This window comes from Shinella sp. JR1-6 (assembly GCF_004284735.1).
Classification (GTDB): Bacteria; Pseudomonadota; Alphaproteobacteria; order Rhizobiales; family Rhizobiaceae; genus Shinella.
Genome location: NZ_SHMI01000002.1, coordinates 225,631 through 339,782, shown reverse-complemented (window position 1 = coordinate 339,782; position 114,152 = coordinate 225,631). Strand labels below are relative to the sequence as shown.

The window sequence follows — 114,152 nt, the reverse complement described above, 5'->3', positions numbered from 1 at the left end:
CTCGGCGCGACACAGCTTTCAGCCCTCGGCCCTGAAGACATGGCGATGCTCACCGAAGCACATATCGCCGCGATCAATGCCAAGGCCATCTCCGGCCTCAGCAGTGAGGCCATCGCCGCGCTTTCCACCGACCAGATCGCGGCCCTCGGAACCAGCGCCATCGCCAGCCTGAAGTCGACGCAGATCGCCGCCCTCACCCCCGAGCAGGTCGAGGCCTTCTCGCCGGTGCAGGTCCGCGCGCTCAGCGCCCAGCAGATCGCGTTCCTCGGCGCGGACGACCTTGCCACCTTCTCGACGGAGGACATAGCGGCGATCAATGCCAAGGCGATGCAGGGCATCACGTCCGATGCCTTCATCGGGCTTTCGGACGAGCAGGTCGGCGCGCTGTCGACCGCGCAGATCGCCGGCCTTTCCGCCAAGCAGTTCTCCGGGATGGACGGAACGGTCCTCGCCTCGCTCACCACCGGCCAGATCGCAGCCCTCAGTGCCAGTGTCATCGCTATCCTTTCGCCCAGCCAGATCGAAGCGCTGAGCACGGCACAGATCGAGGCCCTGACCCCGACCCAGATCAAGGCGCTGAGCGCCAACCAGCTTGCCGCGTTGACCGCGGCCGACATAGCGACCTTCTCGAGCGCCGACCTTGCGGCCATCAGCAGCCGGGCGATTTCCGGGCTTGATGCCGATGTGCTCACCGGCCTTTCGGCCAGCCAGATCGCCGCTCTCGACCGCTATGCGATCCCGGGCATGAGCGCCCGGCAGATCGAGGCGCTGTCCTCCGCCCAGATCGCCGCCCTCACCACCGCCCAGATCGCCAGCCTCACCCCCACGCAGGCCGGCGCCTTCGAGGTGGAAGACATCCGGGCGCTTTCGACCGCGCAGGTCGCCGCCCTTTCCTTCCGCGCCATTCCCGGCCTGAGTGCCGGCTCCATCACCGCGCTCTCCTCCGATCAGCTTGCCGCGCTCAGCACGAGCAGCATGACGGGCCTGACCAGCAGCCAGCTCGATGCGCTGACCTCCCAGCAGGTGAGCCAGCTCTCCACCGCCCAGCTGCGGGCGCTGAACGCCACCCAGCTCGCCGGCCTTGACGACGACATCGATGTCCTCTCCACCGCGCAGATCGCCAGTCTCAACCCGGCCGCCATCAGCGGCCTCACCACGAACCAGATGGCGGGCCTCACCTCCGAGCAGGTCGCGGCCCTGACCACGGCACAGATCGGCGGGCTCAACTCCGGACAGGTCGGTGCCCTCAGCCCCGCCGACATCGCCTCGCTGACGAGCGCGCAGATCAATGCGCTCAGCGGCGTCGGCATTTCCGGCCTGACCGCAAATCAGATCGCGGCACTCACCACGACGCAGATCAACGCCCTCAACAACCGCCAGATGGCGGCACTCTCCTCCGCGCAGATCGCCGCGCTGGGAACCGACAACGTGGCGGCGCTGACCACGGCTCAGATCGCCGCGCTCAATGCCGGCAGCATCGCGGGCTTCACCTCCGAACAGCTCGCCACCCTTTCCACCGCCCAGGCCGAAGCGCTGACCAGCGCGCAGGTGGGCTCCCTCAAATCCGACCAGATCAGCGAACTCGGCACCGACGACATCGCCACCTTCTCGCCGAGGGATATCGGCATGATCAGCTCCGGCGCCATCGCCGGGCTGTCTCCGGCCGCAATCGCCGCGCTCTCGACGGCACAGATTGCCGCCTTCAGCACCGCCGCCATCGGCGCGATGAGCGCCCAGCAGCTCGCCGCCCTCTCCACGGCGCAGGCCGAAGCCCTGACCAGCCAGCAGGTTGCGGCCCTCAGCTCCGCCCAGCTCGCCACCTTCGGTGCCGATGACCTCGCCACCTTCTCGACCCGGGATATCGCAGCCATCGGCTCGAACGCCATTGCCGGTATCTCGACCGAAACGCTCGCGGCCCTTTCGACCGCCCAGATCGCAGCCTTCAGCACCGCCGGTATCGGCGGCATGACGGCACGGCAGTTCGAAGCGCTCAGCGTCGCCCAGGCCGAAGCGCTCACCAGCACCCAGATCGGCGCGATGAGCTCGGCGCAGCTTGCGGCCTTCGGGACCGACGACATCGCTACCTTCTCGACGCGCGAGATCGCCGCCATCGGCGCGAACGCGGTCTCCGGCCTCTCGACGGCCGCAATCGCAAACCTCTCGACGGCGCAGGTGGCAGCCCTCAGCACCGCTGCGATCGGCGGCCTTGCAACCCGCCAGATCCAGGCCCTCACCAGCGCCCAGCTCGACGCCCTGTCGCCTGCCCAGGTTCGCGCCCTCGATGCCCGGCAGATCGCAACGCTCGGCACGGAATACATTGCCGCGCTTTCGACGGAGCAGGTTGCCGCCCTCAGCACGGCCGCCATTGCCGGCCTCTCCACCGACCAGATCGCGGCGCTCTCCACCGCCCAGGCCGAGGCCCTGAGCAGCAAGCAGGTCGCGGCCCTCACCTCGCGCCAGATCGCGGCGCTCGATCTCGACGACCTCGACACCTTCTCCGTCGCCGACATGGCCGCCATCAGCTCCAGCGCGATGTCGGGCCTGTCGACCGACATGCTCGCCTCGCTGACGACGAGCCAGATCGCCGCGCTCGGCCCGGCCGGCCTTTCCGGCATGACGAGCAGCCAGATCGCCGCCCTTTCCACCGATCAGGTCGGTGCGCTCACAACGGCCCAGCTCGCCGCCCTTGGGTCGAAGCAGACCGCAGCGCTCAGCACGGACGACATCGCCGCCCTTTCGCCGGCGCAGATCGCCGCCCTCGGCTCGGCCGGTGTTTCCGGCCTCACCACGGACCAGATTTCCGTCCTGTCCACCAGCCAGGCCGAGGCGCTGACCAGCGGCCAGATCGCCGCACTGAGTTCCAGCCAGGTCGCCGCCTTCAGCGCCGACACGATGGAGACCTTCACCGCCGCCGAGATGGCCGCAATCACATCAGGCGCGGTCTCCGGCCTGTCGGCGGCAACCATCGCGGCCCTGACGACGGCGCAGATCGCAGCGCTGAACGGTGCCGGCCTGACATCCACACAGGTCAACGCCCTCAGCAGCGACCAGCTGGAGGCGCTGACCAAGACCCAGCTCGCCGCCTTCGGATCGGCACAGATCGGCGCGCTCGGTACGGACGACATTGCAGTCCTCTCGCCCGAGCAGATCGCCGCCCTCGGCACGGCCGGCATCGCCGCCCTTTCCACCGCGCAGGTCGCAGCGCTTTCCAGCAGCCAGGCGGAGGCCCTGACCAGCAAGCAGGTCGCCGCGCTGAATTCGCATCAGATCGCAGCGCTTGAGGCCGAAGACCTCGAACTGTTCTCGACGGCCGATCTTGCCGCGATCAATTCACGGGCCATGTCCGGTCTGTCGACGGCAACGCTCGCCGCGCTCAGCCCCGAGCAGATCGCCGCCTTCAGCCCCTCCGGCATTTCCGGCCTGTCGAGCGCCCAGATCGGCGCACTGACCGCCGACCAGGTCGAGGCGCTGACAAGCGCCCAGGTCGGCGCCCTGAGCTCGCAGCAGATCGCGGCGCTCGATGCGGATGACATCGCGCTGTTCTCGACGGCCGACATGGCGGCCATCAGCTCGAGCGCGATTGCCGGCCTGTCGCCGGCGGTGCTTGCCGGCTTCTCGGCCAGCCAGATCGCCGCACTCAGCGCTGCGGGGATCAGCGGGCTCACCACAAGCCAGGTCGCCGCCCTCACCTCCGCTCAGGTCGCCGGGCTTTCCACCCAGCAGCTGGGAGCCTTCACCTCCAAGCAGGTTGCCGCCCTCGATGCCATCGACGTCAGCACACTGACGCCTGCCCAGATCGCAGCGCTCAGCACGGGCGGTGTGGCCGGTCTTACCAGCACGCAGACCGGCGGCCTGACGCTGGAACAGGTCGAAGCGCTCACGACAAGCCAGATCGCGGCCCTCGGTTCATCCGCCCTTGCAGGCCTTTCGACCGAGGCGCTCGACACGTTCTCGCACGGCAAGCTCGCCGCGATCAGCGCCAGCGCGATCAAGGGCCTGCCGCCGGGCTATATGGCGACGCTCTCCGAAGGTGAAATCGCCGCCCTCGGCACGGCAGCGATCTCCGGCCTCAGCAGTGCCCAGATCGCAGCACTCAGCACCGCACAGGTCGAGGCCTTGTCGCTGGCCCAGATCGCCGCGCTGAGCCTGCCGGGCATTGCCGGCCTCACCTCCGCACAGATGCAAACCATCTCCTCCGAGGAGCTGGCGGCCATCGGCACGGCAGCCATCCGCGGGCTTTCGAGCGGCACGATCGGCGCACTGTCGACGGCGTCGATCGCAGCCCTGTCGACGGCTCAGGTCGCCGCCCTCACCTATGGCCAGATGTCGGCACTCGGCGCCCAGCAGGTGGGGGCGCTCTCGTCCGACCAGATCGGTGCGCTGACGGCGACACAGGCCGCGGCCCTCGGTGCCGACGACCTAGCCACGTTCTCGGCTGAGGATATCATCTCGCTGAGCTCAAGCGCGATTTCCGGCCTCGGCACGGCGACACTCGCCGGTCTTTCCACCGAGCAGGCTGCCGCCTTCACGCCCGGCCAGCTTGCCGCCATGACCTCGGCACAGATCAACGCCCTGCCGCAAGGTGGCGGGGGCGCACAGAACTTCGCCTCTCCGCCCATGAGCGACGAGTCTGCAGCGGAAGATCCGAGCTCTGCAGAGCCCAAGGCCGAGAGCGATGCGCAATCGGAGATCGCGTCGATCATCTCCTCCTACCTCACGGTCTGATCAAGCGACAAAGCCTGAAAACACGTTCGCCCCGGCAAGCCGGGGCGAACTGCATTTGGATCGGCCGCTTCTGCGCAGACGGCTACGGGCTACCGTCTTCCCTCAGTGCCGCATCGGTGATCGTGTTGTCGAGGTCGAGCGCGCGGTCCGGCTTCAGGCCGAACCGCTGCAGGTCGCCGTGATAGCCGCGCACGGCTTCCGCCGGCGTCACGTTTCGGTTCGCGACGGCGCGCATCCAGGTCGTCAGCGACAGCTGGTGTTCGGCAAGGTTGATCTTGCGGCCGAAAATGGCGAGGCGGGCGCCGCTCGCCTCGGCGCGGGCGACCATTTCCATCGCATCGCGATGCGTACCGCTCGCCCCGCCCATCACGCCGACGACGACAGTGTCGTCATGAGCGACCAGCTCTTCGAGCGCGCGGCGGCCGTTATAGACGATCTTCAGAAACTCCGGCCGCTCGGCGCGCGCGAGGCTCGCCAAAGCCCGTACGATGCAGTCGTTCACGAAGGCGCCGGTCCCGGCAACGCCGAAGCCCGTTGCGGCATTCGGATTGAACACTTCGAGGAAATGCCGCTTGCCGGCGGTGCGTGCGTCGGCGCGGAAGGTCCGGTAGGCCTCCAGCATGGCGACGTCTGCAACGGCATCGTTGTTGAAGGTCATCGAGAACAGGCAGAGCTCAGCCTGCGCGCGCAGAAGATCGGCGCCGCGATAGGGCTGAGCCGGCGTCTCGCGATAGCGGCCGCCGCGGATGTTGAGCCAGACGTCGGTCGTCTCGTTGGCACGAAAGGCCGGCGTCACGGGGCTGCCGTCGAAGCTGCCGCGCTCGACGAGCCGCTCAATGTTGCTCGCAGAGCCCAGCATGACATCGACGGCTTTTTCCGCGATAAGGGTTTCCATCTCGGCGAGGAACTCCCGGCGCGTGCGGCTGCCGGCCGCGATCCCGTCTGCGCCGCGGCGAAAACCCGTCGTCAGGATGCCGCCGGAAATGTCGGCATCCTTGGCATCGACGAGGATGAAATCACCCGATCGGTAGGTGCCGGCGCGGATGCGCGCCATCTTCTCGTCGTAGCTCTTGGGCATCATGTCAGATCAACTCCATGGAAGGTCTTCAGCCGCGCGCGAACGGCGGCGATTTCATCGGCACGGCGGGCCACATCCCAGCCGAACGTCTCTCCCGCCTGGACGGCGAGCGCTTCGACCAGTCGCGCCGTCAGACGGCCGGTCACGGCAAGCGTCGTGCGACGGAAGGCCAGGTCCGCCAGCGAGCCGACCTGCTCGTTGCGCAGCACGTAATCCACCTCGCCGGTGCTGTAGTCCGGAGCGTCGGGAAGCGGCGCATCGGCCGGAACCGCGGCGACATGCGCCGCAACGACCCGCGCCGTGGTGCCGTAGTGGGCGAAGAGATCGCCGACGCGCTTCTCCGCAAGCCCGGTTTCCCGTGCGAGACCGGCAATCCACGCCTGCTTTCCCGCCTCGGTCTTCGGATAGTCACGCCCCCCGCCGATGGCGAGGTCTCGGGTCGAAGCCTTGCGGCTTGCGCCAAGGCGCTTCATCAGCATGTCCGCCACTTCTTCCGCATAGCCCCGGAAGGTCGTCCACTTGCCGCCGACGAGCGAATAGACCGGATAGGGCCGGCCGGCGGCGGGTTCGAGGACCGGCGTCGCGTGGTCGCGGGTGATGAGGCCCGGATCCTTCGCATCGGAAGCCGGCAGTGGGCGGATACCGCTATAGACATAGACGATCTGGTCGCGAGAGAAGCGAAGCTTCGGCAGGAGCCTGCGCAGGCTTTCGAGGAGGTATTCCACCTCGTCGGGCTCGCAACGCACCGTATCGGGATTGGCCGCCTTGATGTCGGTCGAGCCGGCAAGGGCACGGCCGAGATATTCGAAGACCAGGCAGATGCGCCCGTCATCCGCCTCGAAATAGATCATCCGTCCCTTCAATTCCTTCAACAGGTCAGGATGGTCGAGCAAAATATGCGACCCCTTGGTGCCGCCGATCATGCGCGAGGGTTCGCCGAGGATGGCGTTCACCTCGTCGATCCAGGGACCGGCCGCATTGACGACGATCTTCGGTCGGATCGTCGCCGCCGCCTCGCCGGTGAGGCTTTTGACCGTCAGAGCGCCGTCCGCGGCGCGCTCCAGCCCGACATGGTTGAGCGCCGCTGACCGCGGGCTGTCGGCAAGGCCGTCGCGTACGAGTTCGAGGATCAGGCGCTCGGGATGGGTGACGGTGGCGTCGTAATAGGTGCCCGTCGCCACGATATCGGGCGTCAGCGCCGGCAGATCGCGCAGCGAGGCAGCCCGGCTTGCCGTCGAATGGCGCGGCATGACGCGGTGGCGCGCGCCATAGAAGTCGTAGAGCATCAGGCCGATCTTGACGAGCAGCGCGCCGCGGCTGCGCGGGGCGCTCTTCGAGCCGAACAGCGTGCGCAGCGCCGCGCCGATGCCCTTCGTCCAGGAGAAGATCGGGATCAGCGTCGGCAGCGGCTTGACGTAGTGCGGCGCATTGGCGAGCAGCAGGTTGCGCTCCAGCGTCGACTGCGCGACGAGGCGGAACTCGCCCGTCTCGAGATATTTCAGCCCGCCGTGGATGAGACGGGAGGGCGCCGCGCTGGTGCCGGCGGCATAATCATTCTTCTCGATCAGCAGGCAGTCGAGCCCCTGGGCCGTCAGGTCGCGGAAAAGGCCCGCGCCGTTGACGCCCGCCCCGACGATGAGAACGTCGACCGTGCCGCGCGCCGCCATCGCCGCCATCCGTTCGCCCATGCCGCCGGGAAAGGCGGCGGCGCCTGCTGCTGTCGCATTCATGTACTCTTGCCCATTTTCACGATTTCGAGTTTGACGCCGGCGTCTTTCAGACGCGCCCTCACCGCTTCGTCGACCCGGTCCGTCGTCAGCACGACGTCGAAGGCGGTTAGATCGCTCAGCACGTTGAGGGCGACCTTGCCGAATTTCGAGGAATCGACGAGCAGGATCTTGCGGCTCGACGAGGCCATCATCGCCTGCTTGACCTTGGTAACCTGCGCGTCCTGGATGAACGCCGTCACGCCGTCGATGGCAGAGGCGGAACAGAAGAGAACGTTCGCCCGAAGGCTTGATACCGCCTTCTCACAGGTGATGCCGATATAGGCGTTGTAGTTGCGGTGGTACTTGCCGCCGAGGCTGATCAGTTCCACTTCTTCGGCCTCGATCAGCTTGCCGGTCGAAATGTAGCTGTTCGTGATGACGGTGAGCGGATGGGCCTCCGGCAGGAGGTCCGCAAGTGCGCAGGCCGTGGAAGAATCGTCGAGCATCACGGCCTGTCCGGCCTCGACATAGGCCATGGCGGCGCGGGCGAGCGCTTCCTTCTCCCCCTTGCCCACCGTCTCGCGGTAGCGGAACGTGCTTTCGTAAAGACCGGAAGGCTGGACTGTGACCATGCCGTGCAGCTTACGCAGCACACCCTGCTGGGCGAGCGCGTCGATATGCCGGTGAATGGTCATGCGCGACACGCCGAAATGCTCGACGAGATCCTCGATGCGCGCCTGGCCGGCCCTCATGATGTAGTCGGCAATCTCCTCGCGCCGTGCTTCCGCCTTCATCCGTCCACTCCCCTTGACCGTTTTGCGAGATCCTCGATGGCCCGCCAGTGGGGCGCCATCCCGTCCGCAAGCTGTCTATAGAGATTGTAGCGCTCGGCAAGCCGGGCGCTGCGCACCGTATCCGGCTGGTAGGAACGCAGGATACGGGTCGTCGCTGCCGCGCCGGTTTCCGGGCTCGCATAGAGCCCGACCGCAGTACCGGCGACGAGCGCCGCACCCCAGGCGGCCGCCTCGTCGGCGGAGGAAACGTCGACGGCGAGCCCCGTCGCGTCGGCGAACATCTGCGCCAGAACCGGGCTGCGCGCGCCACCGCCGCTGATGCGCATGCGCTCCACCGGCACGCGCGACAGGAGGTCGTCGATGTGGAGCTTGTGGTTGAAGACGATGCCTTCCAGCACGGCCTTCAGAAGGTCGCCGCGCTCGTGCCAGCCGTGCATGCCAAAGAAGCCGGCGCTTGCACCGCTGCCGAAGGGCGAGCCGAAGAGGAAGGGATGGAAGACGATGTCCGACGGCTTTTCCAGCGCTCGCGCAAGTTCCGGCTGCAGCAGCGTATGGATGTCGGTCGCCTCGTGCTCGGCCCTTTCCGAAAGGTCGCGGCAGAAATTGTCGAGGAACCAGTCGTAGTTCGCGGTGGAGGCCGGGGAGATGGCCATGGCATTCCACCAGCCCTTGCGGATGCCGTTGCGGCAGAACCAGCGCGGATCGGCCATCGGTTCCTCGGTGACCAGCTCGTTGATCGAATAGGTCCCGGCGACGACCGCCAGCAGACCCGGCGCATGGCCGCCGATGCCGAGCGCCGAGGCCGTCACGTCGTGCAGGCCGGCGGCAACGGGCGTGCCCTCGAGGAGGCCGGTCGCTGCCGCCGCGTCGCGCGTTACCGTACCGATGATCTCATCCGGCCGCGCAACAGGTGGAAGGGCCGGCCAGAGGTCGCCGAGGCCGAAGACCTCCAGCGCCGCCCTGTCGAAGGCCTGCGTGCGCACATTGGTGAAGCTCGTGCTCGCCTCGGTCAGATCGGTGCCGACGACACCGGTCAGGCAGAAGCGCAGCCAGTCCTTGCAGGTGAAGACATGGCCGATGGCGCGGTAGCGCTCCGGCTCGTGCTGCCGGATATGGGCAAGCAGGGCCGAGGGCGCCGAGGCGTGGGCGGTCTGGCCGGTCAGCTCCAGCGCGCGTCGCGCCACGCCGTCCTTCTCCCACGCATCGACGATCCCGCCGGCGCGGCTGTCGAGCGAGAGGATGCCGGCGCCGAGCGGGCGCTTGTCACCGTCGAGCAGGTAGAGACCGTCGCCATGGGCGGTGGCCGCGATGGCCTTGATGTCACCGGCCGGCCGGCCGCTCTTCTCGATCGCCTCACGGATCGCCTCGGCGGTCGCGGTCCACAGGCCCGCCATGTCGCGCTCGACATGGCGCGGCTCGGGGAAAGACTGCGGCACCCGCCGCCGCGCGACGGCGACCGGCGTGCCGTCCTCCTCGAAAATCACCGCCTTGGTGACCGTCAGGCCATTATCGATGCCCAGAAGCAGCGCCATCGTTCTCTCCCGTCAGTTCCGGCTTGCATGCAGGGCGAAACGGTCCTGCAGGCTGGCAAGATAGATCGCGACGAGCAGCACGCAACCGAAGACCATCTGTCGGATCGAGGGCTCGATGCCGGTGAGGTTCATCAGGTTCTCGATGATGGCGATGACGATGACCGCGCCGAACACGCCCGAAAGCCGCCCGATGCCACCATTGAGGCTGGTACCGCCGAGAATGGTGCCGGCGAAGACCATGAGGATGTCACCTTCACCGAGATCGGCGACGACCGATTGCAGGCGCCCGACTTCCAGGAGGCCGCCGACGGCGGCGGCAAGGCCGGCAATGCCGAAGCAGAGGATTTTCGTGCGGTGCACCTTTACACCGGCAAGGAAGGCGGCTTCCTCGTTGTTGCCGATGGCGTAGATCTCCTTGCCGATGCGATGGCGCTCCATGAAGATATAGGCAACGCCGTAGAGCACGAGCCAGACGAAGATCGCAACCGGAATGCCGAACCAGCGTGCTTCGCCGAGATAGGTATACTCGGCTGGCAGGTAGTAGACACCCTCGGGAATGAGGAAGACCACGGCACCGCGCATCACGAGCAGCGTCGCGAGCGTCACGAGGAAGGCGTTGACGCGCAGGTTTACCGCGAAGGCGCCTGCTGCAAGGCCGACAAGCAGGCCAACAACCGGCGTCAGGATGACGGCGAGAACGGGATGGACCACATCAGGCGCCCAGACCGTCATCGCCACGATGGCAACGGCCGGCGCAAAGGCAAAGCTCGATTCCAGCGAGAGATCGACCTCCTTGATCAGCAGGACGAGGAAGAGGCCGAGCACCATGCAGCCGAGCGGCGCTGCCGCCCAGAGCACGTTGGTGATGTTCTGCAGCGAGGCGAAACCGGGAACAGTGAGCCCGACGGCGACGAGAACGGCAAGCAGCACCCAGATGAGGTGGCGCTCCATCAGACGGGAGAACAGCCGGACTGTGCTGGACATCGTTCAAACTCCTTGAATGGTCTTGTAGAGCGCGGAGACGGTGAAGTTCTCCTCGCCGCGTTTGAGGACGGCGATAATGCGGCCACGGAAGAAGACATAGATGCGGTCGCAGACCGTAATCATCTCCTCCTCGCTCTCCGTCAGCATGATCACCGCACTGTCGCGCGACAGATCGGTGCGGATCGCCTTGAGGATTTCGGGTTTCGTGGCGAGATCGACGCCGCGTGTCGGTTCGTTGAGGATGAGCAGGCGCGGCGCGTTCAGCGTCAGGCGCGCGATCAGAACCTTCTGCTTGTTGCCGCCGGAAAGGCCGCTCATACCGATCTCCGGCCCCTTGGCCTTGACCTTGAACTCGACGATCTTGTCGGCCGTCACCTGGCGGGCGCGGCGACTATCGATCAGGCCGAGCGCGGTGGAGAACTGGCGGTAGCTGGAAATCAGCGTGTTTTCGGCAATCGAGCGGCCCTGGATGACGGCCTGGCGCTCGCGATGTTTCGGCAGCAGCGCGATACGGTGCTTCATCGCTTCGCCGGGCGATGCAAGATGCAGCGCCCTGCCCTCCATCTCGAAGGTTCCGGCGTCAAGCACGCCGAGGCCGAACAGGGCTTCGGCCGCCTCGTCCTTGCCGGACCCGTCCAGCCCGGCAAAACCGATGACATCGCCCGTGCCGAGCGACAGCGTGACGTCCTCGAAGACACCGTGACGGGTGAGGCCGGAAATGCGGGCGATGGGGCGCGACTGATCTTCCGGCACGGCGCGCGCGAGGCCATCAAGGCTCATCACGGGAATGTCGCCGACGATCCAGTTGGCAAGTTCCGCACCGGTGGTGGCGGCGACGTCGAGCGTGGCGACGGCGCGGGCATCGCGCATGACCGTGACGCGGTCACAGAATTCCATGATCTCGGAAACGTGGTGCGAGATCAGCGTGTAGGACCGGTCGGGATGGCGGCGCACGAGATCGCGCAGCAGCGACAGCAGCATCGTCTTGCGCTCGCGCGACAGTGATGCGGTGATCTCGTCGAGCAGGATGACCTTCGCCTCGTCGATAAACTGCGCCTTGCCGAAGGCAAGCAATTGCTGGCTCTCGATGGGCAGCGTCAGCATTAGCGCGTCGGGGTCGATGGAAAGCCCGACGGCCTCGGCAACCTCGACGGCCTTGCGTCGCATGTCGGCACGGCGCAGGAAGCCGAGCCTGCGGGTCAGCGGCTGGCCCATGAACATGTTGTCGACGACGGACAGGCGCGGCGCGAATTTCGGCTCCTGCGGCACGAGCGAAACGCCGAGCCCGTGGGCGCGCACGGGATTGTAGTCGGCGATGGCGACAGGTGCGCCGCCGATTTCGATCGTGCCCGATGTCGCCTGCTGCGCGCCGGAAATCAGGCTCATCAGCACGGACTTGCCGGCACCGTTGCGGCCGATGATGCCGTGGATCTCGCCGCGACGCACGGAAAGATCGACATCCGCGACGGCGGTGAGGCCCGGGAAGCTCTTGGTCAGCCCGGCAAGGCGATAGGACGGCGTCCCGGTCGCCGGGAGGGCGGCGGATTGGATCATGGTTCTACTCGTGGTCGGGAAGGAAGGCGGCGGCTGACATGCCGCCGCCCGGCACTCAATCAGTTCGCGGCCTTCATCTGGTTCGCCCAGTTGCGGGCATCGGCCGCCGGCACGTCTTCCGGTACGGAATAGGCCTGGATCTTGTACCAGTCGCCGTCGAAGGCCTCGGAGGGCACGATCTCGACCGGCGCCCAGAGCTCCTCGCCCTCGATCGGGAAGGTACCGGCGGAAGCCGACTTGTCGAGAAGCTTGCCGCTCTTCATCATGTCGTAGAGCAGACGCATGGAGACGATGCCCTCGCCCGTCGCCGGCTGCACCGAGACGTGGGTGAGATCGCCTTTCTCCACCGCGGCGAGTTCCGGCTGCGTGCCGTCGATCGTCGCGACCGGGATATGCGCCGGATCGTCCGACTTCTTCAGCATATCCTGCGCCCCGAACGCCGGAATCGCACCGCCGATACCCATCGTGCCGTCGATGCTGGCGACCGCAAGGATCTTGTCCTTGCCGTAACGCGAGATCATGTCGTCGACGACCTTGCGGGCCTTGGACCCGTCGCAGCCCGCCTCATGGGATTCGATCTTGATGTTCGGGTTGTCCTTGACGATCGGATCGAAGGCCGAATGATAGCCGGCGCTGCGGCCGATGTCGAAGGATGCGGTGATGATGCAGCGCAGCTCGATGATCACGCCCTCTTGCTTGCGCCAGCTCTCGCCTCGGTTCTTGTCGAGCCAGTTCACGATCGCCTCGCCGCCCTTGCGGCCGGCCGTCTCGTTGTCGAAGGCGACGAAGGTCGACTTGGACTTCGGCACGAAGGCATTGGAAACGACGACCGGAACGTTCTTGGCGGCGAGGTCCTCGACCACCTTGATCATCGCCTCGCCGCGCCACGGAACCAGGAGCACGCCATCGACGCCGCGGGCGATCTGCGCGTCGAGCGCATTGCGTTGCGCACTCACGTCATTGGCGCCGAACACCGTGAACTCGATCTTCACGCCATCCTTTTCCTCGATGCGCTTCCTCTCGATCTCCTGCCCGAGCTGCACGCCGTTGAAATAGATGTCGTTCGGCTCCCACCGGATCACGGCAACGCGATAGCTGTCCTTCGCCACGGCGGCGGTGGACAGAGAAAGGGCGATCGTCATCGCTGACAGACCTGCCAGCAAAGTCCTGGTTTTCATGGATTCTCCTCCGAATGCGCCTCTTCGTCCAGCGCTATTTGTAACGTATATAGTCGTTATAATATCGTCAATAGATGTTACAAATTTTCCAGATGCCCATTTCTGCACACAGGAAGGCATGCGCCGCCGCGGTCACCTCTCCGCAGAAGAAAATTCGAAAAACAGGATTGAAAACATACGGCCCCAGCCGGGGCAGCCACGGGTAAACCGGTCGTCCGAGCGGCTGACTGCTCAGGCCTTGAAGGATTTCAGGATGGGACAGGGGCCGGTCTTGCCGACCGCACATTCCGAGACAAGCTTCTGCAGCGACAGCCGTGCCTCCTGAAGCTCCGCCATCCGGGCCTCCAGTTCTGCAAGGCGCTTCGCCGCCAGGACGCGCACCGCCGCCCTGTCCTCGCCGGAATCGAGTGCGAGCAGCTGGCGGATTTCCTCCAGCGTGAAGCCGGCGGCCTGCGCCTGCCGGATGAACCGCAAACGGCTGACATCGGCCGGCCCGTATCGACGGATACCGTCGAGGCGTCTGGGCGTCGCGAGCAATCCCCTGCGCTGGTAGAAACGCACGGTCTCCACGCCGACATTGCCTGCCGCCGCAAGTTTTCCGATCGTCAGTTCATCAGGGGCTTGACTCCGTACCATGATACGGAACTTATAGTCCTGCCAACGATTTCACAAGACAGGAGACGTGAGATGTTGGACAGAAACGATCAGGCCGGCCGCACGGCCATCCTCTATCGCATGGTGATGCCCGGCCACACCTGCCCCTATGGCCTGAAGGCGAAGGACCTGCTGAAGCGCTCGGGCTACGAGGCCGACGACCGCCACCTGACGAGCCGCGAAGAAACAGACGCCTTCAAGGCGAAACACGCCGTTCCCACCACGCCGCAGGTTTTCATCGACGACGTGCGCGTCGGCGGCTACGACGACCTGAGGCGCTATCTCGGCAAGCCCGTCGCCGATCCGAAGGCCACCACCTACCGCCCCGTCATCGTGCTCTTCGCCCTGACGGCGCTGATGGCAATGGCCGCAAGCTACGCCGTCAGCGGCACGCCCTTCACCCTCAGGGCCGCGGAATGGTTCATCGCCTTCTCGATGGTCGCTCTCGCCATGCTGAAGCTGCAGAATGTCGAGAGTTTTGCGACCATGTTCCTCAATTACGACCTGCTCGCCAAGCGCTGGGTGCCCTACAGCTACATCTATCCCTATGCCGAGGGTCTTGCCGGCATCCTGATGGTGGCGGGCGCGCTCAACGGGCTGTCGATCCCGATCGCGCTCTTCATCGGCACGATCGGCGCCGTGTCGGTCTTCAAGGCGGTCTATATCGAGAAGCGTGAACTGAAATGCGCCTGCGTCGGCGGCTCCAGCAACGTGCCGCTCGGTTTCATCTCGCTGACGGAGAACCTGATGATGATCGCCATGGCGATCTGGATGGCGGCAGCCAGCCTCGGTTATGTCGGTGGACACGCCATGTAGTCTGCCGGGGAGCGTGCCATGTTGCCGCATGGCACGCTCGTTACGTTACGTCACCAACCCAGAATGCTTTCTTGACCTTTTCTTCACGCTCCTCGCGTAAGCAGAACAGGACGAGGCCCGGAATGGGACAGGGCCGGGTGGGTATCGATGTCGAGCGTTCGTTCATTTGAAGCAGGGGATGTGGATGCGGTCGCGGACCTGTTCCAGCGCCTGCTGCGCAAGACCGCTGATCCGGCGAACGACGATCTGAAAACCTATCTGCGCACCCTCTTCATCGATTTTTCCGAGAAAGAACCGGAGCTGCGCTCCCGCGTGCATGTGCGCGCCGATGGCAGCGTTTCAGGTTTCCTCGGTGTCCTGCCGATGGAGATGGAGTTCGAGGGCCGCCGCCTGAAGGTCGCCAACTGCGGCACTTTCGCTTGCGACGACCGGGACAGCGACCCTTTCGCCGCTCCGCGCCTGCTGCGCGACGTGTTCTCCGGACCCCAGGACTTCTCCTTCACCGAGACGTCCAACACGATTTCCACCGACATGTGGCGCAAGGCGCGCGCCACGGTCCTTGCGCCCTACAGCCTCGAATGGCTGCGCATCCTCAAGCCGGCCGCCTTCTCGCTGGAGGTCGCAGCCGGACGCCATTCCGCCCTGAAACTGTTCCGCCCGATCGCCCGCGCCGCCGATGCCATCGTTTCCCGGCGCAGCGAAAAGCAGACCTGGTCCCATTACGCGCCGCAGGCAAGCAAGGCGGATGCCTTCATCGATGAGCCGGTATCCGATGATGAATTTGCCAACCTTTGTAGGCAATTTTCCAGCCATTTCCCGCTGCGTCCGGTCTGGGACAGACCGATGCTGGAAACGATGCTGCAGCATGCCGCACGCAAGGCGATGCATGGCGAACGTGTTCAGCATGCTGTCAAGACCCGATCCGGCAAGGCCATGGGCGCCTACCTTTATTATGGCGGCCCGGGCGGTATCGGCCATACGGTCCAGATCATGGCGGAACCCGGCCAGGAATCCATCATCATCGATTGCCTGATACGAAATGCGCACGCCCGCGGCCTCGTCGCCATCCGCGGCCGCACACAGCCGGCCTTGCTGCAGGCAATGCTTGGCAAGAAATGCGCCTTCCTGCACACCTCCTCGACCATCGTGCATACCCGCGACCCCGCACTGCTGGAGGCGATGACGAACGGCAAGGCATTCCTCAACGGCCTTGCCGGCGAAGGCTGGACGCGCCTCATCGGCGACCGGTTCGGGTAAGCCATGTGCGGGATCGCTGGATACTACGGGGGAAACATCGCGCCGGAACGGGCGGCGGACCACCTGCGCCGCATGGTCGCCGCGCTTCGCCATCGCGGTCCGGACGGTGAAGGGATCCTCATCCGCAGCGATGCAGGCCTCGCCCATACGCGCCTTTCCATCGTCGGCCTTGCCGACGGCGCCCAGCCGATGGCGACGGATGACGGGGCGCTCGCGCTCTCCTTCAACGGCGAGATCTTCAACTATGTGGAGCTGCGCGACGATCTGACGGCCCGTGGCCACCGGTTCCGCACCACGTCGGACACCGAGGTTCTGCTCACGGCCTTTGCGGAAAAGGGACCTTCCTGCCTGGCAGACTTCAACGGTGACTTCGCCTTCGCCATCCACGATGCGAAGAACCGTCGGCTTGTGCTTGCCCGCGACCGCATGGGCGTGCGTCCGCTGTTCTATACGCGGCACGAAGGCGCGCTGTTCTTCGCCTCAGAGATCGGCGCGCTGCTGGCCTTGCCCGGTATGGTCGCCGAGATCGATCCCGTGGCACTCGACCAGATCTTTACGCTCTGGTGCCCGATCCCGCCGCGCACCGCCTACCGCAACATCTTCGAACTGCCGCCCGGGCACCTGATGACCGTCGAGGGCGACCGCCAGACGGTCCGCCCCTGGTGGCAACTCTCCTTCCCCGATCGCGGCGATGTCCCGCCGGCCAGCCGGTTCGAAAGCCAGGTCGAGGAGCTGCGCGCGCTTCTCGCCGATGCGACGCGCATTCGCCTGCGCGCCGACGTGCCCGTCGGATCCTATCTTTCCGGCGGCATCGATTCCTCCATCATCGCCGCGCTTGCTGCGCGCAGCGTGACGCGCGGCCTTCGCACCTTTTCCCTGACCTTCCGCAGCGAGGAACACGACGAAAGCGCCTGGCAGCGGCAGATGGCAGCGACGCTCGATGCGGCCGCCGACAGCGTCGAATGCTCGACGGAGGCGATCGCACACCACCTGCCCGCAGTGATGGGCCATATCGAGCGACCGATCCTGCGCGCTGCCCCTGTGCCGCTGCACCGGCTTGCCGCTCGCGTGCGCGAGCGCGGCATGAAGGTCGTGCTGACCGGCGAGGGTGCGGACGAGATCTTCGCCGGCTACGACCTTTTCCGTGAGGCACGCGTCCGGCGCTTCTGCGGCCGGCAACCGGGATCCGTCCACCGCCCCCGTCTCTTCCAGCGGCTCTACCCCTATCTGCCAGGCCTCAAACAGCAGACGCCGGAATATCTCGCGCGTTTCTTCGCCTTCGGCTCGGAAGCCCTCGACGATCCGCTCTATTCCCACCGCCCGCGCTTCCGCTCCACGGCGGCGGCAAAGCTGTTCTTCTCCGCCGGCCTCAAGGAGACGCTTGGCAACTACGACGCCGCTGAGGACCTTGCAGCGCAGCTGCCGGCCGATTTCCGCCGCTGGCATCCGCTGCACCAGGCGCAATATCTCGAAACGGCCTTCCTGCTGCCGGGCTATATCCTGTCCAGCCAGGGCGACCGGGTGATGATGGCCAATGCCGTGGAAGGCCGCTTTCCCTTCCTCGACCACCGGGTCGTCGCCTTCGCCGCCAGCCTTGCCCCGGATACGAAGCTGCTCGGCCTTCGTGAAAAGCACATTCTCAAGGAAGCCGCCCGCGGCCTCGTACCCGAGGCCATCATCGACCGCCCGAAACAGCCCTATCGCGCGCCGGACAGCGAGAGCTTCGCCGCCCCGCACACGCCGGCCTATCTCGACACCGTGCTGTCACCGGAGCGGCTTGCCGAGGGTGGGCTGTTCAATGCCCAGGCCGTCGGCAAGCTGAAGGAGAAGGTTCGTAACGGACAGGTCTCCGGCTTCCGCGACAACACGGCCTTCATCGGCATCCTCTCCACCGAGCTCCTGCGCGGCACCGGCGCCGCGCGATCCACAGAACCTGCATCCAGCATTGGGATAAGCTGACCATGTCCGACGAGACCAAAGCCGCAATCCGCACCTTCATCGTGGAAAACTTCCTGTTCGGCGACGACAGCCATCCGCTGCCGGCCGACCTGTCGCTGATCGACAACGACCTCGTCGATTCCACCGGCATCCTCGAACTCGTCGGCTTCCTTGAAGAACGCTTCGGCATCCAGGTCGCCGATGCCGACATCGTCCCGACCAACCTCGACACGATCGAGCGCATCGCCGGCTTCATCGACCGCAAGCAGGCGGCCTGACGGCAAGCCGGCCATGCGGATCGAGCAATATCTCAAGGACAGCGCAGCCCGCGACGGCGCCCAGACGGCGATCGTCTCGGGCGACGTGCGGCTCAGCTACGCGCGCTTCCTCGATCTTGCGACACGCATGGCAACGACGCTGCACACACGTGGCGTCGAACGCGGCGACCGCGTTCTCATCCTCCTGGACAACGGCTGGCAGACCGCCGTCGCCGTCCTCGCGACCTGGATTGCGGGTGCCGTCATCTGCCCCGTCAACCCCGCGGCCAAGAGCACACGGCTCGCGCAGATCGCCCGCGACTGCACCCCCGCGCTGGTCTTCGTGGAAGGCCGCCTCGAAAGGCTGCTCGATGAAACGCCAGAGATCGCCGCGACACCTCGTATCGTGGCAGGCGGCGGCTTCGAGGCAGCGCTCGATGCCGCGCCGCTCATCGCCGCCCCCCTGCCCGACACGGATCTCGCAGCACTGATCTACACATCGGGCTCGACGGGGGAACCGAAGGGCGTGATGCTCGCCCATGAGAACATGGACGCCGCTGCCCGCGCGATCACCACCTATCTCGAGAACACCGCCGCCGACACCATTCTCGTCGTGCTGCCCATGTCCTTCGGCTACGGCCTCAACCAGCTCGTCACCGCCATGCGCTGCGGTGCGACCCTGGTCATCGAGAAATCCTTCGCCTTTCCGCAGGCGATCTTCGAGAGGATCCGCGACGAGCGCGTCACCGGCTTTCCCCTCGTGCCGGCCATGGCCGCCATGATGATGCAGGCGCGCGACCTCGACGCGTCGCTCTTTGCAAGCCTGCGCTACGTCACCAGCGCCGCCGCGCCCATGCCGCTCGCCCATCTCGACTGGCTGCGCGCCTTCTTGCCGCAAGTGAAACTCTATTCGATGTACGGCCAGACCGAATGCACCCGTGCGAGCTGGCTGCCGCCGGGCGATATCGATGCCCGGCGCGGTTCTGTCGGCATCGCCATACCGGGCGGCCGGGCCGAGGTCGTCGATGAGGCAGGCGTGCCTGTGTCGCCCGGCACGGTCGGCGAACTGGTGATCAGCGGGCCGCATGTCATGCGCGGCTACTGGCAGAACGAGGCCGCGACACGCCGCGCGCTGCGGCCCGATCCGCGTATGGACGGCCTGCGTCTGCACACCGGCGACCTTTTCACCGCGGATGTGGACGGCTACCTCACCTTCGTCTCCCGCATGGATGACATCATCAAGTCGCGCGGCGAGAAGGTCGCGCCGAAAGCCGTGGAAGACGTGCTCTGCCGCATGCCGGGCGTCGCGGAAGCGCTGGTCGTCGGCATTCCCCATGAGGTCCTCGGGCAGGCGGTCAAGGCTGTGATCGTCGCCTCGGACCCGGCCCTCACCGAACGGGACGTGCTGCGCTTCTGCGCCCGCCATCTCGAGGACCACATGGTCCCGAAGCAAGTCGAATTCCGGGATTCCCTTCCCAAGACCGATTCCGGCAAGGCAAGCCGCCGGCTTGCCGCCGAACCCGCCATTACGACTGGCCAAAAGACAGGATCGCCTGCATGACCGCGCCGAAGTCCCACACGCCCACCTTTGCCCCGCTCGTGCTCGATCCCGCTGCAGAGGTAGAACGCATTACCGGCTGGATGCGCGAGCGCTTGCGCCTCGACCTGCGCAAGCGCGGCCTGGTGCTCGGCCTTTCCGGCGGCATCGATTCCAGCCTCTGCGCAGCGCTCGCCGTCAAGGCGCTCGGCGCAAAGAACGTCTTCGCCCTGTTCATGCCGGAAAACGATTCCGATCCGGAAAGCCTGCGCCTCGGACGCAGCGTCGCCGAAACCTTCGGCATCGAGAGCATCGTCGAGGATATCGGCCCATCGCTCGCCGCCATGGGTTGCTATACGCGCCGCGACGCCTTCATCCGCGAGGCCGTGCCGGAATACGAGGCGGGCTGGGCCTCCAAGATCGTCTTCGACAACCCGATGACGACGGGCGGCTACAACATCTCCTCCCTCGTCGTGCGCGCGCCCGACGGCGAAATGCGCAAGGTGCGCCTATCGGCGAATGCCTATCTCGGCATCGTCGCGGCGACGAACATGAAGCAGCGCACCCGCAAGCAGCTCGAGTACTACCACGCCGACCGGCTGAACTTCGCCGTGCTCGGCACGCCGAACCGGCTGGAATACGACCAGGGCTTCTTCGTCAAGAACGGCGACGGCGCCGCCGATATCAAGCCGATCGCCCACCTCTACAAGTCGCAGGTCTTCCAGCTTGCCGCCCATCTCGGCGTCCCGGCCGACATCCTGTCGCGTCCGCCCACCACCGACACCTATTCCCTGCCGCAGACCCAGGAAGAGTTCTACTTCGCCCTGCCCTACGACAAGATGGATATCTGCCTCTACGGGCTGGAGAACGCCGTGCCGCCAGCGGAGATCGCCGCAGCAACGGGCCTCAAGGCAAGCGACGTCGAACTGGTCTGGACGGACATCGCCGCCAAGCGCAAGGTCGCCCGCTACCTGCATTGCCCGCCGCTCGTCTTCGATGGTGCGAACTAGGTTCCGCACAACGCGCGGGCGTTGAGCAATCCCCAGCCGTAGACGGCATCCTTGCCGGGCTTGCCGATGTCCTCGGCGGATTTCATCAGCTCCGCCTCGACCGCGCCCGGCGAAAGGCCGGGCTTGGCGGTCAGGAGAACGGAGACGGCAGCGGTGACGAAGGGGGCGGCGAACGAGGTGCCGCTCTTCTGCCTTGCACCGGAAACCGACGCCGCCGTCCACACGCCGACGCCGGGCGCCGCGATATCGATATGGTCCCCTCGCACGGCGCGGCGATAGGGATTGCGCGCCTTGTCGACCGCCGTCACGGCGATCACGTGCTCATAGGCGGCGGGATAGACCGGCTCGGCATTCGGCCCGTCATTGCCGGCAGCGGCAACCATGATGATCCCCCGGCTGGCGGCGGCCGCCACCGCCCGCTCCAGCAGCATATTGGCCGGACCCGTGAGGCTCAGGTTGACGACCCGGATGTCACGCTGGACGAGAAGGTCGAGCGCCCGTACGAGGTCGTAGACATTGGCGATGTCGGCGGTCTTGCGAAAACGCTGGAAAGCATCCACGGCGACGACCTCGGCCTCGGGCAGCAGGCCCGGCACGCGGCTGCCGGGTGCGCCGACCAGCAGGGCCGCGACGGCCGTGCCGTGCTGCTCGCCCGATGCCGCACCCTTTTCGTCGCCAAGGCTGAGCACCTCCAGCCGCGCCTTCGCCAGAACGGCATGGTCGGCATTGATCGCCGTGTCGATGAGGCCGATGCGTTGCGGCTTCAGGCAGGCCATGCCGCTGCCGTCACCTCCGGTCGGCCAGCCGACCATGTGGCGCACCAGGCCGCAGCTTTCCCGCACGCAGGCCGCCTTTTCGGCCTCTGCCGCCTGCGGCTGGTAGAAATGGTTGAAATCCACCGCCGCAGTGGCACTGCGGGCCGAGACGGCAGCGCGCGCAGCCTCGAGTGTCATGCCCCGGGGAACGATGAGGCGAACCATCTCGCCGCCGACCAGCGCGACCTCGATGCGGCTGTCGATGACGAAGCCGTCCTGTGTCAGGCCGGCAAGCGCGCCCTCATCGAGGCCCGTCGCGACGATCTCGTTCTGCGCCCGCTCCGGCACCACGACCGGCCGGCGCACGGGCACGCGCCGGACCTCGCGCTCGGGACGGGAGAACAGCGGGCGCAGGATACGCGGCGTCTCCATGCGGCGGTCATCCCCGCGGCCGCCGCGATGGCTGCTGCCGCCGTCGTCATCGTCATCACCGTCGTCGCCGTCGTCGTCGTCGGCAAGGGCCATGGCCACACCCGGCGCCAGGCTACCTTGCGGCGCAGGCAGGGCAACGACCCCGGCCATGACCAGCGCAGCGAGGAGGGAAAGGCGTACGGTTCTGTCCATAAGGCGGCTCGGCATGGTCCGTCTCCCGTGGCGACACCGGTTCATCGGTGCCGCCTTCTGTTGATAGTCATCCCTGACATACGTTTGACTCGACAGCTTATTCCATGGCGTGCCAAAGAAATTGCATGACGAACACCATGCCGACGGTGCCGGAACGGCTTGTGGCCTTCCTGCCGAACCTCAGACGTTTTGCGATTTCTCTCTGCCGTTCACGGGAACTGGCCGACGACCTGGTGCAGGCCGCCTGCGAGCGGGCGATCCTCGCCGCAGACAGCTTTGCACCCGACAGCCGCTTCGACGCGTGGATGTTCCGCATCCTGCGCAATCTGTGGATCGACCACCTGCGCCGCCAGAAGACGGCCGGCCCGCATGACGACATCGACGAGGCGCTCGACGTCTCCGTGCCCTCGGGCGAGGCGGCCGCCCATGCGCGCATGGACCTCGCCGGCGTGGCCGCTGCCTTGCAGAAGCTGCCGACGGAACAGCGCGAAGTGCTGGTTCTGGTCTGCGTGGAGGACATGAGCTACCGCGATGCCGCGGAAGTGCTGGCCATACCGATCGGCACGGTGATGAGCCGCCTTGCCCGCGCACGGAAAAATTTGATGGAGCTCACGGGAATAAGTTTCAGCGACGGGCGTTCGTCCGATACGAAAGGCGGCGTTCTATGAGCAAACAGGAATTCGACGACGAAACATTGATGGCGTTTGCCGATGGCGAACTGGACGAGGCGCAGAGCCTCGCCCTGGAAGAGGCGCTCGCCGACGACGAGGCCCTCGCCGAACGGCTCGCCGTCTTTTTCGACAGCCGCCGTCTGGTCGGCGATACCCTCAAGCCGCTGATCGACGAGCCGGTGCCGGAAGCACTGACCGTTGCGGTACAGCGCATGGTGCAGGAGGCGGGGCAGAAATCAGCACCGCCGCAGGACAATGTCGTCTCCTTCCCCGCAAGGCCACATCCGGAGCCCGTCCGGCCGGTGGCGCGGTCGTGGATGATGCCGATCGCGGCGAGCCTCGTCGCCGTCATCACCGGCGTCGTCGGCTTCACGCTCGGGCGCATGGGCCCTTCAGCGACGGATTCCGGCGCAGAGATCGCCGCCGCCCTCGATCGTGAGGCGTCCGGCCGGGACGTGACGCTCGGCACCTCCGTGCTGCATGTCGTCGCCACCTTCCGCGACGAGCGCGGCGAGCTCTGCCGGGAATACCGGCTGACACAGCCGGCAAGCAACACACAGACCGTTGCCTGCCGTCAGGACGGCGCCTGGACCACGCGACTCGCGCTGACGACGCCGCAGGCCGAAGGCTACGTGCCCGCCTCCGCACAGGAGACCGTCGACGCCTACCTCGCCTCCATCCAGGCAGGCGCGCCGCTTTCGGCCGAAGAGGAGCGCAAGGCGCTTTCTCCCTGAAAAACTACTTATACCGCCTTCCGGGCGGCCGGCGGCTCCTCCCAACAAGGGAGAGAGCCTTGCCTGCAGTTTGCGGCAGATCGAAAATCGACAAGTCATAAGGCCCCGAACGGCTCCGCTCCCACATCGGAAAGGCTGGCAGACAAGGCGTTTTGGACGTAACGCCCTGCGCAGGGCATAGGGGACGGTACAGCCAAATAGATTGATATCAATCTATTCTTGACACATACCAACCGTATGGTATGTTACCAACATGTCCAGACCGACCAAACACGCCCCCGAACGCGGCAATGCACGAACCCGGCTCCTCGAGGCGGCCCGCGACATCATCCGCGAGAAGGGATTTGCCGCAACGAGCGTCGACGATCTCTGCAAGGCAGCCGACGTCACCAAGGGCGCCTTCTTCCATCACTTCGCCAGCAAGGAGGCGCTGGGCGTGGCGGTTGCAGAGTTCTGGACGGAGACGACGACGGCCTATTTTGCAGCCGCGCCCTATCATGCGCCGAACGACGCGCTCGCCCGGGTCCTTGCCTATGTGGCGTTCCGCAAGGCGATCATCACGGGCGCGCTGAAGGATTTCACCTGCCTCGTCGGAACGATGGCGCAGGAGGTGCACGCGAGCGCGCCCGATATTCGCGACGCCTGCGGCCGCAGCATCTTCGGTCATACGGCGACGCTGGAGGCCGATATCGAGACGGCGCGGCAAGAGCGCGGCATCGCCGCGGACTGGTCGGCCGACAGCCTGGCACGGCACATGCAGGCCGTGCTGCAGGGCGGTTTCGTCCTTGCCAAGGCCGGCAACGACCCCGTGCTCGCGCGCGAAAGCCTCGATCATCTGGAGCGATACATACGACACCTGTTCAACGCCATGGAGGATGACGCGCATGATGAGAGCGACCCAGATCGGCTGCGCCTGCGGGCGGACATGCCTTGAACTGCGGGGAGACCCGATCCTCGTTTCGGAGTGCCTGTGCAACAGCTGCCGGGCCGCCGCCGGCAGGCTCGCCGCCCTTCCCGGCGCGAAGAACACACTGACAGCCTACCAGGCGACACCCGCGGCGGAGTACCGCAAGGACCGGATACAGTTCCTCTCCGGCGCGGAAACCCTCCGGGAGTTTCGCCTCTCCCCCGGCGCTGGCTCGCGCCGGGTGATCGCGACCTGCTGCAACACACCTGTTTTCCTGGAGATGAAGGGCGCGCACTGGCTGAGCCTCTACCTGCATCTGTGGCCGGAGGCGGCACGGCCGAAGGCGACGTTCCGCACGATGACCGGCGACCTTGCCAATACGTCCGGCCTGCCGGCCGACATGCCGAACCTCAAGACCCATACCGTCTCCTTCTATGCCAAGCTTCTGGCGGCATGGATCGCCATGGGCTTCCGCAATCCGAAAATCACCGTGGGAGGAACCGTCGATGCCTGAGAAAATCGAAATCGAGAACGTCAACATTCCCGGCCGCACGGAGCGGGTGGACCACACGAAATACATGGCGATGCGCAAGGCGCTTCTCGCCGCCCTGCCGGACACCGCGCCCGGCATGACGGTGGCGGAGGCCCAGGCCGCCCTCCTGCCCTTCCTCTCGGAAGCGGATTTTCCGGAGCGGCAGAAGGCGGGCTGGTGGATGAAGGCCGTGCAACTCGACCTTGAGGCGAAGGGCGTCATCCGGCGTGCACCGCGCAAGCCGGTGCAGCTCTACCACCTTGCTGCCGCTGTGGCCGGCTGAACGGCATCTCCCGGCATTTTTTCGGGATGCCGGGAATAGACTGCAGCCGGCGCCGTTCCTCCTTCAATCGAACGATGAGGAGAACAGCGATGGCACTCGCCCTTCTGAAGAAACCGCAGCCCCGGCTGACCTTCCTCTGCCGCAAGGAGGACGAGGGTGTCATCCCCGCCCCGGTGCGCGCCAAGACGGCCCTGCCCGACTGGTTCCGCAAGCTGCCACCCGTCGATGCCGCCCATGTCTCTCCGACGAACAGCGGCCTGACGGTGAAGCGTTGCATGCCCTTTCTCGACGCCATGGCGGCGGGATGGGTGATCGGGCTTTCCGGCACGGTCCGCATGGAGATATCCGATGGCGGCAGGACCGTGGATTGCGGCTGGGATTTCGATCGCACGCTGGTCAGCAACCATGCGAGCCACCAGGTCGCCGGCAATCCGCGCGAGCCCCTGCCGCCCTGCAAGTTCCACAACTACTGGACCATCCGCACGCCGCCGGGCTGGAGCTGCCTCTTCGTGCCGCCGCTCAACCGGCCGAACGGCGTCTTCGAGGTCGTGGCCGGCGTCGTCGACACCGATACCTACCAGTCGGAAATCCACTTCCCCTTCTTCGCCACCGGCGAGGACGGCCTGCATGTGCTCGAACGCGGCACGCCCCTCGTACAGGTCATCCCCTTCCGCCGCGAAACCTCCGACCTCGACGCTGACATCCGCGCCGAGTGCGAGGCGGAGGGCACGGTCCGCAAGACGATCCTACGCAAGACACTCGCTGCCGACGGCTGGTACCGCAAGTTCGCACGCGCACAGCGATAGCCCGCAGAAGACGAAAACTGCCCTTTCACCGCCGTTGCACACGCAGCGGCGGCGATGCCGCATGGACGAAAAAACGATCTATGCAATTGAAAAATATTTCGTTTTTTTGGGAATAGACACCCTATTCCGCCGTTCCTCCTTTGCAGCCGGCAAGGCTGTCATTCAAAGGAGACATGCCATGAAGAAACTCATCGCAATCCTCGGCACCTTCCTCGTGGTCGGTGCGGCAGCGCCGGCCCCTGCCGTCGCGGACGATCCGGTCCAGCGGTTCCTGCAGAAGATGACGCGCAGCAACAAGGCGCACCACAGTCGCGCCTATCGTGACCGGGACGACGACCGCCGGGGCAGCTGGAGTTCCAACCGCAATTCCAACAGCAGCTCCAACAGCTCGTCGAATTCCTCGCGGAACTCCAACTCCAATTCGAGTTCCAATTCGTCGAGCAATTCCTCCTCGAACAGCTCTTCCAACTCCTCGAGCAATTCGAGCTCGAACTCCTCGTCGAACTCTTCGTCCGACGACGATTGAGACCCCGCCTGAAAGACCGAAAGGAGGGCAGATCTTGGCCCTTTATGCAATCGCCCCGCCCGCACCCCACGCCGCCCGGCGTGGGGAACCGTCCCCGGTTTCGCAAGCCACCGTCCCGCTCGCCCGCGTCAAGCAGATCGTCGCGGCGATCGTGCTCGCCTTCAGCGCCATGCTGATCTTCCTGGCGATCGACGGCCTGACGCTGCCTATGCGGCTGACCCTTGCGGTCTTCGTCGCCGCAATCACCGCCTGGACTATTCTCGATCTGCCGGATACGCCGGTGGCGTTGGCCGGCGCGGCGGTGCTGGCGGCCGTCGGCGCCATCGACGAGGACGTGCTTTACCGCTCGCTCGGCAACGATATCGTCTGGCTGATGCTGGCGGCCTTCGTCGTTGCCGGTGTGCTGCGGCAGGTCGGCGTGGTCGAACAGGTCATCGCGCGCCTGCTCGCCCGGCTCAACACCGTGCAGAGCCTGTTCTGGACGCTGACGCTCCTCATCTTCGCCACCGCCTTCGTCATTCCCTCCACCTCGGCGCGCGCCGCCATGCTGGCACCGGTCTATCTCGGCCTGTCGGCGGCCATCGGCAACGGGCGGGTGAACCGTGCATTGGCGCTGCTCTTTCCCTCCGTCATCCTGCTGTCCGCCGGTGCATCGCTTATCGGCGCGGGCGCCCATCTCGTCGCTGCCGACATGATGAAGAAGACGGGTGGCGAAAGCCCCGACTTCCTCGGTTGGCTCGCGCTCGCCGGCCCGTTCTCCCTCCTCTGCTCGCTGATCGCCTGCGCGGCGCTGCTGCGTCTCTTCCTGAGCCCCGAGGAGCGCAGCATGGCGCTCACCCGCCCTGCCGCGGAAGCGTCACCCACTCGCATGACACGGCGCCAGTGGACCGTGCTCGCCATCGCCGCGGCAATGGTCCTCCTTTTTGCAACGCAGCAGCTCCACGGCATCGGCATGGCGCTGATCGGCATCGCCGCCGCCCTGCTGCTGACGACCGAGCGCATTTCTGGCCTTTCCCTGAAGGCCGCGCTGAAGGGCGTCGAATGGAACCTCCTGCTGTTCCTCGCCGGCACGCTCGTCATCGGCGAAGCGCTGCTCGAGACCGGAACGGCGGCCGTGCTCGCCGAGCGGGTGGTCGGACTTGCCGGTGAGGGTATCGCGGCCTGGCCCGCCCTCGTCATCGCCTTCGCGGCAATTGCCGCGACGCTGTCGCATCTCGTCATCACCTCCCGCACGGCGCGGGCGACAGTGCTCATTCCCGCCCTCGCCCTGCCGCTGGCCGCCCTTGGCGCCGATCCCGTCGCTCTCGTCATGGTCGTCACGCTGGCGAGCGGCTTCTGCCAGACGCTGATGGTGTCGGCAAAGCCCGTGGCGCTCTTCGGCGGCATGGATCCGCCGGCCTTCGGCCAGGCCGACCTCTTCCGCCTCGCCGCCATCCTGATCGTGCCGTTCGTCGGACTGCTCGTTGTCTTCGCAACGCTGATCTGGCCCCTGCAGGGTGTGCCGCTGCGCTGAACAAGCACTGCATGAGGGAAACAGGCCGCCATTGGAGGCCTTTTTTTATTTAGCCGACTAATTTTTTTCGACCCGATGGAATAGACCGCGCGCGCGCCCGTTCCTCCCCTGTCACATGGTTGTCACAGCAGAAAAGGAACGCTCCATGTCTTTCACGGTTCTTGTCGCCCCTTCCGGTTTCAAGGAAAGCCTGTCGGCGGATGAGGCAGCCGATTGCATCGCAACGGGCGTGCACCGCGCCTTCCCGAACGCCACCATCCTGAAGGCACCGATGGCCGATGGCGGGGAAGGCTTCACCAGGGCGCTCGTCAAGGCGACCGGCGGCACGCTGTATAACCTCTCGGTGACCGGTCCGATCGGTGAACCGGTCGAGGCCCATTTCGGCTTCCTCGGCGGTTGCAGCGAGCCGACCGCCGTCATCGAGATGGCCGCGGCCGCGGGTCTCAGCCTCGTGCCGCGCGACCGGCGCAACCCCTGCCTCACCACAAGCTACGGCGTCGGCGAACTGGTGCGCGCCGCACTCGACCGCGGCGCCCGCCGTATCCTGCTCGGTTGCGGCGACAGCGGCATCAACGATGGCGGCGCGGGCATGGCCGAGGCGCTCGGCATCCGGCTGCTCGACAATACGGGCGCGCCCCTGCCCCGCGGCGGAGCAGCCCTCGCCCGCCTCGCCGCCATCGACATGGCCAACCGTGACCCGCGCCTCGACCGCGTGCGCATCGACGCGGCCGTCAACTGGCACAACCTGCTGCTCGGCGAGCGTGGCGTCGCCCGGGTCTTCGGTCCGCAGAAGGGCGCAACCCCGGCGCAAGTCGAGGTGCTTGCAAGCGCGATGGAGATCTATGCCGACGCCATCCGGCGCACGACCGGCATCGAGGTCGGCACGGCACCCGGTGCCGGCGCTTCCGGCGGGCTTGGCGCAGCGGTGCTCGGCCTTCTCGGAGGAAGGCTGCATCCCCGCTACGACATCGTCATGCAATATCTGGAACTCGATCGCTTCATGGCGACCGCTGACCTCGTCATCACCGCGGAAGGCAGCCTCGACGGACAGACGCCTTTCGGCAAGGTGCCGGCCGAGGTGGCCCACCGGGCAAAGCAGATGGGCGTGCCCGTCATCGCGCTCGCCGGCACGCTCGGCAAGGGTGTACGGCTCAATTTCGAGCACGGCATCGATGCCTTCGCCTCCATCCTCAGCCGCCCCTGCTCGCTGGAAGACGCAATTTCCGGCGCCCCGAAGCTCCTGGCCCGGGCGGCGGAAGATGCCGCGCGCATGGTGATGGTCGGCATGAGCCTGCGCGATCGCCTCGACAGGGCCGCATGACGCTGGAGACGCACCACGGGACCGCACCGAGAGTATCCTGACATTGTCCACACTCTTCGCAAAGGGGCATTCCGCTCGCTTTACTTTACCGACCAGACGGTATAGTAATTTCTCGTGCTTAACGCGGTGTGGGAGGAAACACAGTGCAGCGGGATGGATTTCTGAGAACGACGGCGCTCATCGGCGCCGTCCTGTGGGGTGGCTCTGCGGCAGCGGCGGAAGTGTCGATCTTCTGCAGCTCGGCCGGGGCCGAACTCGAACTCTGCCAATCGGCCTCCGAGGCCTGGGCAAAAGAGACCGGCAACACGGTCAAGATCAACAAGATGCCGGCGAACTGGGGCGAGGCCCTGCCGCTCTACCAGCAGCTTCTCGCCGGCAAATCGGGCGACATCGACGTTCTGACGCTCGACAACATCTGGGTCGGCGCACTCGCCTCGCATCTGGTCGATCTCAAGGAAAAGGTGTCGGCAGAGGAGCTTTCGGGACATTTCGAGGCTGCGCTCGCCGACAGCACCATCGAGGGCAAGCTGCTCGCCATGCCATGGTTCGTCGATGCCGGCCTGATGTTCTACCGCAAGGACCTGCTCGAAAAATACGGCAAGGCCGAGCCGAAGACCTGGGCGGAACTGACCGAGACGGCAAAGTCCGTCCAGGAACAGGAACGCACCGCCGGCAACAAGGACATGTGGGGCTACGTCTGGCAGGGTCGCGCCTATGAAGGCTTGACCTGCGACGCGCTCGAATGGGTCGCCTCCTATGGCGGCGGCACCTTCATCTCGCCGGACGGCGAAATCACCGCGAACAATCCGAAGGCCATCGAAGCGCTGGAACTCGCCCGCACCTGGATCGGCGGCATCAGCCCGGAAGGCGTACTCAACTATGACGAGGAAGGTTCGCGCGGCGTCTTCGAGGCGGGCAACTCCATCTTCCACCGCAACTGGGGCTATGTCTGGGGAACCAGCCAGGCGGAAGGCTCGTCGCTGCTCGGCAAGGTCGGCGTGATGGCGCTGCCGGTCGGCGCGGAAGGTGAAAAATCCAGCGGCTGCTACGGTGCCGGCCTTCTCGGCGTCTCGAAATATGCCGACGATGTCGATGCGGCCGTCAGTCTGGTACAGTACCTCACCAACGCCAAGGAACAGAAGCGCCGCGCCCTGCAGGGCTACAGCCCGACGCTGAAGGCGCTCTACCAGGATACGGAAATCCTGGAAAAGAACCCCTCGCTGCGCTTTGCCGAAAAGGCCTATGCCGAAAGCGCCTCGCGGCCGTCGCAGGTCACGGGCGCCTCGTACAACCGCGTCTCGCAGCGCATCTTCAACGGCGTTCACAACGTTCTGAGCGGCAAGGAAAGCGCCGGAGACGCGCTCGCCAAGGTGAGCAGCGACCTGGAACGGCTGAAGAAGCGCGGCTGGTAACCGCCGTGGGCAATTCCGGAAGGACAGCATAGCGCCTTTGGTCTGGAGTTGCGCGAAACAGAAGCCCGAGCGTTTCGGCGGTTCGAGGAACAGTCGAAACGCTCGGGAAAACCCAAGGAAAAGACAGTGAATATCGCGATCGCACCGTGCTGCTGGGGCGTCTACTGGCCCACCGGCAACGACCTCGGCTGGACCGATTATCTCGACCGCATCGTCGCGGCCGGATACCGGCATACCGAACTCGGCCCCTACGGCTACTTCATCACCGATCCCGCAGTACTGTCACGCGAGCTGACCAGCCGCGGCCTCTCCGTGGTCGCAGCGGCTCATGTCCACACGCTGGCGGATGCGGGGACCGCGGACGCCCTTGCGGAACGGACGCATCAGATCTGCTCTCTGCTCACGGCCGTCGGCGGCACGCATTTCATCCTGATGGATGAATCCGAATTCTACCCGAAGGACCAGATGGGTATTGTCGACGAGGCCGGCTGGCGCACCGTCGTCGAACTGACCCTGCTCTCCGCCCGGATCGTGCGGGACTACGGCCTGCAGTTCAGCTTCCACCCGCATGTCGGCACCTGCGTCGAACATGAGGACCAGATCGATCGGCTTCTTGCGGAGACCGATCCCGATCTCGTCGGCCTCTGCCTCGATACCGGCCACCACGCCTATTGGAAAGCCGATCCGAAGGTGTTCTTCCTGCGGCACACGGCACGCATCAATGCCATCCATCTCAAGAATGTCGATGGCACCTTCCGCGACAGGGTGCTGGCGGAGAACATCCATTGCGACCGCGCCTTCGAGGACGGCATCATGACGGATCTCGACCGCGGCGCCGTCGACATCGCCGATTTTCTCGAGACGCTGCTGGCGAGCGGCTATGACGGCCCGCTGGTCGTCGAACAGGATCTTGCGCCGAAACACCCCGAGACGCCGGAGGCGATCGCCACGCGCAACTTCACCTTCGTCTCGACCCTGCTTGCGGGACGGAGCGGCCGATGAAGACCCTGATCCACGACACGCCCGAGGCGATCGGCGCGCATCTCGCCGCCCGCATCCTCGCGGAGATCCGTGCCGCCAATGCCGCCGGGCGACCTTATGTGCTCGGCTGCCCGGGCGGGCGAAGCCCGATGCCGGTCTATCAGGCGCTGGAGCGCCAGCTCGCCGCCGCGCCCGTCGATTGTTCGCATCTCGTCATCGCGATGATGGACGAATATCTGCTGCCCGGTGGCGCCGGCCTCTTTCCTCCAGCCGCCAGCGCGCACTACTCCTGCCGCGGCTTCGGCGAACGGGAGATCGTCGGTCGCATCAACCGGGCGCTGCCGGACGGCCTGCGCATGCCGGAGGCAAACTTCCACATGCCTGCCATCGCCGAGCCGGAAGCCTATGACGGCATGCTCGCAGCTCTCGGCGGCATCGACCTGTTCCTGCTCGCCTCCGGCGCCGGCGACGGCCATATCGCCTTCAACCCACCCGGCTCCGCCCGCGACAGCCGCACCCGCATCGTCACGCTCGCCGAGCAGACGCGGCGCGACAATCTTGCGACCTTCCCGGAATTCCGCGGTATCGAGGACGTGCCGACCCACGGTCTCACCATCGGCATCGGCTCCATCGCCGCGCTGTCCAAGGCCGTCGCGATGATCGTCTGGGGTGACGGCAAGCGCGAGGCCTTCCGCCGCCTTTCGGGCGCAGAAGCCTACGATCCGTCCTGGCCGGCAACCATTCTCGCCGAGTGCCGGAACGGCGAGCTCCACGCCGATACGGCCGCCGGAGCGCAACCATGACACGGCACGCGATCGGGGTCGATGTCGGCGGCACCAAGACGAAGGCCTGCATCGTCAGGCTTTCGGACGGCGCGGTCGTCGCCGAGCACACCGAGGCAACGCCCTGCCAGGACGGCGGCAGCGCGGTGCTCGATCTCGTCTGCCACCTCGCGGCAACCATGCAGGATCGCGCACGCGGGCAGACCCTCGACATCGCGGCCCTCGGCATCTGCCTGCCGGAACTCGTGACACGGGACGGCGAGCCGGCCTCTGCCTGGAATTTCGACTGGCGCGGCCTCGACTACCGCACCCAGCTTGGCGCCTTCGCCCCCTTGCACATCGACAGCGACGTGCGCGCCGCCGCCTTCGCCGAGGGCTGGATGGGCGCCGGCAGGGGCGTCGATCCCTTCGTCTACGCCACCATCTCCACCGGCCTCTCCCATTCGCTGGTCATCGGCGGCACGCCCTATGAAGGCGCCCGCGGCTTCGCCATCCATTTCTCCGGCAGCGATATCGTCGCCTTTGACGGTGAGGGCCGCGCGGTGCGGCACAATCTGGAACTTTTTGCCGGCGGCAAGGCGCTCGGCGAGCGCTATGGTGCGATCACCGGGCGCCCGGATGCCTCCGCACTGGCGCTTTTCGAAGCCGAGGCGACGGACCCGCGCGCCGCGGAGATGGTCGCCAATGCACTCCTTTCGCTCGCCTCCTATCTCGGCCAGCTCATCAACACGCTCGACCCCGCCCTGCTCGTCCTTGGCGGCGGCATCGGCAGCGACCCCAAGGTGACGCCGCGGCTTGCCGCACTGACGCGCGAGTTCATCTGGGCGGACGGAGCGCGCGACATGCCGATCGTGCCGAGCCTCATCGGTGACACGGCCTGCGCCATCGGCGTGGCAGCGCTGGCAGCCCGGGCGCACGAAAAAATAGCGGAAAAGACACTCAGCAAGATGGAACGGCCATGAGCGGTATAGATCTCATCAATGTCGTCAAACGGTTCGGCGCGCTGACGGTCATCGACGGCGTTAATCTCGAGATTGCCGAGGGCGAGTTCGTCGTCTTCGTCGGCCCCTCGGGCTGCGGCAAGTCCACGCTGCTGCGCATGATCGCGGGGTTGGAGGAAATTTCCGACGGCGAGCTGCGCATCGCGGACAGCCGTATGAACGAGACGCCGCCGGCAAAACGCAACATCGCCATGGTCTTCCAGTCCTACGCGCTCTATCCGCATATGAATGTCGAACGCAATCTCGGCTTCGCCCTGGAAACCGCCCGGCTTCCCGCCGCCGAAATCCGCGAGCGCGTCACGAGGGCCGCAAAATTCCTCAAGATCGACCATCTGCTCGACCGCCGCCCCGCCCAGCTTTCCGGCGGACAGCAGCAGCGTGTCGCCATCGGTCGCGCCCTCGTGCGCCAGCAGAAGCTCTTCCTGTTCGACGAACCGCTCTCCAACCTCGATGCGGACCTGCGCATGGAGATGCGCGTGGAAATTGCCCGCATCCACCGCGAGGTGAAGGCCACCACGGTCTATGTTACCCACGACCAGATGGAGGCAATGACGCTCGCTGACCGCATCGTCGTGCTGAAGGACGGCCGCATCGCGCAGGTCGGCACCCCCATGGAGCTTTACGAGCGTCCGGCCAACCGTTTCGTCGCCAGTTTCATCGGCTCACCGCGCATGAATTTCCTCCCGGGAACGCTGGGGCGGGAAGGTGAGGAAAGCGTGCTGTCGCTATCCGGCAGAAGCTATCGCCTTCCCGCCCATGACTATGCCGGCGACGTCAGCCTCGGCATCCGCCCGGAAGACCTGGTCCTCGGTGGCGGCGAGGCAACGCTGGAGGCCGAGGTCTTGCTCGTCGAGCCGCTCGGCGGGGAATCCCTCGTCCATCTCACCGTCGGCGATGGGCGTTCGATCGTCGTCAAGGCACAGGGCAAGCCGGATATCCGGTCTGGCACCACCATCGCCGTCGGCTGGAACCACGCGCGTGCGCACCTCTTCGACAAGGAAGAGTGCACGATCAAGCCGGGGAGGATGTGACATGGCGACGGGAGCGATACGCATCGGCCTCAATGCCAAGCGGGCGCGTACGGCCTGGCTGTTCCTCGCACCGAGCCTCCTCGTGCTCTTCGCCGTGGCGCTCTGGCCGCTCGGGCGGACCTTCCTCTTCTCCTTCACCGATGCCTTCCTCACCGAACCCGACATCTACGACTATATCGGCCTCGAAAACTATTTCACGCTGTTCGAGGATCCGCTGTGGTGGCAGTCGGTCCGCAACACGCTCTATTTCACCGTCATTTCGGTCTCCATCGAGACCGCGCTGGGACTTGCCATCGCGCTTTTGCTGAACGCCCACATTTCCGGCCGCGGCTTCATGCGCGCGGTCATCCTCATTCCCTGGTCCATCCCCGTCGTCGTCAGCGCGCGCATGTGGCAGTGGATGCTGCATGACCAGTTCGGCATCCTCAACCATGTGCTGAAGCTCATGGGCCTCATCGACAACGGCATCGCCTGGACGGCCAATCCCGATCTCGTGATGCCCGTCATCATCGCCGTCGACGTCTGGATCACCACCCCCTTCATGGTGCTGCTCATCCTTGCCGGCCTGCAGATGCTGCCCAAAAGCATCTACGAGGCCGCCTCGATCGACGGCGTGTCGGAATGGCGGCAGTTCACCGCGCTCACCCTGCCGCTGCTTGCGCCCAGCATCGCCGTCGCGGTGCTGTTCCGGCTGCTCGATGCGCTGCGCATGTTCGACCTCAGCTTCGTGCTGTCCTCGAACAGCGACGACACCAAGACCGTGTCGATCTACGCCCGCGAGGTACTGGTCAATTTCCAGGACATGGGCGTCGGCTCGGCGGCAAGCGCCGCAATCTTCCTGATGATCGCCGTGGTGACGGCGATCTACGTGACCGTCTTCCGGCTCAACCGCAAGCTCCTGGGGGTGTGACATGGTGCGCAGTTCAACGGGCAGGCGCCTTCATCGCATCGCAATCTACACGCTCTTTGCCGTGGTCGCGCTCTACACGCTGTTTCCCTTCTACTGGATGATCGCCTCCTCGCTGAAATCCGGCCAGGCGATCTTCGACGTCACCTTCCTGCCCGACCTGAAGTTCAACAATTACGAGGCGATCCTGTCGGACGGCGTGTTCCTGCGCAGCCTGCTGAATTCGCTCATCGTCGCCGCCTCCGTCGTGGCGCTCTCGCTGGGGCTGGCAATCGCGGCGGCCTATGCGCTGGGCCGCATCAATTTCCGCGGCCGCTCGCCGATCATGTTCCTCTTCCTCGCCGTCTCGATGTTCCCGCAGATCGCCCTGCTGTCAGGCCTCTTCGAGATGATCCGCTGGCTCGGCCTCTACAACACGCTCGGCTCGCTGATCTTCGCCTACATGATCTTCACGCTGCCCTTCAACATCTGGGTGCTGACGACCTTCATGCGCAGCCTGCCGCGACAGATCGAGGAGGCCGCCATCATGGACGGCTGCTCGCCGCTGCGCATCGTGCGCTGCATCTTCCTGCCGATGATGGGGCCGGCGCTGATCTCGACGGGCCTGCTCGCCTTCATCGCCTCGTGGAACGAGTTCCTGTTCGCGCTGACCTTCATCCTCACGGATGAAAACCGCACCGTACCGGTGGCCATCGCCCTCATTTCAGGCTCCAGTCGCTACGAGTTCCCCTATGGCGCGATCATGGCCGCGTCGACCATCGTCACCGTGCCGCTGATCGTGCTGGCACTGCTCTTCCAGAAATACATCGTTTCCGGCCTCACGGCCGGGGCGGTCAAGGGATAGGCCCCTTCCGGGGCAGAAAGGTCTTTTCCATGCGTACCGTCCGTGTCGGCCTCATCGGCCTTGGCGAGGTGAGCCAGCTCATGCACCTGCCGATCCTTGCCGATCATCGTCACCTCTTCGAGGTCGCCGGCGTCTTCGATGTCTCGCCGAGCCTCACCGCGCACTGCGCAGGCCGTCATCCGGGCGCCCGCGCCTATGAGAGCGCCGAAGCGCTGCTTGCGGCATCCGATATCGACGCCGTCTTCATCCTGACGCCCGACCAGACGCACCGCCACTATCTCGACCTGGCGCTGAAGGCCGGCAAGGACGTCTTCCTCGAAAAGCCCGCCTGCCTGACGCTCGGCGAGATCGACGACGTCCTGCCGCTTGCCGAAAAATCCGGCCGCCTCGTCTTCGTCGCCTATATGCGGCGCTATTCGGCAAGCTTCCTGAAGGCCAGGGAGATGATGCCGGCGCAGGAGGAGCTGCGCTATGTGCGCGTGCGCGACCTCATCTGTGAAGGCCCGTACTTCATCCGCCAGACGCGCAACATCTTCTACCCCAACGACCTGGATGGCGCCTTCCTTGCACAGTCCCGCGCCGAGACCGAAGCGCTTCTGCGCGACGTCGCCGGCAAGGACGCTTCACCCAGCCTGATGCGCGCCTACCAGGTGCTGACCGGCCTCTCCTCGCACAGCCTCTCGGCCATGCGCGAACTGATCGGCCTGCCGCACCGGGTCATCGCCGCCCATCACAAGCAGAACGGCGAGCAGATCGTCGCGCTCTTCGACTACGGCCACTTCACTGCGATCTACGAGGCGCTGATCGACAATGTCGCGCGTTTCGACGCCCGCATCGAGGTCTATTCCGACCGCCGCCGTCTCAGCTTCGGCTATGACACGCCGTACATCCGCAACCTGCCGACATCGCTGGAGGTCACGGACTCGACCGACACGGAAACCGAAACCCGCACCTTCGGCCCGAACTATACCGACCCCTTCGCCATCGAACTGCGCACCTTCCACGATCATCTCGTGAACGGCACAGCGCCGAAGACGACACTCGGCGATTCCCGCCAGGACCTTGCTTTGATGGCGGAAATCGTCGGTCGCCTGCGCGAAAGTTCGTCGCTATAGCGGGAAGACCAGCAACAGCATCGAGGTTCGACATGGCAAGACGTGGCACCGCCCGGGAACGCATTCTCAGCGCCGCTGAGGAAATCATCGTCAAGGAAGGCGTTTCCTCGCTCACTTTCGACAAGGTGGCGGAGGTGACCGGGCTTTCGAAGGGCGGCATCCTCTATCACTTCGCCAGCAAGGATGCGCTGGTGCGCGCCATGGTCGAACGCTTCGTCTATCGCTTCGAGACCGGTCTTTCCGGCCTCGAAGGTGAGGACGAGGAACCGCATGGCCGCTACACCCGCGCTTATGTGAAGGCCACCATGGGCGGGGCCGCCAGCACCGGCGACCAGTACGACCGTCTCGGCGCAAGCATCACCGCAGCGCTGTCGAACTTTCCCGACCTGCTCGAAATCGTCCACCAGCAGAACATCCGTTGCCAGGCTTCCGTCGAAGCGGACGGCCTGGACCCGGTCGAAGCGACGATCATCCGCCTCGCCATCGAGGGCATGTGGATGGCCGAAGTGTTCAACGTCATGCATCTCGACCCCGCCACGAAACAGGCCGTCATCGACCGGCTGATCGCGCGCACGCGCCCGGCGGGCGCCGCCCCCTAGCTTTCCATATCATGAAGAGGAGATTTCCATGGGCTACAAGCCGTCCCCCCGCCCCGTCTTCGACCGGCCAAGCCACATTCCCTATGCCGGCGTGACACGCCATCTTTGGGGCGAGGAGAATGCCGGCCTCGTCGACGACTGGATCTATGCCTCGACGGACAACATCCACCAGATCGTCTTCGGCATGCAGCCCGGCGGCTGCTTCAAGCACACCGATGCCTTCCGCACTATTTTTGGCGCCGACGAGCTGCTCTATGTGATCAGCGGCACGCTGGGGCTCGCCAATCCGGAAACAGGCGAAGTCTGCATCGCCAAACAGGGCGAAGCACTGTTCTTCCGTAAGGACACCTGGCATCACGGTTTCAATCTCGGCGAGGAGCAGGTCCGCGTTCTCGAATTCTTTGCCCCGCCGCCGGCCAAGGGCACGTCGGGCCCCTATGCCCGCACCAAGCCGCTGCTATCGGAAAACCGCTACATCCAGGACGAATTCCTCGGTCGCTGGCCAATGGAGGCGGCGGCGCATGAGAAGGCCCGCACCATCCATCCCAAGCGCGATGCCGACATGCTTTGGAGCCTCGATGCCGCAACGCAAGGCGCCTATACCGGGTTCTACTGCGCGACAGACCAGCTGACGGTCGGCAAGACGACGGTGCTCGGCGGCAAGCGCACCCGCATCGAACGCCACAAGGGCGACGAATGCCTGTATGTCGTTTCCGGCGTGCTCAACATCCATATCCCGGATGCCGAGGGCCAGGCCTGGTTCGAACTCAACCCGCGCGACGGCTTCTACATCCCCGCCGGGTTCGACCACCAGTATTTCAACATGTCGCACACGCCTTGCGAATTCGTCTTCGGCGTGGCGCCGGATTTCTGATCTGAAAATGGGCTCTCGAAAACCGGGAGCCCTTTTTGTTTCAGCCTTCGAACACCATCAGCGTGTCGCCAGCCTGAAGGTAGTCACCTTCCTTGACGCGCAGGCGAAGCCGGCCGGCCTTGGGGGCGAGGACCTGCGTTTCCATCTTCATCGCTTCCATGACAGCCACAAGGTCGCCTTCCGCGACGGTGGCGCCATCGGCGATCTTGAACGCCTGCAGCGTGCCGGAAACCGGAGCGGCGATGCCGTCCTCGGCAGGGCGCCCGCCCTTGCCTGCGGCCGATGCAGCGCCCTGCCCTGCAGCGCCGAGGCCGGCGAGCAGCACGCTCGGAAGAGCGAGCGACACGCGCTTGCCGTCGATTTCGAGATGGGTGCGGACCAGCGTGGGGTCTTCGGTCGGCTCCGGCCGGGCCATGGCATCAGGCATGGCGGCAAAATCGGTCTCGATCCAGCGCGTATGCACCTTGAACCCATCCGTGCCGATGAAGTCAGCCGTGTCGATGGCGGCACGGTGGAACGGCAGGACCGTCGCGACACCCTCGATGCGGAACTCCTTCAGCGCACGGCGGGCGCGGCGAAGGGCCTCGTCGCGCGTCGCGCCGGTCACGATCAGCTTGGCGACCAGCGAATCGAAGACACCGGGTACGGTGGAGCCGCTGACGACGCCGCTGTCGAGGCGCACGCCCGGGCCGGAGGGCGGATCGAAGACCGTGATCGCGCCCGGCGTCGGCAGGAAGCCGCGGCCGGGGTCTTCCGCGTTGATACGGAACTCGATGGAGTGGCCGCGCGGTTCCGGCGTTTCCAGCACACGCAACGGCAGCCCTTCGGCGATGCGGAACTGTTCGATGACGAGATCGATGCCGGTCGTCTCTTCCGTGACAGGATGCTCGACCTGGAGACGGGTGTTCACCTCCAGGAAGGAGATCGTGCCGTCGACGCCGAGCAGGAACTCGACGGTACCGGCTCCGGAGTAACCGGCGGCGGCGCAGATCGCCTTTGCCGAGGTGTGGATCTTCTGGCGCTGTTCGCCCGAGAGGAAGGGCGCCGGCGCCTCCTCGATGAGTTTCTGGTTGCGGCGCTGGGCCGAGCAGTCGCGGGTGCCGAGCACCAACACGTTGCCGTGCTTGTCGGCGATGACCTGCGCCTCGATGTGGCGCGGCCGGTCGAGGAAGCGCTCGAGGAAACACTCCCCACGCCCGAAGGCCGCCGTTGCCTCGCGCACGGCGGATTCGTAGAGGTCTGCGACCTCCTCCATCTTCCAGGCCACCTTGAGGCCGCGCCCGCCGCCGCCATGCGCGGCCTTTATGGCGACCGGCAGGCCATGCAGCTCCGCAAAGGCGACGACCTCGGCTGCAGAGGACACCGGGCCATCGCTGCCGGCAACCAGTGGTGCGCCGACGCTTTGCGCGATACGCCGTGCCTCGACCTTGTCGCCGAGCGCTTCGATGACGGACGGATCGGGGCCGATCCAGATGAGGCCCGCGCCCTGCACGGCCCGTGCGAATTCGGCACGCTCGGAGAGAAAACCGTAACCGGGATGAACTGCATCCGCACCGGCACGTTTTGCGACAGCGATCAACTTCTCGATATCGAGATAAGTTTCCGCCGGACGCACGCCACCGAGCCCATAGGCTTCGTCGGCGAGGCGCACGAACAGCGCGTCCGCATCCGGATCCGCATAGACGGCCACGGACTGGAGGCCATGGTCCTGGCAGGCGCGCGCGATGCGCACGGCGATCTCGCCACGATTGGCAATCAGCACTTTCTTCATGGCGGTTCTCCTAACGGGTCGCGGCAATGTCGGCGAAGGGGCCGATCGGGCGGAAACGGATTTTTGCATTGATCGGGATCTGGCCGGCGAGGTCCAGATGGTATTCGGCGACGGCACCGATGACGGGATAGCCGCCAGTCAGCGGATGGTCAGCGAGGAAGAGTACCGGCTGGCCGCTGTGCGGCACCTGGATGGCGCCCGTCGCCGTGCCTTCGCTCGGCAGCTCCGCGCTGTCCTTGCGCTCCAGCGGCACCTCGCCGGCAAGGCGGATGCCGACGCGGCTCGATTGCGGCGTCACCTGCCACAGCTGGCTCGTCAGCGTCTCGATGCCCTTCTGCGTGAACCAGTCCGTTCGCGGGCCGAGCACCACGTCGAGCACCACCACATCACCGGCCGAGGGCAGCCCGAGAGCGGGAAGCTCATCGGTCGAAACGCTCGCCAGTCCATCCTTGCGGCCACCCAGCGCGAGCACCGTCCCGGCCGTGACCGGCTCGGGGCCGACGACGGCCAGCGTGTCGGTGGCCGCGCTGCCGAGGATCGACGCGACATCGAAGCCGCCGCGCACGGCAAGATAGGCCCGCATGCCCGCCTTCGGATGGCCGATCGTCACGACGTCGCCCGGCTCCAGCGCGATAGGCTGCAGAATCGAAAAGTCTTGGGCGCGGCCGTCCACATCGCGGACTGTCACGGGACAGGCGGCACCGGCAAGACCGATCACGGCGCGCACATTGCTTTCGAAGGAGAAGCCGCCGAGGGTGAGTTCGAGCGCCGGCGTGTTGGCCGGATTGCCGACGATGCGGCCCGCGGCGTTAAACGCGCCGCGATCCAGCGCGCCGGAGGCGGAAACACCCTGCCCCGTCTGGCCGAAGCGGCCAAGATCCTGGAAGAGAGCCGGCATCGGTGCGGCCAGAACCCTGAACTGCGGCGCATCCGCCACGACGGTGCGATCCGCCTTGGCGGCCGGTACGGGAAGGCTGACCGTCCGGCCCGTCGCCTCCATATCGAAGAAGCGCACACGATAGCCGGGCTGGAACAGTGCACCAGGCTCGCGATCGATGTCCCACATCTTCACCGGCGTCGTGCCGATGATCTGCCAGCCGCCGGGGCTTGCCTGCGGGTAGACGCCGCTGAAGGCGCCGGCAAGGGCGACCGAGCCGGCCGGAATGCGGGTGCGCGGGCTCTTGCGGCGCGGCACATGCAAGGCCGGATCGCCGCCGACGAGATAGCCGAAACCCGGCGCAAAGCCGCAGAAAGCCACGGTGAATTCGCTTTCCGTATGCCGGCGGACGACCTCCTCGACACTGAGGCCGGTCAGCTCCGCAACATCGCGCAGGTCTTCGCCGTCATACCGCACGGGAATTTCGACCAGATGCTCCGACGGTGCGATCTTGGCAGAAAGGTCGCGAATGCCGATCCGGGCTGCAAGATCCGCCGCAGCCACCTTTTCCGGGCGGAAGCGGATCATCAGCGTGCGCGCGGCCGGCACCATTTCCTCGATGCCATCGATGGGATCGGCCTGGAGTGCAGCAAAGAGAGCAAGCGTCTCGTCGAGATCGGCGAGCTCGACGAGGATGGTGGTCAGGCTGACGGGAAGAAAGCGCATCGAACCCTCACGCGTGATAGGCGGAATCGGGGATATCGGTGATGAACATGTGGCCCGGCGCATGGGTGATGGCAAAGGGCACGCCCGATGCCATCACGGCCGCCTGCGGAGTGACGCCGCAGGCCCAGAAGACCGGCACTTCGCCGGGCTCGATGCGCACCGCATCGCCGAAATCAGGTTTTGCGAGGTCGCTGATGCCGATGTCTTCGGGTGCGCCGACATGAACCGGCGCGCCGTGCACCGCCGGGAAGCGGCCGGATATGGTGGCGGCGTCGGCAACGCGCGCGGCCGGGATCGGCCGCATGGAGACGACCATGTTGCCCTTGAGGCGGCCGGCGGGCCGGCAGGCCTTGTTGGTCAGGTACATCGGCACGTTGGTCTTGTCCGTCATGTGGCGGATCTCGATGCCGGCCTCGACCATCGGCGTTTCAAAGGTGAAGGAACAGCCGATGAGGAAGGCGACGAGATCGTCGCGCTCCGCCCAGGCCGCCGACGCGTCCGGCGTTTCCTCGGCAAGCTTGCCGTCACGCCAGATGCGATAGAGCGGCAGGTCGGTGCGCAGGTCCGCGCCGGGCGCCAAAAGCGTCGTCGGCGAGCCGGGGTCGGAGACATCGAGCACCGGGCATGGTTTGGGATTGCGCTGCGCGTAGAGCAGGAAATCGAACGCCCAGTCGCGCGGCAGTACGATCATGTTGGCCTGTGTAAAGCCCGGTGCAATGCCGGAAGTGGGCGCAACGAGCCCATCCCGGTAGGTGGACCGCGCTTTGCGGGCGGCCGTGGCGTCGGCATGATCCAGGAAGGCGGTCGGGATCGTCATGGCCGCTCCTTACGTCTTGTCAGCGAAAGAGCGGATGGCGATGCCTTCCGCCTCGAAGCGGCGGCGGATCCCCTCTGCAATCGCCACCGCGCCAGGGCTGTCGCCGTGCACGCAGATCGACTGCGCCTCGATGCGGATCGTGCTGCCGTCGATCGCTTCCAGCGTACCCTCGCGGGCGAGCTGCACCATGCGGTCGGCGATCTTCGCCTCGTCGTGCAGCACGGCACCCGGCTCGCGGCGCGAGACGAGCTCGCCCTTCGGCGTATAGGCGCGGTCGGCGAAGGCTTCGGCGACGACGGCAAGGCCGGCCTTGCGGGCGAGATCCAGGATCGGCGCATTGGCAAGGCCCATCAGGATCAGCGAGGCATCGACCGCCTTGATGCCGTCGATAACGGCCTGGCCCTGCCTGGCATCATAGGCGATGCGGTTGTAGAGCGCGCCATGCGGCTTGACGTACCGCACGGTGGCGCCGGCCGCAGCGGCGACGCCCTTGATCGCGCCGATCTGGTAGATCACGTCGGCGATCAGCTCCTCGGGCGTGGCGTCGAGGTCGCGCCGGCCGAAGCCGACGCGATCGGGATAGGAGACATGGGCGCCGATGACGACACCGTTTTTCGCGGCGGCCTGCACCGTGCGGTAGATGCCCGCCGGGTCGCCCGCATGGAAACCACAAGCGATGTTGGCGGAGGAGACAACGGCGAGCATCGCCGCATCATCGCCCATGCGCCACGCACCGTAGCTCTCACCGAGATCGCTGTTGAGGTCGATCGCTGCCATTGTTTCCTCTCCCTTTCTTAAGTTTTGCCGCTGTTCCGAACGCAAAACCGCTTCGCACGTTTGCTGGAATAGCTCTAGAGACCAAGCAGTCCGAAGATCGTGCCGGCCGACTTGTAGCCCATATACCATGTCAACAGGCAGACCAGGACGCCAAGGGCGAGCAGCCAGCGCGGATAGTGGTAGCCCCCCATCAGGTCCTCGCGCTTCCAGGCGGCAAAGAGGAAGATGCTGAGGCCGATCGGCAGGATGAGGCCGTTGAGACCGCCGACGAAGACCAGCATGGCCGCCGGTGGCGTGGTGATCAGCAGGTAGGAGACCAGCGAGATGGCGATGAAGACGACCGTCGCCATATTGCGGGCGTGTTCGCTGATATCCTGCTTGAAGACGGTGATGAACGAAACCGAGGTATAGGCCGCGCCGATGACGCTGGTGATGGCCGCTGCCCAGAAGATGATGCCGAAGAGGCGCAGACCGACATCGCCTGCTGCCGCCTGGAAGGCCTGGGCGGCCGGGTTGGCGGCCTGGCTCGCCGTGTCGATGACGACGCCGCTGGCGACGACGCCGAGGATGGCGAGGAAGAGGACGTAGCGCATGAGACCGGTCACGGCGATGCCGGTGAGCGCGGCGCGGGTGACAGCCGGCAGGTGCTCCTGGCCGACCATGCCGCGGTCGAGCAGGCGGTGTGCGCCGGAATAGGTGATGTAGCCGCCGACCGTGCCGCCGACGATGGTGGTGATCGTGGCGAAGTCGATCGTGTCGGGCAAGACGGTCTGGAACAGCGCGTCGCCGACCGGCGGGCCGGACACGAAGGCGACGTAGAGCGTCAGCACGATCATGAGGATGCCGGCGAAGATGATGAAACGGTCGACCGCAAGGCCGGCGCGCTTTGACAGGAAGATGCCGATCGAGAATACGGCGCTGATCGCTCCGCCGATCTTCGGATCGAGACCAAAGACCGCATTGAGGCCGAGGCCGGTGCCGCCGATATTGCCAATGTTGAAGAACAGGCCACCGACGATGACGAGGATGGCCAGAAGATAGCCAGAGCCGGGAATGGCGGCATTGGCGACGTCGGAAGCGCGCATGCGCGTCAGCGTCACGATGCGCCAGATGTTCAGCTGCACGACGAAGTCGATGAGGATGGAGGCGAGGATGCCGAAGGCGAAGGCAGCGCCAAGCTTCGTGGTGAAAGTCGCCGTCTGGGTGATGAAGCCTGGGCCGATGGCGGAGGTCGCCATCAGGAAGATCGCGGCGATCAGCGCCGAGCGACGGGATTTGACGGTTTGAAGGCCCTGCGCGACCACACTCTGGCCGGCAGGCACAGCAGCATTCTGTTCCATGAGATTTCTCCGCTCTCACGCACCCGCCCCTCGCGAGTGGTTCATCGTTAAATGATGAACCGCTACACAAAAATGTCAAGATTGTTCAACAATATTTCCATATCGTTCCTTATTCCTGCCGTTTTACCAATCACATAGCACTGGATTCGCCACACTTTTCGGCCCCATCGCTCACCCATTCATGCTATGCCCAGCCAGGAAAGAGGGTGCCCGAAGCAAACGGAATCGGGCCGGGGAGAAGACCATGACCGATGACGGAGAAGGCCTGCCGCTGGCGGATCGACTGGCGCGGCGCATTCGCACGCTTCTGATCTCGGGCGAACTCTCCCCCGGCCAGCGTCTCTCGGAAGCCGCCTTCAGCGACCGTTTCGACGTCTCGCGCAATTCGCTGCGCGAGGCCTTCCGCCTGCTCACCAAGGATGGCCTGCTGCGCCACGAGGCCAATCGCGGTGTCTTCGTCGCCGTGCCCTCCATGGCCTCAATCATCGACATCTACCGCGTGCGACGCATGCTGGAATGCGGCGCACTGCGCCAGGCCTGGCAGAAGCATCCGGCAATCCGGGCCATGCGCGCGGCGGTGGAGATGGCCCGGGAGCGGCGTATCGAGGGCGACTGGATCGGTGTCGGCAGCGCCAACATGATGTTCCACACCGCCGTCATCGACCTTTCCGATAGCGCGCGGCTCAACGAATTCTATGAGCGGATCTCGGCGGAGCTGCGCCTCTGCTTCGGCCTTCTCAACGACCCGGAACACCTGCACGCGCCCTTCGTCGACATGAACGACGCCATTACGACTCTCGTCGAAAAGAACCAGCCGCATGAGGCTGCGGCGCAGATGGAGATCTATCTGAACCTCGCCGAACGCACGATGCTCAAGGCACTCGAGCGGGCTTCGGAACTGGCCTAGCGCCAGTGGAACCTATGCGACGTCGGCGCGGCGCAGCGGTGCGGCAAGACCTGTCGTTTCCGGCAGGAAGGGCTCCGGGCGGCCGATGGAATAGCCCTGCGCATAATCCACGCCGATCGTGCGCAGCGCGGCAAGAATCTCCGTGTTTTCAACAAACTCCGCGATCGTCTTGCGGCCGGCGAGGTGAGAAATCTGGTTGATCATCTCGACGGTCATCCAGTCCGCCTTGTCCGCCAGCATGTCGCGCACGAAACTGCCGTCGATCTTCACATAGTCCACCGGCAGGCGTTTGAGATAGGTGAGCGAGGACATGCCGACGCCGAAATCGTCAAGCGCGAAACGGCAGCCCATGGCGCGCATGGCGTTCATGAAGGCGATGGCTTCGTCAAGATTCTCGATCGCGCTGGTTTCGGTGATCTCGAAGCAGAGCACTTCGGCCGGCACCCGGCTGCGGCGCAGGGCTTCCCGCAGGAACGGCAGGAAGGTCTCGTCCTTCAGCGTCAGGCCGCTGAGATTGATGGAATAGGTGCCGGAAGCCGCGCCCTTGCGGCGACCGATGATGTCCAGCGCATGGCGCACGACCCAGCGGTCGAGCGCCGGCATCAGGCCGAAACGTTCGGCAGCGGGGATGAACGCGCCGGGCGACAGCAGCGTGCCGTCCTCTTCGAGGCGTAGCAGGATCTCGCAATGCTCGCCCGTCTCGCCACCTTCCCGCAGGGTGGCGATGGCTTGCGAAAACAGCCGGAAGCGGTCCTCCTCCAGTGCCCGGTGCAGGCGCTGCACCCAGTTGAGATTGGCCGTGAACTGGGTCTGTGCCGCATCGGTCGTCTCGAAGACGTGCACGCGGTTGCGGCCCTTTTCCTTGGCCATGTAGCAGGCAATGTCGGCGGCGCGCAGCGCCTCCTCAAGCGTGTAGTTGCGCCCGGCCAGATGCACCACACCGATGCTGGCGCTGATCGAATAGCGATGGCCGTTCCAGACGAAGTCGATCGCTTCCGTGATCTCGCGCAGGCGCATGGCAATGCGCAGCCCATCCTCCGGCGCACAGTTCGGCAGGATGATGCCGAACTCGTCGCCACCCAGCCGTGCCAGAAGATCCGTACCCCGGATGGCGTTGACGAGATCGCGCGAGACGCGGCGCAGCAGCTCGTCGCCAGCCGCATGGCCACCATTGTCGTTGACGGCCTTGAACTGGTCGAGATCGATGAACATCAGTGCGTGGCGGGTCTTCGGCCCTGCCAGCATGCGCTCCAGCTCGCGCTCGAACAACCGGCGGTTGGCAAGCCCCGTCATATCGTCGTGATTGGCGCTGAAAGACAATTGCTCCTCGATCCTACGCCGGTGGGTGAGGAAACTGTTGAGCCGCCAGACGGTCAGCACGATGAAGAGCAGTGCCATCGCCACATTGGCCGCAAGAAGCACCGTCTGGACCTGCCGCGTTCCCTCGCCGAGGCGATCGGAGAAACGTTTGGTGAGTGGCGTGACAAGCGCGTTGATCTCGTCGAGCTGGCGGATAATGTCGCGGCGGTCGGCCTCGCTGATATGGGGGGACGTGTCGATCGCCTCGCCGATCGGCAACAATTGCATCAGCACCCCTTCCGCCGTGCGCCAGTCGCGCACGCAGGCCTCCATCACCGGAAGCCAGCGAAAATAACGGAACAACCAGATCACGTTGGGAATGTCGTCCGGATGGTTGCCGCCATTCAGGAAACCCTGATAGGCCGCCTGGATGTCGGGTTGAGCGGCCTCGAGCGCGAGCCGTGCCGCCCGGTCGCCGAGCGGGATGGCCATCGCCTGCCGATAGCGATCGACGAAGGAGCGGTTGCCGCTATCGGCATAGCGGTTGAGGTAATAGAGCGCGTCGTGCTGACCCTTCGACCACAGGCTCTCGCCCGTCACAAAGGCGCGCAGCGACGTGCTGACCTGCAGGCTGAACGTGGCAAGCGCTGTCTGCAGCACAACGATCAGCACGAAGGGCCAGGCGACCGAGATCAGGCGAAGCGTGCTTCGAGGAGACCGCATCATGACCGGCACCGTGCGGCCCGGCTCGTGTACGGGCATATGACCTTAACCCCGATGCGGCACACCCCGTCATTCGCGATCGCTGTCGTCCTGTCCAAAGGCCGTACCCGTCTCACCACATTTGTCCCTTGCGCGCAGGCGCCCGGAAACCGGCAACCGCACCATCGCTTCGGTACGGACGAGTGGAGCACAAGAGTGTGAGAAAACCCCTAATACAACCACGAGATTGCACCCTATCGGCACGTTTGCGCCCCGGTTCGGGACGCTAGAAGGCCCAGGGATCGACGACCTCGATGCCGGTGCCGGTAAAGTCACGTGTGTTGCGGGTCGCGAGCCGACCGCCGTTGACGCGGGCGATCGCGGCGATCATGCCGTCGGGCGCCGACATCGGGCGTCCTTCCCGCACCGCCTGCCCCATGATCTCGCCATAGGCAAGGGCCGCCGCCTCGGTCAGGCCGAAAATCCGCCCGGCAAAGCGCCGCCGCCATTCGGCCAGCCCCTGCTCCAACCTCACGGCCCGCTCGTCCGGCCTGATCTTCTGGATGCCGAAGGCGATCTCGGCAATCGTCACCGTCGGCAGCGCCAATTCGGCGTCGAAACGCACGAGCCAGGTGAGCACGTTTTCCGAGGGCGCCTTCTTCAGCGTCTCGGACACGACATTCGTGTCGAGGAAGATCAAAGGTCGAGGCCCTTGTGCGGCGTGCGGTGCTCGCGGATCACGGCCTCCAAGTCGACTTCCGCACCGAAATCGGCGGCAAGCCGGCGGTAGAAATGGGCCGCCGGCTCACTGCCGGCCTCCCGCACCTCATAGGCCTCCAGCGCCCGCTCGACGATGTCGGCGACCGTGCGGTTTTCCCGCCGGGCAAGGCGATGAGCGAGATCGCGGGCGCGGGCGCTGCGGACGGAAAGTTGCGGTTCTGCCATGACGGTCTCCTTCGAGGGGAAATATAACCCCTCGCCTTGACGCCATCAAGATGGCAGGGGATGGCAAGCCATCAGGCTTTTGCCAGAATCGCCTCCGCCGCCTTTTCCGCAATCATGATGACAGGCGAATTGGTGTTGCCGGAAACGATGGTCGGCATGATCGAGGCATCGACGACGCGCAGCCGGTCCAGGCCGTGCACACGGAGCCTCGTATCGACCACTGCCATCGGATCGCTTCCCATCTTGCAGGTACCGACGGGGTGGAAGATGGTCGTGGCGATATCGCCGGCCTTGCGGATCAACTCCTCGTCGCTGTCATACTCCCGGCCGGGCAGCATTTCCTGCGGACGGAAGGGCGCAATGGCCTTTGCCTGCATGAGGCTGCGCGCATGGCGGATGGATTTTGCGGCGAGCAACCGGTCACCGACCGTGGAGAGGTAGTTCGGCCGGATTTCCGGCGCAAGAGCGAGGTCGCGGGTCGCAATGTGCACCATGCCACGGCTTTCCGGCCGGAGATTGCACACCGAAACGGTGACCGCAGGATAGCGATGCAGGGGCTCTCCGAGCCGGTCAGTGCTGAGCGGCTGGACATGATATTCGAGATCGGCCGTGGCGACGGCCGGATCGCTCTTGGCAAAGATGCCGAGCTGGCTCGGCGCCATGGAGAGCGGGCCGGAGCGGCGAAAGGCATATTGCAGCCCCATGCCGGCACGGCTGAACAGGTTGTGGTAAAGCTGGTTCAGCGTGCGCGCACCCTCGATCCGGAAGACCGTACGGATCTGCAGATGATCCTGAAGGTTCTCGCCGACACCGGGCAGCGCGTGGTGAACGGGAATGCCGAGCGCGGAAAGCAATTCCGGCCGGCCGATGCCCGACAGCTCCAGGATTTTCGGTGAATTGATCGCGCCCGCCGACAGCACGACCTCCCGCGTGGCGCGGGCAAGGCGGGCGCGTCCGCCCTGACGAAAGCGCACGCCCGTCACCGCCCGGCCGTCGAATTCCAGCCGCTCGGTCTCCGCGCCGGTGAGGACACGCAGGTTCGGCCGTTTCATCGCCGGCCGCAGGAAGGCCTTCGTCGTGTTCCAGCGCAGCCCGCCGCGCTGGTTGACCTCGAAATAACCTGAGCCCTCATTGTCGCCGTCGTTGAAATCGTCGGTCTTCGGGATGCCGAGTTCCTCCGCCGCATCGCGGAAGGCGTCGAGGATCGGCCAGGAGAGCCGCTGGCGCTCGACGCGCCACTCCCCGCCGGCCCCGTGCATGCCGGTTTTTCCGCGGTAATTGTCTTCCGACTTCAGGAAATAGGGCAACACGTCGTCCCAGCCCCAACCGGCATTGCCCGCCTGCCGCCAGCCGTCATAGTCGGCCGCCTGGCCGCGCATGTAGATCATGCCGTTGATCGACGAGCAGCCGCCGAGCACCTTTCCGCGCGGATAATTGAGCGCGCGGCCGTTGAGACCAGCCTCTGCGGCCGTCTTCATCATCCAGTCCGTGCGCGGGTTGCCCATGCAATAGAGATAACCGATCGGCACATGAATCCAGTGGTAGCGGTCCGAGCCGCCGGCCTCGATGAGCAGCACCCGGTTCTTCGGGTCGGCCGAAAGCCGGTTCGCCAAAACGCAGCCGGCCGAGCCGGCACCGACGACGATGAAGTCGTAGCTGCCCTCGTCCACCGGCATTTCCTGTTCCCTGACGGTCACGCTGCAACTCCTGCTGCCATCTCCTGCGAGGCTGTAAGGCGCCGCCAAAGCGGCGTCATGGCCTCGCCAATATCCCTGTAGAGGGCGTAGCGCCGGTCGTAGTGGGCGGCAAGCGCGACATTCGGCCTGTAGTGCCGGTCGGTCCGCACCATGGCATTGGCGCCTGCGGTGAAATCGGCAAAGAGGCCGACCCCGGTGCCTGCCGCAATCGCCGCACCGAGCGCGCCCGTCTCGCGTGACATGGCGACGGAGACAGGGACGCCGAGCACGTCGGCGAAGATCTGCGGCCAGAGCCTGCTGCGCGAGCCGCCGCCCGACAGAACCGCCTCCTCGAACGTCGCCCCGGCCTTGCGGATCGTCTCGACATGCTGGCGATGACCGAAGGCGACGCCTTCGAGCAGGGCACGGACCAGATGTCCCTTGGTGTGCCAGCCGGCAATGCCGTAGAAGCCTGCCCGCGCATGGCCGTCCTGTTGGGCGCCGTAGAGATAGGGGTGGTAGAGCGGATCATCCGCTACAGGCTCCACCGCCGCGGCATGCGCGCAGCAGGCGTCGAAGGGCGAGACGTCGGCGGTGTGGTCGCCTTCGAAGAACTCCCGCACCAGCCATTCGAGATTGGCGGCCGAGGTGGCGCTGTTTTCCATCGCCATATAGCGGGTACGATCGAAGGTCGACGACATGAAGACCGGACCGTCGAGATCCGGGCCATCGATGACGACCTGGTTGATGCTCCAGGTGCCGGCGATGACGGAGGCGTTGCCGGTGCGCGAGACGCCCGAACCGAGTGCCGAAGCGACGACGTCGAAGAGCCCGCCGATGACCGGCGTGCCGGCGGCAAGGCCAGTCTCCGCGGCCACCGCCTCCGTCACGTACCCGGCAATATCGGCGCTTTCGATGAGCGGCGGCAGGAGATCCATGCAGTCACCGAGGCCATAGGCCTCCATCAACGCCTTGTCGTAGCGGCGCGCGGCAAGATCGAGCAGGCCGGCGCCGGACATATCCGAAACCTCGCTGACACGCTGGCCGGTCAGCCGATTGACGACGAAGTCCTTCGAGAAGAACACCGTGCCGATGCGCTTGAAGAGTTCCGGCCGGTGACGCTTCAGCCAGGCGAGCAGGGTCGGCGTCTGCGACGGCCAGGGGCGTTGGCGAGCGATCGGATAGGTCCGTTCGCCGACGCCTTCTGCCAGCCATGACTCGACGAGGCCGGTCGCCCGCGTGTCGAGCGACTGGATGCCGACAAGCGGCTCACCCGCCCGATCGAGCGCATAGAGCCCGTTGCCATGGCCAGCGCAGCCGATGGCGGCAATGTCGCCCGCCGCGATGCCCGCCCGGTCGAGGCAGGTGCGGATGACACGCCGCGCATTGGCCCAGAGCTCCCCGAGATCGCGCTCGACATGGCCGGGACTCGGCATGCGGCTATGGCCTTCTTCGCCCGCATGCGCCAGTTCCCGGCCCGTCCGGTCGAAGATCACCGCCTTGATCACGGTGTTGCCCGCATCGAGCCCCAACAGATATTCCTGCATGCTGAACCCCTCCCAAGGTTCTGGTCTATCTTACCCCTGCTGATAGAGCGCGAAAGCCTCTTCGCCGCTCGCATCCGCATGGATGATCGCCATCAGGCCGCGCACCACGGCGCTCGGATTGGCGTGCTGGTAGATGTTGCGTCCATAGACCATGCCCACGGCGCCCTGCCGCATCAAGGCTGCGGACTTGTCGAAGACGGCGCGAAGATCCTCCTTGCCGCCGCCGCGCACGAGGACCGGGCAACGCGCCGCCTCGACGACCCGGTAGAAATCCTCGGCATTCGTTGTCGGATCCGCCTTGATGATATCCGCACCCATCTCGCGGGCAAGCCGCGTCAGGGTGACGATCTTCTCCGCATCACCGTCAACCATATAGCCGCCACGCTCCGTGACGGGTTGCATGACGAGCGGCTCGATCATCAGCGGCATGCCGTATTTCTCGCAATCCGCTCGGACGCGCGCGATATTCTGCACGCACTGGCGAAAAAGATCGGGCTCGTCCGGCAGCATGAAAAGGTTGACCACCACACAGGCGGCATCCATCTCCAGCGCACCGATCAGCGGCTCCGCCTCGTTCTGCAGGACAGCCCACATGTTGCGGTGGCGGATGCGGTTATAGGGGTTGCCCATGTCGATGCGCATGACGAGGGCAGGCTTGTCCTTGCCGGGAAGGCCCTGCAAAAGGTCGGCCTGGCCGTAGTTCATCTGGATCGCATCGGGCCTCGCATCGACCAGCGCCTTCACCACGGCCGGCATATTCTCCAGCCCGTCGAGGAAGGACGGCTCGTTGCACACGCCGTGATCGATCGCCACGTCCAGGCAACGACCGTTGCCGAACAGCCGGTTCATCCGGACCTTGCGGTTGTTTCGCATACATCACTCCTTTGTTCGTTCCTTGCGGAAAGGTTTTCCTCCGCGACGCCGTGGCGCTCGCGCATGAGGGTCAGAAAACGGGTGCGCTCCTCGGCCCTGCGCGCCGCGGGCCAGCCTTTTTCGGCTGCCAGCACATCAAGCGCGGCCTCCGTCATGCCAAGCGAGAGTTCGCCGGTAACGGCGAGCGCGGTGCGGCGCAGAAGGAGGTCGTCCAGATGCTCGACGGCTTCGGAGCGAATGAGATAGAGAAGTTCGCGAGCGCTGTAGGCCGGATGAGGCAGGACATGATCCGGCCCGGCGGCGATAAAGCAGGCGATGTCAAGCGCATCCGTGCCGTAGCGCGAGAACAGCACCGCGGTCTGTTCCGCGGGAAGGCCTGTAGAGGCCGAGAGCGCCCGCGTCCAGTCACCACCATTCTCGGGATAGTCCCGGCCGCCACCGAGCGGGCGTTCCGCCGTGTCGATGCGGCGCGGCAGGCCGAGCCGGTCGAGCGCCATGTCGGCGGAGAGTTCACCGAAGGAACGGAACGTCGTCCACTTGCCGCCGATCATGCAGAGCACCGGCGGCCCGCCGTCGCGCCCTTCGAGGACGGTGCAGAAATGGTCGCGGGGGATACGGCCGGTAAAGCTGTCCTTGCTCGCCGGCAGCGGGCGCACGCCCGAAAACTGGAAGACGATCTCCTCCGGACGGATGCGGATGCCGGGCAGAACGAAAGTGAGCGATTGCAGGATATAGTCCCGCTCGTCCGCCTCACAGCGCACCATGCCGGGATCGTCGACGCGGATATCCGTCGAGCCCACCAGCACCTTGCCGAGATAGGGGAAGAGGATGCAGATGCGCCCGTCCTCGTTCTCGTAGTAGATCATGTGCCCGTCGAGCATGTCGCGCAGGGCGGGATTGTCGATGATGAGATGCGAGCCCTTCGTGCCGCCCATCAGCGGCTCGGGCCGTGCCTCCGCGGGAAACAGGCTGGCATTGGCAATGTCGATCCAGCCGCCCGTCGCGTTGACGATGAGTCGCGGCCGGAGGGCAAGTGTCTCCCCGGTGAGGCCGTCGTGCAGCCTGTAATGCCCGCCGCTCGCCTCCTCGATCGTCGCGTAGTTGAGAGCCCGTGCCTGTTCGCCGCCGGAAAGGCCGTCGCGCAGAAGCTCGATGCCGATACGCTCGGGATGGCTGACCCAGGCGTCGTAGTACGTCGCCGAGTTGCGGATCGCCGGATTGAGCGCCGGCCACTTTCCAAGGGTCGCCTTGCGGCTGCGGAACTGGTGCTTCGGCATCAGCGCCCGTTTGCGCGTGAGGAAATCGTAGATGCCGAGTCCCGCCTTGATGGCGATCGCGCCGCGGCGACTGGGGCGGCGGGTGAGGCCGAGGAAACGCACGATGCCATTGGCAAGGCCCGAAAAGATGTCGAAGACCGGCACCGTCGTCGGCAGCGGCGCGACGTAATGCGGCGCATTGCGCAAGAGGCGGTCGCGCTCGACGAGAGATTCCTTGACGAGGCTGAACTCGCCGTTTTCGAGATAGCGCAGCCCCCCATGCACCATGCGCGAGAGGGCGGCGCTCGCACCGGAACAGTAGTCAGCCTTCTCGACGATGAGCACGTTGACGCCCTGCAGCGCCAGCTCGCGAAAGACGCTGAGCCCGTTGATGCCGCCGCCGAGGACGCACACGTCCACCTTCGGGCTCTGGCGGAGCCCGTCCAAAGTCTGTTTCCGGTTCATGATGGCAGTCCGTTATCCGTCCATGGAGACGAGGTGTGCCGCGATGGCGGTGTCGATGGCCGCCAGATCGTCCGCCGTAAGCCGCAGCGTGCCGGCCCGCGCATTGTCGAGCGCCTGTGCCGGGTTCCTGGCGCCGCAGAGCGCGAAGGTCACGCCCTCCTGCGCCAGCGTCCAGGCGATCACGACCTGGGCGATGCTCGCGCCATGGCGCTCGGCGACGGGGCGAATCGCATCGGAAAAGGCCTTCGCCTTCTGCCGGTTGGCGACGGAGAAGCGCGGATTGTCCTTGCGCTGGTCGTCGCCGGAGAACACGCGATCCGGGCCGATCGTGCCGGAGAGCAGGCCGAGCGCCAGCGAAGAATAGCTGAGCGTCGACACGCCGTTTGGAACAGTGAGCGGCAGCAGGTCCGCCTCGATCTCGCGATCGATCATGCTGAACCGCTCCTGGATCGCATCGAGCGACCCTGTTTCGATATACTGCGCAAGCTCCGACCTATTGACGTTGCTTGCACCGATGGCGCGGATCTTGCCCGCTCTCTTCAGGTCCTCAAGCGCCGCAACCGTTTCCCCGATGGGCGTCGTCGCGTCCTGCCAGTGGGTGATGTAGAGGTCGATGTAGTCCGTGCCGAGCCGGCGCAGGCTCTCCTCCACCTCATGGATGATCGCATCCCGGCCGAGATAGCGGTGGACCGGCTTGCCGTCCTGTTCGAAAAAACGCGTGCCTTTTTGCGTGTGCCAGACGAGGCCGCATTTCGTGGCGATGACGGCCTTGTCCCGGCGCCCGGCGATGGCCTTGCCGACGATCTCCTCCGAGCGGCCGAGGCCATAGGCGGGGGCCGTGTCGATGAGCGTTACGCCGGCATCAAGCGAGGCCTGGATCGCGGCGATGGATTGCGCCTCGTCCGTGCCGCCCCACATCCAGCCGCCAATCGCCCAGGTGCCGAGGCCGACGGCCGAGGCCTTGACGCCGGAGCGCCCGATGTCGCGGATCAATTGTTCGCCGCTCATGCGGAAACTCCTTCTTCGGATGCCAGTTCAAGAATGCGCGCACCGGTCGCCTCGTCAGTGACGAGCGTGTCGAGATGATCGCCGCGCAGGACGCTGAGAATGGAACCGGCCTTGTTGAAGCCGCTCGCGACGCCGATCTTCGTCGGGATGGAGGCGAACTCCGGAAGCGTCAGCGAGACCAGGGTACGGTTGAGGCTGTAGTCGCAGATCCGGCCCTCGCCGTCGAGCAGATGGGCCAGCAGCTCCGAGCTTGCGCCGGAATGCTCGATCGCCTTGCGGTCCTCGCTCGAGGAGGGATGCAGGTCGTAATAGGTCGAATCCGTGCTCATGATCGAGCCGATGCCGACGACCGCCACCTTCGCCTCGCGTGCCCGCTGGAAGACGTCGGCGACGGAGCGCATGTTCATCAGCATTGCGCGCTGTTCGGCATCGTCGGCAAAGAGCGGTGCGTGGATCTGGTAGGAGCGCCCGCCGAGCCGTTCGGCCATCAGCGTCGAGACGTGGTTGACGTCCGTATAGTGTTTGCCCTGGACGCAGCCCGTTGCGGGAATGACCTCGACATCGAAGCGTCGCGCGGCCTGCAGACCGGCAACGACGGCGCTGACGCCCTTGCCGCCGGTGATGCAGATCGTGTCGCCATCGGCGATCTCTTCGAGCAGCAGCCGGGCTGCGGCCTCCCCCACCGCTTGCAAGGCGGTCTGCGGGTTGTCGGAGACGGTCGGCACCACGACGGCGCGGCTGATGCCGCCGAGCGCCAGAAGCCGTTCCTCCATATCGACCAGCGGCTCGACCGGCGACTTGATCTTGATCTCGACGAGGCCGAGCTGGCGGCCGCGCTTGATGAGGCGATTGACGGTGGCGTGCGACAGGCCGAGCTGGTCGGCGATCTGCGCCTGCGTCAGGCCTTCCAGGAAATGCAGCACGAGCGCCTGGTGCATCTGGCGGGCGATGACGATCTCTTCACGCGCCGCTGTCGTCTTGGGTTTCAGCTTGGCGATCGGCATGTCAGGAAGCCTTCCGCTTGTGCAGGAAATGGTCGATCGAGACGGCCGATAGCAGGATGCAGCCCTTGATCATGTCCTGCCAGTAGACCGAGACGTTGAGCAGGATCAGCGACGAGGTGACGACCGAGAGCAGCGCGATGCCGAGGATGGCGCCAAGAATGGTGCCCGAGCCGCCGCTGAGCGAAGCCCCGCCGATGACGGCCGCAGCGATGATGTTGAGCTCCATGCCGGCACCGAAGGTGGGCGTCGCTGCACCGAAGCGGGACATGTAGATGACGCCTGCGACACCGGCGAGGGTGGAGCACAGAACCGTCACCCAGAACTTCACCTGGTTGGTCTTGATGCCGGAATAGAGCGCAGCCTTCTCGTTGCTGCCGGTGTAGAAGACCTTGCGGAACGCGGTCGCCCGGCGCAGCAGGAAATCGAACAGGATGACGACCGCGACGAAGATCAGGATGACATAGGGCACACCGTAGAAGGTGCCCTGGCCCACCGCCTTGAAGCCGGCTGGCAGCGTGAAGAGCGACAGCGGCGTACCCTTGGTGATGATGAGGCAGAGACCGCGCACGATCACCATCGCGGCCAGAGACGTGATGAAGTGGTTGAGGCCGACGACCGTCACGAAGAAGCCCATGGCGCCGCCGATGGCGCTCGAGGCGAGAATGCCGATCAGCGAGGCCGTCCACGGATCGAGCCCGGCCAGGAACAGCGAGCCGGACAGCACCATCGCGAAGCAGACGACGGAGCCGACCGCAAGGTCGATGCCGCCGACGATCAGAAGGATCGTCATGCCGACGACGACAATGCCTTCCACCGAAAAGCTCATCAGCATGGCGCGGAAATTCCCGAGCGTCAGGAAGTGCGGCGAGGCGAAGCTCATGATCACGCAGAGCACGAGGATGATCGCGATCAGCCCGGCCTCACGCATGGTACCGATGCGCCTGAAGGACGATGTCTTCGGCGTGCTTGCCGCCATCGTGTCGATTGCCATTCCCGTCTCTCCCAGTTTCTTCTCACGCGGCATGGTTCGCCGCCCTTGCCGTACTCATGCCCGAAGCGAGCCGGATCACGGCTTCCTCCGTCATCTCCTCCGCGCCGAGTTCACCCGCGATGCGTCCCTCCCGGACAACGAGCACGCGGTCGCAGAGCCCGAGCAGCTCCGGCATTTCCGAGGATATGACGACGATGCCGATGCCCGAGCGTGCAAGCTCGCGCAGCAGGCGGTGAATTTCCGTCTTCGCCCCGACATCGATACCGCGCGTCGGTTCGTCCATCAGAACGACCTTCGGCTTGACGGCGAGCTGCTTGGCGATGGCCACCTTCTGCTGGTTGCCGCCGGAAAGCGATTTTACCGGCGCGTCGATGCCGCCCATGCGCACGGCGAGCCGCTTTGCAAAATCCTCCGCCAGTGCTGCCTCGGCGCGGCCGTCGAGCAGGCCGAGCGGGCTCGTCAGCGACTTGAGGTCGAGCACGGAGATGTTCTGCGCGATGGAGAGATCGAGGAAGACGCCGGATCCCTTGCGGTCCTCGGAGAGGTAGACGATGCCGGCCTTCACTGCATCCGCATAGGAGCGGATCGCCTGTGTCTCGCCGTGCAGGCGCACCCTACCCGCCGTGTGCGGCCGCAGCCCGCAGATGCCCTCCGCGATCTCCGTCCGGCCGGAGCCGATCAGGCCGCCGATGCCGAGGATCTCGCCCTTGCGCAGAGTGAAGCCGACGTCGTGGAAACGGTCGCCGTCACCGAGGCGGTCGACCTCGAGGATCGTCGTCCCGGGCGCCTCTCCCGCGCCAAGCTTGTCCGGATAGAGCTGCGTGATCTCGCGTCCGACCATGCGGCGTACCACGTCATCAGGCGTGATATCGGCGATACGGTCGGTGCAGACATAGCGGCCATCGCGAAAAACGGTCACACGGTCGCAGAGCGAAAAGATCTCGGCCATACGGTGGCTGATATAGATGATCGAGATGCCGTTCGCCTTGAGGTCGCGGATGATGGAAAAGAGCTGCTGCGCCTCGGTTTCGGTGAGGGCGGCGGTGGGTTCGTCGAGGATCAGCACACGGCAGTCGAGCGTCAGCGCCTTGGCGATCTCGACGAGCTGCTGGCTGGAAATCGGCAGGTCCGCCACCTTGCGGCGGACATCGATGGCGGCAAGGCGGTTCATCACGGCCTGCGCATCGCGCTCCAGAGCGCGGTAGTTCATGAAAGGCGACCGGCGCCGGTTGGTGGCGGCCATGAACATGTTTTCGGCAACCGTCGCATCCGGGCAGAGCGCGATTTCCTGATGCACGAGGCCGATGCCGAGTGCCTGTGCGGCGGCAGGCGAAGCGATGCGCACGGCCTTGCCGTCGACGCGGATTTCCCCCTCTGTCGGCTGCAGGACGCCGGCGATGATGTTCATCAGCGTCGATTTGCCGGCGCCGTTCTCGCCGCAGAGCGCATGCACTTCGCCGCGCTCCAGGGTGAAGTCGACCTCGGTCAACGCCTTCACCGCCCCGAAATGCTTGGTCACGCCATGAATGGTGAGCACCGGCTCCGCCATCGTCTTCCTCCTCCTTCCCGGAACCATCCGCGCCACACGGCGCGGATGGCGTTCACCTGGGAAGCTTACTCCTCGATGCCCTTGGTGCCGCGACGCTTCAGGTACTTGTCCCAGTAGAAGTCATCGGCATTTTCCGCCGTCACGATGGACAGGCCGTTGTCGACAACCGGGATGCTCATCGGGTTGAAACCGGAGCGCTTGGCGTCGTTCATCGGGTCGATCAGTTCCGGATGCTTGGCAAGCCAGAGCAGCATGAAGCCCATATAGCCCTGCATGCCCTGGTTCGGGTTGATCGAGCCGAAGACTTCGCCGGCCTTGATCATGTCGAGGATGTTGGCGTTGACGTCCGCGCACATGACGAGGACCTTGCCGCCGGCTTCCTTGTTCGCCTGCGCCGCACCGATGGCGGAGTTGGCTTCCGGCATGAAGACCGCGCCGAGGTTCGGGTTGGCCTGGATGAGGCTCGACAGGCCCTGATAGGCCTTGGTCGGGTCCTGGTTGGACGCAGCGCGGCCGACCAGCTTCATGTCCGGCCACTTCTCCTCCATGCGGGCGATGAAGGCGGCGATGCGCTTGTCGTGGTTGTCCTGACCCGGATTTTCAAGAACCGCATATTCGCCCTTGCCGCCCATCTTCTCGGCGATCGCATCGGCGGCATAGGTGCCTTCGCGGGTATTGTCCGAGGTGATGAAAGAGACGCGCTTGGAAAGCGGCGAGTCGGCAGCGAAGGTCACCACCGCCGTGCCCTGGTCGATGGCGCGGTTGATCGGCTCGATGAACGGGTCGGAGTTCATCGGGTGGACGAGAATGCCGGCCGGGTTCTGTGCCAGTGCCTGGTCGAAGGTGGCGATCTGCTTGTTGACGTCATATTCCGGCGTGCCGGTGTATTCCGTCTCGCAGCCGAGCTGCTGGCCGGCCTGCTTGAACATTTCATAGACCGGGAACCAGTATTCGACGCCCGAGACCATGACATTCATGACGTATTTCTCGCCCGGCTTGCAGCGGAACGGGTTCTCCGTTTCGGCCGCCGCGGAACCGGCAAAGAGCGTCGTTGCAAGGACCGCCATCGCGGTCGTCGTCAGAAAAGTGCGCAAGTATCCTCCTCGGGGCGAAAGCCCCTCCCAAAAAGCCCGTGGGCGTCGTTCCGACGCCGGTGATCTCCGTGAAGACCGGAATTCCTCCTCGAAGTCCGGTATGGGCAACTAATCGCAAAGCAGAGGGAGTGTCAATATAATTCACACATTGAAATATATTTCATACTCAAATGGTGAAATCAAGCCCGGAGACTGAAATATCTTTCACCCTTTGGAGACGGCCGCCACGGAAGCGGCGAAGACCGGATCGGCCATCAGCGCGCGGCAACGGGCAAAACGCCCGTCTGCATAAGCGCGGAAGTCGGCGGCCGGATTGCCGTTCGCCAGCTGGATGAGCCCCCACAGGGTCCAGAGCAGGTCACACATCGCCTTATAGATGACGATCCGGCCGCGCTCGGCCGGTTTCGGCTCGCCACCAAAATAGGCGCGAATCATGGCCTCTTCCTGCGCGCGGTCGAACTCCGCCTCCACCGAGAGGTCGCCGAGATCCCACATCGGGTCGTTCATGCCGGAATATTCCCAGTCGACGATCCACATGCGGTCTCCCGTGTCGAGGAAGTTCTCGCAGAGCGGATCGCAATGGCAGGCGACGACGGGCAGCGGATGGGCGGCAAGCGCGGCGCGCACCGCCTCCGCCTCGCGCAGTCCCTCGTGATAGCCTTCCGGCAAGGCGACATCCTTGGTGGCGAGCACCGAAAGGTAATCGTCGATCATCGCGAAGAGCTCGAAGCGCGCGGGAAAGACCGCACCGCTGTCGTGCAGGCGGCGGAAGGCCTCGCCTGCACGCGCCGGGGCGCCGGCGACGGCCTTGAAGCCCTCCGGCGTCATCGTCGTCGCACCGGGAATGAAGCGCGTGACCATCAGCCCGCTCGCCGGATCCGCATGAAAGACCTCCGGCCCCACGCCGACACGAGCGGCTTCCCTTGCCGCAGCGGCCTCGTTGCCGCGATCGATATATTCCTCCGTGCCCCTGCCGGGCACGCGCAGGCACCAGTCACGGATGCGGAAGACGAGGTTGGTGAGGCCACCGAGCCGTTCCACGGGACCGTCGTAGCCTGCCAGAAGGGGGATTTTTGCGATTGCATCCAGGGCCTGCCGCTCGTCGCTCATCAACACCTCCTTTTGGCCGCCCGGGACGGTTTCACAGATTTCGGCCTTTCGCTATCATCATCAGAACACGGGAGAAAAGGCTATGGCAAACGGGCATCACGAGGGCGCACTCGGCGCGGTCTACAATGCAAGCGGCACGGAGGAAGTCGCAGCCCTCTACGACGGCTGGGCGGAGACCTACGACGCCGACATGGCGAGCGCCGGCTACCGTCATCCGTCGATCTGCCTTGCGCTGCTTGCGCGCCACCTGCCGCGTGGCGCCGCGCCCCTGCTCGACGCGGGGGCCGGCACCGGGCTCATCGGCGAGTGGCTGGCGATCCTCGGCTATGCCCATGTCGAGGGCCTCGACATTTCCGAAGGCATGCTCGCCCGGGCGGCAGCAAAGAGCGTCTATGCCGCCCTGCATCGCGCCGCCCTCGGCAATCCTCTGCCCTTCCCGGACGGTCACTTCGCCGGCATCGTCTCGTCCGGCGTCTTCACGTCAGGCCATGTCGGGGTGGAGGGCCTGCCGGAGCTTGTCCGCATCACACGGCGAGGCGGCATCCTCGTTCTGACGGTGAAGAACACGCTCTGGAACGACGGCTTTTCCGACCGTCTGGCTACCCTCGAGCGCGGGGGCATCCTCGAGCGGGCCGAGGAAACGGCGCCCTATGTCTCGATGCCCGGCGAGACGGGCACCGTGCCGAGCCGCGGCGTCGTGCTGAAGGTGCTGCGCCACGGCTGAGGCAGCGCCGGTCAGGCCGGCTGCACCTCGACGGTCACATGCGACAGCGCACCGAGATGGGCAAGCCGCGCCTTGTAGTCGGACGGCGCCTTCGGCTGCGGCGAGGACAGCGAAACGATGGCGGCGTGGTGGCCCGGGCCGACCTGCCAGACATGCAGGTCGGTAATGCGCTCGTCGCCGCGCTCCAGCGCCGTGCGGATACCGTCCGCCAGCGCGCCGCCCTCCGGCACCGCATCGATCAGCACGCCGCCAGTCTCGCGGATGAGGCTCCATGACCAGCGCACGATCACCAGCGCCCCGACCACGCCCATCAGCGGATCTGCCCAGAGCCAGCCGTAGCTCCGGCCGACCAGCAGCGCCACGATGGCGAGGATCGAGGTCAGCGCGTCCGCCAGGACATGCAGATAGGCGGCGCGCAGGTTGTTGTCGCGCGCGGAATGCGGGTGATCATGCGCATGGTGATCATGATCATCATGGTCGTGGTGATCATGATCATCATGGTCGTGGTGATGATGGTGCCCGCCATGACCGTGATGGCCATGGTGGTGATGCGCGTGATCGTCCCGCAGCAGCCAGGCGCTGACAAGGTTCACGGCAAGGCCGGCAACGGCAACGGCGATCGCTTGGCCGAAATGGATCTCGACCGGGTTGGCAAGGCGCTGGAGACTTTCCCAGCCAATGAGCAAGGCAATGAAAGCGAGGATGATGGCGCTGGCAAAGCCAGCGAGATCGCCAAGCTTGCCCGTGCCGAAGGTGAAGCGCGGGTCGCGCGCATGCCGGCGCGCATAGGAATAGGCAAGCGCCGCGATCAACATGGCGCCGGCATGGGTGGACATGTGCCAGCCATCTGCCACCAGCGCCATCGAGCCGTAGATCGCACCCGCGACGATTTCCGCCACCATCATGCCGGCCGTCAGCGCGATGACGAGCCAGACCCTGCGCTCGTTGCGGCTATGGTCTGTGCCGAGAAAGACGTGCTCGTGTGTGGACCTTGCCGTCATGTCGTTTGCCATGGGATTTCCTTTCGTTGTAGTCGGCGAGACTGGATCCCTTCGACAGGTCCCGCTGCGCGGTACATCCCGCCGTAGCGGGAACTACGCTATTTCATGTAGGTCCGGATGACCCCGATCAGTTCCTCGCCGCCCTGAAGACAGTCCGCCTTCGTTTCGGCCTCCATCACATGGTGACGCAGGTGATCCTCCATCACCTCGGCCGTGAGGCCGCCGAGCGCGCCGCGCACCGAGGCGAGCTGGCGCATGATCTCCGCACATCCAGCCTCGCCTTCCAGCGCCCGTTCGATGCCCTCGATCTGGCCACGAATGCGACGCACGCGGGCGATCAGCTTGTCCTTCTGCTGGATGGTGTGGCCCATGCAGGTCGTCCTTCGAATCTATAATATAGGGGGGTATACTATATGAATCATCCTCCGGGAAGGCCCGAGGGCCCTCCCTTCCTCAGGATCAGGCTTTCACACGCGCACCGGCCGGGTCGTAGAGCGGTTCGAGATGAATCTTTGCCGGCGTGCGCTCCATGGCGACGACGAGTTCATAATCACCGCCTGTCAGGAAATCGTCGTCCACACCCTCGGCGCGGCGCACATAGCCGTAGCCGACATTCTTGCCGAGCGTGTAGCCATAGCCGCCGCTGGTGAGGTAGCCGACGGGCTCGCCGTTGCGCAGGATCGTCTCACGGCCGACAAGCACGATATCGGGATTGTCGACCGTGAAGCCGGCCAGCGCCTTCCTGCGCTTTTCCCCTTGCAAGGCCTCCAGCGCCCGGCGGCCGAGGAAATCGGTATTCTTGCGCAGCTTCACCGCCCAGCCGAGACCGGCATCGAGGGGGGTGTCGTTCGGCGTGATGTCGGATCCCCAGGCGCGATAGCCCTTTTCGAGGCGCAGCGATTCCAGGGCGCGGTAGCCGACCGGGCGGATGCCGAACGGGGCACCGGCCGTCATCAGCGCGTCGAAGACCGTGCCGATGGCATCGATCGGCACATGCAGCTCCCAACCGAGCTCACCGACATAGGTGACGCGCAGCGCCCGCACGACATGGCCGGCGAGCACGATTTCCCGCACATGGCCGAAGGGGAAGCCCGCATTGGAGACATCGGCATCGGCCAGCGCGGCCAGCACGTCGCGCGCCTTCGGCCCCATCAGCGAGAGCGTGCCGAAATCCTCCGTCACATCGCGAAGCGTCACATCGAGACCATCGGGAAGGTGATCCGTGATCCAGCCGAGATCATGGGTGCGGAAGCCCGTGCCCGTCACGATGTAGAACTTTTCCTCGGCGAGCCGCGCCACCGTCAGGTCCGCCTCGATACCGCCGCGGGTGTTGAGAAGCTGCGTATAGGTCAGCCGCCCCACCGGCTTGCCGACATCGTTGGCGCAGATCCAGTCGAGCGCCTTCAGCGCGTCCGGCCCCGTCATCTCGTATTTGGCGAAGGAGGACTGGTCGAAGATGCCGACGGCCTCGCGCACATGGCGGTGCTCGTCGCCGACCGTCGAGAACCAGTTCTGCCGGCCCATCGAATAGACGTCCCGTGCCTCCATGCCCTTCGGCGCAAACCAGTTCGGCCGCTCCCAGCCGAGCTTGGAACCGAACACCGCGCCATGCGCCTTCAGCCGCTCGTAGAGCGGCGAGACGACGCGCGGGCGCCCGCTTTCATATTCCTCGTGCGGGAAGCCGATCGTATAGTGCTTGCCATAGGCCTCCAGCGTGCGGTCGAGCACCCATTGACGGTCGCGATGCATGCCGGCGAAGCGGCGGATATCGACCACCCAGAGATCGAGCGGCGCCTCGCCGTCAACGACCCATTGCGCCAGCACCCAGCCCGCCCCGCCGCCCGACGCGATGCCGAAAGCGTTGAAGCCCGCACCGACGAACATGTTGCTGCATTCCGGCGCCACACCGAGAATGAAGTTCCCGTCGGGCGTAAAACTCTCCGGTCCGTTGATCATCTGCTTGACGCCGACCTTTTCCAGCGCCGGCACGCGGGCGATCGCCTCCACCATATGCTGCTCGAAATGGTCGAAATCGTCATCGAACAGCCGATAGGCCCACTCATCCGGCACATCGCCGGTCGTCCAGGGCTGCGGGTTCGGCTCGTAGCCGCCCATGACGAGCCCGCCGACCTCTTCCTTGAAGTAGGTGCGGCGATCCGGATCGCGGATCGTCGGCGCATCGGTTGCAAGCCCCGGCACGGTTTCCGTGATGATATACTGGTGCTTGACCGGCTGCAGCGGCACGTTGATGCCGGCCATCGCGCCCACCTGCCGCGCCCACTGGCCGGCGCAATTGACCACCTTCTCGCAGGCGATGTCCCCGAGCGTCGTGCGCACGCGCCGGATACGGCCGCCCTCGATGTCGAAACCCGTCACGCGCACGTTCTCGACGATCTTCGCGCCGTGCATGCGCGCGCCCCTGGCGAGCGACTGGGTGATGTCCGAGGGGCTCGCCTGCCCGTCCGTCGGCAGCCAGCTTGCGCCGACGAGGTCGCCGACCTCCATCAGCGGCCACATGGCCTTGACCTCCTGCGGCGTCAGGAGATGCATGTCCATGCCGAAGCTCTTGGCGGTGGTGGCGAGGCGGCGGAACTCCGTCCAGCGGTCCTGGTTGGTGGCGAGCCGCAGGCATCCCGTCATCTTCCAGCCGGTCGCAAGGCCTGTCTCGGCTTCGAGGCCCTTGTAGAGATCGACGGAGTATTTCAGCACCCGGGTGATCGACGCCGAGGAACGGAGCTGACCGACGAGACCGGCCGCATGCCAGGTCGAGCCCGAGGTAAGCGTGCCCTGCTCCAGGAGGATCACGTTCGCCTTGTGGTCGCGGGCGAGATGATAGGCTGTCGAGCAGCCGATGATGCCGCCGCCGATGACAACGATCTCAGCATGGGATGGCAGGGTCATTTGGTGTGTTTCCCGTATTTCGTTCTGTAGTGGTCGAGCGCCCTGTCGAGGCGATCGAGATTTTCGGCCGTGTAGCCGACATAGTCGGCCCCCGGGGCTTGGAGATGGAGTTCCGACACCATGCTCCACATCGCCTCACGCAGCAGCGAGGCGCATTGCATGGCCGCGTGCGAGCGAAGGATCGCCGGGTCGGGGGCACCGGCGAAATAGGCATCGAGAAAATCCTCCGCCTCGTCGGGCGAAAGCCCGGCATTGGAGGTGGCGCCTGCAAGATCGAACATGGCGGTGGAGAAGCCGGCATATTCGAAATCAATCAGCCAGAGCCGATCGCCATCGTCGAGGATGTTGGCCGGCAACAGGTCGTTGTGCGCGAAGACGATCGGCAGCGGCGCCTGGGCGGCCTCCAGTTCAGCGGCAAGCGCGAGGTAGCCCGGAAGATGCGGCTTCATGCGGCTGCCACCCTCCCGCAGCGTGCGGGCATAGTCGCGCACCACGTGGAACGGCCAGAAGAGGAAGGCGGCGCCGCTGACCTCCTGCGGCATCTCGCCATGGAACCGGCGCAGCAGGTCGGCCACCCGCCGCCGCCCGGCGGCAACATCTTCCGCGCTGAACGTCTTCGCACCGAGAAAGGCAGAGACCATCACACCGGGCTCGGCATAACGCACTTCGGGACCGAATCCGGCCGCATGCGCCGCGCGGGCCGTCATCAGCTCCCGCTCGCGAAATACGTGGTGGAAGGGATAGTCCCGGCCGAAGCGCACGACATGACGCCCCGCCCCGTCGCTGACCAGATAGCTCTCGTTGCTGATACCGCCCTTCAGCGGCGCGATCTCGATGCGGCCCTCCCAGCAGGGCAGAGCACGGATGCGATCCTCGACGGCCCGGCTGGGTTCGACATGACCGTCCATCAGCTCACCCTTTCACGAATGCGGTTCGCGCCGGCTGAGATCAGCCGGTCCGCGATGATGGCGATGAAGGCGACGGACAGACCGGCGACGAGGCCGCGCCCCGTATCGGCCTTGGTGAGCGCGATATAAACCTCCTGCCCAAGATCACGCGTGCCCACCAGCGCCGTGATGACCAGCATGGAAAGGGCGAACATGATCGTCTGGTTGAGGCCGAGCAGGATTTCCGGCAGCGCCAGCTTCAGCTTGATCTTGACGAGAATTTGCCCGGGCGTGCAGCCCATGGCTCGGCCCGCCTCCACCACACGCGGATCGACGCGGTGAAGGCCCAGCACCGTGTAGCGGATCGCCGGCACGACGGAATAGGCGACGACGGCGATCATCGCGGTAAAATCCCCGACGCGGAAGAGCATGACGACAGGCATGAGATAGACGAAGGAAGGCAGTGTCTGCAGCGTATCGATAAGGAGTTGCAGCCAGCGCCACAGCCGGTCGCGCTCCGCCGCCAGAATGCCCAGCGGCACGCCGATAAGGCAAGCGAAGACGACGGAGACGCCGCAGAGATAGACGGTGATCATCGCCTTCTCCCATTGCCCGGTTGCGGCGATCAGGAAAGAAAGCACACCGACCAGCGTGGCGAGACGCAGGCCGCCCAGCCGGTAGCCAGCCAACGCGAGCAGCGCGACGACACCCGCCCAGGGCAGGTCGCCAAGCAGCCGCTTCAGCGGAACGAGGAGGTTCAGCAGAATGACGTTGCGGATCGCCTCCAGCGCATCGAAGAAATTGACGTTGATCCAGCGCACCACTTCGGACCAGAAAGTGCCGGTGGAGACCTGCCAGCTTTCCGGAAAGCTCTGCAGCGCGGGCACGGCAAGCCCGGCAAGGAAGGTCGCGACGACGATGGCGAGCGCGGCGACGAGATAGGCATGACGGGAAACGAGGCCGCCATCCGTCGGGAGACCGGCTGCAGGCCGCCCAGCTTTCTCCGCATAGGCCTGGCTCAGCCGGTCGAGCGCCACGGCGAGCGCGACGATTGCAAGCCCGGCTTCGAGGCCCGCGCCGATATCGAGGCGGCGGAGCGCGGCGAGCACGTCGAAGCCGAGGCCGCCGGCACCGATCATCGAGGCGATGATGACCATGTTGAGCGAGAGCATGATGACCTGATTGACCCCCACCATCAAGCTGTCCTTGGCCGAGGGCACCATGATCTTCCAGGTCATCTGCCGCCGGCTGCAACCGACCATGTTGCCGAGGTCGCGGATTTCCGATGGTACGGAGCGCATGGCGAGGATCGTGACGCGCGCCATCGGCGGCAGGGCATAGATCAGCGTCGCGACGATGGCTGCGGTCGGACCGAAGCCGAAGAAGACGAGCACGGGCACGAGATAGGCGAAAACGGGGATCGTCTGCATGAGGTCGAGGATGGGAACCAGTACCCGCTCGAAGACCGGCCAGCGCCAGGCGGCAAGGCCGAGCAGCAGGCCAGCCACCACGCCGATCGGCACCGCGACGACGATGGAGGCAAGCGTCACCATGGCGCTCGTCCATTGGCCGAAGAGGACGAGGAAGCCGAAGCAGGCCGTGACGAGCGCGGCGAGCCGCACGCCGCCGGCATGATGGCCGATCAGCGCAACGATGGCGAGAACCGCCAGCCAGGAGAGTGGCGGCAGGTGCTGCACGGCGCTCGAGCCCTGCCCCGACAGGAGCCCGCTCGAGAGCAGGCCGAGCGCCACCCGATAGGGCAGGTCGATGATCTCGGCAAGGAACCGGGTGAAGTCCGTGAAGGTGAAGAGGCCGAAGCTCGCCTCGTCCACCAGCCATTTCGTCGCCTTGCCGATCCAGCGCGCCGCCGGGATCTCGAAAGCGCGCGGGTAGGAGAAGGCCCATTTCGCAACACCCTCGCCGAACTGCCAGAAGAGGACGAAGAGGGCGAGCGCCGCAGGCCACAGCCGGCGCGTCCGCACAGCACCACGCGCGGTTGGGTTTTCCGGGATCGGTTCGGCGACTGGCTGGAGAACGGGGAAGGACGCGCCCATGTCGTCAGCCCCGCATCATCACGTCGACGACCGCCGCGCGGTCGAGGAGGCCGACGGGTATTCCCGCCCCGTCGAGTGCGGCGAGCGTCTCCGCACCGTGCGAAAAAAGCGGCGCGGCTTCGGCCACCGGCGCATTGGCGCGGATCGAGGCCTGCGGCAGCGTACCGTTGAGCGGCCGCATGAGGGTGGCCACCTTGACGACCTTGGCCCTGGCGACGCTGCGCGTGAACTCCGCCACATAGGGGGTCGCCGGGTTCAACACGAGATCCTCCGGCGTGCCCGCCTGCACGATCTCGCCATCCTTCATGATGGCGATGCGGTCGGCAAGGCGGATCGCTTCGTCGAAATCATGTGTGATGAAGACGATGGTCTTCCTCAGCACCGATTGCAGGCGCAGGAACTCGTCCTGCATCTCCCGTCGGATCAGCGGGTCGAGCGCGGAAAAGGGCTCGTCGAGGAACCAGAGCTCCGGCTCGACGGCAAGCGAGCGGGCAATGCCGACACGCTGCTGCTGGCCGCCGGACAGCTCACGCGGGAAGGCATTCTCGCGGCCGGCAAGACCGACGAGATCGATCATGCGCCGCGCCCGCTCCTCCCGCGCCGCCCGCTCGACACCCTGGATCTCCAGCGGAAAGGCGACATTCGCCAGCACCGTGAGATGCGGCAGCAGGGCGAAATGCTGGAAGACCATGCCCATCTGGTGGCGGCGGATCTCGATCATCCGCGCCTCGCTCGCCGCCAGGAGATTCTCGCCGTTGAAGAGGATGTCGCCGGAGGTCGGCTCGATGAGACGGGACAGGCAGCGCACCAGCGTCGACTTGCCCGAACCGGACAGGCCCATGATGACGAAGATCTCGCCCTCGCGCACCTCGATGTTGACATCGCGCACCGCACCGACAGCGCCGGCCGCGCGCAACTCCGCACTCGTCAGCCGGGCAGACGAGGAGCCGACGAGGGATTTGCCGCCGGCTCCAAAAATCTTCCAGACGCCGCGGCAGACAAGTTTCGGTTCGCTAGAGGCCATTTTCATTCCGGTCGCGTCATCGAAACGCGGTCCTTGCAGGACCGCACGAAAGGTGCCCGGCCTCCCCTGCTGGCGGAGGGCCGGGCCTTGCGCGCTACTTCTTGATCCAGCCGGACCAGCGCGCTTCGTTCGCCGCCATCCATTCGGCGACCACCTCGGAGACCTTCTTGCCGTCGAGGTCCACCTTGGTGATCATCGCCCCCATTTCGTCGTTGTTGATGTTGAACGCCTTGATGGCGGCATAAGCGCCCGGCCATTTGTCCTTGACGCCGGACCAGCCGACCTTCCAGATCGGGCCGAAGGGCTTGCCGCAATCATAGGCGGCATCGGGGTTCACGCCGGTCGCCGGATCCTCGTAGCATTCCTTCGAATAGGGCGGGAACTCGACCCACTCGCCCTTGTACTTGGCCGGCGCCCAGTGCGGCGCGTATATCCACAGGAGGATGGGCGCCTGGCGCTGGTAGGCGCTTTCCAGTTCGGCAAAGAGCGCGGCGTCCGTGCCGGCATGGATCACCTCAAAGGGCAGGTCCAGCGCCTCGACGCGCTCGTCATCGAAGCCGCCCCACGTGACGGGGCCGCCCAGATAACGCCCCTTTGGCGCGGTTTCCGGAATGGAGAAGGCTTCCGCGCATGCCTCGCTCTTCAGCGCCTCCCAGTTCGGCAGGCCGGGGCATTTCTCCTTCATATAGGCCGGATACCACCACTCTTCCTTGGCCTGCATGCCGGTCTCGCCGAAATTCTCGACCTTGCCGGTGGCCGTCGCGGCGTCCATCGCGTCGCGGCCGGTCGTTTCCCACATTTCCATGGCGACGTGCAGGTCGCCGGTTTCCAGCCCCGCAAACTGCGCGAGATAGTCGGCCTGGACATATTCGACGGAATAGCCGGCCTTCTTCAGCACCTCGCCCATGATCTCGGTGGTGATGAGCTGGCCCGTCCAGTCGTGCAGAGTCAGCTTGATGGGGTCAGTGGATTCCTGCGCCGCTGCGGGCGCAATCGTGAAGGCCGCGGACAGGCAGAGCGTCGCGGCAAACAGTCCTGACAGGCGAATAGGTTGAAACATGCGTGATCTCCCGGTCGCACTTTGAAGTCGATGCTGTATGATGCGCCGGATGCCGTTCCCCGTACTTTTGTATCTGTCGGCCTGCGCACGGTAGCGATCTCACGCTGGATAAAAGCGGCTGTCAATCCTGCAATGTGGCTTTTTCTGCCTTTATGACCGAATTTGCGGCTTTCTTGCCAGATGATCCGTCTAGGATTATGAAGCAGGAGAACGCATGCGGACATGACGACGATGAACCACTCCAAACGCCACAACGACATTCTGAGGCTGCTCCAGCAGGACGGCACGGTGACGATCGCCGACCTTGCCAAGAAACTCGACGTTTCGCTGGAAACCGTGCGACGGGACATCAAGCCGCTGACGACGAACGGCACCGTGCTGAAGATGCACGGCGCCGTAGCGCTGCCCTCCGTGGTCGGCGAAGCGCCCTTCGAAAAGCGCATGCGCGAAAACAGCGAGGCGAAGAAGGCGATCGCCGTCGCCATGGCCGCGACGATTCGCGACGGTGATTCGATCATGCTCGATACGGGCACGACGACGAGCTACCTCGCCCGTGAATTGCTGGGGCACCGACGGCTGACGGTCGTGACCAACTCCTCCGACATCGCCCGCACCCTTTCAACGGTCAACGACAACAGGGTCTACATGGCGGGCGGCGAATTGCGCAGCGACAACGGCGCCGCCTTCGGCGTCTCGGCGATCGAGTTCATCAGCCATTTCACCGTGGGCCATGCCGTGATTTCCACGGGCGCGATCGATGCCGGCATCGGGGTGATGGACTACGACCTCGAGGAGGCGGAGTTCGCCCGGGCCGTGGTCTCGCGCGGCAAGCGAGCCGTCGTCGTCACGGATCATACGAAGTTCGGCCGGCAGGGGCTGGTGCGCGTCTGCGAATTCAGCATGCTGACCGATCTTTTCACCGACAAGACGCCGCCCCGCGATGTCTCCGCCTCGCTGAAGGCGGCTGGCGTCAACGTCACGCTGGCACGCTGACGAAAAAGCGGCCCGGCGGATATCCCGCCGAACCGCTTTGCATCCCCCCGGAAACCCGGGCGATCACGTCATCATCGAGCATTGGCGCCCGAAAAGAGCGCAGGGATCCTTGTAGACTTCCCCGCACTCAAAAGCCTTGTGGCTAGTAGGCATTTTCGTAGGCGGCGCAGATTTCCGCCTGCGTCTTGCCGGCAAGGTAGGCGATCTCGCCTTCCTTGTGCTTGACGTAGACATCGGCAAAGCCTTCCGGGAACCAGCCGCACACCGTTGCATTGCCACGGAACCGCTGGAGCGCGGCCTCCAGCGTCTGCGGCAGACGAACGTAGCCGCGTGCAGCCAGCGCCTCGACGGTCAGAAGAGATAAATCCTCCTGCGTCGCCTCCGGCACGGCAAGCCCCTCTTCGATACCCTGCACGCCGGCATGCACGATGGCGGCAAGCGTCAGATGCGGATTGGCCGTGCCGTCGGCAGCACGGAACTCGAAATTGAACTGGGCAGCGCGGGCGATGTCGCTGATGTCGGAAACCGGGCAGATGCGCACCGACGCCTCACGATCGCGGAAACCGAGATTGTTGAAGGCCGCGCTCCAGCGATGCGGCGTGAGACGCAGATACGAGACGACGCTCGGCGCGGTAATGGCGATGATCGAATCGAGGTATTTCAGGATACCGGCAACGAACTTTCCGGCGACGTCGGAGAGCTCGTGCTTGCCGTTCGGATCATGCGTGACGGGATTGCCGGCTGCGTCCAGCATGCTCATATGCACATGCACGCCATTGCCGACGCCCGCGGGGTCGCGGATCGGCGTGAAGGTGGGATCGTAGCCAAGCTCGCGGGCGACAAGACCGACGAGCTCGCGGGTGATCAGCGAATGGTCCGCGACGGTGACGCCCTTCTGCGGGCCCATCGTCACCTCGAACTGGCCGGCGCCGAACTCCTTCAGGATGGTGTCGGGCGTGACGCCCGCTTCCCGCATCGCCGCGATGATCGCCTCGCAGAAATGCCGCTCCTCCTGGAAACCGCCGAGCGTAAAAGCCTTGCCGATATCGGAGACGAGGTGCTTGATCTGGAATTCGTGCTCGAAGGCGCCGTAGAGCGTGACGCCCGCCACCCTTTGCAGGCGATCTAGCGCGGCCTCGAGGATCGAGCGCGTGCAGAATTCCCAAGGCCGACCGTCGGTATAGCGGATGTTGCCGAGAACGAAATTCTCGTTCGGTGCCCCCTCCTCGCTCTCGATGCTGACGCTCGTCGCCGGATCGGGAATGAGCACGAGATCGCCGAGCGAGCCGAACGGGCTTTCGGCGATGTTGTCGAAGCAGGTGATCTGCACATTGGTCGGCGTCCAGCCGACACCACGCCTCAGACGCTTCTCCATCTGCACCAGCGGAAAAGCCTTGCCGCGCACTTTGCCCGAAAGGTCGCCACAGCAGGCGACCATCATTTCTTCACGTTTCATCAGCGTCCCCGTTGATCTGATCATAGCCCGGCATCGAAAAGCGGATGCCGTCCCAATCCTTGATGCGTTTCTGCGTCGCCCCCCAATCGGCCTCGGAGACGCGCACGATCAGCGCCTCGACAAGTGCCATGGCGGCCGCCACCGTATCCCAGGCCGTGCCAGCATCGATCGGCAGCGCGACGATATGGTCGGCGCTACGCGCCGCCGGCGACATCCACTTGTCGGTGACGACGACGATCGTCGCGCCGCGCTTTTCGGCGATGGTCTCGGCAAGGCGCGCCAGGCTGAGCTGGTAACGCCGGAAATCGAACAGCAGAACGACGTCCTTCCGGCGCATGCGCAGGACGTGCTCCGGCCATATTTCCGGGTTGCCGGCCATATGGTAGATGCCGCTGCGGATCTGGCGCAGGTGGATCGACAAGAACGCGGCGACATTGTCGCTGACGCGCCCGCCGAGCAGGAAAATGTTGCGCGCAGGATCGGCGAGCAGCTCGGCAAGGATGTCGAACTGCGCCTGCGACACCGTCGCGGTCATCTCCTGCATCACGGCCGAGACGCGCGCGACGTATTCCGACAGGAATTCCGAATGGCCGACCGGCTTCTGGCTCGATTTCAGGTCGAGCGGCGAGCGCTGCCCTTCCTTCAGCTCGGCAATCAGCTGGCGCTGCAAGTCCTGGAAGCCCCCGCAGCCGATCTTGCTGACGAAACGGGTGATCGAGGGCGCACTGACGCCGGTCTTGGCCGCCAGCTCCTGGATGCTTTCGAGGCCCGTGAAGGGGTAATCCGCAAGAATGGCATTGGCGATCTTGCGCTCGCTGGCGGTCAGCTGCGCTGCGGCATCACGAATCCTCGTGCGGATCGTCGTCGACGATTTCCCATCGCTCATTGGCGTTCGTTCCCTTGGTTGGTCCGGATATTTGCGCCATGAAAAAAATTAGTCAAATGGAAAAATGCAATTGACTATGATCGAAAAATTTCTTTGACTGACTGTCATGAAAACCCGACCCACCGGGTCCACGACGGATGCCACTCCATGCTCAGGTTCGCCGACCGCGACACGACCAGACTGCTGCAGACGGGCGATCCGGAGCCGGTGGAATGGATCAATGCCGCCGGTGCCTCTTCGATCTTCCTGACCTGCGAGCATGCCGGCCGCGCCATTCCGGCGGCCCTCGGCGATCTCGGCATTCCCGCCGCCGAAATGGACCGCCACATCGCCTATGACGTCGGCGCCGAGGGCGTAGCCCGCGGTCTTGCCGAGCGGCTCGACGCCGCGCTCGTCCTGCAGCGCTACAGCCGCCTCGTCATCGACTGCAACCGTCCCTTCGAGGCGAAGGACTGCGTCGTCCTTGAGAGCGATGGCACCCCGGTGCCGGCCAATGCCGATATCTCCGATCTCGACCGCCGCCGCCGCTTCGTGGAGATTCACCAGCCGCTGCACGAAGCGATCGCCGCCGCGCTCGACCAGCGCCAGGCAAGCGGAAAGCCGCTTCTGCTCGTCTCGGTGCACAGCTTCACCCCGGTGATGCGCGCGACGGGCGCCGTCAGGGATTTCGAACTCGGCCTGCTCTACAATCGCGACGCCCGCCTTGCCGAACGGCTCGCGCAGACGTTCCGCGCCGCCAATCCGGACGTTACCGTCAAGCTCAACGCACCTTACCACGTCGACGACATCTCCGACTACACGATCCCGGTGCATGGCGAGCGGCGTGGCATTGCGCATGTGCTTCTGGAAGTCCGCAACGACCTCATCAACGATGCCCGCGGGCAGGAGGAATGGGCAGGCCGCCTGGCCGGCCCCCTCCGCCTTGCGGCAGACAGCCTCGAAGGAAACGCCTGATGGCCGCTGACCATCTGACCACCCGTGACGTGCCGCTCGATCCGGCCGCCGCCGCCATTCTCTTCATCGACGTGCAGAACTTTTCCGTGCGCCGCGAGGGCGGCGAGTTCAAGGACGTGTCCGACGCCGATATCGCCGGGAAATACGGCTATTATTTCAAGCGCGTCCACGAGGTGGCGATCCCGAACATGCAGCGCCTGCTCGAAGGCTTCCGCAAGGCCGGCATCGAGGTGTTGCACACGACCATCGAGAGCCTCACCAGGGACGGCCGCGACCGCAGCCTCGACTACAAGATCACCGGCTTCAACGTGCCGAAGGGCTCATGGGACGGCAAGGTCATCGACGAGCTGGAGCCGCTCGACGACGAGATCGTCTTTCCGAAGAGCTCGTCCAGCGTCTTCGTGTCCACCCATATCGACTATATCCTGCGCAATCTCGGCGTAAAACAACTCGTGCTGTGTGGACTTCTGACCGACCAGTGCGTGGAATCGGCCATTCGCGATGCTTGCGACCTCAACTATCTCGTGACGCTCGTGCCGGATGCCTGCGGCACCTATTCGCAGGAGCGGCATGATTTTTCGCTCAACGCCATCAAGGGCTATTGCCGCCAGGTCTCGACCGACGCGCTGCTGAAGGAAATCGGGCAGTAAGGCCCGCAGACGAACAGACGGGACGGAACAAGGAGCATCCGAAAGCGGGCCGCAGAACAAAACAAAAAGGCAGGACCGCGCGACATTTCACTGCCCAAAGGCATTAAAAAGGGGAACGACCATGATGAAGACTTCAAGACTGCTTCTGGCGGCCGCAAGCCTTGCGCTCGCCGCCTCCGCGGCCTTTGCCGAAGACGACAAGATCGTCATCGGCGGCGCACTTTCCATGACGGGCATCCAGGCCCCGCTCGACACGCCCGGCTATAACGGCGCGCAGGTCGCAGTGAAATATCTCAACGACAACGGCGGCGTGCTCGGCAAACAGGTCGAGTTCATCAACATCGACGGCAAGTCCGATCCCGTCACCGTCGGCAACGTCGCCGTCGAGCTGATCGACAAGGGTGCCCAGGTCATCGTCGCGCCGTGCGATTTCGACTTCGGTTCACCGGCGAGCCGCGAGGCGCAGTCGGCCGGACTCGTCGGCATCTCCACCTGCGCGTCCGACCCGCTCTATTCTTCCTGGTCGCTCGGCGACAAGCAGTTCACGCTTTCCATGTGGAACACCACGATGGGCGCGACCGCGGCCGATTTCGCCTTCAAGGAAAAGGGCTGGAAGACGGCCTATGTCGTTACCGACCAGTTCATCGCCTATACCAAGTCGCTCTCGAAATACTTCGTCGAGCAGTTCAAGGCCGATGGCGGCGAAATCCTGCTGGAAGACACCTATACGAACGGCGACAACAATTTTTCCGCCCAGCTCGCGCGTCTCCAGGCGCTCGGCAAGAAGCCGGACGTGATCTTCGTCTCGTCCTACGGCACGGATATCGGCGTGATCATCCGCGCGTTGCGTGAAGTAGGTTATGATGCGCCGATCCTCGGTGGCGATGCCTATGACGACCCGGCGATGCACCAGGCGCTCGGCGAAAAATTCGGCAACAACGTCTATTTCGTCACGCATACCTGGATGGGCCCGGAAGCCCACCCGGACATGGCGAAATTCATCGAGCTCTACACCGCCATGCATGGCAAGGCACCGGATACGTCCTTCGTCTCGACCGGCTGGGATACGATCATGCTGCTTGCCGAAGCGATCAAAGCGGCCGGCACGACGGAAGGCGGCGCACTCGCCAAGGCGCTGGAAGACGGCCAGTTCAAGCTTCTGACCGGTGACCTCGACTATGGCACGGCCGAAGAGGGCCACGTTCCGAACAAGGCGGCGGCACTCATCGAGCTGAAGGGCGGCAAGCCGACCTTCGTGGGCTGGCGCAAGCCGGAATCCCTGCCGAAGCCCTGATCGCACCTCACGGGCCGGCCCTTGAAGCCGGCCCATCACCTTCGGAAAAGCCATGTCTGAAACCCGCCTCGCGGTAAACGACGTGTCGGTGGAATTCACCGGCCTCCGCGCCCTCGACCATGTGTCACTCTCCGTTGCAACCGGCGAGGTCGTCGGCCTCATCGGGCCGAACGGCTCCGGCAAGACCACGCTCATCAACGCCATCACCGGCCAGGTGAAGCTTGCGGGCGGCACGATCACCGCCGGCGACACAAAACTCTCCGGCCTCCCCCCGCGCGAGATCGCACTGGCGGGCGTCAGCCGTTCCTTCCAGATCGTTCGCCTCTTCAACACGATGACGGTGCTGGAGAATGTCGAGGCCGCGGCGCTGGCAAAGGGCGCCTCGCGCGCCGTTGCCGCCGAGCGCGCCAAGGGCCTGCTCGCCGAACTCGCCCTCTCGGCAAAGTCGGACGAACTGGGCGAAAGCCTCAGCTACGGCGACAAGCGCCGCGTCGAGATCGCCCGGGCGCTCGCCGCCGAACCGCGCTTCCTGCTGCTCGACGAGCCCGCCGCCGGCATGAACGACGCGGAGACGGAAACCCTGCTGCACACCCTGTCCGAACTGCCGAAGAAGCGCGGCCTCGGCCTACTCATCATCGACCACGATATGGGCCTCATCATGCGCCTCTGCCACCGGCTGCATGTGCTCGCCTCCGGCCGTACCATCGCGGAAGGCGACGCCGCCCATGTCCGCAGCCATCCTGATGTCATCGAAGCCTATCTCGGCAAGGGAGCGGCGCATGCTTGAGATTTCCGACCTCTCCGTCAGCTACGGCACGATCCGCGCGGTGCGTGGCGTCAGTTTCTCCGTCGCCAAAGGCGAGCTGGTCAGCCTGCTCGGTGCCAACGGCGCGGGCAAATCCTCGACCATCAAGTGCATCGCCGGCGCGCTGAAGGCGGCGGGCGGTTCGATCGTGCTCGAAGGCAAGGACATCACCGCCGCCAACCCCGAACAGGTCATCCGCGCCGGCCTTGCCACCGTGCCGGAAACCCGTGACGTCTTTCCCGACCTGACGGTCGCCGAAAACCTCATGCTCGGCGCCTACATCCACCGCCGCGACCAGGCCGGCAACCGCCAGAACCTCGAAAAGCTGCACACGCTTTTCCCGCGTCTTGCCGAGCGCACGCACCAGCCTGCCGGCACGCTTTCGGGCGGCGAACAGCAGATGCTGGTCATCGCCCGCGCGCTGATGGCGCGGCCCAGCGTGCTCCTTCTCGACGAACCCTCGCTCGGCCTTGCGCCCGCCATCGTCGAGCGCATCTTCGAGATGATCGAGACACTGAAGAAATCCGGCCTCACCATCCTGCTCGTCGAGCAGAACGTCAACCAGGCGCTCTCCGTCGCCGACCGCGCCTATGTCATGCGGCTCGGCGCCATCGTCGCCTCCGGCACCGCCGACGAGATCCGCTCCGGAAGCGATCTCAGCGCACACTATCTGGGAGGCTGACCGATGGCTTTCGCGATCCAGTTCGTCATCGACGTCCTTAGCCTCGGCGGGGCCTATGCCCTCATGGCGCTCGGCCTCGTCATCATCTACGGCATCCTGCGCCTCGTAAATTTCGCCTATGGCGAACTCATCATGGTCGCCGGCTATACCATGTATCTTTCGAGCGGTTCGGGCCTGCCCTGGCTGGTCATGGCCGTCGTCGCTGTCGCCATGGCCGTGCTTTTCGGCATCCTCACGGACTACGCCGCCTTCCGTCCGGTGCGCGCCAAATCGGTAACCGCCGTCCTGATCACCTCCTTCGCCTTCTCCAACCTGTTGCAGAACGCCGCCCTGCTCTTCATCTCGCCGCGCCCGCGCAACGTGCCGCTGCCGGAGATCTTTTCGCAGACCGTCTCGATCGGCGGCGCGATCACGCCCGTTCGCAACCTCATCACCATCGCCGCCTCCATCGTGCTGCTCGCCGCCGTCGCCTTCCTGATGCGCAAGACGACGCTCGGCATCGCCATGCGCGCAGCGGCGACCAACTTCACCATGGCGCGCATGCTCGGCGTGCCGGCGAACCTCATCATCTCCTCGGCCTTCGCGCTGTCGGGTTTCCTTGCCGGCGTCGTCGGCATCCTGTGGATCGGGCGCATCGGTACGGTCGTTCCCGGCATCGGGCTCGAACCGCTGCTCGTCGCCTTCATCGCCACCGTCATCGGCGGCATGCGCAGCCTTCCGGGCGCCGTCGTCGGCGGTTTCCTGCTGGCGCTGATCGATACGACGCTCAACTACACCCTGTCGCAGGACCTCCTGAAATTCCGCGACGCCTTCACCTTCAGCCTCGTCATCCTGATCCTGCTCTGGCGTCCGCAAGGCCTCATCAAGGGCCCGGCTAGCGGGCAGAGGACCTGACCCATGAAACATTCCTATCTCACCGCGCTCATCCTCATCGCCGTCGTCGCCGCCATCGCCATCGGCAGCCAGCTCCTCGGCATCCGCCTCTACGACCGCATTGCCACCAACCTCCTGATCTCGCTGGTGCTGGTCGTCGGCCTGCAGACCTTCATGGGCAATTCCGGCCTGCTCTCCTTCGCCCATATCGGCTTCATGGGTTTCGGCGCCTACACCTCCGCCGTGCTGACCATCCCGGCGCAGATGAAGGGCATGGCGCTGCCCGACCTCTACGAGTTCCTGAAGGTGGTGGAAATCTCGCCGCTCCCCGCCATGCTGGTGGCCGGCATCGTCGCCGCGCTGGTGGCAGCCGTCGTCGCCTATCCCCTGATGCGGCTTTCGGATGCCGCGGCCGTCATCACCTCCTTCGCGCTGCTCGTCGTGCTTTACACGGTCATGAACAACTGGAGCGCCCTCACCAACGGCCCGCGCACCCTCTTCGGCCTGCCGAAGACCACGGGCATGCCGATCGCCGCCATCGTCGCGGCCGTGGTCATCGTCGTGGCCCTGCTCTTCAAGGAATCGCGCACCGGCAAGCTTTTGCGCGCCTCGCGGGAAGACGAGGTCGCGGCCGCCGCGCTCGGCGCCGATATCCCGCACCTGCGCTGGCGTGCCTTCATCCTCGCCGCCTTCATCGCCGGCATCGGCGGCGCGCTGTGGGGCCACTTCATCACATCCTTCGCGCCAAAAGCCTTCTATCTCAAGGAAACCTTCCTCATCATCACCATGCTGGTGATCGGCGGGGCGAATACCGTGACGGGGGCCGTCGCCGGCACCATCCTCATCACCTTCGCCTATGAGGGCCTGCGCGGCACCGAGGGCGCGCTGAACGCCACCGCCATCGGCGCCGGCCAGGTCGTCGGCCTCACCGAGATCGTGCTGGCGCTCGCCATGATCGCCGTGATGATCGTCAAACCCGGCGGCCTCTTCCCGAACCGGGAGATCGGCCACATCCTCACCCGCGCCCGCCGCAAGAAGGAGTTTTCGTCGTGAGCTGGAAAACCGCCTACCGTTCCTTCTACTACGCCAACGCCGAGGAACCGGACGACATCGCGCTCGATCCGGCAACGACGGCCCTGCTCGTCATCGATATCCAGAACACTTACCTCGACCCGAAGGACACGCTGGAGGAAACCGCCCGCTGGCAACCCTTCTACGATCGCATGCGGGGCACGGTGATTCCGAACACTGCACGACTGATCGAGGAATGCCGCAAACGCCAGGTGGAGGTCATCTTCGCCCGCATCGCCTGCCAGAAGCCGGATGGCCGCGACCGCTCGCTGAGCCAGAAGAAACCGGGCTTCAACTACCTGCTGCTGCCGAAGGAACTGCCCGAGGGCCAGGTCGTGCCGGAACTCGAACCGCGCGCCGACGAGATCGTCATCACCAAGACGACCGACAGCGCGCTGACCGGCACGAACCTTCGCCTGATCCTGCACAACATGGGCATCAAGGACGTCATCTGCTGCGGCATCTTCACCGACCAGTGCGTCTCCTCCACCGTGCGCAGCCTTGCGGATGAAAGTTTCGGCGTGGTCGTCGTCGACGATTGCGGCGCGGCGGCGACGGACGAGCTGCACCAGCGCGAGCTGGAGATCATCAACATGATCTACTGCCACGTCGTCCAGCTCGACGAGGTCCTGACCTTCTTCAAATAACGAGGAGAGCGACATGTCTGGCCTCTACGCCCGCGAAAGCCGATCGGTCTCGACGATGGCGCATCTGCGCTTCTTTCCGCAGGCGGTGGTCGGCGGAAACGGGGCCTATCTGACCGGCGACGACGGGCGAAAGCTGCTCGATTTTGCCGCTTCCTGGGGCGCAGCGAGCCTCGGCCATGCGCATCCGGCCATCCGCGAGGCGGTCAACCGCGCGCTCTCCGACCAGGCGGGCGCAAGTTACCTCTCCACCGCCAACGAACCCTGCGTTCTCCTCGCCGAGAAGCTGCTGTCCCTCGTGCCGGAGCGCGCCCGCGGCCGCGTCTGGTTCGGACATTCCGGCTCGGATGCCAACGAGACGGTCGCCCGCATGGTCGTCGCCGCCACCGGCCGGCCGCGCATCTTCGCCTTCGACGGCGCCTATCACGGCGGCACCGTCGGCTCCATGGCCGTCTCTGGCCACCCGTCGCAACAGGGCGCGCGGGCGAAAAACCTGACGCTCATACCCTACCCCAACAGCTACGCCGCCGGCAGCCCGGATGCCGCGAAGGACGCCGCCCTCGCCCACCTCGAAAAGCTTTTCGCGACGGAGGTCCCGCCGCAGGAGGTCGCCGCCTTCTTCATCGAGCCGATCCAGTCGGATGGCGGCATGCTGGTTCCACCGGACGGGTTTTTCGCGGCAGTGGAAACGCTCTGCCGCAAACACGGTATCCTCATCGTCTCGGACGAGGTGAAGGTCGGCCTCGGCCGCACCGGCCGCTTCAATGCCTTCGCCCATTTCGGCATCGAGCCCGATATCGCCGTCTTCGGCAAGGGCCTCGGCGGTGGTCTGCCGATTTCGGCGGTGGTCGGCCCGGAGGCGATCCTGAACCACGCCGTCGCCTTTTCGCTGCAGACCGTACACGGCAATCCCGTCTGCGCCGCGGCGGCGCTCGCCGTGCTGCACACCATCGAGCGCGACAACCTGGTGGCAAACGCCGAGCGGACGGGCCGCGTGCTGCGCGAGGCGCTCGACCGCCTCGCCGCCCGCCACGCCCTGATCGGCGATGTACGCGGCCGCGGCCTCGCCCTCGGGGTCGAGTTGACGGACGCACGCCAGACGGCGCTGACGGTCTACCGCGCGTTCCAGCTCGGCCTCGTGCTCTATTATGTCGGCGTGAATTCCAACGTGCTGGAGTTTACGCCGCCGCTGACCTTGACGGAGGCGGAAGCGCAGGAGGGCGTCGCGATCCTCGGCCAGGCGCTCGCCGATGTCGCGGCGGGGCGTGTCGACGAAGCGTTGCTTGCGGACTTCGCCGGCTGGTAGGTTTCAGGCGGCCGAGAGGCGAAGCGCGACGCCCAGCAGGGTGCGTGCACCGGCGATGATATGTTCGTCGGAGACGAACTCCGCCTCGTTGTGGCTGATGCCGTTCCGGCACGGCACGAAGATCATCGCCGCCGGTGCAACCCGACCCACGAAGAGCGCGTCGTGGAAAGCGCCCGACACCATCGGCCGGCAACGGATGCCGAGCGCCCGGCACGTCTCCTCGATAGCCGCCGTCACCGATGGGGCAAAGCGGCCGGGAGCCATATCGACCCGTTGCTGGATGGCCGTCCTGCAACCCCACCGCTCGCCAGCCCCCTCGCATTCCTCCCTCACACGCTGCTCCATCGCTGCAAGCGTCGCTGCGTCCGGATGGCGGATATCGACGGTAAAGGAGACCCGGCTGGGGATGACATTGATGGAGCCGGGCTCGGCAGCAATGCGGCCGACCGTCAGCCGCGCTTCGGGATCGGCAGGCATGATATCGTCCTGGATACGCGCGATGGCGGCCGCAGCCGCCCCCATGGGATCCTTGCGGAACTCGAGCGGCGTCGTGCCGGCATGCGCCGCCTCGCCGGAGAAGGCGACCTCCAGCCACTTCGTGCCCTGAACAGCGGTGACGACACCGATCGGCACATCCTCGCGTTCAAGGATGGGGCCTTGCTCGATATGCAGTTCGACAAAGGCGGAGATCGGGTGCCCGATGGGGCGCACCCCGGCCTGGGGCAAGGCATCGAGCGTCGCTGCCAGTTCGTCGGCAAGCAGCGCACCGTCCGTCGCCTGCGCACCCCGCCAATCGGACATGCTGCCCGCCCTGGCAAAGGCCATGGAGCCCATGCATCCCGGTGAGAAGCGGCTGCCCTCCTCGTTGGTAAAGGCGACCACTTCGATGGCGCGGTCCGTCTCTATGCCCGCGTCAGCGAGCGCCTCCAGCGCCTCGAAGGCGCTGAGCGTGCCGAGCGCGCCGTCGAAGCGGCCGCCGGTCGGCTGACTGTCGAGATGGCTGCCAATAAGGAGCGGCGGCAGCGCCGTATCCCGGCCTTCACGGCGGAGAAAGAGATTGGCCGCTTCATCCTGAAACACGCTGAAACCGCGGGCCATTGCGCGTTCGGCGAGGAGCCGCCGGGCAGCACGATCTTCGACGCTCAAGGCCTGCCGGTTGACGCCGCCGGCGGGTGTCGCGCCGATGGCCGCGAAGTCGGCAACGGATCTGAGGAGGCGCGGGGAGTTGACCTCCGGCTGCCGGCTCATCGGCCGAGGCCTGCGATGAAACGCTTCACCCGGTCTGGATCGACCGCGTTCCACCAGACACCGTCATATTTGAGGGCACTGGCGATGATGACGCCGTCGGCAACGGCAAGGATGTCATTGGCATTGTCGTGGGTGACGCCGCTGCCGACCAGTGTCGGCAGCGAGGCGGCCTCCTTGATCATGCGGATATAGCCGAGATCAGCCGTATGGCCGGTGCGCTGGCCGGTGGCTATGACGACGTCGGCGTCGAAGAAAACGAGGTCCTTGACCTGCTCTTCCACCGGCCGGTCGGCGACGATGGCATGTGCGCCGTGCTTGACATGGGCGTCAGCGAAGATGCGGATACCCTTGGCGCGAAGCTGCGCGCGGTAGCGCATGGCGCGGGCGGACTCTCCCTCCACGATACCTTCGTTGGCAATATAGGCGTTGGCCCACTGGTTGACGCGGATGAAGGAGGCCGACGACGCCGAGGCGATGGCAAGCGCCGGGATCGCCGCATTGGCGAGCACGTTGATGCCGATGGGCCGGCCGAGTTCGCGGCGGATGCGGTCGGCGATGACGGCCATATGGGCGGAGGTTTCATGACCGATATCGTCGGGCTTGGCGAAGGGCACGTCACCGTGGTTTTCCACGATCAGCGCATCGCAGCCGCCGGCGAGGTAGGCGCGCGCATCCGAGAGGCCGCGCTCGTAGATTGCATCAACGCCTTCGTCGTCATACCGCGGCGCGCCGGGCAGCGGCATCAGGTGCACCACGCCGATCACCGGCTTGTCGCGCCCGAAAAGCGTCTTCAGCGTATCCTTGTCCTGTCGTCCGATAGGGTTGCTCATGGCGATCACACGTTTTCCAGTTTCAGTGTCTTGGTAAGGGCGGAGATTTCCGCCCGGGTCGGGAAGGAGGAGAGCGTGCCGGGGCGGCCGACGGCAATACCGGCCGCTCGTGTCGCCAGCAGCGCGGCGTCCGGCAGCAATGCCCCCTGGGCAAGAAGGCCCACCAGCGTGCCCGCGAAACAATCACCCGCGCCGCTGGCATCGACGGCCTCCACCTCTCCGGGCGGCAGGCGGATGCCGGACGAGGCCCCCTCATCGAGAAGCAGGGCGCCTGCGCTGCCGAGCGTGACGATGGCGCTGCCGGCGCCCATGGCGAGCAGGCGGTGCGCGGCGCGCTCGGCAGCGGCCTCGCCGGTCAGGGCTTTCGCCTCCGGCCGGTTGACGACGATGAGCGACACCGCCGAAAGATCGAACGGGTCGGCTGGCAGCGGGCTCGGATTGAGGACCGTGACGAGGCCTGCGGACCGCGCCGCCGCCAGGCAGGCCAGTGTCGCCGCCTGCGGGAGATTGCCCTGCATCAGAAGGATGTCCCCGGCTGCCCATGTGTCGCCGAGGGCGGTCATGGCGAGCGGGTCGAAGGCTTCCGCACAGGCTGCGGCGGTAACGATGACGTTTTCGCCGTCACGGTCGATCATGATCACCGAGCGGTCGCAGGACAAATCGAGATGCAGGAGGTGAAGCGCCGGGATTTCGGCGGCGATCCGCCTCTCTACCCAGTCGCTCGCCGCATCGCGACCGACCGGCGCCCAGAGGGCCACCGCGGCCCCCGTGCGTGTCGCGGCGACCGCCTGGTTGGCGCCCTTACCACCCGGGCCGTCGCCGGCAGCGGTCGCATTCAACGTTTCGCCGGGCAGCGGCAAGCGCTCCAGGCGAAAGCTCGTATCGATGCAGACATTGCCGACGACGTGAATGGTCATGGGACGCGTTCCTGGGCTCTCCGGTCAGTCCGTCGCCCAGGCGAGCATCTGCTCGAACAGGGTCTTATAGCCCGGCCAGGCGATGAATTCCGGCGGCAGCCAGTGCGGGCCGACATCGGAGGTCCAGACCAGCGTGCGGCCCTTTTCATAGGTGCCGGTGACGAGCAGCGGCAACGAGCCGTACTCGCTGGAGACCGTCATCAGCTGGTTGGCGCCGTCCTTCAGCGTCACTTCGTTGAAGCCGAGCAGGTAGGGGAATTCGCCGGAAATGCCCGACAGGATCGGGTGCGACGCATCGCCTGACACGACGGGCGTAAAGCCCTCCGGCACCTCGACTCGGTCATCGACCGAGAGGCAGGAGACGGGCAGGACTTCTTCGACGGCGGTGTTGCGGAAGCGCGCGCCGCCATTGATGCCCTGGAAGGAATAGTAGCCGCCGAACATCAGGAGCGCGCCGCCCTTGGCGACGTAGTCACGCAGCAGCTTCAGGCGGTTCGGCGTGCGGCGGGAATGGATCCAGGTGTCGGGATGCAGGAGCAGCGTGTTGGCGCCGATATCCGAGAGCACGATGGCGTCATAGGCCTCAAGGCCCTCCAGCGTGTTCGGAAACTCCTTCTGCGCCTCGTGCGCCGGCATGAAGGTGACGTCGAACGGGCTGTCCTTCAGCGCCTTCAAGAGTTCATCGGCGCCGGTGTGGTAGGTGACGGTCGGAAACTGGTCGAAGCCCTTGATATGGGTCGCGGTCGACACCCAGGATTCGCCGGCGAGCAGCACTTTCTTCTTGGTCATGGTAACTCCTTGAACGGTTGGCCGGCGCTCAATGCGCGGCGGAGAAAACGGATTTCGGATTGTCGATCAGCATGCGGTCGATCGCCGCCTGCTCGACGCCGTGCCGCTTCAGGCGCGGCAGGAAATGCTTGAGGATATAACCGTAGCCGAAGCCGCCGTAACGGGTGAGCATGATCTTGAGGAACACGTCCTGCGAGAGCAGCAGACGGTCGGCAAACCCCTTGTCGACGAGGGCCGCGATGGCGCGGGCGTTCTCCTCGTCGGACGGCGACTGGGCGTCCTGGTCGGCATAGTAGTAGTCCATGCCGATCATATCATACTCCAGGAAGGCGCCGCGCTTTGCGAGCGCCATCTGGTAGTCTGGGTCGCCGTGGCTCGGGTTCATGTGGCAGAGCACGGTATGCGCGGGATCGGCCCCCTCCTCCTCCACCACATCGAGCACGCGGTGGGCGAGGCGCTCCCAGCCGGGCAGGTGGATGGAGAGCGGCAGACCGGTGATGCGCGCCGCCCGCGCCGAGGCGCGCAGCGATTTTTCCTCCTCGGCGGTGAAGTTCCGGCTGACGCCGACCTCGCCGATGATACCCGCCATGATCTCCGGCTGGCTCTCGCCGCCGCCGACATCCGCGACGATGAACTGCGTCACCTCTTCCACATCCATCGCCTTCAGCCAGTCAGGATGGGTGTGTTCGAGGTAGAAGCCGGTGCCCATGACGATGCGCAGCCCGGACATGCGGGCGATGCGGGCAAGACCGGCCGCGTCGCGCCCGATACCGAAATTCGTCGTCTCCACCACGGTGCAGCCGCCCAGCCCCTGGAAACGCTTCAACTCGCTGAGCGCCAGGTCCCCGTCATCGAGCGAGACATTGTCCCGGTTCATGTAGGGGTTCATCCGGAGGTCACCGACGATCTCGATGGAAACCTTCTGCTCGGCGATCGCCTTCTCGTCGGGATGGCAGGGGCAGATCCAGCTGCGTGCGCCGTCGAGGAAGATATGCTCGTGCATCAGCGTCACGCCGAGGTCGTCGACGGGGATCGGGCCGGTCACGGTCATTGCGGTGCCGGACTTCACGCCGATGGGATGGCGCTTCCTCGGCTCCTCGGCAAAGAGGTGGTCGAGCATGTCAGCGTCCCCTCGCCCCGCCCTTGAAGAGGCGGAAGTTGAGCCAGATCGCGACCAGGATGATGAAGCCGGTGACGATGGGTGTGAAGAAGGGCGAAAGATGCGACAGGATGAGGCCGTTCGCCAGCACCGCGACCGTCAGCGCCCCGAGAATCGTGCCGACGAGTGAACCGCGCCCGCCGAACAGGCTGGTGCCGCCAAGCACCACGGCCGCGATAACATCGAGCTCGAATCCCTGCCCCGCATTCGAGGAGCCGGAGCCGAGGCGGGCGGAGAGGATGACCCCAGCCGCTGCCGAAGCTGCACCCGACAGGACATAGACCCAGAGGATGATGCGCTGCGTGTTGACGCCGGCCCGGCGCGTCGCCTCCGCATTGGCGCCGACCCCGGTGACGTAGCGGCCGAAATGGGTCTCGTTGAAGGCGATATAGGCGACGATCAGCACGACGATGGCGATGAGCGCCGGCGCCGGAATGCCGAGGATCCAGGCCCTACCGATGGCGACGAACGGGCTCGTCGGTTCGATCGGGATCGAATAGCCGCCGGTGATCAGAAGCGCGAAGCCGCGGATGACGGAAAGGCCGGCGAGCGTGACGATGAAGGCGGGAATGCGCTCGTAGGCGATGAAATAGCCCTGGATCAGCCCCACCGTGCCGCCGAGTGCGAGCATCAGCAGAATGGCGAGCGGCCAGGGAACGCCGGCCTGCAGGGCGGCAGCGGACAGCGTGGCGGTCAGCGCGAGGACGGAGCCGACGGAAAGGTCGATGCCGCCTGTCGTGATGACGAAGGTCATGGCGGCAGCGACGATCAGCAGCGGCGCGGACTGGCGGATGATGTTCAGAAGGTTCGGCGCCGTGAGAAAGGCATCCGTCGTCACCGCGAAGAAGAGGCAGCAGACGATGAAGAACAGCGCGATCGACATGACGCCGCCATTGGCGACGATTTTGTCGAGGATGGTCGCCTCACGCAGACGCGGGGGATGGCTGGAATAGGCGTTGGGCTCGGAGCTCATGCGGAGGCGCCTCGTTCCTGATGATTGTTGCCGGCAGAACGGGCGGTGAACTTCCGCCCGACGATGAGATTGACGACATCCTCGATATTGGTGTCCTCGATGCGCCGCTCGGCGACGTTCCGGCCCTCGTACATCACCTGGATGCGATCGCAGACCAGGAACAGGTCCTGCAGCCGGTGCGTGATGAGGATGACGGAAACCCCGCGCTTCGAGACGGTACGGATGAGTTCGAGAACGGCCTCGACCTCGGCGACGGCAAGGGCTGCCGTCGGCTCGTCCATGATCAGAACGGAGGGATTGAAGGACGCGGCGCGGCCGATCGCGATCGACTGGCGCTGGCCGCCGGAGAGGTTCTCCACCTTCATGCGTGTGTCGGGAATGACGATACCGAGATTGGAGAGCATGTCGCGCGCCCGCTCGTGCATCGTCCGCTTGTCGAGCATCGGCACGCCGGCGAGGCGCCGCTTCGGCTCGCGGCCGAGGAAGAGGTTGCCCGCGACGTCGATCGTGTCGCAGAGGGCGAGGTCCTGGTAGACCATTTCGATGCGCGCGGCGCGCGCCTCCGCCGGAGAGGTGAAGGAAACCGGCCGGCCGTCGATCTCTATCGTGCCGGTATCGGGGATGACGGCGCCCGAAAGCACCTTGCTGATGGTGGATTTTCCCGCGCCGTTGTCGCCCACCAGCCCGAGCACTTCGCCAGGCTTGAGGTTGAGCGAGGCGTTGTCGAGCGATTGCAAAGCGCCATAGCGCTTGGATATGCCGGTCATCCGGACGCGGCTGACGTCACTATCGGTCATGTTCGATGGCCCCTGGAGGAGGTTCCGGTTGCCCGATCCGCCAAGCGGACCGGGCAGCGGCGGTTCGGCTTACTTGAACATATCGCGATACTGGTCGACGTTCGCCTTAGTGACGATCGTCACCGGAACGTTGATGATCGGCTCGATTGTCTCGCCCTTCTTCACCTTGACGAGCGCTTCGACGGCGGCCTTGCCTTCACCGGCCGGGTCCTGCTGGATGACGGCGGTGACAAAACCCTGGTCGATGCCGTCGATGGCGGATTTCGTCAGGTCCCAACCGAAGACCTTGATCGTGTCGCCGCGGCCCTGGCTGGCGACGGCGGAGACTGCGCCGAGCAGCGCTGGCTCGCCGGTGGCGTAGAGCGCGTTCATGTCGGGATTGGCGGTCATCAGGTTTTCCGCCGCTGCAAGCGCGACGTCCTGCACGTTCTGGCCGTCCACGGTGTTGAGGAACTCGACCTTCTGGCCGCCCTCGCCGACCGCCGCTTTGAAGCCGTCGAGGCGCTGGTTCTGGATGAAGGAGTTGAGCGCGCCGACGACGCCGACCTTGGCCGCGCCGCCCATGTCGCTCTTCACGTAATCGGAGAAGAACTTGCCGATTTCACCGCCTGCCGCCGTGTTGTCGACGCCGACGAAGGCGATGTTGTCGCCATCGGGGATCTGCGCGTCGATGGCGATGACGGGGATGCCGGCATTCTTGGCGGCGGTAATGGCCGGCTTCACGCCGTTGACATCGATGGCGACCAGAATGATGCCGTCGACCTTCTGGGTGATGTAGGTCTCGATCGCATCGTTCTGGGCAGAAGGCACGTTGTTGGCGTTGAAGATGACGAGCTCGGCGCCGGCTTCCTTGGCCGCCGCACTGGCACCGTCATTGATCTGGTTGAAGAACAGCGCCTGCTGGTTGATGGTGACGAGCGCGAACGTATCGGCGAAGGCGTTTGCGGCGCCCATGGAAAGCGTCATGGCAACGGCTGCAGCGCAGCCGAGGAGATATTTGGTCCGACCCATTTTGATGTTCCCCTTGTTTGATGCCGTTGGCGGCAACCGGAATTTACGAGAGGCATTATTCAAGTGACTTGAATTTATGTCAAGAGACTTGAATTGCGCGCCTGCAAAATCCGCTGGGGAGATTTTTAAAGAGGAATATCAGAAGGTTGGCGGCGTGTTCACCCAGAAGATCGAGGCACGCTCGGCTCCGACATTGCGATACCAGTGCGCAAGCTCGGAATTGAACACGAAACTGTCGCCCGCCGAAAGCCGGAAGGTCTTGTCACCGATCATCAGCTCGATCTCGCCGACCAGCACGTATCCCACTTCTTCCCCGACATGCTGGATCGGCCCGGCGCTCTGGCCGCCTGCGTCGATATGGTGGATGTTGCACTGGAGAAGATGGCCGGTCGAATAGGGAATGATGCGCTCGAGCGAGATGCCTTCGCCGCGCCGGAGAGGATCGAGCGCGATGAGCGGACGGGTCCCCGCGCGGAACACAACGCCCTCCTCGCCATCGGTCTCCTCGAACATCCAGCCGATATTGGAATCGAGCGCCCGTACCAGGCGGTGCAGCATGGGCAGCGAGGGTGAAGCCTTGCCGTTCTCGATCTTCGACAACAGGCTTTCGGAACATTCCGCCGCCAGCGCGAGCGCCTTCAGCGTCAGCCCGCGCGTCTGGCGGGCGAGCTTCAGGCGCGCGCCGAGCCGCACGGGATTCGACTGGATCCTGTCCTCCCGGCTGCTGTCAGACGGTAAAGGCGGCTTGAGCATGTTCATGATATGAGTATCGCATTGATCGAGACCGCAATCATAAATCCTTCAATCGACGGCTGTCCAGAGACCGCCGCACGCCCGTCAGGCGCCACTTAAGCGACGACGACCGCAAGCACGCTGACGCAATCGCCGGGCTTGACCAGCCCAGGGAAATGGCGTGCCACAAGGATGCCGTCCATCTTCGCCGTCACCTCCAGCGGCGCGGCGCCGGTACGGCCAACGGGATAGATACGGGCAACAACGGCACCGGCCGCGACCTGATCGCCGAGATCGAACAGCGGTTCGATGAGCCCGCCGTCCTCGGCAAAGGAGAAGCAACTGCCATCGGGCATGTCGAGCCAGGTCGTCCCGGACGCCCCGACCGCGCCTCTCAGGATACCCGCCGCCTTCAGCACATTCGCGACGCCCCGCTTGGCGATGCCGGCACTTTTCGCCGTCGCCGTGCCGCCACCGCCGAGTTCCGTTGTGATGAAGACCTTGCCCATCTCCTCGGCGGCCGTGTCGTACATGCCGACCGCATCGATCTCCAGCATCTTCATCGACCAGGGCGCGCCGAAGGCGCTGACGAGGTCGAAGGCCTTTGCCTCCTGCGCCTTGTCGGGCAGGATGTGGGCGGCGCAGAAAGGCAGGAAATCAAGCGTTTTTCCGCCGGAATGGAAGTCGAGAACGACATCGGCGAGCGGCAGCAGCGAGCGCTGGAAATAGTCGGCGATCTTTTGGGTCACCGTTCCATCCGGCGCGCCGGGGAAGCTCCGGTTCATGTTGCCCCTGTCGATCGGGGAGGTGCGCGTGCCGGCAAGGAAGGCCGGATAATTCATCGCGGGCACGATGATGATGCGGCCGGTCACCTCCTCGTCTCTCAGCGAACGGGCAAGATCGAAGAGCGCGATCGGCCCCTCGTATTCGTCGCCATGATTGCCGCCGGTGAGGAGCGCGGTCGGCCCCTCCCCGTTCTTGATGACCGTCACCGGGATCATCACAGAGCCCCAGGCCGAATCGTCCCGGCTGTAGGGCAGACGCAGGAAGCCGTGCTGCACGCCTTCGGCTGAGAAATCGACTGTGGGCGCAATAGGAGAAGCGCGCATGGTTCAGTCCTTCACGAGAAGCTTGCGCGGCACGTCGGCGAAGCATTCGACACCGGTCTCGGTGATGAGAATGCTCTCCGTCGTCTCGAAGCCCATGTCCTCGAGCCAGAGGCCCGTCATGAAGTGGAAGGTCATGCCCGGCTTGAGCTCGGTCCTGTCGCCGGGGCGAAGGCTCATCGTGCGCTCGCCCCAGTCCGGCGGATAGGAGACACCGATCGGGTAGCCCGTGCGGTTGTCCTTGACGATGCCGTACTTTTTCAGCACCGCGAAGAAGGCGTTGGCGATGTGCTCGCAGGTGTTTCCGGGTTTGGCCACGGCAAGGCCCGCCTCCATACCCTCCAGCGTCGCCTTTTCGGCATCGAGGAAGGCCTGTGTCGGCTTGCCGAGGAAGACGGTGCGCGAGAGCGGCAGGTGATAGCGGTTGTAGCAACCGGCGATCTCGAAGAAGGTGCCCTCGCCCGACTTCATCGGCCGGTCGTCCCAGGTGAGATGCGGCGCGGAGGCCTCGACGCCGGACGGAAGCAACGGCACGATGGCCGGATAGTCGCCGCCGATGCCCTCCGTGCCGCGGATGCCGGCGTCATAGATCTCGGCGACGAGATCGCATTTGCGCATGCCGACCTCGATCCTGTCGAAGATGCGCTGGTGCATCTTCTCGACGATGCGCGCGGCATTGCGCATGTATCGGATTTCCGTCTCGCTCTTGACCGCGCGCTGCCAGTTGACGAGCGCAGTGGCATCGACAAACCGGGCATTCGGCAGGTGTTTCTGGAGCGAGGCGAAAGCCGCGGCGGAGAACCAGTAGTTGTCCATTTCGACGCCGATGGTCATTTTCTCGAGACCGCGTTCGGCAAGCCTGGCGGAGAGATAGTCCATCGGGTGGCGTTCGGTGGACTGCACATAGTTGTCGGGATAGCCGATGATGTTCTCGTGCTTCAGATAGGCGGTGAATTTCGCGCCATTGGCGTCCTGTCCGCGGCCGTACCAGATCGGCTCGCCGGCCGGCGGTACGACGACGCACTGGTGTACGTAGAAGGACCAGCCGTCGTAGCCCGTCAGCCAGTTCATGTTCGAGGGATCGCTGACGATCAGGACGTCGATCCCCTTGGCCTCCATGGCCTTTCGCGTCTTTTGAAGACGCGTTTCATATTCCGGAAGTGAGAACTTCAGGTTCGCTTGTTTCATCGGTTTTTCCTCTGTACCCGGCTGGTCTTCCGCTAACGGGAGGCCGGTCTCAACTTTCGAAGGTCGCGCCGGCCCCGGCCGCCGCCGCGCGAGCGGCGGCGAGCGTTGCGATGGCGGTGTCCTGGATGCCCGTGCCGGTAAGATCCGCCACGGTGATCTGCTCGGGGCCGGAGCGGCCCGGTTTGCGCCCGGCAATGATCTCGCCGAGTTCGGTGAAGAGGGCGCCCTCCGTCACAAGGCCGGCCTCGATGGCGTGGTGCAACTCGCCAAGCCTGCGCGTCTGCTTGAGGCTGTCGGCGACATAGAGACCCGCCCCGGTGACGATGGCAGGTTCGATCTCGTTCTTGTGCTCGGCATCCGAGCCCATCGCGGTGACGTGCTGGCCCGGCTGGAGCCAATCGGCCTTGAGGATCGGCGTTTCCGACGGCGTCGTGGTGATCACGACATCCGCGCCATCGACCGCCGCCCGGCCGCTCGCGTCGGCACGCACGGGAAAACCGAGCTTTTTCGCCAGCTCCGCCGCGACAGCCTCCGCCTTTTCCACCTCCCGCGCCCAGATGCGCGCCTCCCGGATGGGGCGCACCAGGCTCAAGGCTTCAAGCTGCAGTTTCGCCTGCATGCCCGCACCGAGGATCGCGGCAACGGAGGCGTCCTCACGCGAAAGATGCTTCGCCGCCACCGCGCCGGCCGCGGCGGTGCGCACGTCCGTGAGATAGCCGTTGTCGAGCAGGACGGCCTGCACGAGGCCGGTCTTCGTCGAAAACAGCACCATCAGGCCGTTGGTGCTCGGCAAGCCGATCTTCGGGTTGTCGAAGAAGCCGGGGCTGATCTTGATGGCGAAGCCATCGAGGCCGGGCACATAGGCGGTCTTCACATCCACCTCGCCGCGATGCTCGGGAATGTCGAGCCGGAGGATCGGCGGCATGGCGACGGCCTTGGTGGCGAGCGCATGAAACGCATTCTCCACGCAGTCGATCGCTTCGAGATCGAGCGGGACGATGCGCCGCAACTCCGCTTCGGTGAGTATCTTCATCGTCGTCACGCCCTCTCCTCCGCAAAGGGATCCACCGCGCCGTCAAGAACCCGTTTGTGCAGGCCCATATCCACATTCCGGCCGGAAAGGACGATGGCCACCGGACCGTCCAGCCGGCCGAGCCGGCCGGAGAGCAGCGCCGCGATGCCGACCGCCGCCGCCCCCTCGATCACCTCACGCTCCTCGGCATAGGCATGGCGCATACCGGCGGCGATCTCCGCTTCGGAGAGCAGGATCACATCGTCGAGCAGCGCGCGGCACATCTGAAAGGTCACGGCATTGTCGAGGCCGATGCCGCCGCCGAGGGAATCCGCAAGGCTTGCGACCTCCTCGACCTCGATCGGCCGTCCGGCAACAAGGCTCGCCTTCATCGCCGCACCGCGCTGCATGGTGAGGCCGATGACGCGCGCCTTCGGAACACGCCCCTTCACCGCCGCGGCGACACCTGCTGCCAACCCGCCACCGGAGAGCGGCACAAGCACGGTCGACACATCCGGCATCGCCTCCGCGATCTCCAGTCCGAGCGTGCCCTGCCCGGCCACCACGGCCCTGTTGTCGAAGGGCGGCACCATGACGAGGCCCTCTTCGGCCACCAGTCGCTCCACCTCGACCTGCGCCTCGTCCTGCGACCGGCCGGTGATGCGCACATCGGCGCCGAGCCGGCGGATTTCCGAGACCTTGTTCTCCGGCACCAGCCGCGACATGCAGATCGTCGCGACCGATCCTTCGACCTTCGCCGCATAGGCAAGCGCCCGGCCATGGTTGCCGGTCGAGGCCGCCACGACGCCACGCGCCCGCTCGCCCGGCGAGAGCGACAGGACGGCATTCGTCGCACCACGCAGCTTGAAGCTGCCGGTCGTCTGGTGGTGCTCGAGCTTCAGCCCGACCGGCACGCCGCAGCGCTCGGCCAGCGATGCCGACGGCACGAAGGGCGTGCGCAGGATGCGACCGTCGATGCGCCGGGCCGCCTGCTCGATATCTGCCATGGTCACGGGGAGATCTGACGTCGTCATGCGTCACCGCCCGGATAGGCGCAGGTCATCAGCCGGCCGAGCGCCGGCCGGGCGGTCTCGTCGCCGCAAAGGTGCAGGCACGCCCAGGCGGTGGCGAGGTTGCTGGTAACGACCGGCCTGCCGATGGCAGCCTCGATCTTCGCCGCCACGCCCGCCGCGCGCACGGCAGTGCAGGAGATGAAGAGCGCGTCGCAATCCGGCGCCGTCGCTTCCTTCGCGAAGGCGATGATCTCTTCCGGGGAAATCCGCGCCATGTCCCGATCGTCGGAGAGGCCGAGGCAGGTGAAACGGGCAATGTCGAAGCCGAGCGCCAGAAAATAGTCGGCCATCGGCCGGCTGGTGTCGAGCGTATAGGGCGTCAGCACGGATATCCGCCTCGCGCCGAGGGCCTTCAGGCCAGAAACCGCGGCAGCGGTCGGCGTCACGACCGTGGCGGTGGGCTTGGCTGCCCTGATCGCGGCCTTCACCATCGCATCGCCGATGACGACGGAGGCCGAGGTGCAGGAATACATCACCACATCCAGGGACTCGTCCGGCAAGATCAGTGCCGCGCCCGCCGTCAACGAGGGCTGCATGGCGGCAAGGTTCTCCGGCGTCACCGGATTGGCATAGGGAATGCGGGTGGCGTAGACGCCGATGCGCTCATTCGCCACCATGCGCTGGAAGTCCACCTCCGTCGTGTGGTCGGTCGCCAGAATGATCAGGCCGAGACGTTTTTCCAGCGGCCGGTCGTCGAGTTTTGGTGCGCGGGAAGCGAGCGCGAGATCAAAGGTGCGCATCAGCGTTCCTCCACCCGGGCGTAACGTTCTTCCAGCCAGCGCAGGAAGACGACGGAGATCAGGCTCATGATCAGGAAGAACACGCCGACCAACGTCATCGGCTCGATGTAGCGATAGCTGCTGTTGGCGACGCTTTTCGCCTGGTTCATCAGTTCCAGCACCGTGATGGCCGACAGCAGCGGCGTCTCCTTGAACATGGCGATGAGATAGTTGGCGAGGGCCGGGATCATCGGCGGGATCGCCTGCGGCAGGATGACGTGGATCCAGGTCTGGCGGCCGCTGAGGTTCGTCGCCTTCGCCGCCTCCCATTGCCCGCGCGGCACGTTCTCGATGCCCGCGCGATACACCTCCGCGGCATAAGTGCCGTAGTGCAGGCCGAGCCCGATGACGCCGGCGAGCAGCGCCGGCAACCGGATGCCGATGTCCGGCAGCACATAAAAGATGAAATAGAGCTGCACGAGCAGCGGCGTGCCGCGAATGAACTCGACGACGAAGCCCGTGGCCCTGGCAACCGGTTTCGGCGCCGTCATGCGCAGGATCGCGAAGACGAGGCCGATGGCTGCGGCGAGCACCGCACCGAGAGCGGTCGCAAGAATGGTGATCTTCAGCCCCTCGAGGAGGGTCGGCATGATTTCCCAGACGAAATTCCAGTCCCATTCCATCGTCAGGTCCTCACACCATCGAGACCACGGGTGATCCGGCGCTCCAGCCAGCGCATGCTGGTGGAGATGGCGAGCGCCATCAGGAAGTAGAGGACGAGGATCGTCGCAAAGGGGATCAGCGTGCTGCCGGTCTGCGCGCGCACCACCTGGGCCTGGAATGTCATGTCGGTGAGCGAGATCAGCGAGACGACGGCCGTGGCCTTCAGAAGTTCGATTGCGTTGTTGCAGAAGGTCGGCAGCATCAAGGGCAGCGCCTGCGGCAGAATGACATGGCGCATCGCCTGGCCGCGCGTCAAGTTCAGCGCGATGCAGGCCTCGCGCTGCTCCCGGCCAATCGCCTTGACCGCGCCGCGCACCACCTCCGCGCCGTAGGCTCCGACATTGAGCCCCAGCGCCAGAACGCCGGCCTGGAGCGGCGACAGCGTGACGCCGGTGAGCGGCAGCACGAAATAGACCCAGAAGAGCTGCACGAAGATCGAGGTGCCGCGGAAGAACTCGATGTAGGCGGTGGCCAGCGCCCGGACCGCCATGAAGCGGCTGACGCGCCCGAGCCCGGCGATAAACGCCATGACAACGGCGAGCGCCGAGCCCATCACGGTGAGCTGCAGCGTCACCAGCGCGCCTTGCAGGATCAAGCCTATATAGCCGGACCAGTCGGTCATGGTGTGTTCCAAGTTAGCTTCGACGGGGCAGCGCCCCTCATCCACCTGCCGGCCCCTTCTCCCCGCAAGCGGGGAGAAGGGAGAACAGGAGCCGACTTCCGTCCATCAAAGACACTTGATGATGGGAAACCGTGGCCACCAGCCCCTTCTCCCCGCTTGCGGGGAGAAGGTCGCGGCAGCGGGATGAGGGGCAAATCCGCCATCCTCACTTCGCCGCGCAGAGCTTTTCGCGCGTCGTCGACATCGCCGCGGCGGCGGAAAAGCCATAGGGCTCGATGATCTTGGCAAACTCGCCCGTCTCCTTCAGCTTGGCGAGCTCGACGTCGAAGGCGTCCCGCAACGCTTCGTCACCCTTGCGGAAGGCAGCGCCGTCGCAATAGACCGGAGCGCCCTCGACAGGCGCGACGACCTCGATGTTCGGATCATTCGCCTTGGAAACGAGGTCGTTGATCGAGAGGACCGGCAGCGAATAGACGTCGATGCGGCCGTCCTGGAGCATTTTCAGGCCGCTCTGGCCGTCCGGCACGACAATGACGCGGTCACGCGGCACGCCGGCTTCGAGCGCCAGCTTCTCTTCCGTGCCACCACCCGGCGCGCCGATCTTCGCGTCCGGATTGTCGGCGATGTCCTTGTAGCTCTTGAAACCGAGCGGGTTGCCCTTCTTCAGCGCGAAAGCCTCCGCGTCACACAGGACCGGCTCCGAATAGGCGACAGCGGCGCAACGCTCCGGCTTCATGAAAAGACCGGCGGTGACGACGTCGTGGCGGCGGGCCTGGAGCCCCGGGATCATCGCGCCATATTCCGAGATCGAGGCGACGATATCGGCAACGCCGAGGCGCTTGAAGACCTCGCGGGCGACATCGGGCGCGGCGCCCGAAACCTTGCCGTCGGCGGCGACCGCCGTGAACGGCGGCTCGTTGGCTATGGCGACGCGGGCAAAGCCTTGTTCCTTCAGTTCCGCAAGCTTGCTGTCATCGGCAAAAGCCGGCGCGGCGGCAACGACCGCCATCAGCGCGCTCGCGCTGGCGGCAATGGTCAAAAATGTCCTCATGCTCATTGTTTCCAACTCCTCTGGCTGTCCCTGGTTGTTGTTTGGAGCGTTGTTTCCGAGGGACACCCCTCAGACGCGGTGCCCTGCCGCGATGATCTTGCGCAGGAAGGTTTGCGTGCGTTCCTGCCTTGGATTGCGGAAAATCTCGTCCGGCTTGCCCTCCTCGACGATCTTGCCGCGATCGAAGAACAGGATGCGGTCGGCAAAATCGTGGGCAAAGCCCATCTCGTGCGTGACGAGCAGCATGGTCATGTCGGTCTCGGAAGCGAGCTTGCGCATGACGTTCAGCACCTCCTCGACCAGCTCCGGATCGAGCGCCGAGGTCACCTCGTCAAACAGCATGATCTTGGGAGAAAGCGCGAGAGCACGGGCGATGGCGACACGCTGCTTCTGTCCGCCGGACAGCTGGGCGGGCATGTTCCTCGCCTTGTCGGCAAGGCCCACCATGTCGAGCAACTCCATCGCCCGCTTCTCGGCCGCCGCCTTCGCGACGCCCTTGGTCAGCATCGGCGCCAGCGTGACGTTGTCGAGCACGCATTTGTGCGGAAAGAGATTGAAGTGCTGGAAGACCATGCCGATCTTCTCGCGCATCCTGTGCAAGTGGCGATCGTCCGCCGGCACCAGGCCGCCGTTCTTCGGCATGTGGTAGAGCTGGTCGCCATCGACCTCGATATGGCCGCCGCTGATCGTCTCCAGCGTCATCAGGATGCGCAGGATCGTCGTCTTGCCGGAGCCGGAGGGGCCGATGAGCGCAAGCTTCTCGCCCGGCAGCACCTCCATCGACAGCCCGTCGAGCACGGTCAAGGGACCGTAGCGCTTCACGATGTTGTCGATGCGGATGATGGGTGCGGCCATGCATGTCTCTCCCTGTTGAGACAAGTGATGGCCTAACGATGCGCGGCGATCGAAATCATGTCAATGTAGATAATAATCTCATGACAATTATTGTTTCATCGCCCATTTTCCGGGCACCCATCGTCAAATCGCGAGCAGCAACGCCTCCGGGTTCCCGCTGGCCAGTGAAGCCAGAATGCCAAGGCCCGTGCGAAGTTCCTGCTCCGTCGTCGAGCCGAGGGAAATGCGCACCGCCGGCTGCCAGCCCTGATCCGCGGTGCGGAAGGAAGAGCCGGGCGCGATGGCGACGCCGCGCAGACGCGCCTGCGAGACGAAGCCTTCCTCCGTATGTCCTTCCGGCAGCGGCAACCAGACATGCAGGCTCTGTGGATGCGAGCGGTACGGCAGGCCGGCGAAGACCTCCTCCGCAATGGCATGTCGCACCGCCAGCGCCCGGCGCTGCCAGCTGACGAGCTCCATCGCCGTGCCGTCGCTGACCCAGCGCGTGGCGATCTCGGCAATGGAGGGCGTCGCCATCCAGTTCGAGACGAGATGCCGGTTGGCAACGGCCGCGACATAGCGGTCGGGCGCGGCGAGATAGCCGATGCGCAGGCCCGGCACCGTGATCTTGGTGAAACTCGTCACGTAGAGCGTGCGCTCCGGCGCATAGGCGGTAAGTGGCGGCGCCCTTTCCGCGACGAGCGGCCCTAGAATATCGTTCTCGATGATCGCGATGTCATGGCGCCGCGCCACCTCGGCCAGCGCCTGCCGCCGCTCCGCGCTCATCAGCGTCGCGGTCGGGTTGATGACGGAGGGCTGCAGGAAGACGGCGCGGATGACGCCCTTTCGGCAGGCCTCGTCCAGCGCCTCCGGGATCATGCCGTCGCGGTCGATCGGCAGCCCCTCCAGGTGCAGGCCGAGATAGGTGGAGAGCGGCACCAGCGTGTGGTGGCTGATCGCCTCCGTCGCGACCGTCGCGCCCGGCGGCGCGACGCTCATCAGCGCCACCGTCATGCCCGACGTCGCGCCGTTTGTAAGGCTGATGTTCAGCGGCGAAATGTCGAGCCCGCAGCGCGCCAGCCATTCGGAGGCAACGGTGCGGTGGCGCGGGAACACCATGTTGGGCCGGAAGGAGAGCGCCGAACTCGACGGCAGGTTTTCCGCAAGCCAGCCGAAGGCCGCGCGCATGCGCTCCAGGTGGATCTGCTCGCAGACGGGCTTCAGGATCGACAGGTCGACCAGCTCGCCGAGCCGCTCGGGCAGATAGGGCGGCTCCGGCTCCTTCGGCCGCGTCTGTACGAAGGAGCCGCGGCCGATCTCGCCGGAAATCAGGCCACGGCGGATCAGTTCGTCATAGGCACGACTGACGGTCTGTACGGAGAGTTTCAGCTCGTCGGCGAGCTTGCGGTGTGGCAGAAGGCGTGTACCGTTGGGCAGCAACCCCTCCTGGATGGCGCGGGCGATCTGCTCGGCAAGCGACAGGTAGGCCGGCCGGCGCAATTGGGATATATCGGGTCGCCAATTTGTCATGATTTCAACAGTGCTCAAATTCAGTCCAATTGACAACGCCAAAATGCCTTTCCATTGTCTTTTTCCAAGCTTTGACATGATCTTCGCCCGGAGGGCGACCGCATGAAACTCGACGCCATCGACCTGCGCATCCTGGAGGCGATCCAGGAGAACGGCCGCATCACCAAGCTGGCGCTGGCGGAGAAGGCGGGCCTTTCCCCGACGCCCTGCTGGCTACGGCTGCGCAAGCTGGAGAAAGCGGGCATCGTCACGGGCTATCATGCGCGCGTCGCGGTGCGGCGCCTGGCGCCCGTCGCCAGCGTTATGATGGAAGTGACGCTCGCCAACCACCGCCAGGCGGATTTCGACCGTTTCGAGCGTGCGGTGGCGGCGACACCGGAAATCGTCGCCTGCTGGTCCGTCGGCGGCGGCGTCGACTACATCCTGAAGATCATGGCGCCCGACATCGACGCCTACCAGCGGCTTGTCGACGATCTGCTTGACCGTGAGCTCGGCATCGACCGTTACTTTACCTACATCGTCACCAAGACGGTGAAGGAGGAGACCGCACTGCCGTTGGCAACGCTGCTGCCGGCCCCGGACTGATCGCGACGTAGAGAGATTGTCTACGCGTGGTCGCGGGTTTGGCCAAAGTCTCTGCGGCCAGCCCCGGCAATAGACAATCTTTTGCCCCCGCCTCTGGCAGACTCATGGTCGACACAGCCAGAGGAGGCCGACTTGACCGCCCTATTCGCCCGGACCGTTTTTCACGATGCGCTCGCCCGCCTGAGCGATCCGCATCTGCTGCGCGAACTCTCCTATGTCGGTGGTCGCTGGGTGGCCGGCCGCGACGGCGACAGTTTTGCCGTAACGGACCCCGCCTCCGGCGCAACGCTCGCCTGGGCCGCCGCGCTCGATGCCGGCCAGACGACGGAGGCCGTTTCAGCCGCCGCGCAGGCCTTTCCCGCCTGGCGGGATCTGCTGCCGCAGCAGCGCGCCGAAACCCTGCGCAAATGGCACGGGCTGATCCTTGAAGCGCGCGAGGACCTCGCGCTGCTGATGACGCTGGAACAGGGCAAGCCGCTCGCGGAATCCCGCGGCGAGATCGATTATGCCGCCTCCTTCATCGAGTGGTATGCCGAGGAGGGCAAGCGCCTCAACGCCGAGAGCGTGACGAGCCACCTGCCCGGCGCCGAGATGATCGTGCGGCGCGAGGCGCTCGGCGTCGTCGGCATCGTGACGCCGTGGAACTTCCCCTCCGCGATGATCACCCGCAAGGCTGCCGCAGCGCTTGCCGCCGGTTGCACGGTCGTCGCCCATCCCTCCAGCGAAACGCCGCTCTCGGCGCTCGCCCTTGCCGAACTCGGCGAGCGGGCCGGCCTCCCGGCAGGCGTCTTCAATGTCGTGACGGGCAACGCCGCCACCATTGTCGGCTGCATGAACGCGGACGCCCGTGTGCGCGCCATGAGCTTCACCGGTTCGACGGAGATCGGCAAGCTGATCGCCGGCCAGTGCGCGCCGACCATGAAGCGGCTCGTCATGGAGCTCGGCGGCCATGCACCGCTGATCGTCTTCGCCGACGCCGATATCGACAAGGCCGCGGATATCGCCGTCGGCGCCAAGTTCGCGACGTCCGGGCAGGATTGCCTTGCCGCCAACCGCATCTATGTCGAGCGCCCCGTGCTTACCGCCTTTACCAAGGCCTTCAAGGCGCGCATCGAGGCGCTGAAGGTCGGCGCCGGGCTGGACGCGGATGTCGAGATCGGCCCGCTGATGCACGAGCGCGCCATCGCCAAGGTGGAAGAACAGGTGGCCGATGCCGTCAAACAAGGGGCAAAGGTTCTCACAGGAGGCAAGCGCCACAAGGCCGGCCCGCTGTTCTACGAACCGACGCTTCTTGCCGAGGTCTCCGACGATGCGCTGATCATGCGTGAGGAAACCTTCGGCCCCGTCGCTGCCGTCACGGCCTTCGACAGCGAGGCGGAGGTGATCGCCCGCGCCAACGAAACCGAATACGGCCTTGTCGCCTATGTCGTCACCGAGAACGGCGCGCGGCAGATGCGGCTTGCCCGCGCGCTGGAATACGGCATGGTGGCGGTCAACCGCATGAAGATCACCGGCGGGCCGATCCCCTTCGGCGGCTGGAAACAATCCGGCCTCGGCCGCGAGGGCTCGCGCCACGGCATGGAGGCCTTCACGGAACTGAAATATCTGTGCATCGACACGGCGGCATGATTTTCAACACCTGCCACGGCCCGGAACACGCAAACAGACTGACTTCGAAAGGAAAGACCATGCTCGACAGACGCAACGAACTCACCGCCTGGGATCGCGACCACTTCTTCCACCCCTCGACCCATATGGGCATGCATGCGCGCGGCGAAACGCCGACCCGCGTCATCGGCGGCGGCGAAGGCGTCTACATCACCGATACGAACGGCAAGACGAGCCTAGACGCCTTTGCCGGCCTCTACTGCGTCAATGTCGGCTATGGCCGCACGAAGATTGCCGACGCGATTGCCGAGCAGGCAAAGAACCTCGCCTACTACCACGCCTATGTCGGGCACGGCACGGAAGCTTCGATCACGCTTTCCAAGATGATCATCGACCGCGCGCCCGAGGGCATGAGCCGTGTCTATTTCGGGCTTTCCGGCTCGGACGCCAACGAGACGAACATCAAACTCGTCTGGTACTACAACAATATCCTCGGCCGGCCGGAGAAGAAGAAGATCATCTCGCGCTGGCGCGGCTACCACGGCTCCGGCGTCATGACCGGCTCGCTGACCGGCCTTCACCTCTTCCACAATGCCTTCGACCTGCCGCGCGCCCCGATCCTGCACACGGAAGCGCCCTACTTCTTCCGCCGCCCGGACCGATCGATGGACGAGGAGCAGTTCGCGCAGTATTGCGCCGACAAGCTGGAGGAAATGATCCTTGCCGAGGGCCCGGACACCATCGCCGCCTTCATCGGCGAGCCGATCCTCGGCACAGGCGGCATCGTGCCGCCGCCGAAAGGCTACTGGCAGAAGATCCAGGCCGTGCTCGACAAATACGACATTCTTCTGATCGCCGACGAGGTCGTCACCGGTTTCGGCCGCCTCGGCACGATGTTCGGCTCAGACCACTACGGCATGAAGCCCGCCCTCATCACCATCGCCAAGGGCCTCACGTCTGCCTATGCGCCGCTCTCCGGCACCATCGTCTCTGACAAGATGTGGGAGGTGCTGGTCAAGGGCTCGGACGAGCTCGGCGCCATCGGCCATGGCTGGACCTATTCCTCGCATCCGATCTGCGCCGCAGCCGGTGTCGCCAACCTCGAGCTCATCGACGAACTCGGCCTCGTAGAGAATGCCGGCTCCACCGGCGCCTATTTCCGCAGCGAACTCGCCAAGGCCGTCGGCGACCACAAGCATGTCGGCGAGGTACGCGGCGATGGCCTGATGGCCGCCGTCGAATTCGTCGAAGACAAGGACGACCGCGCCTTCTTCGATCCGGGCAGAAAGATCGGCCCGCAGGTCTCCGCCGCCCTCCTGGAACGCGGCGTCATCGGCCGCGCCATGCCGCAGGGCGATATCCTGGGCTTTGCCCCGCCGCTGTGCCTCACACGCGAGGAGGCCGACACCGTCGTGAAGGCGGCCTCCGATGCGGTAAAGGCGGTTCTCGGCTGAGCCTGACGAAACGGGCAGGCAGCAAAACCCGCTGCCTGCCGCAAAGCCGATACCGGCACAGATCCATTGAGGGCGGGTGGCGAGCGCCGCCCGCCCTCAGCGCGCCGGCCTACTTCCGGTGATGCACCGGTTGGAGGGCGTAGACCGGCGTCGGGATGCGTTCCATGCGCGCCTTCAGCTGCAGGGCGAGATATTGCGAATAGTGGCGCGACTGGTGCAGGTTGCCGCCGTGGAACCACAGCGCCTCCTGCTGCGTCGGCTTCCACATGTTGCGCTGCTCGCCCTCCCAAGGCCCCGGGTCCTTCGGCGTATCCGAACCGAGACCCCAGACCTTGCCGACCGCATCCGCCGTCTCCTGGTCGATGAGATCGGCGACCCAGCCGTTCATCGAACCATAACCGGTCGCATAAACGATGACGTCAGCCGGGATTTCCTTGCCTTCGGAGAGCTTGATGGAACTCTCCGTGATCTCCTCCACCTGGCCGGCGGCGAGCTTGACCTTGCCGTCGATGATCAGCTGCGAGGCGCCGATGTCGATATAGTAGCCGGAACCGCGACGCAGGTACTTCATGAAGAGGCCCGAACCGTCCGAACCCCAGTCCAGCTGGAAGCCGGCCTTTTCCAGCGCTGCGTAGAAATCGGCATCGCGCTCGCGCATCTTGTCGTAGAGCGGGATCTGGAATTCGTGCATGATCCGATAGGGCAGCGAGGCGAAGATGAGGTCGGCCTTCGCCGTCGTCACGCCGTTCGCCAGCGCCTGCTCCGAATAAAGCGAGCCGAGGCCGATATCCATCAGCGTGTCGGAACGCACGATATGCGTCGTCGAGCGCTGGATCATAGTGACGTCGACACCCGCCTCATAGAGCGCGGCGCAGATGTCATGGGCTGAATTGTTCGAGCCGACGACCACCACCTTCTTGCCCTTGTAGCCATCCGGCCCCGGATGTTGAGACGAATGGTGCTGCTCGCCCTGGAAGCGCTCGCGGCCCTTGAAATCCGGGATGTTCGCCTTGCCGGACATGCCGGTCGCAAAGACGAGCTGCTTCGGCCGCAGCACCACCTCCTCGCCGTCACGGTCGACGACGATGGTCCATTCCTTGGCGGCTTCGTCCCATCTGGCGGATTTGGCGGCGGAGCGCGTCCAGTAGTTCAGCTCCATAACCTTGGTGTAGAATTCCAGCCAGTCGCCGATCTTGTCCTTCGGCGCGAAGACCGGCCAGTTCTTCGGAAAATCGATGTACGGCAGGTGGTCGTACCAGACGGGATCGTGCAGGCAGAGCGACTTGTAGCGCTTGCGCCAGCTGTCGCCCGGCCGGTCGTTCTTTTCCAGGATGATGGTCGGCACGCCGAGCTGGCGCAACCGGGCACCGAGCGCAATACCGCCCTGCCCACCGCCGATGATGACGGTATAGGGCTGCTTCTCGTAGCCGAGCATGCGCTCCTCCTCCTCACGCGCCTCCTTCCATGTCTTGGCGCCGACATTCTGGCCGTGCCTTGCGCCGAGCGGGCGGGTGAAGCCGGATTTCTCCTCGTGGCCTTTCAGTTCGGACAGCACGGTGAGAAGCGTCCAGATGAGACCGTTCTTGAAGCGCACCAAGCCGTAGCCGCGCCCGGTCTCCGTCTCGAACGAGATCCAGCTTTCCAGGACACCGTCCGCCTCCGTCGCCGCCTCGCCGTCGGCAACGCGCCAGTTGGAGGGTTTCGCCGTGGAAAGCTGCGATTGCAGCATGTCGCGCACCTGGTCTCGCCCTTCGACGGTCTTGAGGTTCCAGGTGAAGGCGACGAGGTCGCGCCAGTAGCACTCTTCGGCGAAGAGGTTGGCGGCATCGTCGACCCGGCCGGCCTCGAGGGCCGAACCGAGCGTGTCGAGAAGTGTCTGGACGCGCATGGTGGGGGTTTTGTCGAGCATATGTTTCTCCTCCTGCTCAAGTGAAAGACGGGACGGCTCCTCAACCGCCCCGCAAGACGGACCGGCCTAACGGGAAAGGTCGATCAGGATTTTCAGGTGTTTTCCGGCCGGGTCGAGCAGCTGATCGAACCCTTCCGCAACGGCCTCGCCGAGCGAGACATGTTTCGTGACGATACGGCTTGCGGGGATCTGGCCGCTGGCGATCAGCCGGGCGACACGCGGCCAATAGTGGGTCGGGTAGGCCCAGGAACCGCGGATATCGATATCCTTGAAGGTGACGTCGAACCAGTTCAGCGGGTTCTCGCCGGGGTGAAGCCCGGTCTGCACGACAACACCCTGTTTGCGCACGGCATCGGCGCAGTTCTTCAGCGCATGTTCGTTGCCGACGCATTCGATGGCAACATCGCAGCCGACACCGCCCTCCGTCTCGGCGCGGATGACGTCGCCGACCTTTTCCGTCTTCGGATTGATGGTGCGCACGGCGCCCAGCGCCTCGCGCGCCAGCCCCAGCCGCGTGTCGTTGAGATCGGAGAGGAAAATCTGCGAGGCGCCCGCAGCGCGTGCCGCCATGGCGACGAGAATACCGATCGGTCCAGCGCCAGTGACGAGCACACTGTTTCCGGCCGTCACGCCGCCGCGATCGCAGGCGTAGACTGCAACCGCCGTCGGCTCGATGAGGGCGGCCTCCTGATCGCTGAGCGCATCGGGAATGGGCTGGACATTGTAGTCGTTGAGAAGGGCGGCCTCAGCCATTCCGCCGGAGTGCCAGGAAAGGCCGGCAAGCGCGAGGTTGCCGCTGAGATGGAAGAGGCCGCGATCGGCGTAATAGTCGCCCTGACGGGGCATGATGAGCGGCTGGATCGACACCCGGTCGCCGGGCTTCACATGCGCGACGCCCGCGCCGACCGCCTTGACGACCCCGCCGAATTCGTGGCCGAGGATCTGCGGTCCGTGCGCGCCGGTGAAAGGATGCGGCTCCTTCGGCACGAAGATCGGCCCGTAGGCATATTCATGCAGGTCCGTGCCGCAAATGCCGCAAAATCGGTTCTCGACCAGAACTTCACCCGGGCCGGGCGACGGCGGGGCATCGACCTCCTCGATACGCAGATCCTTGGCGGCGTGAAAGCGCAGAGCCTTCATTGTGTTTCCTCCTGTTGTTCTTGCACAGGAAGGTCAGCAAACGCCGTGCCAAACCGAAAGGACGCCTGATTTCACTTTGTTTTCAGATTGTTGCGATGAGAAAGATTTCCCTGCCTGAAGCAATGCAACAGGTGGCGTGCAACAGGTGTTGCAGGTGCCGCGTCAGTTGAGGCGCTTCAGGCGGCGGTGGATGGTGGAGCGGTTGACGCCGAGCTTGCGGGCAAGCGCAGAGACATTGTTGCCGCAGTCGCTGAGCGCCTGGCGCAGTTCCCCGTCATCGTCGGACGCAGCCGCGACCGGACCGGCGAAGAGATGGTCCGGCAGGCAGCCGACATCGATGACGCCGCTCTCGGAGAGCGCCGCAGCAACGCGCAGCGCATTGGAAAGCTCGCGCAGATTGCCCGGCCACGCATGGGTCAGCAGAGCTGCCCGCACTGCCTTGTCGACGCGATAGGTCTCACCGTTTTCCTTTTCGACACGGGCGAGAAGCTGGTCGATCAGCCAGCCGAGGTCTTCCCGCTCGCGCAGGGCCGGCAGGCTGAGGGTCGCGGCATTCAGGCGATAGTAGAGGTCCTGCCGGAAGCGGCCCTCCTTCACGAGATCGGCAAGGTCGCGGTGCGAGGCGGAGAGTACGCGCAGGCGCACCGGGCGCGCCTTCAGCGCACCGACCGGCTGCACCTCGTTTTCCGAAAGCACGCGCAGCAGCCGGCTTTGCAGCGCGAGCGGCATGTCGCCGATCTCGTCGAGGAACAGCGTTCCGTCCTGTGCCTCCTCGATCAGGCCGCGCTTGCCCTTCTGGCTGGCCCCGGTGAAAGCGCCGGGCGCATACCCGAACAGCTCGGATTCGATAAGGTGCTCGGGGATCGCAGCACAATTGACGGCGACGAAATTGCCGCTGCCACCGCAGCTTTCATGGATCGCACGGGCCAGAAATTCCTTGCCGCTGCCGGTCTCCCCCTGGATGAGGATCGGAATGTCGCGCGCCGCCAATTTCGCGGCGCGGGCCTGCACCCGCTCCATGGCTGCATCGCCGTTGCTGAGGTCGCGCAACGCCCTTGGCAGGCGCGGTTCCGGCCTTGTGGGCGTACGCAGGCTGACGGCGGGAGCAACCGCGCTGGCGAAGAGCACGAGGCCGTTTTTCGCACGAAGCAGGCGCTCGCCGTTCGGCCGACCGCGCATAAAACGCGGCAGGTCATCGACATCCATGTCGAACACCTCGGAGATCGGCAGACCGAGAAAATCGCGTGTCGCAAAGCCCCGCATGTTCATCGAGCGGGCAAGCGCGCCGAAGCCACCATGGGTCATGCCGGTGATGCGGCCGGAACCGTCGAGCGCGATGGCGGCATCCGGGTCCACGTCCAGAAACTCCGGCGAGCGGGCAAGGCGCAGCACCCAGTCGTTGCGGGTGCGGGTCATGAGATTGGCAAGCTCGATGCGCCGCGCGGTGGCGGCGGCAAGGTGCAGCGCCAGTTGCTGGCTCGCCTTGACGGTGGGCGAGCGGAGTTGGGAAATATCCAGCACGGCCGTGAGGTCGCCGAGCGTGTCGAAGATGGGCGCAGCCGTGCAGGTCAGCCCGATATGGCTGGCGTCGAAATGATCGTCCTGGTGAATGATGACAGGCTCGCCGGAGACGATGCAGGCGCCGACGGCACAGGTGCCCGCGCGGTTCTCCGACCATTCCGAGCCGAGATAGAGCCCTGCCTTGCGGAGCTGGTTGTCGAAGGTCGGATCGCCCATGAAGTCGACGGTGACGCCGCGCGCATCCGACAAAAGCAACACATAGTTCTGCCCGGCAACCTGGTTGAACAGGCCTTCGAGGCCGGAGCGACCGATGCGGATCAGCTCCTCCGCCTGCTCGCGATGCTCGCGCAGCTTCAGTTCGGGAACGATATAGGCTTCCTGCGCAATCGCCGGGTCGAGCTTGTAGTCGTTGAGGCAGCGCAGCCAGGATTTGACGACCGGCGCATCGCGCGGGCTGACGGCGCCCATGCCGACGCGCTCGATCTCCCGTATGTGCGACAGCGTCGACACCATAAGACATCCTCCCGTGCCCATGGTCGCACAGGAGCCGCCCCGGGACAATCGCCCATAGGTCGGATGCGCAAGCCGGTGCGGGGTGGCGTCAAGCCATCGATGCCAGCCGCACGCGATGGCCGGGCGCGATCTCGGTGAGTGCCGAAGGCACCGGCCGCGTGAAGACATCCGGCGCCACGCTGCCATCGGAAACGAAGCGGCGTCCATCGGGCAGAGCCGCATCCGTCGCGAGCAGGGCCTCGCCCGGGTTCAACGCCGTGTCCGGGTCGGGAATGGCGGCGATCAGCCGGCGGGTATAGGGATGGGTCGGCGTCTCGAAGATCTGCCGCCAGCCGCCCTCCTCCACCACCTCGCCGAAGAACATCACCAGCACCCGGTCGCTCATATGCTCGACCACGCTCAAGTCGTGGCTGATCATGATGTAGGAGAGGCCGAGCTTTTCCTGCAGATCGAGCAGCAGGTTGATGATCTGGGCGCGGATCGAGACGTCGAGGGCGGAGACCGGCTCATCGAGCACGACGATCTCCGGTTCGAGGATCAGCGCGCGGGCGATACCGATACGCTGGCGCTGGCCGCCGGAGAATTCGTGCGGGTAGCGCCCCGCCTGTTCGGGCGTCAGGCCGACATTCTTCAGCATGGCCTCGATACGACCCTCGATTTCCGACGCCGCGGTGATGCCGTGCAGCTTCAGCGGCGCAGCAAGGGAGGTGCGCACGGACTGGCGCGGATTGAGCGAGGCATAGGGGTCCTGAAAGACCATCTGCACCGCCTTCGCACGCTGCATGCGCCCCGGCGCCCCAGGGCCGGCAAGCGGCTGGCCGCGATAGCGGATCGTCCCTTCCGTCGGCTCCTGAAGACCGAGGATGGAGAGGGCCGTGGTGGACTTGCCGCAGCCGGATTCGCCGACGATCGACAGGCACTCCCCCTTGGCCAGGTCGAAGCTGATGCCGTTGACGGCGTGCATCATGCGCCGCCCTGTGCCGAACAGGCCGCCGCCGGAAATCGGAAAACGCACATGCAGGTCGTCCACCTGCAGCAGGGGAGCGGTCATGGCTGGCTCCCTTCCGGCCCGCGCGGGGTGATGAAGCGCGTCTGCGTCAACGTCGAGCGGTCGGCGATGATGCTGTCGATATCGACGAGACGCTGGCGGCCGTGCGCGCTGCGGCTGCCAAGGCGCGGCAGGGCGCCGAGCAGGCCGCGCGTATAGGCGTGCCGGGGATCTTCGAAGAGTGCTCGCGTCTCGTTCTCCTCGACGAGGCAGCCGGCATACATCACGCCGACACGCTGGCAGATGCTGGCGATGACGCCGAGATCGTGGCTGATGAAGAGCACAGCCGTGCCGCGCGCGGCGCAAAGCTCCTTGATTAGCCGCAGCACCTCGGCCTGCACGGTCACGTCGAGCGCCGTCGTCGGCTCGTCGGCGATGAGGAGATCCGGGTTGCAGGCGAGCGCCATGGCGATCATCACGCGCTGGCGCAAGCCGCCGGACATCTGGTGCGGATAGTTCTTCGCACGCCGGTCGGGATTGGGCACGCGCACATTGCCCAGCGCCTCGACGGCGAGCCGTTCCGCCTCGCCCCAGCTCTTGCCCTGATGCAACACGAACATTTCGGCGATCTGCCGGCCGACAGTGGAAAGCGGGTTCAGCGCCGTCATCGGCTCCTGGAAGATCATGGCGATGCGGTTGCCGCGAAGGCGCCGCATCTCGCGCTTCGGCAGGGACAGCAGGTTCTGGCCCTTGAACCGGATCTCGCCACTGGTGACGGCGAGCGGCTTCTTCAAAAGCCCCATGACGGCTAGCGAGGTGATCGACTTGCCTGAGCCCGATTCGCCGACGAGCCCGTAGGCCTCGCCCGGCATGATCTGGAAGGAAACGTCCTTCAGCAGCGGATGGTGGACGGAGCGGCCGAGGGCGACGCCGAGCCGGAGATCCCTGATATCGAGAAGCGGCGCGGTCATGGCTTGCGCGTCCTCATATGCGGGTCGAGACTGTCGCGCAGCCCGTCACCGAGAAGGTTGAAGCCGAGCACGGAGAGAAAGATCGCAAGGCCCGGGAAGATCGCCACCCAGGGCGCGAGCTGGATGAGCTGCCGCGCATCCGTCAGCATCGAGCCCCAGCTCGGGAACGGCGGCTGGATGCCGAGGCCGAGGAAGGAGAGTGCGGCTTCGGAGAGCACCGCGGAGCCCATGCCGAGCGTCGCCATGACAAGGATCGGCCCCATCATGTTGGGCAGGATCTGCGTGAACATGATGCGCAGGTCTCCATAGCCGAGCGTCTGCGCCGCCTGCACGTAACCCTGCGATTTCAGCGACAGCGTCGAGGAGCGGGCGATACGGCAGGTCCAGCTCCAGTTGGTGAGGCCGAGTGCGATGAGGAGCGACGGCAGGCCGGGACCGAGCACGGCCATCACGGCGAGCGCGAAGATCAGCGAGGGAATGGCGAGCATGACGTTGGTGAGGCCGTTCACCAGGTCGTCCCACCAGCCGCCCCAGTAACCGGCGGTCATGCCGAGCGTGACGCCGATGGCCGAGTTGATGACCTGCGAGACGATGCCGACCGTCAGCGAGATCTGTGCACCGTAGAGGATGCGGGTATAGACGTCGCGGCCCTGCGCGTCCGTACCGAACCAGAAGGTGGCGTCGGGCGGCAGTTCCGAGCTCATCAGGTCCGCATCGAGCACCGGGTCGAAGGGCGCGATCCACGGTGCGAGCACGCCGGCGAGGATGACCAGCGTCGTCAGCGTCGCGCCAAGCCAGAAGTTGAAGCCGAGACGCATTCCCGTCACTCCTGCTTGATGCGCGGATCGATCGCGGCATAGATCAGATCGACGGCCGTGTTGATGACGAGGAACCACAGCACGATGACGAGGATCGTGCCCTGCACGACGGGAATGTCGCGGATCGCCACGCTGTCGACCAGAAGCGAGCCGATGCCGGGCCAGGCGAACAGCTTCTCGATGACGACGGCCTGACCGATCAGCGAGCCGAACTGCAGGCCGACCGTGGTGACGATCAGCACCAGCGCATTGCGCGCCACATGCCAGCGCACGACCGTCACCTCGCTCATGCCCTTGGAATGGGCGGTGCGGATGAAATCGGCATTGAGCACATCAAGCACGCCGGCCCGCGTGGTGCGTGCGAGAAGCGCGAGCGGCGTAACGCCAAGCGTGACGGCGGGCAGGATGAGGTTCTGGAACGAACCGTCGCCATAGCCGAAGCTGGGCAGCCAGTTCAGTTGCAGGGCGAAGAGGTACATCAGCAGGAGGCCGAGCCAGAACTGCGGCATGGAGAGACCCGAGACGGCACCGATCATCGTCACGGTATCGAGCACGGAGCCGGGTCGCAGCGCTGCGAGGAAGCCGAGCGGCACGCCGATGACCAAGGCAAAAACCATGGCGGCGATGGCAAGTTGCAACGAGGCCCACATACGGTCATTGATGAGGTCGATCACCGGCTGGCGGGTGCGGAAACTGGTGCCGAGATCGAACTGCGCGAGGTCCGTGACATAGGTCACGAAGCGTTCCATGAGCGGCTTGTTGAGGCCGAATTCCTCGTTGAGGCGGGCGATCATCTGGGGATCGGCGGCGCGCTTGCCATCGGCGAAGAGGCTGGCGGCAAAGGTGCCGGGCACGACGGAGAAGATGACGAAGATCAGCAGCGCCACCACGACGACCGTCGGAATGATCTGAAAGATGCGGCGCAGGGTGAAACGAAGCATGAGCGGTTCCGTGTTGGCCGCCCGCAAGGGCGCGACAATCGATGCGGGGGCGGCAGTCACGCCGCCCCCGAACCCCTCAAGATCTTACTTGCGCGAGTCCGGCGCGGTCTCGTCGATCCAGATCTCGTCATAGGGCTGGACCGCCAGTTC

General features: G+C 65.3%; 103 protein-coding genes and 1 pseudogene (2 of these 104 only partly in view). 41 read left to right on the top strand and 63 right to left on the bottom strand.

The annotated features are described in order from the left end of the window. Window positions 1-4,725, top strand: the 3' portion of a protein-coding gene (locus EXZ48_RS04275) for an S-layer family protein (RefSeq protein ID WP_245461925.1). 2,061 nt of this gene lie to the left of the window's left edge; 4,725 of the gene's 6,786 nt are visible here — the last part of the coding sequence; its start codon lies off the left edge, out of view; it ends in the stop codon at window positions 4,723-4,725. A gap of 82 nt (window positions 4,726-4,807) precedes the next feature. Here EXZ48_RS04275 and EXZ48_RS04270 read toward each other — a convergent pair whose 3' ends face one another. The 8 genes from EXZ48_RS04270 to EXZ48_RS04235 form a co-directional block, all read right to left on the bottom strand. Further along, window positions 4,808-5,806, bottom strand: coding sequence for a hypothetical protein (locus tag EXZ48_RS04270; protein WP_245461924.1), 999 nt, complete (start codon window positions 5,804-5,806; stop codon window positions 4,808-4,810). Then, window positions 5,803-7,491: a glycerol-3-phosphate dehydrogenase/oxidase gene (locus EXZ48_RS04265; RefSeq protein ID WP_245461947.1), complete on the bottom strand. Its 1,689-nt coding sequence runs from the start codon at window positions 7,489-7,491 to the stop codon at window positions 5,803-5,805. The genes EXZ48_RS04270 and EXZ48_RS04265 overlap by 4 nt, the downstream gene beginning before the upstream one ends. Window positions 7,492-7,529: 38 nt before the next feature. Continuing rightward, window positions 7,530-8,306, bottom strand: a complete 777-nt coding sequence (locus EXZ48_RS04260) for a DeoR/GlpR family DNA-binding transcription regulator (protein ID WP_023512106.1) — start codon at window positions 8,304-8,306, stop codon at window positions 7,530-7,532. Then, window positions 8,303-9,838: an FGGY-family carbohydrate kinase gene (locus tag EXZ48_RS04255; protein ID WP_130514430.1), complete on the bottom strand. Its 1,536-nt coding sequence runs from the start codon at window positions 9,836-9,838 to the stop codon at window positions 8,303-8,305. The genes EXZ48_RS04260 and EXZ48_RS04255 overlap by 4 nt, the downstream gene beginning before the upstream one ends. 12 nt (window positions 9,839-9,850) lie before the next feature. Continuing rightward, on the bottom strand, window positions 9,851-10,822 hold the full coding sequence (locus tag EXZ48_RS04250; protein WP_130514429.1) for an ABC transporter permease: 972 nt from the start codon (window positions 10,820-10,822) through the stop codon (window positions 9,851-9,853). Window positions 10,823-10,825: 3 nt separating this feature from the next. Further along, a complete protein-coding gene (locus tag EXZ48_RS04245; RefSeq protein ID WP_130514428.1) occupies window positions 10,826-12,376 on the bottom strand; it encodes a sugar ABC transporter ATP-binding protein in 1,551 nt (516 codons plus the stop codon). Window positions 12,377-12,435: 59 nt separating this feature from the next. Beyond that, complete coding sequence (locus EXZ48_RS04240; RefSeq protein WP_023517104.1) at window positions 12,436-13,554, bottom strand: sugar ABC transporter substrate-binding protein; 1,119 nt, start codon at window positions 13,552-13,554, stop codon at window positions 12,436-12,438. 231 nt (window positions 13,555-13,785) lie between these two features. After that, entirely contained in the window at window positions 13,786-14,190 is a 405-nt protein-coding gene (locus EXZ48_RS04235; protein WP_023517105.1) for a MerR family DNA-binding protein, read from the bottom strand. Between the two features lie 51 nt (window positions 14,191-14,241). Here EXZ48_RS04235 and EXZ48_RS04230 point away from each other — a divergent pair, with 51 nt between their 5' ends. The 6 genes from EXZ48_RS04230 (at window position 14,242) to nadE (ending at window position 21,023) form a co-directional block, all read left to right on the top strand. Then, window positions 14,242-15,024, top strand: a complete 783-nt coding sequence (locus EXZ48_RS04230; RefSeq protein WP_130514426.1) for a MauE/DoxX family redox-associated membrane protein — start codon at window positions 14,242-14,244, stop codon at window positions 15,022-15,024. 180 nt (window positions 15,025-15,204) lie between these two features. Next, on the top strand, window positions 15,205-16,281 hold the full coding sequence (locus EXZ48_RS04225; protein ID WP_245461923.1) for a hypothetical protein: 1,077 nt from the start codon (window positions 15,205-15,207) through the stop codon (window positions 16,279-16,281). Between the two features lie 3 nt (window positions 16,282-16,284). After that, a complete protein-coding gene (gene asnB / locus EXZ48_RS04220; protein ID WP_130514424.1) occupies window positions 16,285-18,240 on the top strand; it encodes an asparagine synthase (glutamine-hydrolyzing) in 1,956 nt (651 codons plus the stop codon). Window positions 18,241-18,242: 2 nt separating this feature from the next. Next, window positions 18,243-18,497, top strand: a complete 255-nt coding sequence (locus EXZ48_RS04215; RefSeq protein WP_023515753.1) for an acyl carrier protein — start codon at window positions 18,243-18,245, stop codon at window positions 18,495-18,497. 13 nt (window positions 18,498-18,510) lie between these two features. Further along, window positions 18,511-20,037 carry a class I adenylate-forming enzyme family protein gene (locus EXZ48_RS04210; protein WP_130514423.1) on the top strand — a complete coding sequence of 509 codons (1,527 nt, stop codon included), beginning with the start codon at window positions 18,511-18,513 and terminating at the stop codon, window positions 20,035-20,037. Further along, window positions 20,034-21,023 (top strand): NAD(+) synthase, encoded by a 990-nt coding sequence (gene nadE, locus EXZ48_RS04205; RefSeq protein ID WP_130514422.1) that lies wholly within the window; start codon window positions 20,034-20,036, stop codon window positions 21,021-21,023. Before EXZ48_RS04210 ends, nadE begins: the two co-directional genes overlap by 4 nt. Here nadE and EXZ48_RS04200 read toward each other — a convergent pair. Further along, a complete protein-coding gene (locus EXZ48_RS04200; RefSeq protein WP_245461922.1) occupies window positions 21,020-22,417 on the bottom strand; it encodes a S8 family serine peptidase in 1,398 nt (465 codons plus the stop codon). The two genes, nadE and EXZ48_RS04200, sit on opposite strands and share 4 nt — an antisense overlap. 110 nt (window positions 22,418-22,527) lie before the next feature. Between EXZ48_RS04200 and EXZ48_RS04195 the strand changes: the two genes are divergently transcribed. The 19 genes from EXZ48_RS04195 to EXZ48_RS04105 all read left to right on the top strand — a co-directional run bounded on the left by EXZ48_RS04195 (window position 22,528) and on the right by EXZ48_RS04105 (window position 39,241). Further along, complete coding sequence (locus EXZ48_RS04195; RefSeq protein ID WP_023517513.1) at window positions 22,528-23,070, top strand: RNA polymerase sigma factor; 543 nt, start codon at window positions 22,528-22,530, stop codon at window positions 23,068-23,070. Beyond that, window positions 23,067-23,807 carry an anti-sigma factor gene (locus EXZ48_RS04190; RefSeq protein WP_050744822.1) on the top strand — a complete coding sequence of 247 codons (741 nt, stop codon included), beginning with the start codon at window positions 23,067-23,069 and terminating at the stop codon, window positions 23,805-23,807. The genes EXZ48_RS04195 and EXZ48_RS04190 overlap by 4 nt, the downstream gene beginning before the upstream one ends. Window positions 23,808-24,060: 253 nt before the next feature. After that, entirely contained in the window at window positions 24,061-24,741 is a 681-nt protein-coding gene (locus EXZ48_RS04185) for a TetR/AcrR family transcriptional regulator (protein ID WP_130514421.1), read from the top strand. Then, on the top strand, window positions 24,692-25,228 hold the full coding sequence (locus EXZ48_RS04180) for a GFA family protein (protein ID WP_130514420.1): 537 nt from the start codon (window positions 24,692-24,694) through the stop codon (window positions 25,226-25,228). Before EXZ48_RS04185 ends, EXZ48_RS04180 begins: the two co-directional genes overlap by 50 nt. Further along, window positions 25,221-25,529: a hypothetical protein gene (locus EXZ48_RS04175; RefSeq protein WP_130514419.1), complete on the top strand. Its 309-nt coding sequence runs from the start codon at window positions 25,221-25,223 to the stop codon at window positions 25,527-25,529. The genes EXZ48_RS04180 and EXZ48_RS04175 overlap by 8 nt, the downstream gene beginning before the upstream one ends. Window positions 25,530-25,618: 89 nt before the next feature. Further along, the gene (locus EXZ48_RS04170) at window positions 25,619-26,335 is read left to right on the top strand and encodes a DUF6065 family protein (protein WP_130514418.1); all 717 of its coding nucleotides are present in this window, start codon (window positions 25,619-25,621) and stop codon (window positions 26,333-26,335) included. Window positions 26,336-26,513: 178 nt separating this feature from the next. After that, window positions 26,514-26,861: a hypothetical protein gene (locus EXZ48_RS35250; RefSeq protein ID WP_023513822.1), complete on the top strand. Its 348-nt coding sequence runs from the start codon at window positions 26,514-26,516 to the stop codon at window positions 26,859-26,861. A 34-nt stretch (window positions 26,862-26,895) separates the two neighbouring features. Continuing rightward, the gene (locus EXZ48_RS04160; RefSeq protein ID WP_245461920.1) at window positions 26,896-28,374 is read left to right on the top strand and encodes an SLC13 family permease; all 1,479 of its coding nucleotides are present in this window, start codon (window positions 26,896-26,898) and stop codon (window positions 28,372-28,374) included. Window positions 28,375-28,519: 145 nt separating this feature from the next. Then, window positions 28,520-29,695 carry a glycerate kinase gene (locus EXZ48_RS04155; RefSeq protein ID WP_130514417.1) on the top strand — a complete coding sequence of 392 codons (1,176 nt, stop codon included), beginning with the start codon at window positions 28,520-28,522 and terminating at the stop codon, window positions 29,693-29,695. Window positions 29,696-29,838: 143 nt separating this feature from the next. Next, window positions 29,839-31,107: an ABC transporter substrate-binding protein gene (locus tag EXZ48_RS04150; RefSeq protein WP_023515409.1), complete on the top strand. Its 1,269-nt coding sequence runs from the start codon at window positions 29,839-29,841 to the stop codon at window positions 31,105-31,107. A 126-nt stretch (window positions 31,108-31,233) separates the two neighbouring features. Next, window positions 31,234-32,109 carry a sugar phosphate isomerase/epimerase gene (locus tag EXZ48_RS04145; protein ID WP_165909272.1) on the top strand — a complete coding sequence of 292 codons (876 nt, stop codon included), beginning with the start codon at window positions 31,234-31,236 and terminating at the stop codon, window positions 32,107-32,109. After that, entirely contained in the window at window positions 32,106-32,891 is a 786-nt protein-coding gene (locus EXZ48_RS04140; RefSeq protein WP_130514415.1) for a 6-phosphogluconolactonase, read from the top strand. The genes EXZ48_RS04145 and EXZ48_RS04140 overlap by 4 nt, the downstream gene beginning before the upstream one ends. Then, complete coding sequence (locus EXZ48_RS04135) at window positions 32,888-33,832, top strand: ROK family protein (protein ID WP_130514414.1); 945 nt, start codon at window positions 32,888-32,890, stop codon at window positions 33,830-33,832. Before EXZ48_RS04140 ends, EXZ48_RS04135 begins: the two co-directional genes overlap by 4 nt. Continuing rightward, entirely contained in the window at window positions 33,829-34,902 is a 1,074-nt protein-coding gene (locus EXZ48_RS04130; RefSeq protein WP_130514413.1) for an ABC transporter ATP-binding protein, read from the top strand. Before EXZ48_RS04135 ends, EXZ48_RS04130 begins: the two co-directional genes overlap by 4 nt. Before the next feature lies 1 nt (window position 34,903). Beyond that, a complete protein-coding gene (locus EXZ48_RS04125) occupies window positions 34,904-35,812 on the top strand; it encodes a carbohydrate ABC transporter permease (RefSeq protein WP_050744812.1) in 909 nt (302 codons plus the stop codon). 1 nt (window position 35,813) lies between these two features. Continuing rightward, window positions 35,814-36,653 (top strand): carbohydrate ABC transporter permease, encoded by an 840-nt coding sequence (locus EXZ48_RS04120; protein ID WP_130514412.1) that lies wholly within the window; start codon window positions 35,814-35,816, stop codon window positions 36,651-36,653. 29 nt (window positions 36,654-36,682) lie between these two features. After that, window positions 36,683-37,768, top strand: coding sequence for a Gfo/Idh/MocA family protein (locus tag EXZ48_RS04115; protein WP_130514411.1), 1,086 nt, complete (start codon window positions 36,683-36,685; stop codon window positions 37,766-37,768). Between the two features lie 32 nt (window positions 37,769-37,800). Beyond that, window positions 37,801-38,367 carry a TetR/AcrR family transcriptional regulator gene (locus EXZ48_RS04110; protein ID WP_050744809.1) on the top strand — a complete coding sequence of 189 codons (567 nt, stop codon included), beginning with the start codon at window positions 37,801-37,803 and terminating at the stop codon, window positions 38,365-38,367. Window positions 38,368-38,395: 28 nt separating this feature from the next. After that, window positions 38,396-39,241, top strand: a complete 846-nt coding sequence (locus EXZ48_RS04105; RefSeq protein ID WP_130514410.1) for a cupin domain-containing protein — start codon at window positions 38,396-38,398, stop codon at window positions 39,239-39,241. 40 nt (window positions 39,242-39,281) lie between these two features. Here EXZ48_RS04105 and EXZ48_RS04100 read toward each other — a convergent pair whose 3' ends face one another. The 5 genes from EXZ48_RS04100 to EXZ48_RS04080 all read right to left on the bottom strand — a co-directional run bounded on the left by EXZ48_RS04100 (window position 39,282) and on the right by EXZ48_RS04080 (window position 45,549). Next, complete coding sequence (locus tag EXZ48_RS04100; RefSeq protein ID WP_130514409.1) at window positions 39,282-41,012, bottom strand: biotin carboxylase N-terminal domain-containing protein; 1,731 nt, start codon at window positions 41,010-41,012, stop codon at window positions 39,282-39,284. A 10-nt stretch (window positions 41,013-41,022) separates the two neighbouring features. Continuing rightward, window positions 41,023-42,615: a 5-oxoprolinase/urea amidolyase family protein gene (locus EXZ48_RS04095; RefSeq protein ID WP_130514408.1), complete on the bottom strand. Its 1,593-nt coding sequence runs from the start codon at window positions 42,613-42,615 to the stop codon at window positions 41,023-41,025. A gap of 7 nt (window positions 42,616-42,622) precedes the next feature. Beyond that, window positions 42,623-43,432, bottom strand: a complete 810-nt coding sequence (locus tag EXZ48_RS04090; protein ID WP_050744806.1) for a putative hydro-lyase — start codon at window positions 43,430-43,432, stop codon at window positions 42,623-42,625. 9 nt (window positions 43,433-43,441) lie between these two features. After that, window positions 43,442-44,209, bottom strand: coding sequence for a LamB/YcsF family protein (locus EXZ48_RS04085; RefSeq protein ID WP_130514407.1), 768 nt, complete (start codon window positions 44,207-44,209; stop codon window positions 43,442-43,444). Between the two features lie 74 nt (window positions 44,210-44,283). After that, window positions 44,284-45,549, bottom strand: coding sequence for an NRAMP family divalent metal transporter (locus tag EXZ48_RS04080; protein WP_023514788.1), 1,266 nt, complete (start codon window positions 45,547-45,549; stop codon window positions 44,284-44,286). A 244-nt stretch (window positions 45,550-45,793) separates the two neighbouring features. Here EXZ48_RS04080 and EXZ48_RS04075 point away from each other — a divergent pair, with 244 nt between their 5' ends. Beyond that, entirely contained in the window at window positions 45,794-46,456 is a 663-nt protein-coding gene (locus tag EXZ48_RS04075; protein WP_023514811.1) for a GntR family transcriptional regulator, read from the top strand. A 12-nt stretch (window positions 46,457-46,468) separates the two neighbouring features. On the opposite strand, the gene EXZ48_RS04070 is transcribed toward EXZ48_RS04075, so the two are convergent. The 13 genes from EXZ48_RS04070 to EXZ48_RS04010 form a co-directional block, all read right to left on the bottom strand. Beyond that, complete coding sequence (locus EXZ48_RS04070) at window positions 46,469-48,517, bottom strand: bifunctional diguanylate cyclase/phosphodiesterase (RefSeq protein ID WP_130514406.1); 2,049 nt, start codon at window positions 48,515-48,517, stop codon at window positions 46,469-46,471. A 226-nt stretch (window positions 48,518-48,743) separates the two neighbouring features. Continuing rightward, entirely contained in the window at window positions 48,744-49,157 is a 414-nt protein-coding gene (locus EXZ48_RS04065) for a type II toxin-antitoxin system VapC family toxin (protein WP_130514405.1), read from the bottom strand. Continuing rightward, on the bottom strand, window positions 49,154-49,402 hold the full coding sequence (locus EXZ48_RS04060) for a hypothetical protein (RefSeq protein ID WP_024271381.1): 249 nt from the start codon (window positions 49,400-49,402) through the stop codon (window positions 49,154-49,156). The genes EXZ48_RS04065 and EXZ48_RS04060 overlap by 4 nt, the downstream gene beginning before the upstream one ends. Window positions 49,403-49,473: 71 nt before the next feature. Further along, window positions 49,474-51,078, bottom strand: a complete 1,605-nt coding sequence (locus EXZ48_RS04055) for a GMC family oxidoreductase (protein WP_130514608.1) — start codon at window positions 51,076-51,078, stop codon at window positions 49,474-49,476. A 17-nt stretch (window positions 51,079-51,095) separates the two neighbouring features. Next, window positions 51,096-52,625 (bottom strand): FGGY-family carbohydrate kinase, encoded by a 1,530-nt coding sequence (locus EXZ48_RS04050; RefSeq protein WP_130514404.1) that lies wholly within the window; start codon window positions 52,623-52,625, stop codon window positions 51,096-51,098. Between the two features lie 30 nt (window positions 52,626-52,655). Beyond that, window positions 52,656-53,498 (bottom strand): class I fructose-bisphosphate aldolase, encoded by an 843-nt coding sequence (locus EXZ48_RS04045; RefSeq protein WP_130514403.1) that lies wholly within the window; start codon window positions 53,496-53,498, stop codon window positions 52,656-52,658. After that, on the bottom strand, window positions 53,471-55,219 hold the full coding sequence (locus tag EXZ48_RS04040; protein ID WP_165909271.1) for a glycerol-3-phosphate dehydrogenase/oxidase: 1,749 nt from the start codon (window positions 55,217-55,219) through the stop codon (window positions 53,471-53,473). The genes EXZ48_RS04045 and EXZ48_RS04040 overlap by 28 nt, the downstream gene beginning before the upstream one ends. 12 nt (window positions 55,220-55,231) lie before the next feature. Further along, on the bottom strand, window positions 55,232-56,227 hold the full coding sequence (locus EXZ48_RS04035) for an aldo/keto reductase (protein WP_130514401.1): 996 nt from the start codon (window positions 56,225-56,227) through the stop codon (window positions 55,232-55,234). Further along, a complete protein-coding gene (locus tag EXZ48_RS04030) occupies window positions 56,224-57,231 on the bottom strand; it encodes a sugar-binding transcriptional regulator (protein ID WP_023515425.1) in 1,008 nt (335 codons plus the stop codon). Before EXZ48_RS04030 ends, EXZ48_RS04035 begins: the two co-directional genes overlap by 4 nt. Window position 57,232: 1 nt before the next feature. Continuing rightward, entirely contained in the window at window positions 57,233-58,222 is a 990-nt protein-coding gene (locus EXZ48_RS04025; RefSeq protein ID WP_023515424.1) for an ABC transporter permease, read from the bottom strand. A 22-nt stretch (window positions 58,223-58,244) separates the two neighbouring features. Beyond that, window positions 58,245-59,771 carry a sugar ABC transporter ATP-binding protein gene (locus EXZ48_RS04020; RefSeq protein ID WP_130514400.1) on the bottom strand — a complete coding sequence of 509 codons (1,527 nt, stop codon included), beginning with the start codon at window positions 59,769-59,771 and terminating at the stop codon, window positions 58,245-58,247. Window positions 59,772-59,836: 65 nt separating this feature from the next. Beyond that, entirely contained in the window at window positions 59,837-60,865 is a 1,029-nt protein-coding gene (locus EXZ48_RS04015; protein ID WP_130514399.1) for a substrate-binding domain-containing protein, read from the bottom strand. 204 nt (window positions 60,866-61,069) lie between these two features. After that, the gene (locus EXZ48_RS04010) at window positions 61,070-61,975 is read right to left on the bottom strand and encodes a choline kinase family protein (RefSeq protein WP_023516171.1); all 906 of its coding nucleotides are present in this window, start codon (window positions 61,973-61,975) and stop codon (window positions 61,070-61,072) included. An 82-nt stretch (window positions 61,976-62,057) separates the two neighbouring features. On the opposite strand from EXZ48_RS04010, the gene EXZ48_RS04005 reads away from it, so the two are divergent. Beyond that, complete coding sequence (locus tag EXZ48_RS04005; RefSeq protein ID WP_130514398.1) at window positions 62,058-62,699, top strand: class I SAM-dependent methyltransferase; 642 nt, start codon at window positions 62,058-62,060, stop codon at window positions 62,697-62,699. Window positions 62,700-62,710: 11 nt separating this feature from the next. On the opposite strand, the gene dmeF is transcribed toward EXZ48_RS04005, so the two are convergent. The 7 genes from dmeF to EXZ48_RS03970 form a co-directional block, all read right to left on the bottom strand. Continuing rightward, window positions 62,711-63,712: a CDF family Co(II)/Ni(II) efflux transporter DmeF gene (dmeF, locus tag EXZ48_RS04000; RefSeq protein ID WP_130514397.1), complete on the bottom strand. Its 1,002-nt coding sequence runs from the start codon at window positions 63,710-63,712 to the stop codon at window positions 62,711-62,713. 86 nt (window positions 63,713-63,798) lie between these two features. Further along, entirely contained in the window at window positions 63,799-64,071 is a 273-nt protein-coding gene (locus EXZ48_RS03995; protein ID WP_023516304.1) for a metal/formaldehyde-sensitive transcriptional repressor, read from the bottom strand. A gap of 88 nt (window positions 64,072-64,159) precedes the next feature. After that, window positions 64,160-66,601, bottom strand: a complete 2,442-nt coding sequence (locus EXZ48_RS03990) for an FAD-dependent oxidoreductase (protein WP_130514396.1) — start codon at window positions 66,599-66,601, stop codon at window positions 64,160-64,162. Further along, a complete protein-coding gene (locus tag EXZ48_RS03985) occupies window positions 66,598-67,509 on the bottom strand; it encodes a choline/ethanolamine kinase family protein (protein WP_130514395.1) in 912 nt (303 codons plus the stop codon). Before EXZ48_RS03985 ends, EXZ48_RS03990 begins: the two co-directional genes overlap by 4 nt. After that, entirely contained in the window at window positions 67,509-69,542 is a 2,034-nt protein-coding gene (locus tag EXZ48_RS03980) for a proline/glycine betaine ABC transporter permease (protein ID WP_130514394.1), read from the bottom strand. Before EXZ48_RS03980 ends, EXZ48_RS03985 begins: the two co-directional genes overlap by 1 nt. Before the next feature lie 4 nt (window positions 69,543-69,546). Next, window positions 69,547-70,566: a glycine betaine/L-proline ABC transporter ATP-binding protein gene (locus EXZ48_RS03975; RefSeq protein ID WP_050744790.1), complete on the bottom strand. Its 1,020-nt coding sequence runs from the start codon at window positions 70,564-70,566 to the stop codon at window positions 69,547-69,549. Window positions 70,567-70,660: 94 nt separating this feature from the next. Further along, window positions 70,661-71,626: an ABC transporter substrate-binding protein gene (locus EXZ48_RS03970; protein ID WP_023516957.1), complete on the bottom strand. Its 966-nt coding sequence runs from the start codon at window positions 71,624-71,626 to the stop codon at window positions 70,661-70,663. A gap of 231 nt (window positions 71,627-71,857) precedes the next feature. Here EXZ48_RS03970 and EXZ48_RS03965 point away from each other — a divergent pair, with 231 nt between their 5' ends. Then, complete coding sequence (locus EXZ48_RS03965; RefSeq protein ID WP_023514862.1) at window positions 71,858-72,619, top strand: DeoR/GlpR family DNA-binding transcription regulator; 762 nt, start codon at window positions 71,858-71,860, stop codon at window positions 72,617-72,619. Between the two features lie 142 nt (window positions 72,620-72,761). On the opposite strand, the gene EXZ48_RS03960 is transcribed toward EXZ48_RS03965, so the two are convergent. Both EXZ48_RS03960 and EXZ48_RS03955 read right to left on the bottom strand, forming a co-directional pair. Continuing rightward, a complete protein-coding gene (locus EXZ48_RS03960; protein WP_023514863.1) occupies window positions 72,762-74,075 on the bottom strand; it encodes a glutamine synthetase family protein in 1,314 nt (437 codons plus the stop codon). Further along, entirely contained in the window at window positions 74,065-74,961 is an 897-nt protein-coding gene (locus EXZ48_RS03955) for a MurR/RpiR family transcriptional regulator (RefSeq protein ID WP_023514864.1), read from the bottom strand. Before EXZ48_RS03955 ends, EXZ48_RS03960 begins: the two co-directional genes overlap by 11 nt. 147 nt (window positions 74,962-75,108) lie before the next feature. On the opposite strand from EXZ48_RS03955, the pseudogene EXZ48_RS03950 reads away from it, so the two are divergent. The 9 genes and pseudogenes from EXZ48_RS03950 to EXZ48_RS03910 all read left to right on the top strand — a co-directional run bounded on the left by EXZ48_RS03950 (window position 75,109) and on the right by EXZ48_RS03910 (window position 83,240). Beyond that, window positions 75,109-75,925, top strand: a pseudogene (locus EXZ48_RS03950) (N-formylglutamate amidohydrolase). Next, complete coding sequence (locus EXZ48_RS03945) at window positions 75,915-76,565, top strand: isochorismatase family cysteine hydrolase (RefSeq protein WP_023514866.1); 651 nt, start codon at window positions 75,915-75,917, stop codon at window positions 76,563-76,565. The pseudogene EXZ48_RS03950 and the gene EXZ48_RS03945 overlap by 11 nt, the downstream one beginning before the upstream one ends. A 121-nt stretch (window positions 76,566-76,686) precedes the next feature. After that, complete coding sequence (locus tag EXZ48_RS03940; protein ID WP_023514867.1) at window positions 76,687-77,859, top strand: ABC transporter substrate-binding protein; 1,173 nt, start codon at window positions 76,687-76,689, stop codon at window positions 77,857-77,859. Window positions 77,860-77,911: 52 nt separating this feature from the next. After that, the gene (locus EXZ48_RS03935; protein WP_130514393.1) at window positions 77,912-78,646 is read left to right on the top strand and encodes an ABC transporter ATP-binding protein; all 735 of its coding nucleotides are present in this window, start codon (window positions 77,912-77,914) and stop codon (window positions 78,644-78,646) included. After that, window positions 78,639-79,346 (top strand): ABC transporter ATP-binding protein, encoded by a 708-nt coding sequence (locus tag EXZ48_RS03930; RefSeq protein ID WP_023514869.1) that lies wholly within the window; start codon window positions 78,639-78,641, stop codon window positions 79,344-79,346. The genes EXZ48_RS03935 and EXZ48_RS03930 overlap by 8 nt, the downstream gene beginning before the upstream one ends. A gap of 3 nt (window positions 79,347-79,349) precedes the next feature. Then, complete coding sequence (locus EXZ48_RS03925) at window positions 79,350-80,240, top strand: branched-chain amino acid ABC transporter permease (protein ID WP_130514392.1); 891 nt, start codon at window positions 79,350-79,352, stop codon at window positions 80,238-80,240. 3 nt (window positions 80,241-80,243) lie between these two features. Further along, a complete protein-coding gene (locus EXZ48_RS03920; protein WP_130514391.1) occupies window positions 80,244-81,272 on the top strand; it encodes a branched-chain amino acid ABC transporter permease in 1,029 nt (342 codons plus the stop codon). Then, window positions 81,269-81,937: a cysteine hydrolase family protein gene (locus EXZ48_RS03915; protein ID WP_130514390.1), complete on the top strand. Its 669-nt coding sequence runs from the start codon at window positions 81,269-81,271 to the stop codon at window positions 81,935-81,937. The genes EXZ48_RS03920 and EXZ48_RS03915 overlap by 4 nt, the downstream gene beginning before the upstream one ends. A 13-nt stretch (window positions 81,938-81,950) precedes the next feature. Beyond that, window positions 81,951-83,240 (top strand): aspartate aminotransferase family protein, encoded by a 1,290-nt coding sequence (locus tag EXZ48_RS03910; RefSeq protein ID WP_130514389.1) that lies wholly within the window; start codon window positions 81,951-81,953, stop codon window positions 83,238-83,240. Window positions 83,241-83,243: 3 nt separating this feature from the next. Here EXZ48_RS03910 and EXZ48_RS03905 read toward each other — a convergent pair whose 3' ends face one another. From EXZ48_RS03905 to EXZ48_RS03815, 19 genes are all read right to left on the bottom strand, one after another. Beyond that, entirely contained in the window at window positions 83,244-84,488 is a 1,245-nt protein-coding gene (locus EXZ48_RS03905) for a Zn-dependent hydrolase (protein WP_130514388.1), read from the bottom strand. Next, entirely contained in the window at window positions 84,485-85,318 is an 834-nt protein-coding gene (locus EXZ48_RS03900; RefSeq protein WP_023516090.1) for a BtpA/SgcQ family protein, read from the bottom strand. Before EXZ48_RS03900 ends, EXZ48_RS03905 begins: the two co-directional genes overlap by 4 nt. A 5-nt stretch (window positions 85,319-85,323) precedes the next feature. Continuing rightward, a complete protein-coding gene (locus EXZ48_RS03895) occupies window positions 85,324-86,235 on the bottom strand; it encodes a PfkB family carbohydrate kinase (RefSeq protein WP_130514387.1) in 912 nt (303 codons plus the stop codon). Window positions 86,236-86,259: 24 nt separating this feature from the next. Further along, window positions 86,260-87,024, bottom strand: a complete 765-nt coding sequence (locus EXZ48_RS03890; protein ID WP_023516088.1) for a glutamine amidotransferase — start codon at window positions 87,022-87,024, stop codon at window positions 86,260-86,262. Between the two features lie 28 nt (window positions 87,025-87,052). Then, the gene (locus tag EXZ48_RS03885; protein WP_130514386.1) at window positions 87,053-88,144 is read right to left on the bottom strand and encodes a phosphotriesterase; all 1,092 of its coding nucleotides are present in this window, start codon (window positions 88,142-88,144) and stop codon (window positions 87,053-87,055) included. Window position 88,145: 1 nt separating this feature from the next. Continuing rightward, window positions 88,146-89,066, bottom strand: a complete 921-nt coding sequence (locus EXZ48_RS03880) for an ABC transporter permease (RefSeq protein WP_245290450.1) — start codon at window positions 89,064-89,066, stop codon at window positions 88,146-88,148. 86 nt (window positions 89,067-89,152) lie between these two features. Continuing rightward, window positions 89,153-89,953 (bottom strand): ATP-binding cassette domain-containing protein, encoded by an 801-nt coding sequence (locus tag EXZ48_RS03875; protein WP_023516085.1) that lies wholly within the window; start codon window positions 89,951-89,953, stop codon window positions 89,153-89,155. 69 nt (window positions 89,954-90,022) lie between these two features. Next, complete coding sequence (locus EXZ48_RS03870; RefSeq protein WP_130514385.1) at window positions 90,023-90,964, bottom strand: substrate-binding domain-containing protein; 942 nt, start codon at window positions 90,962-90,964, stop codon at window positions 90,023-90,025. Window positions 90,965-91,102: 138 nt separating this feature from the next. Further along, window positions 91,103-91,717 (bottom strand): cupin domain-containing protein, encoded by a 615-nt coding sequence (locus tag EXZ48_RS03865; protein ID WP_050744973.1) that lies wholly within the window; start codon window positions 91,715-91,717, stop codon window positions 91,103-91,105. A 95-nt stretch (window positions 91,718-91,812) separates the two neighbouring features. Then, window positions 91,813-92,805, bottom strand: a complete 993-nt coding sequence (gene doeB, locus EXZ48_RS03860; RefSeq protein WP_130514384.1) for a N(2)-acetyl-L-2,4-diaminobutanoate deacetylase DoeB — start codon at window positions 92,803-92,805, stop codon at window positions 91,813-91,815. A 3-nt stretch (window positions 92,806-92,808) separates the two neighbouring features. After that, window positions 92,809-93,990, bottom strand: a complete 1,182-nt coding sequence (gene doeA / locus EXZ48_RS03855; RefSeq protein WP_130514383.1) for an ectoine hydrolase DoeA — start codon at window positions 93,988-93,990, stop codon at window positions 92,809-92,811. A 49-nt stretch (window positions 93,991-94,039) separates the two neighbouring features. Next, window positions 94,040-95,032 carry an ectoine utilization protein EutC gene (gene eutC / locus EXZ48_RS03850; RefSeq protein ID WP_130514382.1) on the bottom strand — a complete coding sequence of 331 codons (993 nt, stop codon included), beginning with the start codon at window positions 95,030-95,032 and terminating at the stop codon, window positions 94,040-94,042. Beyond that, window positions 95,029-96,036 carry a hydroxyectoine utilization dehydratase EutB gene (gene eutB / locus EXZ48_RS03845; RefSeq protein WP_130514381.1) on the bottom strand — a complete coding sequence of 336 codons (1,008 nt, stop codon included), beginning with the start codon at window positions 96,034-96,036 and terminating at the stop codon, window positions 95,029-95,031. The genes eutC and eutB overlap by 4 nt, the downstream gene beginning before the upstream one ends. Continuing rightward, window positions 96,033-96,815, bottom strand: coding sequence for an ectoine utilization protein EutA (gene eutA / locus EXZ48_RS03840; RefSeq protein WP_130514380.1), 783 nt, complete (start codon window positions 96,813-96,815; stop codon window positions 96,033-96,035). The genes eutB and eutA overlap by 4 nt, the downstream gene beginning before the upstream one ends. Beyond that, window positions 96,815-97,477, bottom strand: a complete 663-nt coding sequence (ehuD, locus tag EXZ48_RS03835) for an ectoine/hydroxyectoine ABC transporter permease subunit EhuD (protein ID WP_023516077.1) — start codon at window positions 97,475-97,477, stop codon at window positions 96,815-96,817. Before ehuD ends, eutA begins: the two co-directional genes overlap by 1 nt. Window positions 97,478-97,479: 2 nt before the next feature. Then, a complete protein-coding gene (gene ehuC, locus EXZ48_RS03830; protein ID WP_130514379.1) occupies window positions 97,480-98,139 on the bottom strand; it encodes an ectoine/hydroxyectoine ABC transporter permease subunit EhuC in 660 nt (219 codons plus the stop codon). Between the two features lie 205 nt (window positions 98,140-98,344). Continuing rightward, window positions 98,345-99,190: an ectoine/hydroxyectoine ABC transporter substrate-binding protein EhuB gene (ehuB, locus tag EXZ48_RS03825; protein WP_371687637.1), complete on the bottom strand. Its 846-nt coding sequence runs from the start codon at window positions 99,188-99,190 to the stop codon at window positions 98,345-98,347. Window positions 99,191-99,259: 69 nt separating this feature from the next. Then, a complete protein-coding gene (gene ehuA, locus EXZ48_RS03820; RefSeq protein ID WP_130514377.1) occupies window positions 99,260-100,045 on the bottom strand; it encodes an ectoine/hydroxyectoine ABC transporter ATP-binding protein EhuA in 786 nt (261 codons plus the stop codon). A gap of 123 nt (window positions 100,046-100,168) precedes the next feature. After that, window positions 100,169-101,590: a PLP-dependent aminotransferase family protein gene (locus EXZ48_RS03815; RefSeq protein ID WP_245461945.1), complete on the bottom strand. Its 1,422-nt coding sequence runs from the start codon at window positions 101,588-101,590 to the stop codon at window positions 100,169-100,171. A gap of 66 nt (window positions 101,591-101,656) precedes the next feature. On the opposite strand from EXZ48_RS03815, the gene EXZ48_RS03810 reads away from it, so the two are divergent. The 3 genes from EXZ48_RS03810 to EXZ48_RS03800 all read left to right on the top strand — a co-directional run bounded on the left by EXZ48_RS03810 (window position 101,657) and on the right by EXZ48_RS03800 (window position 105,201). Next, complete coding sequence (locus EXZ48_RS03810; protein ID WP_023516072.1) at window positions 101,657-102,139, top strand: Lrp/AsnC family transcriptional regulator; 483 nt, start codon at window positions 101,657-101,659, stop codon at window positions 102,137-102,139. Window positions 102,140-102,271: 132 nt separating this feature from the next. Beyond that, a complete protein-coding gene (locus EXZ48_RS03805; RefSeq protein WP_130514375.1) occupies window positions 102,272-103,768 on the top strand; it encodes an NAD-dependent succinate-semialdehyde dehydrogenase in 1,497 nt (498 codons plus the stop codon). 59 nt (window positions 103,769-103,827) lie between these two features. Then, entirely contained in the window at window positions 103,828-105,201 is a 1,374-nt protein-coding gene (locus tag EXZ48_RS03800; RefSeq protein ID WP_130514374.1) for an aspartate aminotransferase family protein, read from the top strand. A gap of 109 nt (window positions 105,202-105,310) precedes the next feature. On the opposite strand, the gene EXZ48_RS03795 is transcribed toward EXZ48_RS03800, so the two are convergent. From EXZ48_RS03795 to EXZ48_RS03760, 8 genes are all read right to left on the bottom strand, one after another. Further along, a complete protein-coding gene (locus EXZ48_RS03795; RefSeq protein ID WP_130514373.1) occupies window positions 105,311-107,110 on the bottom strand; it encodes an NAD(P)/FAD-dependent oxidoreductase in 1,800 nt (599 codons plus the stop codon). Between the two features lie 66 nt (window positions 107,111-107,176). After that, complete coding sequence (locus tag EXZ48_RS03790; protein WP_130514372.1) at window positions 107,177-108,250, bottom strand: 2,3-butanediol dehydrogenase; 1,074 nt, start codon at window positions 108,248-108,250, stop codon at window positions 107,177-107,179. A gap of 162 nt (window positions 108,251-108,412) precedes the next feature. Then, window positions 108,413-110,284 (bottom strand): sigma-54-dependent Fis family transcriptional regulator, encoded by a 1,872-nt coding sequence (locus tag EXZ48_RS03785; protein ID WP_130514371.1) that lies wholly within the window; start codon window positions 110,282-110,284, stop codon window positions 108,413-108,415. 88 nt (window positions 110,285-110,372) lie between these two features. Next, window positions 110,373-111,335, bottom strand: coding sequence for an ABC transporter ATP-binding protein (locus EXZ48_RS03780; RefSeq protein ID WP_130514370.1), 963 nt, complete (start codon window positions 111,333-111,335; stop codon window positions 110,373-110,375). Next, complete coding sequence (locus tag EXZ48_RS03775) at window positions 111,332-112,243, bottom strand: ABC transporter ATP-binding protein (RefSeq protein WP_023513453.1); 912 nt, start codon at window positions 112,241-112,243, stop codon at window positions 111,332-111,334. The genes EXZ48_RS03780 and EXZ48_RS03775 overlap by 4 nt, the downstream gene beginning before the upstream one ends. Continuing rightward, a complete protein-coding gene (locus EXZ48_RS03770; protein WP_023513452.1) occupies window positions 112,240-113,061 on the bottom strand; it encodes an ABC transporter permease in 822 nt (273 codons plus the stop codon). Before EXZ48_RS03770 ends, EXZ48_RS03775 begins: the two co-directional genes overlap by 4 nt. Before the next feature lie 5 nt (window positions 113,062-113,066). After that, window positions 113,067-114,002 (bottom strand): ABC transporter permease, encoded by a 936-nt coding sequence (locus EXZ48_RS03765; RefSeq protein WP_130514369.1) that lies wholly within the window; start codon window positions 114,000-114,002, stop codon window positions 113,067-113,069. Between the two features lie 84 nt (window positions 114,003-114,086). Next, a protein-coding gene (locus EXZ48_RS03760) for an ABC transporter substrate-binding protein (protein ID WP_050744761.1) crosses the window boundary here: on the bottom strand, window positions 114,087-114,152 show its final stretch. Its footprint extends 1,527 nt past the window's final position; the window shows 66 of its 1,593 coding nt (coding positions 1,528-1,593); the start codon falls outside the window, past its right edge; the stop codon is at window positions 114,087-114,089.

Excerpts from the sequence above, each read along its gene's own strand:
- EXZ48_RS03940 (WP_023514867.1), top strand. The coding sequence starts at position 76,687 with ATGATGAAGACTTCAAGACTGCTTCTGGCGGCCGCAAGCCTTGCGCTC.
- EXZ48_RS04230 (WP_130514426.1), top strand. The coding sequence starts at position 14,242 with ATGTTGGACAGAAACGATCAGGCCGGCCGCACGGCCATCCTCTATCGC.
- EXZ48_RS03795 (WP_130514373.1), bottom strand. The coding sequence starts at position 107,110 with ATGCTCGACAAAACCCCCACCATGCGCGTCCAGACACTTCTCGACACG.
- EXZ48_RS03880 (WP_245290450.1), bottom strand. The coding sequence starts at position 89,066 with ATGTCGATCGCGCTGTTCTTCATCGTCTGCTGCCTCTTCTTCGCGGTG.
- EXZ48_RS03895 (WP_130514387.1), bottom strand. The coding sequence starts at position 86,235 with ATGACCATTCACGTCGTCGGCAATGTCTGCATCGATACGAGCTTTCGC.
- EXZ48_RS03785 (WP_130514371.1), bottom strand. The coding sequence starts at position 110,284 with ATGGTGTCGACGCTGTCGCACATACGGGAGATCGAGCGCGTCGGCATG.
- EXZ48_RS04075 (WP_023514811.1), top strand. The coding sequence starts at position 45,794 with ATGACCGATGACGGAGAAGGCCTGCCGCTGGCGGATCGACTGGCGCGG.
- EXZ48_RS04245 (WP_130514428.1), bottom strand. The coding sequence starts at position 12,376 with ATGATCCAATCCGCCGCCCTCCCGGCGACCGGGACGCCGTCCTATCGC.
- EXZ48_RS04120 (WP_130514412.1), top strand. The coding sequence starts at position 35,814 with ATGGTGCGCAGTTCAACGGGCAGGCGCCTTCATCGCATCGCAATCTAC.
- EXZ48_RS03985 (WP_130514395.1), bottom strand. The coding sequence starts at position 67,509 with ATGGACGGTCATGTCGAACCCAGCCGGGCCGTCGAGGATCGCATCCGT.
- eutB (WP_130514381.1), bottom strand. The coding sequence starts at position 96,036 with ATGACGACGTCAGATCTCCCCGTGACCATGGCAGATATCGAGCAGGCG.
- EXZ48_RS03770 (WP_023513452.1), bottom strand. The coding sequence starts at position 113,061 with ATGCGTCTCGGCTTCAACTTCTGGCTTGGCGCGACGCTGACGACGCTG.
- EXZ48_RS04240 (WP_023517104.1), bottom strand. The coding sequence starts at position 13,554 with ATGAAAACCAGGACTTTGCTGGCAGGTCTGTCAGCGATGACGATCGCC.
- EXZ48_RS04255 (WP_130514430.1), bottom strand. The coding sequence starts at position 9,838 with ATGGCGCTGCTTCTGGGCATCGATAATGGCCTGACGGTCACCAAGGCG.
- EXZ48_RS04260 (WP_023512106.1), bottom strand. The coding sequence starts at position 8,306 with ATGAAGGCGGAAGCACGGCGCGAGGAGATTGCCGACTACATCATGAGG.
- EXZ48_RS04050 (WP_130514404.1), bottom strand. The coding sequence starts at position 52,625 with ATGCAGGAATATCTGTTGGGGCTCGATGCGGGCAACACCGTGATCAAG.
- asnB (WP_130514424.1), top strand. The coding sequence starts at position 16,285 with ATGTGCGGGATCGCTGGATACTACGGGGGAAACATCGCGCCGGAACGG.
- EXZ48_RS03995 (WP_023516304.1), bottom strand. The coding sequence starts at position 64,071 with ATGGGCCACACCATCCAGCAGAAGGACAAGCTGATCGCCCGCGTGCGT.
- EXZ48_RS03790 (WP_130514372.1), bottom strand. The coding sequence starts at position 108,250 with ATGAAGGCTCTGCGCTTTCACGCCGCCAAGGATCTGCGTATCGAGGAG.
- EXZ48_RS04100 (WP_130514409.1), bottom strand. The coding sequence starts at position 41,012 with ATGAAGAAAGTGCTGATTGCCAATCGTGGCGAGATCGCCGTGCGCATC.
- EXZ48_RS03925 (WP_130514392.1), top strand. The coding sequence starts at position 79,350 with ATGGCTTTCGCGATCCAGTTCGTCATCGACGTCCTTAGCCTCGGCGGG.
- EXZ48_RS04125 (WP_050744812.1), top strand. The coding sequence starts at position 34,904 with ATGGCGACGGGAGCGATACGCATCGGCCTCAATGCCAAGCGGGCGCGT.
- doeA (WP_130514383.1), bottom strand. The coding sequence starts at position 93,990 with ATGAAACAAGCGAACCTGAAGTTCTCACTTCCGGAATATGAAACGCGT.
- EXZ48_RS03900 (WP_023516090.1), bottom strand. The coding sequence starts at position 85,318 with ATGAGCAACCCTATCGGACGACAGGACAAGGATACGCTGAAGACGCTT.
- EXZ48_RS03960 (WP_023514863.1), bottom strand. The coding sequence starts at position 74,075 with ATGAAACGTGAAGAAATGATGGTCGCCTGCTGTGGCGACCTTTCGGGC.
- EXZ48_RS04270 (WP_245461924.1), bottom strand. The coding sequence starts at position 5,806 with ATGATGCCCAAGAGCTACGACGAGAAGATGGCGCGCATCCGCGCCGGC.
- EXZ48_RS04190 (WP_050744822.1), top strand. The coding sequence starts at position 23,067 with ATGAGCAAACAGGAATTCGACGACGAAACATTGATGGCGTTTGCCGAT.
- EXZ48_RS04090 (WP_050744806.1), bottom strand. The coding sequence starts at position 43,432 with ATGACGATCCCGACCGCCTTCCTGGATCATGCCGACGCCACGGCCGCC.
- EXZ48_RS04010 (WP_023516171.1), bottom strand. The coding sequence starts at position 61,975 with ATGAGCGACGAGCGGCAGGCCCTGGATGCAATCGCAAAAATCCCCCTT.
- EXZ48_RS03885 (WP_130514386.1), bottom strand. The coding sequence starts at position 88,144 with ATGCTCGACCACCTCTTTGCCGAGGAGCCGAGGAAGCGCCATCCCATC.
- EXZ48_RS03980 (WP_130514394.1), bottom strand. The coding sequence starts at position 69,542 with ATGGGCGCGTCCTTCCCCGTTCTCCAGCCAGTCGCCGAACCGATCCCG.
- EXZ48_RS04035 (WP_130514401.1), bottom strand. The coding sequence starts at position 56,227 with ATGAGCGGCGAACAATTGATCCGCGACATCGGGCGCTCCGGCGTCAAG.
- EXZ48_RS03910 (WP_130514389.1), top strand. The coding sequence starts at position 81,951 with ATGTCTGGCCTCTACGCCCGCGAAAGCCGATCGGTCTCGACGATGGCG.
- EXZ48_RS03870 (WP_130514385.1), bottom strand. The coding sequence starts at position 90,964 with ATGGGTCGGACCAAATATCTCCTCGGCTGCGCTGCAGCCGTTGCCATG.
- ehuC (WP_130514379.1), bottom strand. The coding sequence starts at position 98,139 with ATGACCGACTGGTCCGGCTATATAGGCTTGATCCTGCAAGGCGCGCTG.
- EXZ48_RS03920 (WP_130514391.1), top strand. The coding sequence starts at position 80,244 with ATGAAACATTCCTATCTCACCGCGCTCATCCTCATCGCCGTCGTCGCC.
- EXZ48_RS04180 (WP_130514420.1), top strand. The coding sequence starts at position 24,692 with ATGATGAGAGCGACCCAGATCGGCTGCGCCTGCGGGCGGACATGCCTT.
- EXZ48_RS03865 (WP_050744973.1), bottom strand. The coding sequence starts at position 91,717 with ATGCTCAAGCCGCCTTTACCGTCTGACAGCAGCCGGGAGGACAGGATC.
- EXZ48_RS03965 (WP_023514862.1), top strand. The coding sequence starts at position 71,858 with ATGAACCACTCCAAACGCCACAACGACATTCTGAGGCTGCTCCAGCAG.
- EXZ48_RS04110 (WP_050744809.1), top strand. The coding sequence starts at position 37,801 with ATGGCAAGACGTGGCACCGCCCGGGAACGCATTCTCAGCGCCGCTGAG.
- EXZ48_RS03975 (WP_050744790.1), bottom strand. The coding sequence starts at position 70,566 with ATGGCCTCTAGCGAACCGAAACTTGTCTGCCGCGGCGTCTGGAAGATT.
- EXZ48_RS04250 (WP_130514429.1), bottom strand. The coding sequence starts at position 10,822 with ATGTCCAGCACAGTCCGGCTGTTCTCCCGTCTGATGGAGCGCCACCTC.
- eutA (WP_130514380.1), bottom strand. The coding sequence starts at position 96,815 with ATGCGCACCTTTGATCTCGCGCTCGCTTCCCGCGCACCAAAACTCGAC.
- ehuA (WP_130514377.1), bottom strand. The coding sequence starts at position 100,045 with ATGGCCGCACCCATCATCCGCATCGACAACATCGTGAAGCGCTACGGT.
- ehuD (WP_023516077.1), bottom strand. The coding sequence starts at position 97,477 with ATGGAATGGGACTGGAATTTCGTCTGGGAAATCATGCCGACCCTCCTC.
- EXZ48_RS04025 (WP_023515424.1), bottom strand. The coding sequence starts at position 58,222 with ATGGCAATCGACACGATGGCGGCAAGCACGCCGAAGACATCGTCCTTC.
- EXZ48_RS03765 (WP_130514369.1), bottom strand. The coding sequence starts at position 114,002 with ATGCTTCGTTTCACCCTGCGCCGCATCTTTCAGATCATTCCGACGGTC.
- EXZ48_RS03800 (WP_130514374.1), top strand. The coding sequence starts at position 103,828 with ATGCTCGACAGACGCAACGAACTCACCGCCTGGGATCGCGACCACTTC.
- EXZ48_RS03780 (WP_130514370.1), bottom strand. The coding sequence starts at position 111,335 with ATGACCGCTCCCCTGCTGCAGGTGGACGACCTGCATGTGCGTTTTCCG.
- EXZ48_RS04200 (WP_245461922.1), bottom strand. The coding sequence starts at position 22,417 with ATGCCGAGCCGCCTTATGGACAGAACCGTACGCCTTTCCCTCCTCGCT.
- doeB (WP_130514384.1), bottom strand. The coding sequence starts at position 92,805 with ATGCGCGCTTCTCCTATTGCGCCCACAGTCGATTTCTCAGCCGAAGGC.
- EXZ48_RS04105 (WP_130514410.1), top strand. The coding sequence starts at position 38,396 with ATGGGCTACAAGCCGTCCCCCCGCCCCGTCTTCGACCGGCCAAGCCAC.
- EXZ48_RS04210 (WP_130514423.1), top strand. The coding sequence starts at position 18,511 with ATGCGGATCGAGCAATATCTCAAGGACAGCGCAGCCCGCGACGGCGCC.
- EXZ48_RS03890 (WP_023516088.1), bottom strand. The coding sequence starts at position 87,024 with ATGACCAAGAAGAAAGTGCTGCTCGCCGGCGAATCCTGGGTGTCGACC.
- EXZ48_RS03955 (WP_023514864.1), bottom strand. The coding sequence starts at position 74,961 with ATGAGCGATGGGAAATCGTCGACGACGATCCGCACGAGGATTCGTGAT.
- EXZ48_RS03945 (WP_023514866.1), top strand. The coding sequence starts at position 75,915 with ATGGCCGCTGACCATCTGACCACCCGTGACGTGCCGCTCGATCCGGCC.
- EXZ48_RS04080 (WP_023514788.1), bottom strand. The coding sequence starts at position 45,549 with ATGGAACAGAATGCTGCTGTGCCTGCCGGCCAGAGTGTGGTCGCGCAG.
- EXZ48_RS03875 (WP_023516085.1), bottom strand. The coding sequence starts at position 89,953 with ATGACCGATAGTGACGTCAGCCGCGTCCGGATGACCGGCATATCCAAG.
- dmeF (WP_130514397.1), bottom strand. The coding sequence starts at position 63,712 with ATGGCAAACGACATGACGGCAAGGTCCACACACGAGCACGTCTTTCTC.
- EXZ48_RS04185 (WP_130514421.1), top strand. The coding sequence starts at position 24,061 with ATGTCCAGACCGACCAAACACGCCCCCGAACGCGGCAATGCACGAACC.
- EXZ48_RS03990 (WP_130514396.1), bottom strand. The coding sequence starts at position 66,601 with ATGACCCTGCCATCCCATGCTGAGATCGTTGTCATCGGCGGCGGCATC.
- EXZ48_RS04060 (WP_024271381.1), bottom strand. The coding sequence starts at position 49,402 with ATGGCAGAACCGCAACTTTCCGTCCGCAGCGCCCGCGCCCGCGATCTC.
- EXZ48_RS04115 (WP_130514411.1), top strand. The coding sequence starts at position 36,683 with ATGCGTACCGTCCGTGTCGGCCTCATCGGCCTTGGCGAGGTGAGCCAG.
- EXZ48_RS04055 (WP_130514608.1), bottom strand. The coding sequence starts at position 51,078 with ATGCCGGTGGACGAGGGCAGCTACGACTTCATCGTCGTCGGTGCCGGC.
- EXZ48_RS04135 (WP_130514414.1), top strand. The coding sequence starts at position 32,888 with ATGACACGGCACGCGATCGGGGTCGATGTCGGCGGCACCAAGACGAAG.
- nadE (WP_130514422.1), top strand. The coding sequence starts at position 20,034 with ATGACCGCGCCGAAGTCCCACACGCCCACCTTTGCCCCGCTCGTGCTC.
- EXZ48_RS35250 (WP_023513822.1), top strand. The coding sequence starts at position 26,514 with ATGAAGAAACTCATCGCAATCCTCGGCACCTTCCTCGTGGTCGGTGCG.
- EXZ48_RS03930 (WP_023514869.1), top strand. The coding sequence starts at position 78,639 with ATGCTTGAGATTTCCGACCTCTCCGTCAGCTACGGCACGATCCGCGCG.
- EXZ48_RS04030 (WP_023515425.1), bottom strand. The coding sequence starts at position 57,231 with ATGCCGATCGCCAAGCTGAAACCCAAGACGACAGCGGCGCGTGAAGAG.
- EXZ48_RS04020 (WP_130514400.1), bottom strand. The coding sequence starts at position 59,771 with ATGGCGGAGCCGGTGCTCACCATTCATGGCGTGACCAAGCATTTCGGG.
- EXZ48_RS04265 (WP_245461947.1), bottom strand. The coding sequence starts at position 7,491 with ATGGGCGAACGGATGGCGGCGATGGCGGCGCGCGGCACGGTCGACGTT.
- EXZ48_RS03970 (WP_023516957.1), bottom strand. The coding sequence starts at position 71,626 with ATGTTTCAACCTATTCGCCTGTCAGGACTGTTTGCCGCGACGCTCTGC.
- EXZ48_RS04215 (WP_023515753.1), top strand. The coding sequence starts at position 18,243 with ATGTCCGACGAGACCAAAGCCGCAATCCGCACCTTCATCGTGGAAAAC.
- EXZ48_RS04095 (WP_130514408.1), bottom strand. The coding sequence starts at position 42,615 with ATGCGCTTTCTTCCCGTCAGCCTGACCACCATCCTCGTCGAGCTCGCC.
- EXZ48_RS03810 (WP_023516072.1), top strand. The coding sequence starts at position 101,657 with ATGAAACTCGACGCCATCGACCTGCGCATCCTGGAGGCGATCCAGGAG.
- EXZ48_RS04040 (WP_165909271.1), bottom strand. The coding sequence starts at position 55,219 with ATGAACCGGAAACAGACTTTGGACGGGCTCCGCCAGAGCCCGAAGGTG.
- EXZ48_RS03775 (WP_023513453.1), bottom strand. The coding sequence starts at position 112,243 with ATGACCGCGCCGCTTCTCGATATCAGGGATCTCCGGCTCGGCGTCGCC.
- ehuB (WP_371687637.1), bottom strand. The coding sequence starts at position 99,190 with ATGAGGACATTTTTGACCATTGCCGCCAGCGCGAGCGCGCTGATGGCG.
- EXZ48_RS04235 (WP_023517105.1), bottom strand. The coding sequence starts at position 14,190 with ATGGTACGGAGTCAAGCCCCTGATGAACTGACGATCGGAAAACTTGCG.
- EXZ48_RS04140 (WP_130514415.1), top strand. The coding sequence starts at position 32,106 with ATGAAGACCCTGATCCACGACACGCCCGAGGCGATCGGCGCGCATCTC.
- EXZ48_RS04195 (WP_023517513.1), top strand. The coding sequence starts at position 22,528 with ATGACGAACACCATGCCGACGGTGCCGGAACGGCTTGTGGCCTTCCTG.
- EXZ48_RS04130 (WP_130514413.1), top strand. The coding sequence starts at position 33,829 with ATGAGCGGTATAGATCTCATCAATGTCGTCAAACGGTTCGGCGCGCTG.
- EXZ48_RS03905 (WP_130514388.1), bottom strand. The coding sequence starts at position 84,488 with ATGAGCCGGCAGCCGGAGGTCAACTCCCCGCGCCTCCTCAGATCCGTT.
- EXZ48_RS04085 (WP_130514407.1), bottom strand. The coding sequence starts at position 44,209 with ATGGCAGCGATCGACCTCAACAGCGATCTCGGTGAGAGCTACGGTGCG.
- EXZ48_RS04045 (WP_130514403.1), bottom strand. The coding sequence starts at position 53,498 with ATGCGAAACAACCGCAAGGTCCGGATGAACCGGCTGTTCGGCAACGGT.
- EXZ48_RS04170 (WP_130514418.1), top strand. The coding sequence starts at position 25,619 with ATGGCACTCGCCCTTCTGAAGAAACCGCAGCCCCGGCTGACCTTCCTC.
- EXZ48_RS03935 (WP_130514393.1), top strand. The coding sequence starts at position 77,912 with ATGTCTGAAACCCGCCTCGCGGTAAACGACGTGTCGGTGGAATTCACC.
- EXZ48_RS04155 (WP_130514417.1), top strand. The coding sequence starts at position 28,520 with ATGTCTTTCACGGTTCTTGTCGCCCCTTCCGGTTTCAAGGAAAGCCTG.
- EXZ48_RS04005 (WP_130514398.1), top strand. The coding sequence starts at position 62,058 with ATGGCAAACGGGCATCACGAGGGCGCACTCGGCGCGGTCTACAATGCA.
- EXZ48_RS04175 (WP_130514419.1), top strand. The coding sequence starts at position 25,221 with ATGCCTGAGAAAATCGAAATCGAGAACGTCAACATTCCCGGCCGCACG.
- EXZ48_RS04070 (WP_130514406.1), bottom strand. The coding sequence starts at position 48,517 with ATGCCCGTACACGAGCCGGGCCGCACGGTGCCGGTCATGATGCGGTCT.